This is a genomic window from Nesterenkonia sandarakina (assembly GCF_014138825.1).
Classification (GTDB): Bacteria; Actinomycetota; Actinomycetes; order Actinomycetales; family Micrococcaceae; genus Nesterenkonia; species Nesterenkonia sandarakina.
In genome coordinates, this window is record NZ_JACJIH010000001.1 from 627962 (window position 1) to 742602 (window position 114641).

The window sequence follows — 114641 nt, forward strand, 5'->3', positions numbered from 1 at the left end:
GGTGGAGCCGGTGATCAGCCCGCGCAGCCTGTGGGCCTGCTCCGCAGTGAGCCTTCCCTTGCTGGCCTGCTTCTCCAGCTGGGCTGCGATGTACCCCAGTCCTTTGTCCACCCGGGCCTGGTCGATGTCGGTGAGCACCACCGGGACCTTCAGGGCGGTGGCGAAGACCAGCGCCAGCTGGGAGGCCATCAGGCCGGCCCCGACCACGCCCACCTTGTTGATGCTGCGGGGGGCGACGTCGGGGACTCCGGCGGGCCGCTTGGCGCGCTTCTGCAACAGGTTCAAGAAGGCGTAGACGGTGTTGCGGAACTCCTCGGTGAGCATCAGATCGCCCAGCGCCTCGCACTCCGCCGCGCGGCTCTCCTCGCGCGTGCGCTCCGGGACCTGGCGGAAGAGGTCCAGGGCTCGTGCCGGAGCCGGGGCTGTGGGGCCCAGCTTCTTCGCCACGGTCCGCTCGGCGGCCTCGATGGCGCGGGACCAGGCGGCGGCGGAATCGTCGTGGTGACGGCGTTCGCTCAGCTGGCGCGCCGTGTCGGGGTCACCACTGATGATCTTCGCCGCGTAGGCCAGACTCTGGGCCTCGAAGTCTTCGGCCTCGAAGAGCGCATCGGCGATGCCCAGCGCGTGGACCTTCTCCCCGGTCAGGGTGCGGTTGTTGCTCAGCGCGTTCTCGAAGATGACCTCTGCGGCGGCCTCTGGTCCGATCAGGCGAGGGAGCCGGTAGACCCCGCCCCAGCCCGGGACCAGGCCCAGGAAGGCCTCGGGCAGTCCGATGCCCTTGGCGGCGGTGGAGACCGTGCGGTGCTGCGCCGCCAGCGCGATCTCGAGTCCGCCGCCGAGCGCGGTGCCGTTGATGAAGGCGAAGCTGGGCACGGGGAAGTCCTCCAGCAGTCGGTACGCGTGGTGGCCCAGGTCTGCCATCGCGGTGGAGTGCTCCCTGGAGTCCACCCGTTCCGCAGCACCCAGATCAGCCCCGGCGGCGAGCACACCGGGCTTGCCGATCACCGCGATGCCGGCGATCTCTGAGGAGCGGGCGCGCGGGAGCTGTTCGGCGAGGACCTCGCCGAACTGGATCAGGCTGCTGGGGCCCAGCGTGGAGGGCCGCTTGGGGTGGTCGTTGTCCAGCCGGATGAGCACCAGGGTGCCGGCCCCACCGGGCAGGTCGACGTCTTTGGCGCGAGAATGGGTGATCACCTCGTCGCTGAAGGCCGCGGCGAGGTCGGCGAAGCGGGAGAAGTCGAGGGCCTCGGCGGGGATCTGTGCTGCGTTCGTATCGGTCATGTGCTGCCTCCGTGGCGTGGAATCGGCGCGGAGCACCGCGCCTTCAGGATGAGTCTCAGCTCACATCCTACCCATGAGTAACCACGGAGGAAACCGGCGCGTCCGGTCTCAGAAGGACTCCAGCGGCTCCGGGTCCAGCAGGGCCACCGTGACGATGGCGGCGCACTTCTCAATCTGCCAGGGTCGGGCGCCGAGGTCCGCGAGCGCGGCGCTGACGCTCTCCAGGTCCAGGACCTCCGGCGGTGACCAGCAGAGCGCCTTGAGCACCGCCGGGGTCAGCAGCGTCTCGGGCATCAGCTCCAGCTCATCGGCGCGGTGGGTCAACCAGTCTCGGGCGGTGCGGTAGCGGCGGAACGCCAGCGGGTTGCGGTCCTTCCACGTGCGCGGTGGCGGCGGTACGGCCGAGCGCGGCTTGGCCTCTGGCATCTCGTTGTTCTTGGTCCCAGACTCGATCGCGCGCAGCCACTTCGGGGCCTCGCGCTTGGCGGCGCGACCGTAGAAGCCCTTGATCGAGAGCAGCTGGGGCACGGTGCGCGGGACGGCGTCCGCCGCGGCGACCAGCGCGGAATCCGGCAGGATGTGACCGGGGGAGACGTCCTTGGTCTCGGCCATGCTCTCCCGCGCGGCCCAGAGCTCACGCAGCACCGCGAGCTTGCGCGGAGACTTCAGCCGGTTGACACCGCTGGCCCGGCGCCAACGTTCGCTGCGCGGGACGGTGACCGGGCGGTGCGTGCGCAGATGCTCGAACTCCTGCTCGGCCCAGCTCAGCTTGTCCTGCTCGCGCAGAAGCTGGGTGAGGCTCTCGCGCAGCGGGATCAGCAGCTCCACGTCCAGGGCGGCATAGCGCAGCCAGTCCTGGGGCAGCGGGCGCCGGGACCAGTCAGCGGCCGAGTGTTCCTTGGCCAGGCGGACCCCCAGCAGGGACTCCACCACCGCGCCGAGGCTGACCCGGGGCAGTCCGCCCAGTCGGGCGGCGAGCTCGGTGTCGAAGAGGCTGTGCGGGTGCATCCCCAACTCGGCCAGGCAGGGCAGGTCCTGGGTGGCCGCGTGCAGGATCCACTCGACGCCGTCGAGGGCCTCCTGGACCGGGGCCAGGGTGGTGAAGGGTTCGGGGTCGATCAGCCAGAGACCGGAGCCCTCCCGTTTGAGCTGGACCAGGAACGCGCGCTGCCCGTAGCGGAAGCCGGAGGCGCGCTCGGCATCCACGGCCACCGGTCCGGTGCCGGCGGCCAGCGCCTCGGCGCAGCGCTGCAGGCCGCGCTCGGTGTCGATCACGAACGGAACCCCATCCTCGGGTTCGGTCAGCAGCGGCGGCGGTCCCTCCTCGGGGGAGTCCATCGGGGTCTCCGGCACTGCGTCAGTTCCTCCTGATATGTGGCAGGGCGATCACTCCATCGGGCAGCGGCGGCAGTCCTGCGAAGGAGCAGACCATATCGGCCCATGCCTGCAGGTGGGACCCGAAGCCGGTGCCGGTGGGACTCCACGAGGCGCGCAGCTCCACGTCGTTGCTGGGCAGTCGATTCTCCATGCTGCCGAAGCTCTCAGAGAGGATCCGGGTGGCCGTGCCGCCCGCATGACTGTACTCCACCCCGTGCTGGGCAAGGGAATCGCAGAGCCAGGTCCAGGCCACCGAGCCCAGCAGCGGGTCGTTGCCCATCTCGGCGTCGAGCTCGGCGCGGATATAGATCACCACCCGGAAGGTGCCGCCCCAGGCCTGCTGCCCGGCCGGGTCGTGGAGCAGGATGAAGCGCCCGGTGGCGAGCACCTCGGTGTCCTCCGGCGCCGGGCGCAGCCGGGTGACCGGGTGCGAGCCCAGGGTGACCTCCCCGTGGGCGTGCACCTCAGCGCGCAGCGCCACCGCGAAGGGCGCGAGCTTCGCCGGGGCCGGGACCTCCTGGACCAGCGCCTCGGGGCGCGGCGACGCCCGGCGCAGGCTGCTCAGTGCACGCCGGAACGCATCCGGGAGCCCCTCGATGCCGGTGGCACCGTGGGGCGGCTCGGACGCGCCGCGTCCTGCGCCCTGCTGGTCGGGTCCACCCAGGGGACCGAAAGCTGTCACGTGCCAAGATTAGGAACAACCCCCAGCTTGACGTGCTAGGCGCGCCGCGCGCACTCCAGCAGGGCGTGGATCTGGGTGTCGGAGGTGTCGAAGGAGCACATGATGCGCAGCACCGGGTTGCCGCTGGAGGCGGTGTCCCAGACGTGGATCAGGTAGCGCTCGCGCAGCGCCTGGGCGATTCTCGCCGGCACCTCGGGGAATGTGGCGTTGACCTCGGTGGGCCGGGACAGCGTGACCCCGGGGATCTCGGCGAGCAGGCGGCCCAGCTTCGCCGCCTGGGCGTTGGCGTGGCCGGCGTTTCGGCGCCACAGGTCGGTGCCGAAGAGCTGAAGCAGCTGAGCGGAGATGAACCGCTGCTTGCTCGCCAGCTGCATCGAGAACTTCTGGATGAACTCGGTGCCCGCCACCCGATCCGGATCGAGCACCACCACTGCCTCTGCCGCCATCGCCCCGTTCTTGGTGCCGCCGAGGCTGAGCACGTCCACGCCGACGGCGGACGTGATCTCACTCAGCGAGCACCCCAGGGCCGCGGCCGCGTTGGAGATCCGCGCACCGTCGAGGTGCACTCCGAGCCCGTGGGCATGGGCGAGATCGGCGACTGCAGCGATCTCCTCGGGCGTATAGACGGTGCCCAGCTCGGTGGACTGGGTGAGGGTCACCGCCAGCGGCTGGGCTGCGTGCACGAAGTCCAGCGCCTTGACCTCGGCCTGCACGTCAGCCGGGGTCAGCTTTCCATCCGTGGTGGGCCGGGGGAGCAGCTTCACGGTGCCCACCCGCTCCGGCGCGGCGCCCTCGTCGTTGTTAACATGGGCCTGGGCGGAGCAGATCGCGGCACCCCAGCGCGGGAGCAGAGCCTGCAGCGCCACCACATTGGCTCCGGTGCCGTTGAAGACCGGCAGGATCTCTGCCCGGTGCCCGAAGGTCTCTTTGATCACCTCACGCAGCTGCGCGGTGACCGGGTCCGCGCCGTAGGGCAGCGCCGCATCGGCATTGGCCCGACCCAGGGCGGTGAGGATCTCGGGGGAGACCCCAGCGACGTTGTCGGAGGCGAAGCAGGCATCGAGCACCGGATGCGTCGTGGTCAGGGTCACCGCTCAGCTCTCGGAGGCTTCGTGGAAGTCCATCGAGATGGAGTTGATGCAGTAGCGCTGGTCGGTGGGGGTGTCGAAGCCCTCGCCGGTGAAGAGGTGTCCCAGGTGGGAGTCGCAGGAGCCGCACCGCACCTCGGTGCGCTCCATGCCCATGGAGGTGTCGCGGAGGTAGCGGATGTTCGCATCCGCGGCGGGCTCGAAGAAGCTGGGCCAGCCGCAGCGCGAGTCGAACTTCTCCGTAGAGGCGAACAGGTGGGCGCCGCAGGCCCGGCAGGAGTAGGTCCCGGCGGCCTTGTTGTCCCAGTACTCGCCGGTATAGGCGCGTTCGGTACCGCCCTGCCGGAGCACCTGGTACTCCTGTGGGCTGAGCTTCTCGCGCCATGGGTCGGTGCCGGTTCCGGGGTTCTGGTGCTCACTCATGTCTCTATCTCATCACGTTCTGCGCGCCCGCGTAAGCTGTGCCCCATGACGTCCAGGTTCAAGCAGCCCGTCGCCGCCGCGGCGCGGGCAAACGCCCTTGTCCACCGCACTGCACGGGCCTTGAGGCCCCCGCGTGAATCCACGGCGCACACCCCTTGGATCCGGGCCACGAGCCTCGGCGTGGGAGCCGGCCTGGCCGCCGGGATGACCCTCGCCGCCGGAGCCTCCGGACTCGCCGGATACTTCGCGCGCGCCGTGGTCACCCCGGTGCGCGAGCGGGCCGAGGATCTCGAGATCCTCGCCGTCACCCGCGGACCGGAGGGGGATGAGGTGATCCTGCCGATCACCGCGGAGACCGTGGTGGACGGGACCTACGGCTTGTTCTTCCATGGCGGGCGCTCACTGGCCCGGATCGGGCCGATCACGGCGCTTGAGCCCAAGGGCGGGACCGTGACCCGTCCGGTGGAGAAGGTCTACGGCGGGGACCTGCGCACCGCGGTGCGCGGCTGGTGGACCTCGGTGGTCTACCTGAACCCCGCCGACGCCGGGTTCGCCAGCGAGGAGGTGGTGATCACGCTGCCCGGAGGGCCGTCACCGGCCTGGCACGTGGCCCCGCAGCCGATCCCCGCGGGACTGCCCGCAGACCACCAGGGTCCGCTCACCGGGCGCAACGTCTGGGTGATCGGTGTTCATGGGCGCGGCAGCAACCGCACCGAGGGGATCCGGGCGCTGGCCGCCACCTCGGCGCTGGGGGCTGAGACGCTGCTGATCTCCTACCGGAACGACGGCGAGGCCCCGGCCGCGGCAGATGGCCGCTACGGCCTGGGAGTCACCGAGTGGGAGGACGTGGAGGCCGCCATCGAGTTCGCGCTGGCCCGCGGGGCCGAAGACATCATCCTCTTCGGCTGGTCCATGGGAGGCGCGATCAGCCTGCAGACCGCCGACCGTTCCCGCTACGCGGAGTACATCCGCGCCCTGGTGCTCACCGGTCCGGTGATCGACTGGATGGATGTGCTCGCCCACCAGGCCAAGGCCAACCGGATCCCCGACGTCGTCGGTCGCCTGGGCCAGTGGTTCATCTCCAACCCGGGCGGACGCCGGGTGACCGGGCTTGCCGCTCCGGTGGACCTGCAGGCGATGAACTGGATCGACCGGGCGGACCAGCTGCGCGACCACGTGCTGATCATGCACAGCGTGGATGACAACATCGTGCCCTTCGGGCCCTCCCGGGACCTTGCCCGGAAGAACCCGAAGGTCACCTATGTCTCCTTCGCCCAGGCCCGGCACGTCAAGGAGTGGAACCACGATCCGCAGCGTTGGGACTCCACCGTGATCGACTGGGTGAGCGACCTGTTCAGCCGGCCTGCGCCGGGGCAGACTCGGCCTGGTGAGCCCGGATATTCCGTTTGATCCGACCCAGCATCGCCGTCATCCCGCGCAGCCGCAGCGGGGTGATCGCCTTGGACAGGCCCAGGCGCTCGGAGAGGTCCTCCGGGACGGCGAGGATCTCCTCGTAGCGCAGCCCGTTCAGACCCTCATGCAGGATCGCCGCGAAGCCTCGAGTGGTCGGCGCCTCCGGGGGAGCGGCGAAGAAGATCGCGGCGGTCCCGGCGGCGTCGTCGTACTCCAAGGTCAGGAAGAGCGGAGACTGACACTCCACCACCTCTTCCATCTGGTCATAGCTGTTGCGGTAGCGCTCGGGCAGCTCCGGCAGCTCGCGGGAGAACTCGAGCAGCAGCTCCAGCTTCTGCCGGTCCTCGAGCTCGGCGAACTCCTCGACCACCTCAGCCAGCTGCTCGGGCAGCACCCGGGCGCTGGAATCACCGGGCAGCGAGGCAGGCTGTGCCTCCTGGTCCTCGCTCATGCGCCGGGCACCTCGCCGGGCTGATCTCCGGTGGCGATGGGCAGCCGCACTGCGTTGCCCCACTCGGTCCAGGAGCCGTCGTAATTGCGCACGTTGCCGTAGCCCAGCAGGTGCTGCAGCACGAACCAGGTGTGCGAGGAGCGCTCACCGATCCGGCAGTAGGCGATGACCTCCTCGGCCTTGCCCAGGCCGGCCTGCTCGGTGTAGATCGCCTCCAGCTCGGCCCGGGAGCGGAAGGTCCCGTCCTCCTTCGCGGCCTTGGCCCACGGCACCGAGGCCGCGGAGGGGATGTGGCCCCCGCGCAGCGCGCCCTCCTGCTCGTAGCCCTCCATATGGGTGCGCTCCCCGGAGTACTCCATGGGGGAGCGGACATCGATCATCGGCTTGCCGAAGTGGGCGAGCACGTCTTCGCGGAAGGCGCGGAAGGTGGAGTCATCGCGCTGGGACGGCGCGGGGTAGCTCACCTGAGCCGGGGCGGTCACCTCGGTGACCAGCTCGCGCCCCTCGGCGGCCCACTTCTGCCGACCGCCGTCCATCAGGCGCAGATCTGCATGCCCGAAGAGGGTGAAGACCCACAGCGCGTAGGCGGCCCACCAGTTGGACTTGTCCCCGTAGAAGACAACGGTGGTGTCCGGGGTGATCCCCTTGGCGGCGGCGAAGGCCGCGAACTGCTCCGGGCCCAGGAAGTCCCGGGTCACCGGGTCGTTGAGGTCGGTGTGCCAGTCGATCTTCTGAGCTCCCGGGATGTGCCCGGTCTCGTAGAGCAGCACGTCCTCGTTGGATTCCAGCAGCACCACCGAGGGGTCCTCCTTGTGCTGGGCCACCCATTCGGTGGAGACCAGGGCGTCGGGGTGGGCGTACTGGGAGAAGTCTTTTTCTTCGGTCATGATGCACAGAACCTTCCGTCGTCACTGGGTCACCTTCCAGGATAGGGAATCAGCCGGTGAAACACGCAGTCGTAGGTAGAGTGGTCACATGCCGTCAAACGCCACTCCGCTGAGTCAGCGGACCCCCCAGCTGGGAGTCGGCCAGCTCCTGGAGGGCCTGAAGCCGTCCTTCCGCTTCGCCGAGGTCTCCTTCGACTCCTACATCCCGGACCCTGCGCACCCCTCCCAGGAGAAGGCGGTGACCGCGCTGCGCGAGTTCTCCGCCTCCGTGGGCGCCAGTCAGGGTGGCGGCGGCTTCTTCGGCAAGCTCTTCGGCCGTGGTCCGGCCCGCGCGCAGGCGCCTGCCGGGATCTACCTCGACGGCGGGTTCGGAGTGGGCAAGACCCACCTGCTGGCCTCGCTGTACCACTCGGTGGAAGGGCAGCGAGCGTTCGGCACGTTCGTGGAGTACACCAACCTGGTCGGCGCGCTGTCATTCCGCCGGACCGTGGACGTGCTCAGCGACTACTCCCTGGTCTGCATCGATGAGTTCGAGCTCGATGATCCCGGTGACACCGTGCTGATGTCTCGGCTGATGCGGGAACTGGCCGACGCCGGGGTCAAGCTTGCCGCGACCTCGAACACGCTGCCCGGGTCCCTGGGGGAGGGCCGCTTCGCCGCCGCGGACTTCCAGCGCGAGATCCAGGTGCTCTCGGATCAGTTCGCGGTGATCAAGGTCGACGGCGAGGACTACCGCCACCGCGGACTCCCGGAGGCCCCGGCGCCGCTGAGCTCAGCCGAGGTCGAAGGCTTCGCCGCCGAGAAGTACCCCGAGGCTCGCATCGCGGTGGACGACTTCGGCGCGCTCTGTGAGCACCTCAGCGGCGTGCACCCCAGCCGGTACCGACAGCTGGTGACCGACATGGACGTGCTGGTGCTCAAGGACGTGGAGACCATCGAGGGTCAGGCGCTGGCGCTGCGCTTCGTGGTGCTGGCTGACCGGCTCTACGATCAGGACATCAAAGTGGTGGCCTCCGGCAAGCCCTTCGATGAGCTGTTCACCGAAGAGATGATGACCGGTGGGTATATGAAGAAGTATCACCGCACGGTCTCCCGGCTCACCGCCCTGGCCCGCGCCGGGCAGATGGGGGAGACCGCGCTCTGAGTCGCAGCGCCAACACCAGCGCTTCCAGATCCGGCCGGGACGGTTAACAATGTGTTCATGCACACCTGATGAGCTGGCAGCAGCCGCATCTCGAGAAAGGCTGATCTGATGAGTGACCCGATCTTCCAGGTCGACGGCACCGCGCGCAAGAACCTCCGGGAGTTCATCGACGAGCTCCGCGAGGGTGGGTACACGGTGCTGGACGGGCACACCCCGGACCCGGATCTGATCGACCCGCAGGGCCGCGCGGTGGAGACCTGGCATGAGAACTATCCGTATGAGAACCGGCTCTCCCGCGACGTCTATGAGATCGAGAAGTACCACCTGCAGGTGGAGCTGCTGAAGTTCCAGTACTGGGCCGAGGACTATGGGCTCAAGCATGTGATCGTCTTCGAAGGCCGCGACGCCGCCGGCAAGGGCGGGACGATCAAACGCTTCACCGAGCACCTGAACCCGCGGACCGCACGCGTGGTCGCCCTGAACCGGCCATCGGACCGGGAGCTGGGCCAGTGGTACTTCCAGCGCTACGTGGACCACCTGCCCACCGCCGGGGAGATGGTCCTCTTCGACCGCTCCTGGTACAACCGTGCCGGAGTGGAGCGGGTGATGGGCTTCTCCTCGGAGCAGGAGTATGAGCTCTTCATGCGCCAGGCGCCGCAGTTCGAGCAGATGCTGGTCGACGCCGGCATCCATCTGACGAAGTTCTGGTTCTCGGTGACCCAGCAGGAGCAGCGCACCCGGTTCGCGATCCGGCAGATCGACCCGGTCCGGCAGTGGAAGCTCTCACCCATGGACCTGGAGTCCCTGGATCGCTGGGAGGCCTACACGGAGGCCAAGGAGGAGATGTTCCTGCGCACCGACACCGACCACGCTCCCTGGATGACGATCAAGTCCAATGACAAGAAGCGGGCCCGGTTGAACGCGATGAAGTGCTTCCTCGCCCAGTTCGAGTACGAGGGCAAGGACCATGAGGTCGTCGGCGGCCCCGACCCGCTGATCGTGCGCCGCGGCCGCGATGCGGTGGGTGACTGACGCCCATCCGCCGTGCCCGGTGTGGGCCTGGGTCGGCTGATCTGCTGAAGCGGTAGAGTTGCAGTGCTCGCCTCGGGGACACCGAGGTTCACGACGGCGGGATCCCATGTCAGACCTCCGGCGCGCCCGGGTGCATCGTGGACGGGGACCCGCATCGCTGCGGTCCGCGACCGATGCCCGTTCCGCACCGCGCCGTGAGGAACTCTGACTGACCTCGACGAAGGAGAATGCATGAGTGCCCATATCGGAGTGACCGGCCTGGCCGTCATGGGAGCCAATCTGGCTCGCAACCTGGCTCGCAACGGCTACACCGTCGCGCTGCACAACCGCTCGGTCGCCCGCACGGACGCCCTGCTGCAGGCCCACGGCGGAGACGGCGACTTCGTGCGCACCGAGACCCTCACCGAGCTCGTGGAGTCCCTGGAGCGCCCCCGCCGGGTGCTGATCATGGTCCAGGCCGGCGCCCCGGTGGACTCCGTGATCGCTGATCTGGTGCCCCTGCTCGATGACGGCGACATCATCATCGACGGCGGCAACTCCTTCTACGAAGAGACCCGCCGCCGCGAGGAGAGCCTGCGCGCGCAGAACCTGCACTTCGTCGGCGTCGGAGTCTCCGGCGGCGAAGAGGGCGCGCTGAACGGTCCCTCGATCATGCCCGGCGGCTCCAAGGAGTCCTACGACACCCTGGGCCCGATGCTGGAGAAGATCTCCGCGAAGTACAACGGCGAACCCTGCTGCGCCTGGATCGACACCGACGGCGCCGGGCACTACGTGAAGATGGTGCACAACGGCATCGAATACGCCGATATGCAGGTCATCGGTGAAGCCTTCGACCTGATGCGCTCCCTGGCCGGGATCGAGCCCCGCGAGCAGGCCGGCGTGTTCCGCGAGTGGAACACCACCGATCTGGCCTCCTACCTGATCGAGATCACCGCCGAGGTCCTGGAGCAGGAGGACGAGGTCACCGGTCGTCCCCTGGTGGACGTGGTCGTGGACTCCGCGGGTCAGAAGGGCACCGGCCGCTGGACCGCGATCTCCGGGCTGGAGGTGGGTTCCCCGGTCACCGCGATCGCAGAGTCCGTCTTTGCCCGCTCGATCTCCTCCCAGCGCGAGCTGCGCGCGGTCACCAACGCCACGTTCAGCGCCGGGATCGATGAGACGCTCTCGGCCACCGAGAAGTACGGCAGCGCTGAGGACCGGCAGGACTTCGTGGAGGATGTGCGCAAGGCGCTCTACGCCTCCAAGCTCGTCGCCTACGCCCAGGGCCTGGACATGCTGGTCGCCGCCGGCGAGGAGTTCGGCTGGGACCTGGACCTGAAGGCCATCGCCTCGCTCTGGCGCGCCGGCTGCATCATCCGCGCCGATCTGCTGGACACCATCATGAAGGCCTACGACGCGCCGAAGGACCAGCAGCCCAAGAACCTGCTGCTGGCCCCGGAGTTCAACGAGGCGATCAACGAATGCCTCCCCGCCTGGCGACGCGTGGTCGCCGCCGCGGCGACCTACGGCGTTCCCGCCCCGGTGTTCTCCTCCTCGCTGTCCTATTACGACAGCCTGCGCCGGGACCGGCTCCCGGCCGCGCTGACCCAGGGTCTGCGCGACTACTTCGGCGCTCACACCTATCAGCGCGTGGACAAGGAAGGCACCTTCCACACCCAGTGGTCCGGTGACCGCAGCGAGATCGATGCCTGATCCGCTGGGTCCGAGGACTGACTCCGCACACACGGAGCTGAACCGATGAGCACCAGGACGGCCGGTCTGCTCGCCTCGGTCGGCGCCACGATTCCCGTGGTGGCCGCCCCGATGGCCGGCGGACCGAGCCGTCCTGAGCTCGTTCTGGCCGCCGCTGCAACCGGAGGAGTGGGATTCCTCGCCGCGGGGTACAAGAGCCCCGAGGACCTCAGGGTCCAGATCCAGCAGGTGCAGCGCGCCACCCCACGTTTCGGGGTGAACCTCTTCGTGCCGAACCAGGTCCCGATTGAGCCTGCGGCGCTGGAGCGACACCGTGCCGCGGTCCAGCGGTGGCTGAGCGATCATGCCCGGGCCGGCGGAGACTGGACGGGCGAGGTGGAGCTGCCAGAGATCAACAGCCTCGCCGGAGTCATCAGAGCCACCGGAGCACCCGGAGCCCCCGCAGTCAACGGAGCCCCTGCAGTCATCGGAGCACCCGCTGAGGTCTGGGATGACTCCTGGGAGCAGAAGCTTCAGGTGCTGGAGGCTGATCCGGTGCCACTGATCAGCATGACCTTCGGCCTGCCCTCCGCGCGGGACCTCGCGCGGCTGCAGGCCACCGGGGCCAAGGTGCTGCAGACCGTGACCTGCGTCGCGGAGGCTGAGAGCGCGGCCCGAGCCGGGGTGGACGGGCTGATCGTGCAGTGCTCCTCCGCCGGGGGCCACTCCGGGACCTGGACGCCTCGGGATCCACCCGCGGAGGTGGGCCTGCTCGAACTGATTCACGCCATCTCGTCCCGCACCGAACTGCCGCTCTGGGCCGCCGGCGGGATCGCTGATGCCGCGAGAGTCAGTGCCGCCCTGCACGCCGGGGCGGAGGCTGCGGTGCTGGGCACCGCGCTGCTGCGCTGTCCTGAGAGCGGGACGCATCCGGCTCATCAGCAGGCTCTCGCTGATCCTCCGGGGGTGCCGGAGACGATCCTTACGACGGCGTTCTCAGGCCGTCCGGCGCGAGCGCTGCGCAACAGCTTCACCGACGCCCTGACCACTTCGGCGCCGTCGGGCTTTCCGGCCCTGCATCAGCTCAGTGCGGGACTGCGCCGAGCGGCGGGTGCCGCCGCAGACCCGCACGGGCTCAATCTCTGGGCCGGAACCGGTTTTGCCGCGGCGCGGCCGGACCCGGCCGGTGAGGTGATGCGCCGCCTGGCGGGCGACCACCGGGTCTAGCGCGCAGGGCCGCTGGCCAGCGAGCGGAACCGCTGCCGCCTACAGCCGCTATCCACGGCTGGCAGCCTCTAGATGAAGATGGCCGGGTCCAGTGCGTATTCTGCGGGGTCCACGTGGGGCTTCCGCTCGGCCACGCCGCGCTGTCGCGCCTTGGCCGGGACCCCGGTGAGGATGGAGTTCGGCGGGGAGGACTTCACCACCACGGCGTTGGCGCCCACGGCGGAACCGGCACCGATCTCCACGGGTCCGATGACCTTGGCCCCGGCACCGACGACCACGCCGTCGCGCAGGGTGGGGTGACGCTTGGTCTGTTCCAGGGAACGTCCACCGAGGGTGACTCCCTGGTAGAGCATGCAGTCGTCACCGATCTCGGCGGTCTCCCCGATGACCACACCCATGCCGTGGTCGATGAAGAAGCGCCGCCCGATCTGGGCACCAGGGTGGATCTCAATGCCGGTGAGACCGCGGGTCAGCTGGGAGAGCGCGCGCGCTGGGGTCTTCAGCGGGCGGCGCTGCCACATCTTATGGGCGACCCGGTAGGACCAGACCGCGTGCAGGCCGGAATAGACCAGCACCACCTCGGCGGTGCTGCGCGCGGCGGGGTCATGTTCGCGTGCGGCTTTGATGTCCTCACGCAGACGCTTCAGTGGGCCCAAGGTGGGTCAACCTCTTTCAAGGGTTCAAACAGCAGGGATCAAACAGCACGAGTTGAGCTGCACGGGTCGAACAGCAGGGATCTGGCGTCACGGGATTCATGGCCGAGTCCCCGCGGCGGGTGGCGATCAGCTCGCTCACCTGCCGCGGGGACTCATCCGTCTCAGCCGCGGATGTCTTCGTAGAGCAGCGTGGAGATGTAGCGCTCACCGAAGTCACAGGCGACGGTGACGATGAGCTTGTCCCGGTTCTCCTCCCGGGAGGCCAGTTCCAGCGCCGCCGCGACATTGGCGCCGGTGGAGATGCCCCCGAGGATGCCCTCGTGGGTGCCGAGGTCGCGGGCGCAGCTGACGGCCTTCTCGAGGTTGGCCTGGTAGACCTCGTCGTAGATCCCCTGGTCCAGGATGTCAGGGACGAAGTTGGGACCGATGCCCTGGATCTTATGCGGTCCGGCGGTGCCACCGGAGAGGATCGGGGAGTCCTCGGGCTCCACGGCCACCAGGTGGATACCGGGCTTGTACTCCTTAAGCCGGCGTCCGGCGCCGGTGATGGTGCCGCCGGTGCCGATGCCGGCGATGAAGACGTCGACTTCGCCGTCGGTGTCCCGCCAGATCTCCTCGCCGGTGGTGCGGTAGTGCACGGCCGGGTTGGCCTCGTTGGCGAACTGCCGGGCCCAGATGGAGTTCTCGGTCTCCTCCACGATGGACTTGGCCCGCTCCACCGCGCCGCGCATGCCTTCCGCGCCCGGGGTCAGCACGATCTCGGCGCCATAGGCGCGCAGCATCACCCGGCGTTCGGTGGACATGGTCTCGGGCATGGTGAGCACCACGCGGTAGCCGCGTGCCGCCCCGACCATGGCCAGGGCGATCCCGGTGTTGCCTGAGGTTCCTTCCACGATGGTGCCGCCGGGCTTGAGCATGCCCGAGTCTTCTGCGGCGTCGACGATGGCGGCGCCGATGCGGTCCTTGATGGAGCTGGCGGGGGAGTAGAACTCCAGCTTCATCGCGATGTTGCCCGGGAGGTCCGCGCCCAGGCGGTTCAGCCGCACCAGGGGGGTGTTGCCGACCGCCTGTGTGATGTTCTCAAGAATCTTCGCCATTAGTGGGTGGACCTTTCTTCCTCGGGTTTCAACCATGAAGCATAGTCTCTGCGGAGTTTTGCGACCTTGGGGTCGATGATGACTTGACAGTATCCGACATCGGGACGCTGGGCGTGGAAGTCCTGGTGGACCTCCTCGGCCTCGAAGACCCGGCCCAGTGGTTCCAGCGTGGTCACGATGGGACGGTCGAAGGAGGCCTGGGCGTGGGTGATCGCGGCGGAGAATTCCTCGCGCTGGGCCTGGTCGGTATAGAACATCGCCGAGCGGTACTGGGTGCCGACGTCGTAGCCCTGCCGGTTCAGCGAGGTCGGGTCGTGACTGGAGAAGAAGACCCTGTAGAGGACCTCGTCAGGGAGCACCTCAGGGTCGTAGCTGATCTCCACGGCCTCTGCGTGGCCGGTGCCGCCGGAGGCGACGGCCTCGTAGATGGCCGGTCCTGAGCCCCCGGTGTAGACGCTGCGCACATGGTGGACCCCGCGCAGCCGGCGCGCGAGGGAATCCAGGCACCAGAAGCAGCCGGCGGCGAGCACCACGGTCTTAGAAGAGTTGTCCATGGCCAGCACAACCGTCCGTGTCCCAGGCTCTATTCCTGAACCGGAACCTGTAGAAATGAGTCATGTCGCCCAGCCCCGCCCAGCATGCAGACGAGACCACCACCGAATCCCAGGTGCCGACCCTTCAAGAGGTGCTGGACACCGCGGAGGAGCTCTGGCCGCGGTCGCTGGCGGAGAACTGGGACGCGGTCGGTCTGGTGACCGGGCGGCGTGACGCGCTGGTGCGCAGGATCCAATTCGCGGTGGACCCGGTGCGCCCGGTCATCGAAGAGGCCGCCAGCTCCGGAACCGATCTGCTGATCACCCACCATCCGCTGCTGCTGCGCGGAGTCACCTCGGTGGAGGCCGGGCAGTTCAAGGGAGAGATGGTGCACCGGCTGATCGAATCCGGCTGCGCATTGCTGACGGCTCATACCAATGGGGACTCGGCGATCGGCGGGGTCAACGACGTCCTCGCCGGGGCGCTGGGGATTGAGGACACCATGCCGCTGGCGCCGGCTCAGGAAGGGCTCTCCACTGAGGGGCTTGGGCGCATCGGGACACTTCCCGAGCCGCTGACGCTGGGGGAGTTCGCCGCCCGGGTGTTCTCGGTCCTACCTTCCGTGGCCGGCGGGGTCCGCGTGGCCGGGGATCGCGACGGGCTTATCCAGCGTGTGGCGCTGTGCGGGGGTGCGGGGGACTCACTGCTGGGGACTGCGGCCGACGCCGGGGCCGATGTCTTCCTGACCGCAGATCTGCGGCACCACCCGGCGTCGGAGGCCAGAGAGGCCGCGGAGGAGGAGCGCCCCTATCTGATCGACGTCTCACACTTCGCCTCGGAGTGGCTGTGGCTGCCCACGGCGGCGCAGGCGCTGCACCAGGCGCTGACCGATCGCGGCTACGATGTGGAGGTTGCCGTGAGCGGCATCAACACCGACCCCTGGGACTTCGTGCTCACCCCGGGCCATTGAGCCGCCTGCGGGGCTGAGGCGACCCATATCTGAGACCTGTACTGACCTGAAGGTGCGTGAGCCATGACCACTCTGTTCGTCGAGGCCGACGGCGGAAGCCGCGGCAATCCTGGAATCGCTGGTTCCGGCGCCCTGGTCCGCAACGAGGCGGGGCAGATCCTCGCCACCAAGGCCACCCCGCTGGGGAAGGCGAGCAACAACGTCGCCGAATACACCGGGCTCATCGAAGGGCTGCGGCTGGCCCGCGATCTAGACTCCGAGGCCTTCGTCGAGGTCAAGCTGGACTCCAAGCTGGTGGTGGAGCAGATGAGCGGGCGCTGGAAGATCAAGCATGAGGACATGAAGCGCCTGGCCGCAGAGGCCTCCACCATCCTGCCCCCGACTCAGGTGCGCTACACCTGGATCCCGCGCAAGGACAACGGCGACGCCGATGCGCTCAGCAACGAGGCGATGGACGCCTCCGCCGCCGGGACCGAATGGGACCCGAGCCGCAGCCGGATCCGGCCTGTGGGCTGAGCGTCCCGCATCCGGTGCAGCTCAGTAGAGGTAGCCGGAATGCCTTTGATCAAGCCTCACGCACGACGGGGGTTTGGCCCCGGGCTAGGATCGATAATCGCTAGTCTGCCTGAGACAGAAACCCAGAAGAAAATTGTTTCGGGTGCTGGAACGATATGTGAAAGCTTGAACTGCCACATATGAGTGCGGCAAACCCAAGTCTCGGAGGCACAAAAGGGGAAGTGTCGTGTCACACCGGTGTGACCCGGCCGTGTAACACTTGTCCCTGCACTGTCGTCGACGGGTCGTGGCCTTTTCGGGACCGCCCTGCAGGAGAGTAATGACCATGGCTGGTTCCTCACCGTCCCGCAGCACTGCGGGGAAGACGTCGGCGTCGCGTCGGTCTCCCTGGCGTTGGTACTTGGACGTTCCGCTGATCTGGAAGCTCGCCGTCGCCTTAGTCGTCGGCGTCGTTGCCGGACTGGTGGTGGGTCCGCCGATCGCCGTTGTCCAGCCGCTGGGGGATATCTTCCTGCGCCTGCTGACCATGCTGGTGATGCCGCTGATCCTGCTGACCCTCATCGCTGGAGTAGCCTCTGTCTCTCCTAAAACGATGGGACGCATCGGCGGCAAGGCCTTCCTTTACTACATGGTGACCACTGCATTTGCCATGACGATCGGCATCGGTATCGCGTTGCTGTTGTCCCCTGGCGCAGGGTTGAGTTTGCCTGGGGACACCGAGGTGGATGAGCAGGCCGCCCCGCCGCTGGCCGAGGTATTCACCGGCATCGTCCCGGACAATATCTTCAGCGCCCTTGCCGGCGGCGAAGTGCTTTCGGTGATGTTCTTTGCCCTGGTGGCCGGTATCGCGCTGGCGTTCATGCAGGACAGCACCGACGACCATCTAGCCGGTCTGGGCATGCATCTGCGAAGGTTTGTCGACGGCGGCGTGGAACTGGTCTTCCTCATCATCCGTGGGGTGCTGCAGTACTCGCCGATCGGTGTGTTCGCGCTGATCGCCGTCGTGGTGGGAGAGACAGGGACCGAGGCGCTGTTGCCATTGGCCTCGCTGACCGGCGTGATCTATGGCGGAATCATCCTGCAGATCCTCGTCTACGCGCTGATCCTGCTGCTGTTTCGTGCACCCGTGCGGCGGTTCTTCCGTGAGGCCAAAGAGCCGATGCTCACCGGTTTCGTCACCCGGTCTTCCAGTGGCACCCTGCCGGTCACCATCCAGGCGGCCGAGCGACTCGGGGTGCGCAAGGGCGTCTACTCCTTCACTTTGCCGCTGGGCGCAACCATCAACATGGACGGCACCGCCATCTACGTGGGCGCGGCGACGGTGTTCATCGCCAATGTCACTGGCACGCAGCTGACCTTGACCCAGCTGGTCACAGTAGCCGCCGTTGGGGTGCTGGCCTCGATCGGGACCGCCGGGGTGCCGGGAGCCGGGCTGATCATGCTCACCATGGCCGTCACTGCTGCCGGGCTGCCGATGGCGCCGGTCGCGTTGGTGGCCGGCATTGACGCGATCCTGGACATGGCTCGCACCTTGTGCAACGTCACCGGGGACCTGACCGGCACCCGGATCATAGCCAAGACCGAACCTGGCATGCTGGTCGATCCAGACGCCCCACCGCGCGACGGAGAGCCCGAGTCCGACACAGGTGCGGATCCTCTCGGATCTGAGGAGGACACGGCCGCATCGGATCCCGACGCGCAGGCCGGAGAGGCACGCCGGAGCTCCGGAGGCTCGTCAGGCCTGTAGGGGAACAGGCGCGTCTTCGGGTGAAAGCTCAGGGGCTCGCTCTGCGGTCTGCATGTACACCGCCTAGGGCCTCACACTCGCCTGTCATCGGCTGCTCAACCGCTTCACGACAGGCGCCGGGGACGCCCGTAATCCACGCACTCGGCATCCGCAAGCCTCGGTCTGACACGCGGGTCCAGGTGTTCCATGAGGAACTGGGCTGCCTCACAGACCAGGACGACGACGGCGACCCACCCAGGAGGGGAAGGTCGCCGTCGTCGTCTTCAGGCCCAGACGCGTGCCGGTTCGGCGCTCAGCGAGCCGCCGCGGTGGCGCCGTTGTTCACAGAGGCGTCGCGCGGCTGCACCTTGGGGTACTTCACCGGGGCGCTGCCGGTCATGTGCTCCAGCACCCGGACCACCTGGGCGGAGTAGCCGAACTCGTTGTCGTACCAGACGTAGAGGATCGCCTGCTTGCCGTTGACGATGGTCGCCAGACCGTCCACGATCCCCGCCGCCCGGGTGCCCACGAAGTCGGTGGAGACCACCTCGGCGGAGTCGATGTAGTCCACCTGCTTGTGCAGCGGGCCCTCCAGGGATTCACGCCGCAGGAACCGGTTGAGCTCCTCCTTGGTGGTCTCCCGTTCCAGCTCCAGGTTCAGGATCGCCATCGAGACGTCCGGGGTCGGGACTCGAATGGCGTTGCCGGAGAGCTTCCCGGCCAGCTGAGGCAGCGCCTTGGCCACCGCCTTCGCTGCGCCGGTCTCGCTGATCACCATGTTCAGCGCCGCCGAGCGACCGCGCCGTTCACCGGGATGGAAGTTGTCGATCAGGTTCTGATCATTGGTGTAGGAGTGCACCGTCTCCACATGGCCGTGGTCGATCCCGTAGGCCTCGTCCATCAGCTTGGCCACCGGGGTGATCGCGTTGGTGGTGCACGACGCCGCGGAGATGATCGTGTCCTCCGAGCTGATCTGGTCCTGGTTGACCCCGAACACGATGTTCTTCAGGTCCCCCTTGCCCGGAGCGGTCAACAGCGCCCGGGAGACGCCCTTGGCCTGCAGGTGCTGGCTGAGTCCCGCCTCGTCGCGCCAGCGCCCGGTGTTATCCACCACTACGGCATTGCTGATCCCGTGGGCGGTGTAATCCACTGCGGCCGGATCCGAGGCGTATATGACCTTGATGAAGGTGCCGTTGGCGATGATCGCCTGATTCTCCTCATCCACCCGGATGGAGCCTTCGAAGGGTCCGTGGACCGAATCCCGGCGCAGCAGCGAGGCGCGCTTGGCGAGGTCGTCCTCAGCCCCCTGGCGCACCACGATCGCGCGCAGCCGCAGCCCGGAGGCCGAGGAGGCGTTGCCCACGATGATCCGGGCCAGCAGTCGACCGATCCGTCCGAAGCCGTAGAGCACCACGTCGCGCGGCTCGATCATGCCCTCGCCGCCGCGGCCGATCACCTCGGCGAGCTCCTCACGCAGGAAGGCGTCCATGTCCCCGGTGGCGGAGTAGGCGGAGTTCCGGTACCGGGAGTTCAGCCGGGCGACGTCGATGCTGGCGGCACCGAGATCAAGGGTGGTCAGTGCCTGCACCAGGGGCAGCGTCTGGGAGACCGGAAGCTCGGTCTCATCGACCTGGCGGGCGAAGCGGTGGGCCTTGAGGATCTCGATGGCGGACCGGTTAACCAGTCGGCGACCGTAGATCCCGGTGACCACATTGTTCTCTCGGTAGAGCTTGCCCAGCAGAGGGATCATGGCCTCAGCCTGGGACTCTCGGTCGATCCAGCTGCGCAGTTGTTCGTCTGCTTCAGTGGTCATTATTGGACGTGTCCTCACTCGTCTAGACGTCGTTGTCTACGTGGACCCATCGGGTGCTCGAATCACAAGCGAACACCGCGATGTGTCCGTAGGCGAGTCTAGCCGAACCGGGCTGGCTCGGCGCCGGAGGGCACGGGGAGGGAGCGGCTTTCAGATCGGCCCGGAGGGCACAGAGGAGTGGGTGGGGGACGGGTCGGTCGATAAGCCGGGTTCTGTCGGCCACGGTGATTGCTCACCGAGGCGGACCATCATCCATCTGGGCCTCGTGTTGCCACGGACCTCAAGCGGTCAACCCGGATGCTCAGGCGGGCAGCCCTCAAACACATCCTGTTCGACCTTGCACCGGATGGGGTTTGCCTAGCCGCCCCAGTCACCTGGGGCGCTGGTGGTCTCTTACACCGCCGTTTCACCCTTACCAGCGACGACGAGCGCCGCCGGCGGTCTGTTTTCTGTGGCACTGGCCTGCGGGTCACCCCGAGTGGGCGTTACCCACCATCCTGCCCTGCGGAGCCCGGACTTTCCTCGGCCCGAGGCAGTTATCCGCCGTCTCCGGTGGGCCTCAGTCTCGAGCCGCGATGGTCTGACCGACCCGTCCCGGCTCACCATGCTACGGGATCCAACCCCGGACTCCGTGCCCAGCGGCGCAACCCGGGCGATGATGCGCAGGAGCCCTTGCTAGCCTTGCCCGGTGCTGATCTTCCTGCCGCCCTCCGAGGGCAAGACGCCTCCGGCCGATCCCGGCGCCCCGCCGATGGACCTGGACCGCCTCACCCTGCCCGAGCTCGAGACCGCACGCCGCACCGTGATGGACGCGCTGATCCAGATCAGCGGCACGGAGCAGGCACGCGAGGTCCTCGGCGTGGGCGAGAAGGTGATGCCTCAGGTACGCGCCAATACCGAGCTTGCCCATGCTCCCGCGGCGCCGGCGCATGAGATCTACACCGGGGTGCTCTTCGAGGCGCTGGACCCCGCCTCGCTGACCGCCGAGCAGCTGGAGCGGGCCTCCCGGCAGGTGTTGATCTTCTCGGGACTGTTCGGGGTGACATCACTCACCGATGAGATCCCGGCCTACCGACTCTCCATGGGCGTGGCTCTGAGCGCACCCGGAACCGGTCAGGGACCCGGCGCCGCGCCGGCCCACCCCGCGCCTGGGCGGCTGGGCAGCTTCTGGAAGAGCGCCCTGCACCAGCCGCTGTCCGAGCTCATCGGGGATCAGCTGGTCGTGGACTGCCGTTCCAGCTCCTACGCCCAGGCGCACCGGCCTGCGCCGGAGCAGAGCCTGATGGTCAACGCCTTCACCGAGCGCGAGGGTCAGCGCAAGGTCATCACGCACTTCGCCAAACATGCCCGCGGCCTGCTCGCGGGGATGTTGCTGCGCGCCGAAGGAGCAGAGCCTGCGACCATCGACGACGTCGCCGAGATCGCCTCCCAGCGGTGGCGGGTGGAGCTGCGCCCCGCCACCGGGCGCTCCCCGCACCAGCTGGACCTGATCGACTGAGGACCAGCGGGCCGCGAGGCCCATTAGCAGATTCTCTGCCCCGCCGACTAGCCTGGGGACCATGGCAGAGTTTATTTACACGATGATCAGCGCCCGCAAGAAAGTGGGCGACAAGGTCATCCTCGATGACGTCACCATGTCCTTCTACCCCGGCGCCAAGATCGGCGTCGTCGGTCCCAATGGTGCCGGCAAGTCCACCATCCTCAAGATCATGGCCGGGCTCGATGAGCCCTCCAACGGCGAGGCACGTCTGTCCCCGGGGTACTCGGTGGGGATCCTGATGCAGGAGCCGGCGTTGAACGAGGACAAGTCCGTCCTGGGCAACGTCCAGGAGGGCGTCGGTGAGATCTACGGGAAGCTGCAGCGCTTCAACCAGATCTCCGAGGAGATGGCCAACCCGGACGCCGACTTCGACGCTCTGATGGCGGAGATGGGAACCCTGCAGGAGGCCATCGACGCCGCCAATGCCTGGGACCTGGACTCGCAGCTGGAGCAGGCCATGGATGCGCTGCGCTGCCCGCCTCCGGAGGCTGACGTCAGCGTGCTCTCCGGTGGTGAGCGCCGCCGCGTGGCGCTGTGCAAGCTGCTGCTCTCCAAGCCGGACCTGCTGCTGCTCGATGAGCCCACGAACCACCTCGACGCTGAGTCCGTGCTCTGGCTCGAGCAGCACCTTGCCGATTATGAGGGCGCCGTGCTCGCCGTGACGCACGATCGCTACTTCCTTGATCACGTCGCCCAGTGGATCTGTGAGGTCGACCGCGGTCGCCTCTACCCCTATGAGGGCAACTACTCCACCTATCTGGAGAAGAAGCAGGCTCGTCTGAAGGTCCAGGGCAAGAAGGACGTCAAGATGGCGAAGCGACTCTCCGAGGAGCTGGAGTGGGTGCGCTCCAACGCCAAGGGCCGCCAGACCAAGTCGAAGGCCCGTCTGAACCGCTACGAGGAGATGGCCGCCGAGGCCGAGCGCACCAAGAAGCTCGACATGGACGAGATCCAGATCCCGCCGGGTCCGCGCCTGGGCACCCAGGTGATCGAGGCCGAGAACCTGCAGAAGGGCTTCGACGACCGTCAGCTCATCGACGGGCTGTCCTTCTCGCTGCCGCGCAACGGCATTGTCGGAGTGATCGGCCCCAACGGCGTCGGCAAGTCCACGTTGTTCAAGACCATCGTGGGCATGGAAGAACTCGACGGCGGCAAGCTCGCCGTGGGCGACTCCGTGAAGCTCTCCTACGTCGATCAGTCCCGCGCCGGGATCGATCCCGATAAGAGCCTGTGGGAGGTCGTCTCCGACGGGTTGGACTTCATCCACGTCGGCGCTGTGGAGATGTCCTCGCGGGCCTATGTCTCGGCCTTCGGGTTCAAGGGACCGGACCAGCAGAAGAAGGCCGGCGTGCTCTCCGGCGGTGAGCGCAACCGGTTGAACCTCGCGCTGACGCTGAAGCAGGGCGGCAACCTGCTGCTCCTCGATGAGCCCACCAACGACCTCGACGTGGAGACCCTGGGCTCACTGGAGAACGCGCTGCTGGACTTCCCCGGCTGCGCCGTGGTCATCTCGCACGATCGCTGGTTCCTGGACCGCGTGGCCACCCACATCCTGGCCTGGGAGGGCACCGATGAGGACCCTGCCAACTGGTACTGGTTCGAGGGCAACTTCGAGTCCTACGAGCAGAACAAGGTGGAGCGCCTCGGTGACGACGCGGCCCGCCCGCACCGGGTGACCCACCGCAGGCTCACCCGCGACTGAGCGTCGCAAGGCTCAGTCACACTGACCGGCCCGCCTGCGGACACCACCTCGGTGTCCGCAGGCGGGCCGAGTCGTTCCCCCTCAGGGCGAGTCCCTGGGACACCGCGCAGCGGCTCAGAACGGGGCCTTCTGCGTCTCGCGCGCCTCCTCGGTGCTCGGGCTGTGGTCCGAGTCCTCCGAGTCGGAGGAACTCGCGGCTGTGCCCCAGACCGAGTCCGCGGCCGAGCTTGGGGACTCGCCCGATGACTCACCCGCGGTCTCCGCGTGTTCCCCGGTCCCGCCGCGGGAGCTGTCCTCCCCGGAGCTGGACCCGCCCAGTCGGGTGAAGGACCCCGAGCCGAAGGTCAGGTCATGGCCCACCGCCTCGGCGTCGATCTCCACCGAGGTCCCGCGCTGACCCTTCTCGTTCTCCCACTGCCGCACGCGCAGCCGACCCGTCACCAGCACCGGGTCTCCTTTGCTCAGGCTGCTCTTCACGTTCTGGGCCAGCTGCCGGAAGGCCGAGACCGTGTACCAGTTGGTCTCCCCGTTCACCCAGCGTTCGGTCTTGCGGTCATAGCGCCGGGGAGTGCACCCCAGGCGGAAGTTCGAGATCGGCAGTCCCTGGGGCGTGATGAAGTCGTCCACCTCGCCGCCGAGGAATCCACGCACCGTGATCGTCTCGCTCATTGTTCTGCTCCATCTCTGTCACGGCCGGTCATGGACGGCACGGCGTGCCCAGCCCCGCCGCGGGCCGTGGCAGTCGGTGACGGGGTCCGCTCAGTCTTCGCGCTGCCAACTCCCGGTCGCGGATGCGATGCGCGGGTGTGCACAGGCCGGGACCCGGTGGCGTGTCGCACCGATCTGGGGAAAAGCCCGCTGTCCTGAGCAGGTAGACTCTCTGCCTGGACCTGCTCAGGATGCTGAGACTCTGCGTGTCCACGCCTCGGTAGCTCAGGGGATAGAGCAGCGGCCTTCTAATCCGCCGGTCGGGGGTTCGAATCCCTCCCGGGGCACTTGTCCACATCGCATAGACTCCAGCTGGCCGCCGTCATGACGGCGGCCGCTGTGCTGTATCTGGTCCATTCCCTGCTGCGCTTCCGCAACTTCGAGGCCAAGGGCTATGACCTGGGCATCTTCGACCAGGCGGTCCGCCAGTACGCGTTGTTCAAGGCCCCGATCGTGCCGATCAAGGGTGAGGACTTCCACCTGCTGGGAGATCACTTCCACCCCATCATCGCCGCCTTCGCGCCGCTGTACTGGATCTGGGACGACCCCCGGGTGCTCAACATCGGCATGATCGCGCTGCTGGTCTCCACCGCCCTGCCGGTCTACCTGGTGGTGCGCCGGTGGTTCAGTCACCTGCCCGCGCTGCTCGCCGCCGTCGCCCTGCTGCTCTTCTGGCCCTTCCAGGCACTGGTGAACTGGGACTTCCATGAGATCGCCTTCGGCGTCCCGCTCATCGCGTGGGTGATCTGGGCCATCGAGCGCCAACGGATGTGGCTGGCGGTGGGTCTGGGTGCCGTGCTGCTGCTGGTGCGCGAGGACATGGGCGTGACGCTGATCGCGCTGGCCATGGTCTTGGCGTTCAAGCGCGCCTGGCTGCCCGCCCTCGTGACCGCCGCCCTGGGCGTCTTCGGCTACTGGTTTGCCGTGGAGCTGGTGATTCCGCACTTCTCCGCGGCCGGGGAGTTCGGCTACTGGGAGTTCACCGCTCTGGGCCCCAGCGCCGGCGCGGCGATCCTGTTCCTGCTGACCCAGCCCTGGAACGCCGTGGTGATCCTCTTCGATGACCCGGCCAAGGTGGGACTCTGGGCGCTGCACTTCCTGCCGCTGCTGCTGCTGCCCTTCGCCTCGCCCTATGTGATCCTCGGCGCACCGATTCTGCTCTCCCGGCTCTTCAACGACCGGGCCAACGTCTGGTCGGTGATCTACCAGTACGACGCGATCCTGGCGCCGATCTTCCTGCTCGCCGGGTTCGACGTCGCCCGCCGGATGATCGCACGGTGGCCACGGCTGCGTCCGCTGAGCGTGGGACTTCCCGCCACGGTCATCACGGTGGGCCTGGTGGGGACTCTCGCGTTCCCCGGCGTCTTCCCGCTGCAGCGCACCGTGACCGGAGACAACTGGACCATGGGGGAGCGGGCGCTGGCCCACCAACAGGTCACCGACGCGGTGCCCGATGGTGTCTGTGTCGAGGCCGCGGACACCGCAGTGCCACACCTGGTGGACCGCACCTCGGTGGGACTCAACGGAACCACCGATGAAGAGGCGCTGACCTGGATCATCATCGATGACACCGTGGAAGAGCTGGGCGGGTCGAACCCGTTGAGCCCAGAACAGGCCTTCGCCCGGGCTGAACGGCTGGGCTTCGAGCCGGTCATCGAGGACGCCCAGGGTCTCTGGCTGCTGCACCGAGACGCACCGGCGAGCAGCGGTGCGACGCAGGATTGTGCGGAATACCTGCGGCGATGACCGCGCTGTAGCATAAGGATCGAACCACCCACCCCTCAGCCGCGCCGCGATGTCGCGCGGCGTCATGGAGAGCCACATGTCCACCGAGTGCGTCCCTGCGGAGGTCTGCGGACCCGCGCAGACCGGCTTGGACCCGGCGCGCGTGGTCATGGTCAGTCTGCACACCTCCCCGCTCGCCCAGGCCGGGAACCGGGACGCCGGTGGGCTCAACGTCTACGTCAACGCGCTCAGCGCCGCGCTCGCCCAGGCAGGCCTCACGGTGGACATCGTCACCAGCGACGTCGATGCGGAGCATGCGGCGGACTCCGATGGCGTCACGGTGTTGGAGGACGGCCGGCGGGTGCACACCCTCGCCGTGGGAGAGCCGACGCGGACGCAGAAGGCGCTGTTATACGAGCAGGTCGACGCGCTGGCCACCCGTGCGGTGCGCAGCCTGCAGTCGGTGGACGGCAGCCAGGTCACCACGATCCATTCGCACTACTGGATCTCCGGACTCGCGGGGATCCAGCTGGCCCAGGCGCTCTCGGCCCCCCTGGTGCACACCATGCACACGATCGCCGCGGTGAAGCAGGAGCTCGACCCTGCGGCCCAGGAGAGCCCACGGCGCAGGCACGCCGAAGCCGAGATCGCGCGCGCGGCCGATCTGGTCACCGCGAACACCGAGCGCGAGGCCGCCGACCTGCAACGGATCTTCGGTCTGGAGGCGGACTCCATCGCCCTGGTGCGCCCCGGCGTCGACCTTGAGGTGTTCCGGCCTCCGGCGGGGATCGATCCCCGGTCCGGGCCGCTGCGTGAGCGTCCGCTGCGGCTGGCCTTCGCCGGCCGGCTCCAGCCGCATAAAGGTCCACAGGTCGCGGTGGAGGCCCTGGGGGAGCTGCGCAGAATGATGCCCGAGGTGCCGGTGCAGCTGATCGTGGCAGGAAGTCAGAGCGGCGAGGACGTGCTGGACCTGGCGGCCCTCGCGGCACAGGCCGGAGTCGCCGACGCCGTGCAGGCGATGGCCCCGCTGCCGCACCAGGAGCTCGCGGAGCTCTTCCGGAGCAGCGATGCGGTGCTGGTGCCCTCCTTCAGCGAGTCCTTCGGGCTGGTCGCCCTGGAAGCCATGGCCTGCGGCACCCCGGTGCTCGCCCACGACGTCGGCGGGCTCTCCGCGCTGATCACGCATCGCCGCAGCGGCCGCCTGATCCCCAGCCTGGACCCGAAGCTGTGGGCCGAGCAGATGCGCTGGCTGGTGCTGCACCGGCGCGCCTGGAGCCGCTACAGCACGACGGCGGCCACCCTCGCCGGCGCCTACTCCTGGCAGGCCACGGCGGCGGCCAGCCTGCAGGCGTACCGCAGCGTCAGCCTGCTCACCAGCCGCTGAGCGTCGGCTCAGGTCTCCAGGTAGCGCGAGGACCAGGTCTGCGCGTACTTCTTGTTGATCGCCCGGGTGGCCCGAGAGCTGTGCACCAGGGTCTGCTGCATCTTCTCCGAGAGCTTCGGTCGCAGACCTTCCGGCGGTCGCACCATGCCCTCCTGGGCGACTGAGGCGACCAGGGCACCATTGCGGCTGTAGATGGAACCCTGCGCCAGCCCCCGAGCGTTCTGTGCGCTGGGACTCTGCTGGACGTAGAGCAGCCACTCGTCGGCGCGGGCATCCCGATGCCACCACATGGCGTGGTCCAGGGAGGCAACCTTCATCTCCGGCTTGGCCCAATAGAGCCCGTGACGCCGCAGGATCGGTTCCAGCAGCGTGTAGTCGGAGGCGTAGAGGATCGCCGCCCGGTGGATGTTCGGGTCATCGGGCAGCGGAGCCTTGGTCTTGAGCCAGACCGCGCTGGTGGCGTGGGCATCCTGATCGGCCTCGAGATAGATCGGGCGGTCCACGTGACGGATGTCGAAGGGTCGTCCATGGGCCCATTCATGCACGATCGGATGCTTGACGTGGCCCACCAGCTCCTGCGGGGGTGCCAGATCCTCGGGGTCGGGGACACCCTGAGGCATCCGGCGCTGGTGGGAGACCCCGGAGGAGGGGCGCTGGAAGGACGCGATCATCGAGAGGATCGGGATCCCGTCCTGATAGGCCTGGCTGCGTCGCGCCGAGAAGGACCCGCCATCGCGCAGCCGCTCCACGGAGACCTGGATCGGCTTGTTCGCGTCGCCGGGGCGCAGGAAATATCCGTGCACGGAGTGGATCAGCCGGTCGGAGTCCACCGTGGACATCGCCGCAGTCGCCGCCTGGGCGAGGACCTGTCCGCCGAAGACCCGCCAATAGGCCTGTTTGAACACCGGTCCCAGGAAGTGATCCTCCGCGCCGCGGCCGGCGGCGGCTTCGGCATCCTCAGGGTCAAGGTGCTGCAGCTGCAGCATGTCCACGAGCTGCTGCACCGAGTCATCGGCGGCGGGCACCTCGTAACGGCGGTCAGGCATGCGACGTCCTTTCGGGCGCGGACAGGATCGGATTCCTCCACTCTATCGGCCCTCCGGCCGCCTGTCGGGGTGCCGGGTCAGATCACCACACCGCGCGCCGAGGCGTCATGAAGGATCGGGCTTCCCGGTGATCTCGGGCGTGTTGGTCTCGGGCGTGTTGGTCTCGGTGCTGCTGGTCTCGGTGCTGCTGGTCTCGGTGCTGCTGATCTCGGCCCTGAGCCAGGCACGGGCTGATTCCAGGAGATCCTCCACCGTGGAGTCATTGGCGAGCACGATGCCGTCTTCGTCCGGGTCGAGCGCTTCCAGCGTGCTCAGCTGGGACTCCAGGAGCGCCGGGGGCATGAAGTGTCCGCTGCGGTGGGCCAGTCGGGTGTTCAGCCGGGGGATCTCCACGTCGACGTGGAGGAAGACCACCCGCCCGCGGGCGCTGCGCAGCACATCGCGGTAGGTGCGGCGCAGTGCGGAGCAGGTGATCACACTGCCGGTCTCCGCCTGGGAGGACATCCAGTCGCGCAGGGCGTCGAGCCAGGGCCAGCGATCCTCATCTGTCAGCGGCGTCTGGGACGCCATCTTGGCGATGTTCTCGGGCGGATGGAACTCGTCTGCCTCGGCCATCGGCAGGTTCAGCTCGGCGGCCAGCGCCGCCGCCAGGGTGGACTTCCCGGAACCCGATACCCCCATGACCACGAGGTGACAGGGGAGAGCGTGTGCACTCCGGCTAGGCTGAGGTGGAGGGTTCGTCATCGAATTCTTTCCAGCTGGGGGATGGTTCCGGCGCTCCCTGTGACGGGGACCACGTCCCAACTAAGATAACACCTTTCCACCTGAAAGGTGTGATGTTTATGTCTGTGTGCACCAAGGAGGCTCTGTGGCGAACCCTTCCGTAGCCCGCGTGGGTCGGGACGCGATCTCGGAGACCCTCGGGCGCGAGATCGTGGACGGGGCGCACGTAGCCGGCGCTGTGTTCACCCTGGAGTCGCTGCAGCAGCGCTTCGGCGTCTCACGCACCGTGGCCCGGGACAGCGTCAAGGTGCTCGAGTCCCACGGCCTGCTCTACTCCAAGCGTCGCATCGGTCTGGTCGTGACTGCCGCCGAGCATTGGGACGTGATGTCGCCCGCGGTGATCAGCTGGCGGCTCGCCTCGGCCGCCGCGCGTGAGGCCTTCATCGAGCTCACCCAGCTGCGCATCGCCGTGGAGACCGAGGCGGCAGCCCTGGCCGCCACCGGACGCACCGAGGTCCAGGCCCACCAGATGCTGGATCTCGCGGCCACCATGCGGCGGCTGGGGGAGTCCGAGCGGCTCAGTGAGTTCATCCAGGCCGACATCGCCTTTCACCGGCTGATGCTTCGAGCCGGGGGCAATTCGATGTTTGCAGCACTGGCCGAGGTCGTCGCCGAGGTGCTCACCGGACGGACCAAGCATGGCCTGATGCCCACCCGTCCGATGCCCGAGGCGCTCGACGCCCATGACGGCGTCGCCCGAGCGATCGCGGACAAGGACCCGCGCGAGGCCCGGCGGTACATGGAGATCCTGGTCGATGAGGTGCGCTCCGCTCTGGAAGAATGAGCCCCATGACTGACTCGCTGCGATTCGCTGAAGCCGTTTCGCTCCAGGACCTCTCCACCTATATCAAGCGCGCCCGCCGCATCCAGGAGCAGGGGATCCGTCTGCAGGCCGTGGGCCAGGTGCTGGCCGCCTGGGTGCCGGTGATGACCCCGGGCTCTCTGCTGAGCCAGCTGCCCGCCGTGCTGGGGCTGCGCACCGTCGCCCTGGCCGAGGACTCCCGCGCCGATGTCACCGCAGAGCTCAGCTCGATCAGCGAACGGATCGCCCGGATGAACCCCGCCGAGACCGAGCTGGCGCTCCCGCCGAGCCGGCTCAGCGTGCCCTGGGCGGCGGTCACGCCGCCACGCGCGGGCTGGGACCCGCTGGGCAGCCTGCGCGATGACCACCTGCGCGCCCAGGCCCAGTCCGGGATCACCCAGATCACGCAGGCGGTTCCGACCACGGCGGGAGCCGCCGTCGTCGAGCAGGTCCGAGAACAGGTCTGGGGCGCAGACCTGCAGGTTGATGCCGATGCCGCCGCCGAGGCGCAGCCGCTGCAGGACGCCGCCATCCCGGCCGGCGCGGCCTTCGGCGCCCACGCCTTGAACTTCCTCGCCCCGGAGGGCGCGGGGGGAACCACCGCAGTGCATCGCCGCGGCCGCTGGATCCGGCTGAGCTCCCAGGGCGGCTACATCCTGTGCCGCAGCACCCGGGAGCCGGCCACGCTGTGAGCGAAGCGGCGCGCCGCAAGTCAGCGGTTGACGCAGGTCAGCGGTTGACCATCGAGTGCGCGGCGCGCTCCAGGTAGTCCCACAGGATCTGCTCGTGCAGCGGGGAGAGCTCGGCGGCGTCCACCCCGGCGCGCATGAACTCCAGCCACTTGTCCCGGGCCTGGGCATCCACCGCGAACGGCATGTGCCGCATCCGAAGCCGAGGATGCCCGCGCTGCTCCTGGTAGGTGCGCGGTCCGCCCCAGTACTGCTCCAGGAACATCAGCAGCCGCTCCTTCGCCGGCTGAAGGTCCGCCTCGGGATACATCGCCCGGAAGTCCTCATCCTCGGCGACATGGTCGTAGAAGACCTCGACGATCGTGGCGAAGGTCTTGCGTCCGCCGACGGCATCGTAGAAGCTCTGCTGCTCCGCGCCTGAGGGTCCCGGGTTGGGCTGCTCGGGGTTGGGCTGCTCCGGATTGGCCGGCTCAGAGGTGGTCTGTGCTGGAGTGGAAGGCGTCGCGGCCGCCTGGTCATTGGGCGGGCGGCCGGGAAGCCCGGAGACCTGGGAGGGAGGACGGCCCACCGGGCGCACGGTGGCGATCGGAGCTCCGAGTCGGTTCGAGAACTTCGGGAGCTCGCGGGCGGGCTGGGACTCTTCTGCAGACATGTTCCTCCTCTGGCGCGGTGCAGGGTGCAACGATACTCGCTCGCGCCGTGTTCCCCGCGAGCCCCCGGTCCGCCGGGCGGTCCGCGCCGGCACCCGCGGGCTCCCCGTAGGATTGTCCCCGGCACCCGGCCCGAAGCGTCCTCGCCCCCGAAAGGTCTGAGAAGAGATCATGGTAGACAGCATGGAAGTCCACATCGCCACCGATCACGCCGGAATGGAGCTCTCCGCTCACCTGGTGGAGCACCTGCGTGGTCTCGGCTACACGCTCATCGATCACGGGCCGCGCGAGTATGACGCCCTGGATGACTACCCGGCGTTCTGCATCCGCGCCGCTGAGGCCGTGGTGGCCGCTCGCAGCGCCGGGAAGAACGCGCTGGGCATCGTGCTGGGCGGTTCCGGCAACGGTGAGCAGATCGCGGCGAACAAGGTCACCGGCGTCCGGGCCGCACTGGCCTGGAACCACGACACCGCGGTGCTGGCGCGCGAGCACAACGACGCCAACGTGGTCGCCCTCGGTGGTCGCCAGCACAGCCTTCAGGAGGCCACCGGAATCGTGGAGGCCTTCCTCGGCGCGGACTTCAGCGGCGATGAGCGCCACGCGCGCCGGATCGGGAAGATCGGCCACTACGAACGCACCCGAGAGATCCTCGACTGATCCATGCCTGAAGGCCATACCCTCCACCGGCTCGCCGCGCAGATCAACACGGTCTTCGTGGGCCGCCCGTGGCGGGTCAGCTCCCCGCAGGGACGCTTCACCGCCGGCGCGCAGCGACTGGACGGGCAGACCCCGGAACATGCCGAGGCCTGGGGCAAGCACCTCTTCGTCCACCTCGGGCCGGAGATCTGGCAGGTCCATTTGGGGCTCTACGGCGCCTTCAGCTTCCGCGGGGACGCGGACTTCGCGGCGGAGACCACCATCGGAGCCCCACGCGCCGCGGCGGTGACCTTCGAGCCGCACTACGACGCCGAGGGCTGGCTCATCCCGGAACCGCCCCAGGGTGCGGTCCGAGCCAGGATCAGCGCCCGGCACGGCTGGGCGGACCTCCGGGGACCCGCCACCTGCGCGGTGCTTCAGCTCGCGGAGTATCAGAAGGTCATCGGCCGTCTGGGTCCGGACCCGCTGCGCCAGCCGCAGACCGACACGACCCCGCGCAAGGACTTCCTGCACAACCTCAGCCGGCGCAGGATCAGCATCGCCGCGGCCCTGATGGACCAGGCCGTGATCGCCGGCGTCGGCAACATCTACCGGGCGGAATCCCTGTTCCTGGAGCAGCTGGATCCGCACACGCCGAGCAACCAGCTGGACCCCGAGCGCGCCGCAGCCCTCTGGGACCGGCTCAGCGAGCAGCTGCGCGACGGCGTGGCCGAGGGTCGGATCCGCACCGTGCGCACCGGCGGCTCCCGTCGGCACTGGGTGTATAAGCACCAGGGGACCGGGTGTCCGCGCTGCGGGACCCTCATCGAGGCGGCGGAGCTGCAGGGCCGTCGGCTCTACTGGTGCCCGGGGTGTCAGCGGGACTGAGCCGGCACCGCAGGCTCCAGGCGCTTCGGCGGGATCAGTTCGGCCGGGGTTCCCGTAGAATCACCTGGGTCCGCAGAACATCCATGAGGAGTACATCCCAAGTGTCCGAAAACGCAGCATCGGAAGCCCCGTCCCAGCCCGCAGCACCGGCTGAATCCATCAGCATCACCCGCGACGGCGAGACGGCGAGCATCGAGCGCGGCACCACCGGCACCACGCTCTTCGCCGCGGAGAAGACCACGGTGGTCATGCGGGTCGACGGCGAGCTCTGGGACCTCTCCCGGGAGATCCCGGCCGGCGCCGTCGTCGAGGGGGTGGACATCTCCAGCCCGGACGGGCTCAACGTGCTGCGCCACTCCACCGCCCACGTCATGGCCCAGGCGGTCCAGCAGCTCTACCCCGAGGCCAAGCTCGGCATCGGCCCCTACATCACCGACGGGTTCTACTTCGACTTCGACGTCGCCGAGCCCTTCACGCCGGAAGATCTGAAGAAGATCGAGAAGGCCATGCAGAAGCTGATCAATCAGACCCAGCTCTTCGAGCGCGAGGTGGTCAGCGAAGACCAGGCCAAGGCCGCCATGGCCGAGGAGCCGTATAAGCTCGAGCTGCTCGGCGTCGCCAGCGACGGCAGCAGCGCAGGTGCCGCTGAGGCCGCCGAGGGCGCCAACATCGAGGTCGGCGGTGGAGAGATCACGATCTACCACAACGTGGATCGCCACGGGGAGCGGATCTGGTCCGACCTCTGCCGCGGACCGCACCTGCCCAACACCAAGCTGATCGCCAACGCCTACGCCGTGATGCGCTCCGCCGCGGCCTACTGGCGCGGCAAGGAGACCAACCCGCAGCTGCAGCGCCTCTACGGCACCGCCTGGCCGACCAAAGAGGACCTGAAGGCCTATAAGGAACGGCTCGCCGAGGCCGAGCGCCGCGACCACCGCCGGCTGGGCTCCGAGCTGGACCTCTTCAGCTTCCCCGACGAGCTCGGCTCCGGTCTGCCGCTGTTCCACCCCAAGGGCGGCATCATCAAGCGCGAGATGGAAGACTACGTCCGGACCCGGCACATCGAGGCCGGCTTCCAGTACGTGGGCACCCCGCACATCTCCAAGGACGGCCTGTTCCACACCTCGGGACACCTGCCCTACTACGCCGACACCATGTTCCCGCCGCTGCATGTGGATGAGGAGCGCGACGCCGAGGGCAACATCACCAAGCAGGGCCAGGACTACCGGCTCAAGGCGATGAACTGCCCGATGCACAACCTGATCTACCGCTCCCGCGGCCGCTCCTACCGCGAACTGCCGATGCGGCTCTTCGAGTTCGGCTCGGTCTACCGGTATGAGAAGTCCGGTGTGATCCACGGGCTGACCCGGGTGCGCGGCTTCGCCCAGGACGACTCGCACTCCTATGTCACCAAGGAACAGGCCCCCGACGAGGTCCGACACCTGCTGACCTTCGTGCTCTCGCTGCTGCGCGACTTCGGGCTCGATGACTTCTACCTCGAGCTCTCCACCCGGGACGAGGACTCCGAGAAGTTCATCGGCAGCCCCGAGCAGTGGGCCGAGGCCACCAAGGTGCTCGAAGACGTCGCCACCGAGACCGGTCTGGAGCTGGTCGCGGATCCCGGCGGTGCGGCCTACTACGGCCCGAAGATCTCCGTGCAGGCCCGCGACGCCATCGGCCGGACCTGGCAGATGTCCACGGTGCAGTATGACTTCAACCAGCCCGCGCGCTTCGGGCTGGAGTACCAGGCCGCCGACGGCACCCGGCAGGAGCCGGTGATGATCCACGCCGCGAAGTTCGGCTCCATCGAACGCTTCCTCGGCGTGCTCACCGAACACTACGCCGGGGCGTTCCCGGTGTGGCTCTCCCCGGTCCAGGTCCGCGCGATCCCAGTGGCGGAGCCGTTCAACGACTACCTCGCCGAGGTGGTCGCCAAGCTGCAGGCCGCCGGTGTGCGCGCGGAACTCGAAGACAGCAGCGACCGTTTCCCGAAGAAGATCCGTACGGCCTCGAAGGACAAGATTCCGTTCGTGCTGATCGCCGGGGGCGACGACGCCGACGCCGGAGCGGTCTCGTTCCGGTTCCGCGACGGCAGCCAGGACAACCAGGTGCCGGTGGACGAGGCCGTGGCCCGGATCCTGGCAGCGATCGAATCCAAGGAAGGCTGAACCGGCGTGGGGTCCGAAGAGGAGTTTGAACTGGCGGGCGTGCCGGATGCCTTCCAGCGCCTCTGGACCCCGCACCGCGCCGCCTATCAGAAGCGCGGCCAGGACCAGGTCAGCGGTTCCGGGGATTGTCCGTTCTGCCAGGGCCCGCTGCGCAGCGACGAGGAGTCGCTGATCGTGCACCGCGGCGAACGCTGCTTCGTGCTGCTGAACCTCTACCCCTACAACCCCGGTCATCTGATGGTCTGCCCCTACCGGCACGTCCCGGACCTCACCGACCTTGACGCCGAGGAGTCGGCGGAGTTCATCGCTTTGACCCAGCAGAGCATGCGCGTGCTCCGGGCGACGGCGAACCCGGGCGGATTCAACCTCGGGGTGAACCAGGGCAAGGTCGGCGGGGCGGGCATCGCGGCGCATCTGCACCAGCACGTGATCCCACGCTGGAACGGGGATACCAACTTCATGCCGATCATCGCGCAGACCAAGAACCTCTCGCAGACGCTGGGGGAGACCCGTGCTCTGGTGGCCGAGGGCTGGGAGGCGAACCGCTAGATGCTCAACCGCTACGCGCGCGCCTTCTTCGGCGGGCTCTTCACTCCCATCGCCAAAGCCCTGCTCGGGCTGGGCATGACCCCAAACATGGTGACCGTCATCGGCACCATCGGCGTCTGTCTGGGCGCCCTGGTGTTCTACCCCATGGGAGAGCTGTTCTGGGGCACGGTGTTCATCACCGTCTTCGTCTTCTCGGATCTGATCGACGGACTGATGGCACGGATCAGCGGACAGGGTTCGGTGCTGGGCGGCTTCCTGGACTCCTGTCTGGACCGGGTCCAGGACGGTGCCGTGTTCCTGGGTCTGATGATCTGGTTCTTCACCGGGGGAGACCACCTCTGGCTCGGCATCGCGTCCGCATTCTGCCTGCTGGCAGGCAGCCTGGTCTCCTATGTGCGGGCCAAGGCGGAGGCGCTGGGTTACACCGCCGACGTCGGGATCGCCGAACGCTCCGAGCGGATGGTGCTCACCCTGGTGTTCACCGGCTTCACCGGTCTGGGCCTGCACCCCTCGGTGCTGCTGATCGTGCTGGTCCTGCTCGGGATCGCGTCGGTGGTCACCATCGCCCAGCGCTTCCAGACCGTGATCCGCCAGACCGCCGCCGCGACCGACTGACCCGACGGCCGGCACTCCGCCCGCCCCAGCTCCGCCCGTCCCGCCACGTTCGTCGCATCCCTATGCGATGTCCCATCGCTATATCCGTCCAAACCCATGGGACGTGGCACAGAGGTGCGACAGATGGGTGAACAAGCCACAGTGGGGCGTGGGGACACCGGCGGATCGGCGTCGTTGGTAGCGTCAGGGTCATGAGCCACGCCCCGATGCGCACCGCCGGAGTTGATCTGGCCGCCGAGAGCAGGGGAACCGCCCTCGCGGTCATCGAATGGGCTGCCCGAGGAGCCTGCCTGGAGCAGCTGACTCTTGATGTCGATGACGCACAGATCACGCGCGCGGCGCCCGGTGTCGCGATGATCGGGATCGACTGCGCGTTGGGTTGGCCCGATGAGTTCGTCGGTTTCCTGGTGGAGCACGCCGACCTCCGGGGTGCGCACGTCCCGGACGGTGGCATGGCCTGGCGGCGAACGCTGGCGTACCGGGAGACCGACCGGCATGTGCGCGAGCAGACCGGTCGCTGGCCGCTGAGCGTCTCCACTGACCGGATCGGGCTGACCGCGATGCGCTGCGCAGGTCTCTTGGGGCGACTCGCCGCCGAGGGGCTCGTCGTCGACAGGTCCGGCCAGACCGGCGCCGTGGTGGAGGTGTACCCGGGTGCCACGCTGCGGCTGTGGGGCTGGGAGGTCCGCGGGTACCGCAGAGATCCGGAGGTGCGGCGCGGACTGGTCCAGCGGATGCAGCGCGAGGCGCCGTGGTTGGACCTCGGGAGGCATGTCGAGCTGATGGTGGACTCCACCGACTGCTTCGACGCCGTGGTGGCCGCCCTCGCGACACGGGCTGCCGCTCTGGGGAGGTATGACCCTCCGCCGGCAGACCATCAGGCGCGCGCAGGACGAGAAGGGTGGATCGTGCTGCCATCCTGTTCGCTCGCAGACCTTCGTCCCTGAACCTCGCGGCGCGGCTGCGTCGAGATCTGTCCGAGGGCGCTGTTGCAAGTGACCCCACGCCTGCGACAGGTACTACCTTTTCTTGCCAAAAGTACTACCTGTCTGCCACCATGTGACTGGAAACACACCCCAGTGACTCTGCGCGGTCGCGATGAAGCTTCGACGTTGACGCCATCGACCGCGCACTCCCACTCAGACTTTGCAACGGAGACACCCATGGAAGATTGGACTCAGACACTGGGCACAGGCCCCTTGTTGTCCATTGCTGTCGGCGCGATCGCGCTGATCCTGCTGCTCATCATTCGATTCAAGGTCCACGCGTTCATCACCTTGATCGTGGTCTCGACCCTCACCGCCGTCGTTGCGGGCGTTCCACTCTCGGTCCTCTCTGAAACCTTGACCGATGGGTTTGGAGCCACGCTCGCCAGTGTCGCGATCCTGGTGGCCCTCGGTGCCATGCTGGGACGCCTCGTGGAGCACTCGGGCGGTGCCAAGGCTCTCGCCGAGGCACTGATCTCCCGCTTCGGTGAACGCCGAGCTCCATTCGCCCTCGGCATCGCCTCGCTGATCCTCGGCTTCCCGATGTTCTTCGACGCCGGCCTGGTGATGATGCTCCCGATCGTCTTCGCCGTGGCACGGCGAGTCACCGGCAAGAGCGTCCTGCTCTTCGGTCTGCCCACGGCCGCCGCGTTCTCGGTCATGCATGTCTTCCTGCCGCCGCACCCGGGACCAGTGGCAGCCTCCGAACTCTACGAGGCCAACCTCGGCATCGTGCTCCTGGTCGGACTCATCATCGCCTACCCCCTCTGGTACGTCGCGGGTTACCTGTGGGGTCTCTTCGTCGGTAAGCGCCTGATGGTTCCGGTTCCCACGATCTTCGGTGAGATCGATGACGATCAGCCGACGAATCCTCCCCGAGTCAGCACCATCGTCTTCCTGCTGCTGCTGCCCATGACGCTGATCCTGTTCAACACCGGCCTCAACAGCCTGACCTCGGTGGGAGTCTTCGACGGCGAGAGCACCTGGGTGCAGGCGCTGTCCTTCCTCGGCACCACCATGATGGCGCTGTTGATCACCGTGATCGTCGCGACCATCGTGCTCGGATACCGCCGCGGGGAATCCGGCACTGCCTTGGAGAAGCTCCTGGACTCGGCCCTCGGCCCGGTCTGCTCGGTCATCCTGATCACCGGCGCCGGCGGAATGTTCGGCGGAGTGCTGCGCGCCTCAGGGATCGGCGATGCGCTGGCGGACTCGCTCAGTGACCTCGGACTGCCGGTGATCGCTGCCGCGTACCTCATCGCGGTCGCGATCCGCCTGGCTCAGGGTTCGGCGACGGTCGCGCTGGTCACCGCTGCAGGTCTGGCCGCCCCGGCTGTGCTCGCGGGAGACTTCAACTCGATCCAGGTCGCAGCCATCGTCCTGGCGACCGCCGCCGGCTCGGTGTTCGCCGGACATGTCAATGACTCAGGCTTCTGGCTCGTCGGCCGGCTCATGGGAATGGACGTGAAGGAGACGCTGAAGACCTGGACCGTGCAGCAGGCGCTGCAGTCCGTGCTCGGGTTCCTCCTGGTCGTCGTCGTCTACCTGGCCGCCTCGCTGCTCTGAAAGGAACCGCACCGTGACACACAGCAACACCGAGACCAGCGCACCGAATCTCTTCGACATCACTGGTCAGCATGCGCTGATCACCGGCTCCTCGCGGGGCCTGGGCCGGCAACTGGCTCTGGCCCTGGCCGGAGCTGGGGCTGAGGTCACCTTGCATGGTCGTGACACCGCCGCGCTTGAAGAAGCACGGCGCGAGGTCGAGGGCATCTCGGGTCGGCCCGTCCACAGCGTCACCTTCGACGTGACGGACGCCGATCAGGTCCGCAGCGAGTTGGACCGGCTGGTCGAAGAACGCGGGACCCCTGACATCCTGGTCAACAACGCGGGCCTCCAGCGCCGGGCCTCCTTCCAGCATTTCGAGACCCGGGACTGGGACGACGTCGTCGGCTCCAATCTCAGCAGCGTCTTCTACGTCTCTCGCGCGCTGGTCCCGAGCATGATCCAGCGCGGCTCCGGCAAGATCATCAACATCGGGTCGGTGCAGTCCATGCTGGCTCGCGAGACGATTGCGCCGTACTCCGCCACCAAGGGCGCTGTCGCTCAGCTGTCCAAGGGGATGGCCGCGGATCTGGCCCGGCATGGGATCCAGGTGAACACCATCTCCCCCGGGTACTTCGCCACCGACATGAATCGAGCCCTGGTGGCGGATGAAGATTTCAACCAGTGGGTCTGCAAGCGAACCCCAGCAGGACGCTGGGGCTCGCTCGACGAGCTCTCCGGTGCGCTGCTCTTCTTCAGCTCCGCGGCGTCCAGCTTCGTCTCCGGACAGAACCTGTTCGTCGACGGCGGCATGACCTCGGTGGTGTGACGCATGGCTACAGAGAACACCTCTACGGCAGCACCGCTGGAGACGAATCACGCGTTGGTGATCCATGGCGCGCAGAGCTGCCACTGGGAGCCAGTGCCCATGCCGGTCCCGGAAGAGCACCAGGTGCTGCTGCGGGTGGCCTACGTCGGGATCTGCGGCTCGGACCTGCACTATTACCGGGATGGCGCCAACGGCGACTTCCAGGTCCGTGAACCTCTGATCCCGGGCCATGAGCTCTCAGCAACGGTGGCTGAGGATCCAACAGGTGAGCTGCGTGCGGGGACTCCGGTGACCGTGCATCCAGCACGATGGGGCACGCCCCAGCCCGGCCTGGAGGACGCCCCGAACCTCTGGCCCGGCGGGTCCTACCTGGGCAGCGCGTCCACCTGGCCGCACACCCAGGGAGCCCTGGCTGAGTTCATCGTGGTCGATCGCACCATGCTGCGGGTTCTGCCGGAACAGCTGCCGATCCGTCGCGCGGTTCTCGCGGAACCACTCGCGGTCGCGCTCCACGCCGTTGAACAGGCCCGCTCGGTCGGTGCTCATCCGGAGACCGCACGGATTCTGGTCTCCGGGGTGGGCCCCATCGGCCTGCTGACCGTCGCGGCCCTGAAGGCTGCCGGAGCAGCCCATATCACCGCAACAGATGTGGTTCCCCAGGCTCTGGAACGCGCTGAGCGCCAGGGGGCCACCGTGTGCCTGGATGTGTCCAAGGAGAACGTCCCGGAGCGCTCCTATGACCTGGTCTTCGAGTGTTCGGGAGTGGATGCGGCCATCGCTTCGTCGACCTCGCGCGCTCTGCGGTCAGGCGGCGTCCACGTCCAGGTGGGGATGGTCTCGGCGACGTCGAGTCCGATCGGGCTCTCACGCGTGATCTCCGGGGAGATACGCATCGTCGGGGCCTTCCGATTCGTCCACGAGATCGACGACGCGATCAGGCTCCTCGAGTCGCACTCGGCGATCGAAGACGTCATCACCCATGAGCTGGACCCCAAGGATCCGGGCCCTCTGTTCGCCACCGCGGCGGATCCCAGACTCTCGGGGAAGGTCATCGTCGGGGTCACGGGCACGCCACGGCCCTGACAGGTGCGCCGAAGGGTGCCCAGTGGGGTGTGCTGAAGGCTGCACTCAAGGGTGGCCAGTGGGGGCACTGGCACCCCGAAGACGCAGCGGCGGCACGCCCGGGGAATCAGATTCCCCGGGCGTGCGGCTCATCCGTCCGTCCTAGAGTCCCAGCTGGCGCAGCAGGGCGCCCATGGCGGGGTCCCGGCCGAAGGTGATCCGGTAGGACTTCAGCGGATCTCGGGTGTTGCCGCGGGCCAGCAGCTCGCGGCGCACCTGGGACCCCGCGGCGACCAGCGCCTGCTCGCGCTCCTCGGCGCTGGGGCGTGCACCCAGCTGTTCGCGGTACCACTGTGAGGCGTCAGCGGCGAGCACCTGGGCCCACAGGTAGGAGTAGTAGCCGGCGGCGTAGCCGGATCCGGCGAAGATGTGCTTGAAGAATCCGGTTCCGTACCGCGGCGGCACCAGGGGATGATCCAGCCCCCAAGCAGCCAGCGCCTGGGCGGAGAACCCCTCGGGGTCCTGCGCCGCGGCCTCGGCCTCCTCCACTGAGAGCGTGTGCCAGGCCAGGTCCAGGACGACGGCGGCGATGTGCTCGAAGGTGCTGAATCCCTTCTCCAAGAGTTCCTCCGCCGGGGGCGTCTGTCCTGCCTCGGCCAGACCCCCGGTGAACAGCTCCTGGAAGATCTCATTGACCTGGGACGGGAACTCGACGTTGTCCCGCGGCACCGCGGTCCCGGAGAGCTCCTCGAACTCGGCCTCGGCGAGCAGACCATGCAGGGCATGACCAAATTCGTGGAAGAGCGTGCGCATCGCCGAGGGCGTCAGCGCAGCTTCTTCCCCAGGGGCCGGTGCGGTGATGTTCAGCGCGTTGATCACCACCGGAGAGGATCCGGTGAGGGTGGAGGCCACCGAGAAGGAGTTCATCCACGCCCCGCCGGACTTGCTCGGCCGGGCAAAGAGATCGAGCAGGAACAGTCCGACACCTGCACCGGGCCGCTGTTCGGCGGAGCGCTCGAAGACCTCGAAGCTGCGCGCCCCGGGAGCGAAGCCGGGCAGGTCCTGACGTTCCACCACGGTGATTCCGTAGAGCCGGGAGGCGGCCTCGAAGACGCGCCGCAGCGCCTCCTCCAGGGGCACGGACTGTCCCTGGGTCGCAGGGTCGTGCTGGTTCGAACGGGTCGAATCGGCGGCGGAACGCTGTTTCGCCACGGAAGCGATGCCGAAGCTGATGTCCCAGGGCTGAAGCGTGGCTGCGTCCTCGGACGGGGTCTCTTGAGCCGCGCCATCCAGCGCCGCGCCATCACGCCCCGCACCATCAGGCCCTGCGCCATCAACCACCCCGGCCTCATGCAGCGTCTGCAGCTCGGTGCCGAGCCGGGCCCGCGCGCCGTCGGCGATGGTGCGCAGCATCGCCTCGATGCTGGCTCGATCCTCCGCCGTGCGTGCTGGCAGCACGCTGTCCAGGTGATGCTCGAAACCCAGCATCTGAGCGCGGCGGGCCCGCAGCAGGGCGATCTGCGCGCCGATCTGGCTGGTGGTGCGACCCTGATCATCGGTGAGGGTGCCGCGCGCGGTCGAGGCCTCGTGCAGCCGACGCCGGGAGTCGCGAACGCTCATCCTCTCCAGAGGCGCCTGTTGCACGGGCAGGTTCAGCTGCAGCAGAGCTCCGCTGTCATGGCCTGCCTCCCGGGCGGCGGCCCTGGCGGAGGCCAGCTCCTGCTCGCTGAGTCCCGCGAGCTCCGAGTCTTCGGCGTAGTGCACGGCGTGTGCGGCAGCCTCCTGGCGCTGAAGCTGAGCGTAGGCAGTCTCCGCGGCGCTGAGCTCGAGGTTGATCTCTCGCAGCTGCGCCTGGGTGGCTTCCTCGAGTCCCGCCCCGGCCGCCCGGGACTGCTCCAGGGTCTTCGCCAGCATGCGCTGCTGTTCCGGGCTGGCGCGTGTCTCACCCTGCGCCAGCGCAGAGTCCAGAGCGGAGAGCCTGCGGTAGAGCCCCGGATGCAGCGTGAGCCAGTCCCGATGCCCGGCCAGCTGCTGGGCCAGCTCCTGCTGGACCTGCTGCCGCTCATCCGTGGCGTGGACTGAGAACATGCAGGAGAACGCCCGCTCGACCCGGGAGAGCAGCCGGCTGGAGAGTCCCAGCGGGTGCAGCACGGTGGCCACCGTGGCGGGGGAGTCATCCTCGGCGATCGCCGCGACCACCTCGCGCTGGGCGGCGATGCCGGCTTCGAGGGCGGGCAGCCAGTGCTCGTCCTGGATCAGGGAGAGATCGGTGAGCCCGTAGTCCAGGGTGCCCTCTTGAAGCAGCGGATTCCGCGTGGGCGGCGGGCCCGTCGTCGTGTTCTGCGCGGCTGAGCGTTGCTCGGTGTGCTCCATGAGACTCAACGTCCTCTCCGATAGGCTGGTGGCAAGACTATACGACGGTTGCTTGAGGCAACTGTTGACTGCCATCACCCTGACGTCATCCACGAGGAGAACCATGGCCGGCCATTCCAAATGGGCCAACACCAAGCACCGCAAGGCTGCTGTTGACGCCAAGCGTGCCAAGCTCAACGGGCGCTATATCAAGCAGATCGAGGTGGCGGCGCGCAACGGCGGCCCAGACCTCGCCGGCAACCCCGGTCTGGAGCTCGCCGTCTCCAAGGCGAAGAAGAACTCGGTCCCCAATGACAACATCGACCGCGCGATCAAGCGCGGCGCCGGCCTCTCCGGGGACAGCGTGGAGTACGAGGAGATCACCTACGAGGTGCGCGGCCCGCAGGGCTCGGCGCTGCTCGTGGAGTGCCTGACGGATAACCGCAATCGGGCGGCCTCAGAGGTGCGCATCGCGGTCACCCGCTCCGGCGGCACCGTTGCGGACCCCGGCTCGGTGGCGTACATGTTCCAGCGCAAGGCCGTGGTGCAGCTGCCCAAGGCTGAGCTGAGCGAGGACGACGTCCTGGCTGCGGTCCTGGAGGCCGGGGTCGAGGACGTCATCGAGCACGACTCCAGCTTCGAGGTGCGCGCCGAGCCGCAGGACCTGCACGCGGTGCTCAAGGGCCTCGAGGAGGCCGGGCTCAGCTGGGACAGCGATGAGGTCGAGTTCGTCTCCGACGTCACGGTGGACCTCGACGTGGACGCCGCCAAGAAGTTCTTCAAGCTCCACGACGCCCTGGAAGACCTCGACGACGTGCAGAACGTGCACACCAACGCCGATCTCAGTGCTGAGACGCTGGCGGCGCTCGAGGCCGAGGACTGAGGCAGGCCCGGCACCCATGGCGACGGCGTCCAGCCCCCACCCGGGCCGTGGCAGCAGCAGCCCGGCAGGATTCGTCTCCGGGACAGCAGGGACCTCGCGGACCGCGCAGCGGATCCTCGGGGTGGACCCCGGGCTGACCCGTTGCGGCTTCGCGGTGGTGGAGATGAACCTGAATCGCACCGGCGAGTCGCTGCATGTGGAGGTCACCGGCACCAAGGCCGCCCAGGATCTCGCGGAGCGGATCCTGGCGATCCAGCGCGCCGCCGAGGTGCTCCTGGATCGATTCGCCCCCGACGTCCTTGCCATCGAGCGAGTCTTCGCGCAGAACAACGCGCCCACCGTGGTGGCTACTGCGCAGGCCTCCGGGGTGATCATCGCGGCGGCTGCCGCCCGCGGCATCCCGGTGGCCTGGCACACCCCGTCCGAGGTCAAGGCCGCCGTGACCGATGACGGCAACGCCGATAAGCAGGCCGTGGCCCGGATGGTGCAGCGGATCCTGAAGCTTCCCGGTCTGCCCACCCCGGTGGATGCCACCGACGCCTACGCGGTGGCCATCTGCCACGGCTGGCGCTCCGGAATCGGCGCGCGGTTCAACATGTCCGGGTCCACACAGACCCACCAGGGCGCCATGACCGCGCTGCAGCGCGCCCAGCAGGCCGCCGGCTCCAAGCCAGTCGGCTCGACCTCGGCCAGCGCGTCGGCCAGCGCGAGGTCGGCGGGTTCGAACCAGGGCGGTTCGAAGCCGCGATCCCCTCGCGGGACCCCGTCTGGGGCCTCGCTGACCCCCGCCCAGCGCGCCTGGATGGAAGCGGCGAAGCGGGCACGCTAGAGTGTTCGAATACATGTTCTAATGGCACCGGGGTCACCCCTGGTCCGTGACCAGTCGCCTGCGGCGACGGTGAGGTGAGAAATGATCTCTTCCATCCGTGGCGACGTGCTCCATGTCGGCACCGATCACGCGGTGGTCGAGGTCTCCGGCTTCGGCCTGCACGTCTCCGCCACCCCGAAGACCCTGGGGGAGCTGCAGCGCGGGACCGAGACCCGGCTGCACACCAGCTTCGTCCCCCGTCAGGACGACGCGCCGCTGCTCTTCGGCTTCTCCGAGCTCTCCGAGCGGGTCATCTTCACCACCCTGGTCTCGATCTCCGGCATCGGCCCGCGGATGGCGCTGGCGGTATTGGCGGTGCACACCCCGCACGAGGTCCACCAGGCCATCGCTGAATCTGACACCGCGGCCTTCACCAAGGTCCCCGGCATCGGGAAGAAGACCGCCCAGCGGATCCTGCTCGAACTCGCCGGGAAACTTGTCATCGACCAGCCGGCCGCGCCCGCCGCCGTCGTCCCCACCGAACCGGAGGTGGCCGTGCAGGTGCGTGAGGCGCTGGTCTCCCTGGGCTGGATCGAGAAGGACGCCCGCCTCGCCGTGGACCGGCTGCTCAGCGCAGAACCCGATCTGGCCCAGGCCGACGTCTCCACCGTCCTGCGGCAGGCGCTGCGCAGCCTCGGGGGCGCCAGGTGAGCGCCGACGCCCCCCGGGAGCTCCTCGGCGCCTCCTCGATGACCGAGGAGCGTGCCATGGAGGCGGCGCTGCGCCCGAAGGCGCTGAGCGACTTCGTGGGACAGCAGACAGTGCGCCGCCAGCTCTCGCTGGTGCTCGAGTCCTCCAGGATCCGCGGCACCGCTTCGGACCACGTGCTGCTCTCCGGGCCTCCCGGGCTGGGCAAGACCACCCTGGCGATGATCATCGCCGCCGAGATGAACGCCCCGCTGCGGATCAGCTCCGGTCCCGCGATCCAGCACGCCGGGGACCTGGCCGCGATCCTGTCCTCGCTGACCGAGGGCGAGGTGCTCTTCGTCGATGAGATCCACCGGATGTCCCGGCCCGCGGAGGAGCTGCTCTACATGGCGATGGAGGATTTCCGGGTGGATGTGATCGTCGGCAAGGGCGCCGGCGCCACCTCGATCCCGCTGGAGCTGCCGCCCTTCACCCTGGTGGGAGCCACCACGCGGGCAGGCCTGCTGCCGGGGCCGCTGCGGGACCGGTTCGGCTTCACCGGTCAGCTCGAGTTCTACAGCACCGAGGAGCTCGAGCTGGTGCTGCGCCGTTCCTCGGCGATGTTGGAGATGAATGTCGCCTCGGAAGGATTTGCCGAGATCGCCGGGCGCTCCCGGGGCACTCCGCGGATCGCGAACCGACTGCTGCGCAGGGTGCGTGACTGGGCGCTGGTGCACCGCGTGGACCAGGTGGACCGGGCGACCGCGGCCGAAGCTCTGGAGATGTACGAGGTCGATGAGCGCGGCCTGGACCGTCTGGACCGGTCCGTGCTGGAGGCGCTGTGCCTGAGGTTCAAGGGCGGACCGGTGGGACTTTCCACCCTGGCCGTCCTGGTCGGAGAAGAGACCGAGACCGTGGAGACCGTGGCCGAGCCCTACCTGGTGCGGGAGGGGCTGCTGGCCAGGACACCGCGTGGGCGCGTCGCCACTGACCAGGCCTGGCGGCACCTCGGGCTGACCCCGCCGGACCGGCATCCTGATAGTCTGTCGGGTTGAATGCCCGGCCAGCTCTGGGTGAATTGAGCTCCACGCTGGCCGAGAACACCCCGCGACGAGAGATTGGCCCGATCTGTGAACGCTTCGCCCTATTACGCCCAGCTCCTTGCGACCGCAGGAGGGGGCGGACCCGCGCTGGATCCGTTCCTGCTGATCATGATCGCCATCCTGGTGATCTTCATGGTGCTCACCTTCCGCCGCGGAAAGAAGATGCGTGACGAGCAGACCAAGGCTCGCGGAGGCGCCGTGGTGGGTGCCCAGGTGGTCACCGCCGGCGGGATAGTCGGGACTGTGGTGACCCGTGACGAGGAGGCCCAGCGGGTGACTCTGGAGTTCAGCTCCGGGGACCGGGTGGACTTCCTCATCGGCGCCATCCAGCAGGTGGTCGAACCCGCCGCGACACCAGAGGACTGATCCGGCTCCTATGGCTCCACGCACCCCCGTCGCGAGTGCCCGCGGCGCCCTGATCGGTCTGCTCGTGCTGTTGCTCGGCATGGGCGGACTTCTTGCCTACGCGGTCCAGGACGGCCGTGCCCAGTGGGCGCCGCTGCTCGCCCTGGACCTCGAAGGCGGCACCCAGATGGTCCTCTCGCCCCAGGTGGAGGGCGGTGAAGAGATCGACTCCGAGCAGCTCGAACAGGCCGTGGAGATCATCCGGCAGCGCGTGGACGGCTCCGGCGTCACCGAATCCGAGATCGCCACCCAGGGTGCCGAGAACGTGGTCGTGGGCATGCCCGGCGTGCCCGACGAGGAGACCCGGGAGCTGATCCAGGCCTCCGCGAACATGGAGTTCCGGCCGGTGATCCAGGTCGATCAGGATCTGGACTTCCTGCAGCAGTCGCTGCTTGAGGATGAGGACCTCACCGAGGAGGAAGCCGAGGCGCTCGAAGAGGAGCTCTCGGCGGCCCAGGAGGAGGACGAGGAGCCCGCGGCGCAGCCGGAGGACTTCGAGGAGCCCACAGCGGAGCCGGAGAACGGCTCTGACCCGAACTGGATCACCCCAGAGGTCGCCGCCGAGTTCGCGAACTTCAGCTGCAGCACCGAGATCAGCCTCGAAGAGCGCGCCGCAGCGGCCGACGACGAGCCGCTGAGCGCATGTGATCCCACCACCGGCACGAAGTACCTGCTGGGACCGGTGGAGGTCCCCGGGACCAACATTGCCGATTCCAGCTTCGGCATGGAGCAGTCTCAGAGCGGACAGTCCACAGGACGCTGGGCGGTGACCATCAACTTCGACGCCGAGGGCACCGATTCCTTCCGCGACACCACCACCCGCCTGGTCAACCTGGAAGCTCCGCGGAACCAGTTCGCCATCATGCTCGACGGCCAGGTCATCTCGGCCCCGACCACCCAGGCGGCGATCGTCGACGGACGCCCGCAGATCACCGGTGACTTCACCGAGGACGAGGCGCGCGGGCTCTCTGAGCAGCTGCGCTACGGCTCGCTCCCGATCAGCTTCGAGATCGAGTCCGAACAGCAGATCTCCGCCACCCTCGGCGAGGAGCAGCTCCGGCTGGGTCTGCTCGCCGGCATCATCGGGCTGGTGCTGGTCGCGGGCTATGCATTGTTCCAATACCGGGCGCTGGGTCTGGTGACCATCGCCTCCCTGGTGGTTGCAGGCGTGATGACCTGGTGGGCGATCGCGCTGCTGGGCTGGAGCGACGGGTACAGGCTCTCGCTCGCCGGCATCGCAGGCCTGATCGTCTCGATCGGTCTGACCGCTGACTCCTTCATCGTGTACTTCGAGCGCGTCAAGGACGAGCTGCGCGAAGGCCGGTCGCTTCCCGGTGCAGTGGAAGCTGGCTGGGCCCGCGCCCGACGCACCATCCTCGCCTCGAAGGCCGTGAACATCATCGCCTCCGTGGTGCTCTACCTGGTCGCCGTGGGCAACGTGCGCGGCTTCGCGTTCACCCTGGGACTGACCGCGATCATCGACATCATCCTGGTCTTCCTCTTCACCCACCCGCTGATGCAGCTGATCGCCCGGAGGAAGTTCTTCGCCGCAGGCAAACCCTTCTCGGGGCTCTCCGAGAATGAGCTGGGCGTGGACGTGCTCTACCGCGGACGCGGACGCTTCGCGCGCAGCAGCGTGGTCGCGGCAGGTCCGATGACCCCCCGCGACTCCACCGCCGACCCCGGCGGGGAGGGGCCCCCGAGCAGTCCGCTGCCTCGCTCAGCCGGCACCCCCGATGACGCTCGGGAGGCCCGGGACGCCCGCGTCGAGGAACTTCCTGAGATCTCGGAGCTGGAATGGAGCCAGATGACCATCGCCGAACGACGCCGCGCCCGCGCCGCCGCCGCGCGGCAGCGAAGCGCCGAATCAACTGGTGACGGCTCAGCGGTCGACACCGAGGTATCGGATGAGCGCGTGACATCGCGAGAGACCGAGGAGGACCGCTGATGGCTGCAGGATTCGCCAAGACCGGCAACCAGCTCTACACCGGTGAACGGTCCTACCCGTTCATCCAGCGCTCGAACCTCTGGTTCCTGCTCGCCGGGATCCTGGTGCTCGCCTCCATCGCGGTGCCGTTCTTCCGGGGCGGTTTCAACCTGGGAATCGAGTTCACCGGCGGATCGGAGTTCACGGTCTCACAGACCCAGGACACCGACATCGCCATCGGTGAGGACGCCGTCTCCGAGGTCTCCGGCCAGGAGGCGATCGTCACCAACGTCGCGCCGAACACGGTGCGGGTGCAGACCGCTGAGCTCAGCGACACCGAGACCCTGGAGGTCGCCGACGCGCTGCAGCAGGGCTACGGGGTCTCCGCGGAGCAGGTCAGCTCCACCTTCATCGGCCCGGTCTGGGGCGAGCAGATCTCGCAGCAGATGACGCTGGGCCTGGTGATCTTCGTGGTGCTCGTGGCGCTGTACATGGCGTTCTACTTCCGCACCTGGACCATGTCGCTGGCGGCGATGCTGGGACTGGGGTTCGTGGTGATCACCACGGTGGGCATCTACGCGCTCACCGGATTCGAGGTCACCCCCAGCGCGATCATCGGCTTCCTGACGATCCTCTCCTACGCCCTCTACGACACCATGGTGGTCTTCGACAAGATCCGAGAGAACCTGGAGCCGCTGCACGCGCAGAAGGACCAGACGTTCACCGAACGGGTGAACCTGGCGGTGAACCAGACCTTGGTGCGTTCCCTAAACACCTCTGTGGTCGGCATCCTGCCGGTGGGATCGATCCTGTTCATCGGCTCGCTGCTGCTCGGCGCCGGGACCCTGCGTGACATCTCGCTCTCGCTCTTCGTGGGCATCATCGTGGGCACCCTCGCCACGATCTTCATCCAGGCTCCGCTCTACGCCCGGATGCGGCGCAACGACAAGGACATCAAGGCCCATACCGAAGAGGTGCTCAGGCTCCGCGAGACCCGAGGGGTATACGCGGTCACCTACTCCGGCACCGCGCTGGATGAGTCCGGGCGTCCCGTGGCGTTCCCGCCGCTTCCGGAGCCGGAGCCCGAGGAGGAGCCGGAGGACGAGGACGACTACCAGGTCATCATTCAGGCTCGGCACGAGCACTGAGTCTCAGCCGTCGCTGAATTGGGGCTACAATTGCCGACACGCCGTCTTCAGCATCCCGGCGCAGCCCTAGGGAAAGCAGGTCCGCACTGGTGAACGAGGAACGCCCGGCAGCAAAGGGCATCACGCAGCTCGCCGCAGCGAGTGCAGCCTCACCGCCCGTGGTCCGACGAGCTCGCGCCGTCGGCGTGGTCAGTGACGAGGCATCGTCTTCACCGCTGCTCGAGCCGCTGCTGCGCGCCATGCGGGCCAATGACTCCCAGCAGGACTTCCCCCTGGTCCAGCGCGCCTTCGAGGTCGCGAATCATCACCACCGGGACCAGAAGCGCAAGAGCGGTGACCCCTACATCACCCACCCGGTGGCCGTGGCCACCATCCTCGCCGAGCTCGGCCTCACCGGCTCCACGCTGGCCGCCGCGCTGCTGCATGACACCGTGGAGGACACCGCCTACTCCCTGGAGCAGCTGACCGAGGAGTTCGGCACCGAGATCGCGCTGCTCGTCGATGGCGTCACCAAGCTGGACAAGCTCAAGTTCGGCGATGCCGCTCAGGCCGAGACCGTGCGCAAGATGGTCCTGGCCATGGCCAAGGACATCCGCGTGCTGATGATCAAGCTCGCGGACCGGCTGCACAACGCGCGCACCTGGCGGTATGTGGCCGCAGAGTCCAGTGCCCGGAAGGCGAAGGAGACCCTGGAGATCTTCTCCCCGCTGGCCCACCGGCTCGGGATGAACACCATCAAATGGGAGCTCGAGGACCTCTCCTTCGCAGCCCTGTACCCCAAGGTCTATGAAGAGATCGTCCGGCTTGTGGGGGACCGCACGCCGCAGCGCGAGAAGTTCCTCGCCGAGGTGCGCGAGACCATCGCCGATGACCTCAACGACGCCGCCATCTCCGCCACCATCACGGGTCGCCCCAAGCACTACTACTCGATCTATCAGAAGATGATCGTGCGGGGCAAGGAATTCGACGACATCCACGACCTGATGGGCGTCCGGGTGCTCGTGGACACGATCCGGGACTGCTACGCGGTCCTCGGTGCGCTGCATGCCCGCTGGAACCCGCTGCCCGGGCGGTTCAAGGACTACATCGCGATGCCGAAGTACAACATGTACCAGTCGCTGCACACCACGGTGCTCGGCCCGGCCGGCAAGCCGGTGGAGATCCAGATCCGCACCCATGAGATGCATCGCCGCGCAGAGTACGGCGTCGCCGCGCACTGGAAGTACAAGCAGGACTTCTCGGCCACCGCCCCAGCCTCGGCGGTGGACCGGCCGACCGGCGGGTCTCTCGCGGGCACCGCGACCCAGCAGTCCCAGGCCACCGAGGACATCGGCTGGCTGCGGTCCCTGGTGGACTGGCAGTCCGAGACCAAGGACCCGGATGAGTTCCTGGACTCGCTGCGTTTCGAGATCAACGCCAAGGAAGTCTTCGTCTACACCCCCAAGGGTGAGGTCATGGCGCTTCCGGCCGGTTCCACCCCGGTGGACTTCGCCTACGCGATCCATACCGACGTCGGGCACAAGACCATCGGTGCCCGGGTCAACGGGAAACTGGTGCCGCTGAACTCCGAGCTGCAGCACGGGGACTGGGTGGAGATCTTCACCTCCAAGTCCGAGACCGCCGGTCCCAGCAACGACTGGCTGCAGTTCGTGAAGAGCCCGCGAGCCCGGAACAAGATCCGTCACTGGTTCTCCAAGGAGCGCCGTGAGGAGTCCATCGAGCGCGGCAAGGAGAGCCTGACCAAGGCGATCCGGAAGTCTCAGCTGCCGCTGCAGAAGGTGATGAACCCCGAGGTGCTGGACACCGTCGCCAAGCAGCTGCACTACACCGAGGTCGCCGGGCTCTACGCCGGGGTGGGGGAGGAGCATGTCTCCACCCAGAACGTCATCGAGCACCTCACCGCACTCTTCGAACCCGAGGAGGAAGAGTCTGAGGAGCACGACACCACTCCGATCACCTCTCCTGGGACTCCCGCGAACCAGTATTCCGACGCCGGTGTCATCGTCCGGGGTGCGGGCAACGTTCTGGTGAAGCTCGCCCGCTGCTGCACACCGGTGCCACCGGATGAGATCGAGGGATTCGTGACCCGCGGTCAGGGCGTCTCGGTGCACCGAGGGGACTGCCGCAATGTCCAGCAGCTGCGCGAGCAGCCCGGGCGCCTGGTCGAGGTCGAGTGGGCCCCGACGAAGTCCTCGGTGTTCCTGGTCGAGATCCAGGTCGAGGCCCTGGACAGGAAGTCACTGCTCTCCGACGTCACCCGGATCCTGGCAGAGTCCCAGGTCAACATCCTTTCTGCCAGTGTGCAGACGTCACGGGACAGGGTGGCGATCTCTCGCTTCTCCTTCGAGATGGGGGACCCGCGCTACCTGAACCACGTGCTGAACTCGGTGCGCCGGATCGACGGGGTCTACGACGTCTACCGCACGGTGGGCAAGCGCCGCGAACACTGAGCACCTCACCCGGAAGGGATGTGGCAGGCCAGCAGGGCTGCGATCCGCTCGATCCGTCCGTTCGGGGTGCGCCCATGCGGGGCGTGCTCGTTCGGGGCGCGCCCGCGGCTGGGATCGTCCGGGGTGCGCCCGAGACTGGGATCGTCTTGGTGTCCGGTGTCTGTGGTGCCGTGTCCCCGCTGGAGGACGCCGCGACCGCCGAGCTGTGACTGGATCTGTCGGAGCAGCGCCTGAGGGTGGATCGGTTCGGCCTCGCTGAGACAGAGCCGCCGGATCGCGCTCCAGCGCCGGGCCCGGTCATCGCCGGGCGCCGATCCAGCTTCCGGTGCTCTCCCGGGGCCCGGTCCTGATCTGGTGCCAGGCGCCGATCCGGCGTCGGTCGCTGTCCTGGTGTCAGGCTGCGCCGGCGGTGCATCGAGCGCGCGTCGGCTGCCCACTGTGCCCAGCCCCAGGAAGAGATCGGCCGCGGTGCGCAGTGGGGTGGTCACCGGAACGCCTTGGAGCTGGCGCTGCTCCTGCTCCGTCAGGGGCACCTGGTGGACCTGCCAGGGAACCGGTCCGGCAGTCCGACGTCGGTAGACCCCCGCCGTGATCACGGTGATCCGCGGCGGTGCGGCGGGCGTTCCGAGGTGGACCCACGCGGCAGACTCCCCGCAGAGCACCGCGTGCGCGCGCAGGCCTCCTGCGAGCAGGGTCCGGCAGGCCAGGGCTCGCAGCGCCGGGGCGTCCGGCAGCGAGCTGGCGGCGTAGAGGTCTCCCAGCAGCGGACGCAGGGCACCCTCATGGACCATGACCTGAAGTTCAGCGGCGGAGAAGTCGGCCCCGGGGCGGTAGACCCCCGGGGGCAGGCTCGGCGCGGTGTCGGTTCGCATGCATTGAGCCTCCCGGAACAGCTGTCGCGAGGCCAGCACTGCAACTGCGCTGTGGACGGGCTGCGCGCAGAGTCTGATGCGGCGCGGGCTGTGGAGAGCCCGGCCTGGGCGCTCAGCCGGCGGAGACCGCCGTCCCGGGTTCACGGCCCCAGGACTGGCGCATATCCAGGGCGTGGGTCAGGATCTCCACCGCGGCGGCCTGATCGATCCGGGACCGCTGGTCCTTCGAGGCCACCCCGGATGCGCGCATCTTGGAGGCGGCCGAGACCGTGGAGAGACGCTCATCGACCAGGTGGACTGAGGTCTCCAGCTGCGCGGTCGCGATCATCTCTGCCAGCGCAGCGGCGTAGTCACGTGCCTTCTGAGTGGAGGGGGTGTCATCGCCGGAGAGCGAGAGCGGCAGCCCGACGTAGACCGCCCGGGCACCCCGGTCCCGGATGATGGTGATCAGCATGCTCAGGTCCGAGGCCCGGTTGGGGTCTCGACGCAGCGTCATCACCGGAGTGGCGATCAGCGCGTCAGGGTCCGAGGCGGCCAGCCCGACCCGGGCGTCACCGACATCGATGCCCAGCCGCACCCCGGCGCGCACACTCGGGCCGGGGGCGGCGACATTCTGCGGCTGATCAGACACGCTGGCACACCGCGGCGGTGACTGCCTCCAGGGCCGGCAGGATCTGGGACGCGTCCTGACCGCCGCCCTGGGCGAGGTCGGCTTTGCCGCCGCCCCCGCCGCCGAGCACCGCGCAGGCCCGCTTGACCAGATCCCCAGCGGAGACTCCCTGGTCTCGAGCGGCCTCGGTGGTGGCCACCACGATGACCGGTCGGCCCTTGGACTCACCGGCCACCGCGACGGCGGCCGCGCGGGAGCCGAAGCGTCCGCGCAGGTCCAGCGCGAGGGCGCGCAGATCATCAGCCCCGGACACCGCCCCGGCGTTATGCGTCAGCACGTCGACCCCACCGGCATCCACGGCCTGGGAGAGCAGCTCTCCGGCCTTGGCGCGCAGCTGGGCGCTGCGCAGCTTCTCCAGTTCGCGCTCGACCTCCTTGAGCTTGGCCAGGGTCGAGGCGATCCGGTCAGGGACCTGGTCCGCGGGGACCTTGAGCATCTCAGTGAGCTGGTTGACCAGGGTGCGCTCGGCGGCGAAGTGGTGGAACGCGTCAAGCCCGACCAGTGCTTCGACACGGCGGTTCCCCGAGCCCACGGAGGCCTCCGACATCAGGGCCAGGGTGCCGATCTCGGCGGTGGCGTCCACATGGGTGCCGCCGCAGAGCTCGCGGGACCAGGCCCCGTTGATCTCGACCATCCGGACCTCGTTGCCGTACTTCTCACCGAAGAGCATCATCGCGCCCTGCGCCTGCGCCTCCTCCAGCGAGGTGACCCGGGTCTGGACTTCGTAGTTGTCCCGGATGGCGAGGTTGGCGGCGGCTTCGAGCTCCTGTCGAGCGGCGCTGCTCATGGCGGCCTCGGAGGTGAAGTCGAAACGCAGGTAACCCTCCTTGTTGAAGGAGCCAGCCTGCACTGCTTCCGGGCCCAGCACGTCATGCAGGGCGGCGTGGATGAGGTGGGTGCCGGTGTGCGCCTTCTCCGCATCCAGACGACGACGCACGTCGATGGCGCCCAGTGCTTCCGCGCCGACCGGCACCTCTCCGGAGAGGACCCGGGCGCGGTGCACCGAGAGGCCCTTGATCGGGGACTGCACGTCGAGGACCTCGAGCTCGAACCCGTCACCGGTGATCCGCCCGGTGTCCGGGGCCTGGCCACCGGCCTCGGCGTAGAAGGGGGTGGCGTCGAGGACCAGCTCGATGTCCTCCCCGGCCGAGGCGCTGGTGCGCATCTGCCCGTCCACGAGCACGCCGCGGATCCGCGACTCGGTGGTGTGTTCGGTGTAGCCGGTGAAGTGGGTCGGGGAGTCGGCGCGCAGCTCCTGGTAGAGCTGGGTGTCCGCGTGTCCGGACTTCTTGCCCTTGGCATCGGCTCGGGCGCGTTCGCGCTGCTCGGTCATCAGTTCACGGAACCGCTTCTCATCGACACCGACCCCGGCCTCGGCGGCCATCTCCAGGGTCAGGTCGATCGGGAAGCCGTAGGTGTCGTGCAGCGCGAACGCGTCGGCGCCGGTCACGGCGGCCCCGGCGGTCTGCGCCGTGTTCACAGCCGAGCGCAGCTTCGCGGTGCCCGCAGAGATGGTGCGCAGGAAGGCCTGCTCCTCCTTGACCGCGGTCTGGTGGATCTTCTCGAAGCCGGACTCGACCTCGGGGTAGGTGCCCTTCATCGCGTCCTTGGACACGCTGACCAGTTCGCCGAAGACCGGCTGTTCCACCCCCATCAGGCGCATCGCCAGGATCACCCGGCGGATCAGGCGGCGCAGCACGAAGCCGCCACCCTCGTTGGAGGGACGCACACCGTCGGAGATGAGCATCAGTGAGCTGCGTACATGGTCAGCGATCATGCGAAGCCGCACGTCATTGGCGTGGTGCGGGTCGGCGGGGTCTTCGGTGGAGGTGTACTCCAGGCCGGCCAGCTCGGCGGCCCGGTCGAGCACCGGACGGACCTGGTCGGTCTCGTACATGTTCTCCACGCCCTGCAGGACCATGGCGAGGCGTTCCAGGCCGAGGCCGGTGTCGATGCTCTTGTTCTGCAGCGGGCCGGCGACCTCGAACTCGGTCTTCGAGTGCACCGCGGAGAGCCGGTACTGCATGAACACCAGGTTCCAGATCTCCACGTATCGGGTCTCATCGGCGGCGGGGCCGCCCTCGATGCCGTAGGCGGGCCCGCGATCGTAGTAGATCTCGGAGCAGGGCCCGCCTGGGCCCGGCTGGCCGGTGTTCCAGTAGTTGTCCTCGGGGCCGAAACGCTGGATCCTGGCTTCAGGGACACCGACCTGGTCCCGCCAGATGGCGTAGGCCTCGTCGTCGTCCTGGTACACCGTGATCCAGAGCCGCTCCGGGTCCAGGCCGTAGCCGCGCAGCCCGGTCTCCGGGTCTGGTTCCCGGGAGTGGGTGAGCAGCTCCCAGGCCATCGGGATGGCCGTCTCCTTGAAGTAGTCGCCGAAGGAGAAGTTCCCGCACATCTGGAAGAAGGTGCCGTGGCGCGCGGTCTTGCCGACCTCTTCGATGTCGGCGGTGCGGATGCACTTCTGCACCGAGACGGCCCGCGAGTAGGGCGGCTTCTCGGTACCCATGAAGTAGGGGATGAAGGGCACCATCCCGGCGATGGTGAACAGCACCGAGGGATCCGGGGAGATCAGCGATGCTGAGGGGACGCGCTCATGCCCCTTGGCGGCGAAGTAGTCGTACCACGTCCGGGCGATGTCCTCGGTCTTCATGAGTTTCTCGGGTCCTTTTGCTGATGGTCGCTGCGAGTCGGCCACGGAAGTCTCATGTCTGTGACTTCTGTGGATCTGCGCCGGGACCAGCTTAGTGGAAACACAGAGCCCGCTGCGGCCTCCGGTGAGGGAGGGCAGCGGGCTCTGTGGGTCTCAGAACGAGGTTCTGAGTGATCCGAATCGGATCAGCGGGCGTAGAACTCGACCACGAGCTGCTCTTCGCAGGTGACCGGGACCTCTTCGCGCTTGGGCTTGCGGGACAGAGTCGCCTGGAGCTTCTCGATCTCCACGGTGAGGTAGCCCGGGACCGTGGGCAGCGCATCCTGGTGGGTGCCTGCGGCGGCCACCTGGAAGGGCTCGAAGACCTCGGAGCGCTCGTGCACGTGGATCATCTGGCCGGGCTTCACGCGGAAGGACGGGCGGTCCACGCGCTTGCCGTTGACCAGGATGTGACGGTGCACCACGAACTGGCGGGCCTGGGCGATGGTGCGGGCGAACCCGGCACGCAGCACCAGGGCATCAAGCCGGGACTCGAGCAGCTCGACCAGGTTCTCACCGGTCAGGCCCTCGTGCATCCGCTTGGCCTCTTCGTAGTAGCGCAGCATCTGGGCTTCCCGGATGCCGTACTGGGCGCGCAGGCGCTGCTTCTCCTTCAGACGCACCGCGTAGTCGGAATCGGTGCGACGCCGGGTGCGGCCGTGCTGGCCGGGACCGTAAGGGCGGCGGTCCAGGTACTTCTGGGCCTTGGGGGTCAGCGCGATGCCAAGGGCACGCGATGCCTTCACAGTACGACGACTGCGCAGAGGTGTTTTGGGCATATTCTGCCTTTCTGTCTTGTCGGCGAATGATGTTTATTCCTGATCGCGACAAACGATCAGGTACCTGGCCTCCGAGATCCGTAGTTCGGAGAGTGTGAGCCGCCGAAGACTCACTGCACTGCGACATCGCACCGGCACATGGACGCTCCATCAGAATTCTGGGGGAGTGACTGTGTACAGGGATCTCTTCAAAGGGCGCGAAGCCTGCCAGACAGCACAACAGCCTAGCACCGGGGACGAGAGAACCCCAATCATCAGCAGGATGATCGGGGTTCTCTCAGCAGAGTTCAGCGGAAGCGGATCTAGCCGCGCAGCGCCTTGCGGTCTGGGCGCGTGCGGTAGGGATCGACGCCCTTGGGGATCGGCGGACGGGAGATCGGCAGCGCCGTGAGACGACGGTCCACTGCGTTGACCTCATGTTTGGTGAGCTTCTTGTCCAGCTTCTTGATCGTCTTGACCAGCTTCTGCAGCGGAACCTGCTGATCGCCGCGACCTGACTGGATGACGTGGATCGGGACACCGGTGTCCCGAAGGATCGGGCTGAAGCGCTTGCGGGTCTTCTCCACCAGCTTGTTCACCCGACCGGCGGGGCCTTCGGTGATCAGCACCAGCCCCGGCTTGCCCACCACCCGGAAGATCGCGTCCTGGGTCTTGGGGTCCATCGCGACCGGCTCCTCGGTGACGACCCAACCGCGCTTGAGCGTGCTCAGCGCGGCGGCGGCAGCCCCCGGGCGGCCCTCGATCCGAGAGAAGGCGGCCTTCTCGGCGCGCCGGTTCATCACGATCATCGCCGCGAGCAGACCGAACGGAAGTCCGATCAGCAGACCGGTGACCCAGTTCAGCAGCAACGTGAAGAGCAGGAAGAAGACTCCGAAGGTGGCGAAGAAGGCCAGCGCCATCCACCATCCGATGTTCGGGTCATAGGAGCGGGTCATGGTGAAGACCTGCTTGATCCGCGCGAAGAAGCCCTCTTGTTTATTGGCCTTCTTGCGGGCCTTGCGGTCCCGCTGTTCAGCCTTCTGCTGGGCCTTGAGATTCTTGAGCGCGGCCTTTGCCTCTGCCTTGGAGGAAGCCTTGGAAGGAGTGGAGTCAGCTGGTGCCATAGTGATCTCAGTCTACCGCAGGCTCAGTAGCCCGCAGCGACCAGGGTGGAGGCCTCCTGCTTGGTCGCCCCGGAGGGCTCGATGTGGGCCAGCGCGGGGGGGATCTCCCAGCCCTTCTTCTGCATCGCCTTGGCCCAGAGTGACCCGGCCCGGTAGGAGGAGCGGACCAGGGGCCCCGACATCACACCGAGGAAGCCGATTTCCTCGGCCTCCTGGGAGATGTCGAGGAACTCCTGCGGCTTGACCCAGCGGTCCACCGGGAGGTGGCGCGGGGTGGGCCGCAGGTACTGCGTGATGGTCAGCAGGTCACACCCGGCGTCGTGAAGGTCGCGCAGCGCCTCGGAGACCTCCTCGCGGGTCTCTCCCATGCCCAGGATCAGGTTCGACTTGGTGATCATGCCGTGACCGCGACCCTGGGTCAGCACGTCCAGTGAGCGTTCATAGCGGAAGGCGGGACGGATCCGCCGGAAGATCCTCGGGACCGTCTCGACATTGTGCGCGAACACCTCGGGGGCGGCTTCGCAGATCCCGGCGATGTTCTCCTCACGTCCGGAGAAGTCCGGGATCAGGATCTCCACGCCGGTGCCCGGGTTCAGCTCGTGGATCTTGCGGATGGTCTCCGCGTAGAGCCACACCCCCTCATCGGGGAGGTCATCACGGGCGACCCCGGTCACGGTGGCGTAGCGCAGCTGCATCTCCTGCACCGACTGTGCGACCTGCAGCGGCTCGGACTCATCCACGGCGCCCGGGCGTCCGGTGTCGATCTCGCAGAAGTCACAGCGCCGGGTGCAGGCGGAGCCCCCGATCAGGAACGTGGCCTCGCGGTCTTCCCAGCATTCAAAGATGTTCGGACACCCGGCTTCCTCACAGACCGTGTGCAGGCCCTTCTCTCCGACGCGCTTCTTCATCTCGGTGAACTCGGTGCCGATCTTGACCTTGGTGCGCATCCACTCGGGCTTGCGCTCCACGGGGATCGAGGCATTGCGTGCTTCCACGCGCAGCATGCGACGGCCTTCTGGTGCCACAGTCACTGTGGTGCTCCTTCTGTAGTTCGGGACATCACACAGGTGTCCTGGTCTGCGCCGAAGCCGGGGGACCCGGTGGGGACGGGCGCGTCGTCGTCGTGGTGAAGCAGCCGCGGCAGGGCCCGGCTCAGTTCCTCGGTCACCCGGTCTGCCACGTCTTCTGGGGTGACCCGGCGGCCCAGCTCCGCGCTGATGCTGGTGGTCTTGGCGTCGTTGATGCCGCAGGCGATGATGTTCTCGAAGGGCGCGAGATCGTTGGAGCAGTTCAGCGCGAACCCGTGCATGGTGACCGCGTGATGCACACGCAGTCCGATGGCGGCGATCTTGCGGTCCGGCCCGTCCTCGGTGATCCAGACCCCTGAGCGACCCGGCACCTGGGTGCCCACGATGCCGAAGTCGTCCTCGAGGAGCCGGATCAGGGTCTTCTCCAGGACGCAGACGTAGTCCTTCACCAGCGAGCGATCACGCAGATGCAGGATCGGGTAGCCGACGAGCTGGCCACGGCCGTGCCAGGTGATCTTGCCGCCGCGATCCACCTCCACCACCGGGGTGCCGTCAACGGGCAGGTCCCCAGGCTCGGTGCGTCGCCCGGCGGTGTAGACGTCGGCATGCTCGAGCAGCAGCACCGTGGAGGGCGCCGTGCCGTCCTGCACTGCCGAGTGCAGCCGCCGCTGCTCGGCGAGGGCCTCGGAGTAGTCGAGAAGCTCAGGATCGAACCCGAGCCTCGTGAATGCGAGCTCCATGACACCAGCCTAGACCGATTACGGGCTGACGTGAGAACCGGCGTCGCAGATGACCTGTGGATAACTCAGCTGTGGGATCTGGCGCGGGGAGAATGGTGGTATGAACGCTGACCCCACCGGCGGTACCCTGTACCGGGCAGAACCGCTTGAGCGCGTGGCACGGACCTTCCAGGGTTGGGGGGACCGCGGCTGGGACCCTCCGCAGGCGCCTGGCATCACGGTGGAGCGGCTGCTGGGTGCTGAAGCCGACGCCTTGGTGTGGCTGGTCTGGTGGGATTCTCCTGCGGAGCCGGACTGGCAGCTGATCGACGGGTGTCCGCCGGCGGCCTTCGCCTTGAAGGTTCCCCGTGCGCCGGTCGCCGATCCGATCCCGCTGCGCAGCGCCATCGCTGAGCTCCAGGCGCTGGACATGCTGCGACATGAACACCTGGTCCGCGCCTACGGGGTGCTGGAGACCTCGCAGGGACTTGGACTCATGCTCGAGCCGTATAGCGCAGGTGCCCTGGGGGATCTTCTGCTCAGCGTCGGCACCCTGGACCTCGGGGAGGTCGTCACCGTGCTGACCCCGATCGCGACCGCTCTGGGAGCGCTGCACCGGGGCGGGGTCGCCCACGGGAAGCTCACCCCGGGGAACATCCTGCTCGCCGCGGACGGCAAGCCGGCGCTCGGAGATCTGGCGGACGCCGCGGTCCTGGGAACACCGCGAACCCTCGCCGCCCCTGCCGGGTTCACCGCTCCGGAACGGGACCTTGAAGCTCGGCTTCCCCCCGAGGCGGACGCTGCGGCACGCCGGGAGGCTCGGGCTGGCCTGGCTCCAGCAGCCGACGTGTACGCACTGGGCGCGGTGGCCTGGTTCGCCCTGACCCACTCGGTGCCCGCCGTGGGACGGCGGCGGGCGCCGCTGCGCAGTCTGCGACCAGAGCTTCCCGCCTCGATCTCCCGGCTGCTCGAGGCGGCTCTGGACACCGAGCCGGCGCGCCGGCCCAGTGCCGAGGACTTCGCGGTGGAGCTGTTCCGCTGCGCCGCCCCGACAGCGTTGGATCTCACCCCATACGTGCACGAGGAGGTCGTTCCCGAACTGCCCAGCAGGCCCGGCCCTGCGAAGCAGGGTCACCGCCGGGCGCCCCGGTTCGCCGCGCTCACCCTTGCGGGCCTGGGGTTCGCCGGACTCTGGGTGGCGGCAGGACCACCGGTCGCCACGCCGACGACGACGCTGGTTCCCGCCTCGCAGGAGGCTCGGCCCGAGGGACAGTCCCGTGAGACCTCCGGGGCCCCTGACACCGCCGATACCCCTGACACCCCTGGGCCGGCTGAAGCCGGTGCGAGACGGGCAGAGACCCCTGAGCACAGGTTCGGGACCGGCGACGGCGGCGGCTCAACGCCGCTGCAGCTGCTGCGAGATCCAGACCCGATGCGCGCCGTGGCAGGCATCGCGGTGCTGCGCACCCAGGCGCTGCGTGAGGTCTCCGAACGAGATGTCCGCCGCTACACCGTGCCCGATGCCCCAGCCCGGAATGCCGAGCTGGAGCTGATCCGGGGCTTCGCCCGAACTGGTGTCGGCTATCAGGGAGCGGCGTTGTCGATCCGGGTCAGTCGGGAGGATGCGAACAGCAGTTCAGGCTCGCAGCAGCCCGAATCCCAGCCGCCGGAATCTTCCGACCCCGACCTCGCGCCGGAACGTGTCACAGAACTTCCCGTCACCGTGACGGCCGGGGGAGGGTCCGCGGGTGCGGCCGAGTCTCAGAGGGTGCTGCTGGTGCTGCACCGAGTGCAGGACAGGTGGCTGCTGCACAGCGTCCTGGAGCTCCCCGCAAGCGTCGAGGACCCGCAGCTCCAGTAGGAGCAGCTCCAGAAGTGGCCGGGTGAAGGGGCTGCGCGAGGAGTGGCCGGGTGAGGAGTGGCCGGGTGAGGAGTGGCCGGGTGAGGAGTGGCCGGGTGAGGAGTGGCCGGGTGAGGAGTGGCCGGGTGAGGCATGAGAACTGAGTGAGGCATGAGAACTGAGTGAGGCATGAGAACTGAGTGAGGATTGAGAACCGGGCTCGGACGCAGAAGAGGGCCCGTCCCCTTCAGGACGGACCCTCTTCTGTGCCCACTGAGCACCTCGGTCAGGGAGCTGAGGTCCGGACTTCCCCGGGCGTTCGTTCCCCTGACCCTGCTCCTGGAGCGTTCTAGAGGCCCAGCTGAGCCTCGAAGTTGCCCTCTTCCAGGCGGGCCTTCAGCGTCTGCATGAAGCGTCCGGCGTCGGCGCCGTCGACCAGTCGGTGATCATAGGTCAGCGAGAGGTACATCATGTGCCGGATGCCGATGGACTCGTTGCCGTCTGCATCGGTGACCACCATCGGGCGCTTCACGATGGTCCCGGTGCCCAGGATCGCGACCTGCGGCTGGTTGATGATCGGGGTGTCGAAGAGCGCACCCACCGAACCGAAGTTCGTGATCGTGAACGTGCCTCCGGAGAGCTCACCCGGACCGATCTTGGACTGGCGGGTCCGCTCGGCCACGTCAGCGATCTTCTTGGCGAGTCCTGCGATGCTCAGATCGCCGGCGTCGTTGATCACCGGAACCAGCAGGCCCTTCTCGGTGTCCACGGCAAGCGCCAGGTGCTCGGCGTCGTGGTAGGTGATCTGCTGGTTGGCCTCGTCGTACTCCGCGTTGAGCTTGGGGTGCTGCTTGAGCGCCTCGGTCACGGCGGTGCCGATGAAGGGCAGGTAGGTGAGGTTCACACCGTTCTGCGACTTGAAGGAGGCCTTCGCCTTGGCGCGCAGGTTCACGATGCGGGTCATGTCGATCTCGTGCACCTGGGTGAGCTGTGCGGAGATGTCCAGGGACTCGTTCATCCGCTGCGCGATCACCTGGCGGATCCGCGGAGCCTTTTCGGAGGATCCGCGCTTGCTGGTGTCCACCTCGACCTTGGGAGCGGTCTTGGCAGGTGCTGCCGCCTCGGCCGGGGCCTCGGACTCGGTCTGGGACTTGGACGCCTCGGCGGCGTCGACCACGTCCTGCTTGCGGATGCGCCCGCCGACTCCGGTGCCCTTGACATCCGCCAGGTCCACGCCCTCGTTCTTGGCCAACCGGCGCACCAGCGGAGTGACGTAACCCTCCGCGGAGGAGTCCGAGGACTCGGACTTCGGCTCTGCCTTGGACTCGGACTTCTGCTCGGACTTCTGCTCGGACTTGGCCGGGGCCTCCTGCTGGGTCCGCTCCTCAGGGGCGGGCTCCTGCACCGGCTCGGACTTCTCCGGAGTGGACTCCTCGGTGGCCGGCTCGGCAGCTGCCGCCTCGGCCTCCTCGTCCTGCTCCTGTTCCGCATCTGCTGAGTCGGAACCGCCGGAGGAACCGGCGGAGGCCCCTGAACCGACCAGCGCGAGCACGGCGCCGACCTCGATGGTCTCGTCCTCAGAGACCTTGATCTCCTGGATGGTGCCAGCCACGGGGGAGGGGACCTCAGTGTCGACCTTGTCGGTGGAGACCTCCAGCAGCGGCTGATCGACCTCCACGGTGTCACCGACCTCCACCAGCCAGCGGGTCACGGTGCCCTCAGTGACCGATTCGCCCAGAGCCGGGAGCGTGATCTCCTGGGACTCTCCACCCTCGGAGGAGCCGGAGGAGGACTCGCCGGTCGACTCAGCGCCCTGGTCCTCGGAGGTGTTCTCTTCTGCGGCCTGTTCCGTGGCCTCAGGCTGGGCCGCCTCGGTGGCGGCATCCTCGGCCTCTTCGGCCTCGGAGCTGGACTCATCCTCGCCGGAGGTCTCCTCCTGGGCGTCCTCCTCTGCGGAGTCCTGCGAGGACCCGGAATCGTCCGAGCCCGCGCCGTCGCCGATCTTCACCAGGGGGGCGCCGACCTCGACGGTCTCGTCCTCCGCGACGAGCAGCTCCTCGATGGTGCCTGCGGCGGGGGAGGGGACCTCGGTGTCGACCTTGTCGGTGGAGACCTCCAGCAGCGGCTGATCGACTTCGACGGTGTCACCGACCTCCACGAGCCAGCGGGTCACGGTGCCTTCGGTGACTGATTCACCTAGGGCTGGAAGGTTCACGGTTTCAGACATGGTGTCCGACTCCTACTCTCAAAGTTCGACTCAGCCTCGCGGCTGGATTCTTGTCTCAACGGGCGGTTCTGGAAGGGGCCCCGGAGGTCCGGGAGGGGTCAGGGCTGGGTCAGCCGTGCAGCGGGTGGCCGAAGAGCGCCATCGCCGCTTCGCCCATTGCTTCGTTCTGCGTGGGGTGAGCGTGGAGCAGGGTCGCGACGTCCTCGGGGTAGGCCTCCCAGTTCACGATGAGCTGGGCCTCGCCCACCTGCTCGCCGATCCGGGTGCCGATCCCGTGCACTCCGACGATCGGGCCGCCCTTGACGCCGACCATCTTGATCAGACCGCCGGTGCCCAGGATGGAGGACTTGCCGTTGCCGGCGAGGTTGTACTCGGTGATCTCGATCTGGTCCTTGCCGTACTTCTCCTCGGCGGCGGGCTGGGTGTAGCCCACGGACATGATCTCCGGCTCGCAGTAGGTGACCTTGGGGATGTTGATGTCTTCGACGATCATCGGGTTGTTCCCGGCGATCTCCTCGGCGACGAAGATGCCCTGCTGGTAGCCGCGGTGGGCCAGCTGCAGTCCCGGGACGATGTCGCCGATCGCGTAGATGTTCCCGACCCCGGTGTGCAGCCGCTCGTCGGTGATGACGAAGCCGCGGTCCAGGGTGATGCCCTGATCCTCGAAGCCGAAGCCCTCGGTGACCGCGCCGCGACCGACGGCGACCAGGCAGATCTCCGCCTCGAAGGTCTTCCCGTCCTCCAGGGTGACCTTGACGCCGTCCTCGGTCTCCTTGACCTCGTTGAAGAAGGTCCCGGTGTTGAAGGTGATGCCGCGCTTCTTGAAGGTGCGCTCAAGCTGCTTCACGATCGAGGGATCCTCATTGGGCACCAGCGAGGGCAGGCCCTCGATGATGGTGACCTCGGTGCCGAAGGAGGTCCAGGCCGAGGCGAACTCGCAGCCGATGACTCCGCCGCCGAGCACGATGGCCGACTTCGGGGTGTAGTCGAGCTCCAGAGCCTCGGTGGAGGTGATGATCTTCTTGCTCAGCGGCAGACCGAAGGTCTTGGAGGTGGACCCGGTGGCCAGCACGATGTTCTTGCCGGTGTAGCGGGTGCCGTCCACCTCGATCTCGTTCTCCGAGACCAGCTTGCCCTCACCGGAGATCACGTTGACCTTGCGCATCTTCAGCAGCCCGCTCAGGCCCTTGTACTTCCCGGCGACGATGCCGTCCTTGTACTCGCGGACCTTGGCCATGTCCACGCCTTCGAAGTTCATCTTCACGCCGTACTTCTCCGAGTTGCGCGCCTCATCGGCGAGCTCCGCGGAGTGCAGGTATGCCTTGGTCGGGATGCAGCCCCAGTGCAGGCAGGTGCCGCCCAGCTTGTCCTTCTCGATGAGGCCCACGGTGAGTCCGTGCTGGACCGAGCGAAGCGCCGCGGCGTAGCCTGCGCTGCCCCCTCCGAGGACGAGTACGTCGAATTCCTGAGGCTGGTCGGCCACTGTCATTGCTCCCTTGCATCGAGTGAGACGTGAAGATCCTTGTTCGGTCTGGAAGGGCTCCTCGACGGACCGTGGGGCCTGCCGAGGCGCCCTTCCAGGTGTTCTCTGCGATCAGCCTATCGCTTGTGCGCAGGCATCAGCCACTGGGTCAGCGGCTCAGGCGTTCGAGGTAGCTGATCAGTGTGCGCACCATCACGCCGGTGCCCGATTTCGGGGTGTAGCCGTAGGCGCCCTTCTCGTTGAACGCCGGGCCCGCGATGTCCAGGTGGGCCCAGGGGATCCGGGTGCTCTCGGGATCCAGCGGCTCGGTGGTGGCGCCGGAGCGGTCTCCGACGAACTCGCGCAGGAAGGCCGCGGCGTTCATCATGCCGCCGAAGCGATCACCGAGGTTGGTGAGGTCAGCCACCTCGGAGTCGAACCCGGAGCGGGCCTCCTCGGGGATCGGCATCGGCCACAGGCTCTCGCCGGACTCCTGGGAGGCCATCATCAGGGCCTCGCGCAGGTCTTCGTTGCCCATCACACCGGTGGTGCGCACGCCCAGCGCGATCATCTGCGCGCCGGTGAGCGTGGCCACGTCGATGATCGCATCGGGCTGCTCGGCGGAGGCCGCGACGAGACCGTCGGCCAGGACCAGGCGACCCTCGGCGTCGGTGTTGAGCACCTCCACGGTCTTGCCGCCGTGGATGGTGATGACATCCTCGGGGCGCTGCGCGGTGTCGGAGGGCATGTTCTCGGCCAGGCACAGCCAGCCGGTGACCTTGACCGGCAGGTTCAGGTCTGCGGCCGCCCGGACGACGGCGGCCACCGTGGCGGCACCGCCCATGTCCAGCTTCATCGTGGTCATCGCTGCGGCAGGCTTCAGCGAGAGCCCGCCGGAGTCGAAGGTGATGCCCTTGCCGACCAGCGCGATGTGCGCCACCGGCTTGGCGGGGGAGTGCTCCATGCGGACCAGGCGGGGCTTGCGGGAGGAACCGCCGCCCACGCCGAGGATGCCGCCGAAGCCGTCGCGAGCCAGCTCCTTCTCGCCCCAGACCTTGATCTTCAGCTTGCCTGCCCGGGCGGTGCCGCCCTGCTGCGCCGGGGCCTTGGTCCGGTCTGCCAGTTCGGCAGCGATCTCGGCGAAGCTCTCCGGGTAGAGGTGGCTGGGGGGAGTGTTCACCAGATCCCGGGTGGCGCGGACCGCAGAGCCGACGACGGCGGCCCGGTCGATCACCGGACGCGTCTGCTTCTCCTTCAGCTCGGTGAGCACCAGGATGCTGCTGACCGGGGTGGCCGAGCGGGCCTCCTCGGAGCTGCGGAAGTGGTTGAACGAGTAGGCGCCGATCGCGGCACCCTCAGCGATGGCTCCGACCTGCTCCACGCTGGCCGAAGGCAGGGCCAGGGCGACGGAATCGATGCTGCCGAGCTGCCGGATCGCTGAACCGGCGGCGCGACGCAGCGCCTCCAGGGTGACCCCGCCGGTGGGCTCTCCGGTCAGCGGCCCCACGCCGATGAGCACCAGGGTCTCCGACTTGAACCCGTCGATGCCGGGCAGGCGCAGCAGCTGATCTGCGGCGCCGGTCGCGCCCAGTGCCTTCAGCGAGTCGGCCACGCCCTTGGCGGCGTCGTCGGCGAGCGGGTTGGGCAGCAGGATGGGACCCTGGGGTCCCTTGGCGACACCGAGCACCAGTGCGTCGGTGTCGGTCTTCTCGACAGAGGTGGAGACGGCGGTGAGGCTGGGCTGGAAATCGTGGATCACAGTGGTCCTGTCTGATTCCGCGGGTGGTGGAATCGGGGTATGTCGTCTTGGTTGTTCTTGATAATCGATCCTAACCACAATCCGCGTGGGAATGCCCGCAGGTGGCATCCTGTTGTATAGACGACTCGCCGAGCTGTCCGGGGCGCCCCAGAGCCTCGGGTGCAGTTCGGCTCCCCCATATCGGAAAGAGGACCCCTCAGGTGAAGGACCCCCTGGATCTGCTGCATGTCCACCCCGCAGCCGAGGGAGGCGAAGAGTCGGATGCTTCCCGCAACCTCGGTGCCCAGGACGGACATGAGTCCAGCGTGAGCGCCGAAGGCGGCGCCCTGGTGCTGCGCGGAGACCAGGCGCCCGCCGAGCAGCTGAGCCTGTTGGTCTCCTGGTCGGGGCACACCGATGCCGGCAGCCTCAGCGAGCAGCTCTCCGAGTCTCTGCTCGGGGCGCTGCCGCACCGCAGGCTCGCCAGCTTCGATGTGGATGAACTCTTCGACTACCGGTCTCGGCGTCCGCAGATCACGTTCACCGACAATCGGTTCAGCAACTTCGACGCGCCCTCCCTTGAGCTCTACGAGGTCCGGGACGCGCTGGGTCGGCCGTTCCTCCTCCTGACCGGGGACGAGCCCGACTACCAGTGGGATCGGGTCTCCTCGGCGGTGCTGCAGCTGGTGGATCGGCTCGACGTGAAGCTCGTGGTGCTGGTGGATGCCCTGGGGCTGCCGACCCCGCACACCCGCCCGATCGGCGTGACTGCCCACGGCAATCGAGAGGACCTGATCGAGGGCATCTCCACCTGGGGCCCCAGTGCCCAGATCGAGGCTGGACTGAGCCAGTTCCTGGAGCTGCGGATCACCGAGGCCGAGCGGGACGTGGTGGGCTACACCTTGCACGTCCCGCACTACCTTGCGGGCGGCCGCTTCCCGCATGTGGCGGTGGCCGCGCTGGAGTACGCCGGAGCGGCGCTGGAACTGATGCTGCCCACTGATGAGCTGCGCGAGGCCTCCCGTATGGTGGAGCAGGACATCTCCCGGCAGGTGGCGCAGAACACCGAGATCCAAGGCATGGTCGAGCGCCTGGAGCGCAACTTCGACGAGTACGCCACCCCGCAGCAGCGTTCGCTGCTGGTCAAGGACGACGACGCCGTCCCGGACGCCGAGGAGCTCGGTGCGGCCGTGGAGGCCTACCTGCGCCACCACGATCCCGCAGCCGACGCCGAGGCCGCGCGCGCCGGATCTGACTCCGAGGATCCCGGCACTGGAGATCCGGCGGCAGGCGCCGGGGGAGAGGCTCCCGAGATACCGGGCGAGCAGCCGGACCAGACCGAGGCCGAGGCCGGGGACACCGACCAGGCGCCGGCCGAGGACACCGACCGGCCTGAGTGAGCCAGCGGTGCTCCACCGGGGCGGGTCTTCCCCAGGGGGCAGCCTGAGAAGGGGCCCGGCGGAGCTTCTGCACAGTCGGAGCCCTTCAGATCCGCGGCACGGGTGATCCCCGGACCCTGGATGCATGGACGCACACACCGACTCCCCGCATCAGCGTGATCCCCTGCAGCAGAGCCGAGGCCGGCGCATCGAGTCGGCGCCTGGGAAACCAGCAACGACGGATCCGGTGCTTCTGGAACCAGCGATGCCCAGGCGCGGTCCGCTTGAGATCCAGGACCCCGGTGACTGCCTGGCGCTGCTCAGACATACCTTCTCCAGCCTGCCGCGTGAATCGCTGGTCGTCGTGGGGCTGCTCGACGGAGCCACGGGTGGACACATGCGCATCGACCTTGCGCCGGCCCTGCGGGAGCCGGTGAGCTCGGCCAGGCTGATCGCAGACTGTCTCGCCGGAGAGGGCTCGGCACCGGCGCCCGAGGCGGCCCTGGTGGTGCTGATCGGGGAGGACGATCCCTCCCCCGAGCAGGATCGCACCTGGCGGGCGTGCCTGGACGCACTCCGGCTGATGCTGGAATCCGAGTATTGCGTCCGAATCGTGCAGGTCTGGTTCCTCGCGGGCGGGCATATACGTGATCCACGCTGCCCCGATCCCCAGTGCTGCTCGCTGCCGGGCCGACGGGTCGCCGATCTCAGGATCCCACTGCTGGCCCCACCGGCCGATGCAGGATCCGGGCCCGAGGCATGGCCCCTGGAGAAGACAGCCCATAGATTCCTGGACGGTGCGCCCCGGGCAGATCCCGCGATGGTTGCGCTGCTGAAGGAGCTGCGCGCCGACCGGGAGGGGTCCAGCGGCTCCTTCAACGGTCGGCGGGTCCTGGAGAGCTGGGATCTGGCACTGCGATGCCAGCTCGCCGCCGCGCAGAACACCGGCCTGGGGGAGGCGCCCGGCGACCTCTCCGAGGTGCAGGGGCAGACGCAGGGCCCAGCCGCTGTAGTCTTCGCTGCACCCGGGGAGCCGCGAGCCCGGGCCGCGTGGTTCAACAGGCTGCTTGGGCAGCTGCGTACCTCGTTCGGTCGCGACCTCTTGATTCCGCTGGCCGCTCTGGGCTTGGAGCATGCGGTCCTGGGGCTGGAACAGGCCCAGTCTGACCCCGAGCGTGGTTCGGCCGAAGATCCGAGACTGCGCGACTACGCGGGATCATTTCTCGGCGAGACGTCCAGCCGCCCAGACTGGGACCGGGTGGACGCACTGGAGACGGTGCTCCGTGAGCTGGTCCCATATGCCCGGGAGGCGGAACGGGAGAACCTGCTTGCACTCATGGCCTGGGTGGAATGGGCCAGGGGTCGCGGGACGGCGTCGGGTTCATTCATCGACCGTTGTCTGGAGGAATTCCCGCACAACGAGTTCAGCCGACTCATCGAGGAACTGATGCGACTCAAGGGGGTGTGTCGCTGGGCACGGGTCAAGCAGCACAGCTGGTCCTGGGGTCGGGGAGGGAGGGGTTCGCGCCCGGAGCAGCGTCCGGAATAGCTGGTGGAAAAAACTCCCAGATTGGGAATGCGCGCGGAACACGCTATGTTGTCAAGTATTAAGACCCTGCAACCATCTGAGGGATCATGCCCGTTCGGGGAGCTTTTGACAGCTCCTCAGGCGAGTGCGATTTCCACAATGGCCTTGACAGGGTCATAGGTGTGTTGACCGGCAAGTTCATCGCATCTGCATCACATGTCTAAGTCGGAAGGTCACCGTGCCCACTACTGCGTCCAAGTCCACCGAAGAGAACGCGGCCGCTGCAGAGGCTGAGAAGAAGACGCCCGCCAAGAAGAGCACTGCAGCGCGCAGCACCGCCGCGAAGTCCACCGCCGCGAAGAAGAGCTCCACCTCCGCCAAGGCGCCTGCAAAGAAGGCTCCGGCTGCGAAGACCGCGGCGGCCAAGGCGGCTCCTGCGGCAGCCACCGCCAAGGCACCGGCGAAGAAGACCGGTGGCCGCAAGAAGGCCGCTGATCCCGTTGACGAGGTGCTCGCCGAGGTCGACGCCGAGGAGACCGCAGCACCCACCGCCGCCCTGGAGAAGGCCGTGGCGAAGGCCGTGGCCGACGGAGAAGACCCGGAGGCCATCACCGAGGAGTCGGTGAAGGCCAAGGACGGCGAAGAGGAAGAGTCCAAGGGCCGCGGCTTCGTGATCTCCAACGCCGATGAGGACGACGCCCCGGCGATCCAGGTGGTCTCGGCCGGTGCGACCGCCGACCCGGTGAAGGACTACCTGAAGCAGATCGGCAAGGTCGCGCTGCTCAACGCGGAGCAGGAGGTCGACCTCGCGCTGCGCATCGAGGCCGGACTCTTCGCCGAGCACAAGCTGGCCAAAGAGAAGATCACCGACCGGCGACTGCGCCGTGACCTCGAGCTCGTCGTCGCGGACGGCAAGCGCGCCAAGAACCACCTGCTTGAGGCCAACCTCCGTCTGGTCGTCTCCCTGGCCAAGCGGTACACCGGACGCGGCATGCTCTTCCTGGACCTGATCCAGGAGGGCAACCTCGGTCTGATCCGCGCCGTGGAGAAGTTCGACTACACCAAGGGCTTCAAGTTCTCCACCTACGCCACCTGGTGGATCCGTCAGGCGATCACCCGCGCCATGGCGGACCAGGCGCGCACCATCCGCATCCCGGTGCACATGGTGGAGGTCATCAACAAGCTTGCCCGCGTGCAGCGTCAGATGCTTCAGGACCTGGGCCGCGAGCCCACCCCGGAGGAGCTGGCGCAGGAACTGGACATGACCCCGGAGAAGGTCGTCGAGGTCCAGAAGTACGGCCGTGAACCGATCTCGCTGCACACCCCGCTGGGTGAAGACGGCGATTCTGAGTTCGGGGACCTCATCGAGGACTCCGAGGCCGTCGTGCCCTCGGATGCGGTGAGCTTCACGCTGCTTCAGGAACAGCTGCATTCGGTCCTGGACACCCTTGCCGAGCGCGAGGCCGGTGTGGTGGCTATGCGATTCGGTCTCACCGACGGTCAGCCCAAGACCCTCGACGAGATCGGGAAGGTCTATGGCGTCACGCGTGAGCGGATCCGCCAGATCGAGTCCAAGACCATGTCGAAGCTGCGCCACCCGAGTCGTTCCCAGGTGCTGCGCGACTACCTCGACTGAGCCTGCGATCGACCCACGCCCGGTGCCTCCATCCGTGAGACGGGGGCACCGGGCATAGCGAAAGGGTGCGGACCGGAGTCATCCGGTCCGCACCCTTTCTCTATGCGTTCAGCTGCTCTGTGTGCTCCGCCCTACTTGGCGGTCACGAGGCGATCTGACTCATCGATCCACTCGATGGTCTTCGGTCGCAGGGAGTCCTCGACCGCCCGAGCGTGATGATTGCAGAAGAGCAGAACGCCGGCGCCGGATGACAGCGCGGCCCGCACATAGGCCTGTGCTCCACAGCGGTCGCAACGGTCAAGGGCAGTCAGGGTAGTGGGCTGGTTGTCCAGGGTGCCAGTTGTGCCGGTCATGCTCTTCGCCTCCTCAAGGTCAATGCTCCAGAGCTCTTGAAGCCGGGTCGTCCCGACTCAGGATCTCTTGGTGTTCCATAGAACCATGAACCGAGCGGTTTCATTCGCAATCGCGGCACGAAACCGCTGTGCTTTCGCTGTGCGCGTACCGGCTTCGGCGCTTCTGCGGGGCTCCGGCGCCGCCCGACACTACGATGGCTGTGATCCCATCATCAGCACAGGAGGACACTGCGTGGCGAAACGCTCGGAGTACGACGCGAGGCATCTCTCGGTGCTCGAAGGTCTCGAAGCCGTCCGCAAGCGTCCCGGGATGTACATCGGCTCCACGGATTCGCGTGGGCTCATGCACTGTCTGTGGGAGATCATCGACAACTCGGTGGACGAGGCGCTGGCCGGCCACGCATCCACCATCAGCATCACCCTGCACCCGGATGACTCGGTCGAGGTCAGCGATGACGGCCGCGGGATCCCGGTGGACATCGAGCCTCGCACCGGCCTCTCCGGTCTGGAGGTGGTCTTCACCAAGCTCCACGCCGGCGGCAAGTTCGGAGGCGGCTCCTATAACGCCGTGGGCGGTCTCCACGGGGTGGGCGCCTCGGTGGTCAATGCGCTCTCGGCACGCCTGGACGCACAGGTGACCCGAGGCGGCAAGGTCCACCAGCTCTCCTTCCGACGCGGTGAGCCCGGCGTCTTCTCCGGATCCCGGCCAGACCCGGACGCAGAGTTCACCCCGGCCGTGGATGGTTCCCCGTTGGACGTGATCGCCAAGGCCAAGCGTGGTGTCACCGGCACGACGATCCGCTACTGGTCCGACCGGCAGATCTTCACCTCCGATGCGGTCTTCAACGATGTCGAGATCGCCAATCGGGCCCGGCAGACCGCTTTCCTGGTTCCGGGGCTGCGCATCACGGTGCGCGACGAGCGCGGTGCCGAGCCCCTGGAAGAGGTCTTCCAGTACGACGGCGGCATCAGCGAGTTCGCTGAACACCTCTCCGCGGACGCGTCCGTGACCGACATCTGGCGCATCCAGGGTCACGGGAAGTTCACCGAACGGATCCCCGTGCTCGCCGCCGACGGCCGCAGCCATATGGAGGACGTGGAGCGGGACTGTGAGGTGGACATCGCCCTGCGCTGGGGGATCGGCTACGAGACCACTGTGCGCAGCTTCGTCAACATCATCGCCACGCCCAAGGGCGGGACCCACCTGACCGGTTTCGAGCAGGCATTGCTCAAATCGCTGCGCAAGACGGTGGAGTCCAACGCCCGCAAGCTCAAGGCCGGCAGCGACAAGCTTGAGAAGGATGATGTGCTGGCCGGACTCACCGCGGTGGTCACAGTGCGCATCGCCGAACCCCAGTTCGAGGGGCAGACCAAAGAGATCCTCGGCACCCCGGCAGCACGGCAGATCGTCTCCAAGGTGGTCAGCAAGGAGCTCGAGACCCGACTGGGATCCACCAAGCGCGGAGACAAGCAGCAGGCCACCGCGGTCCTGGAGAAGGTCGTCGCCGAGATGAAGTCCCGCATCTCGGCGCGGATGCACAAAGAGACCCAGCGCCGGAAGAACGCCCTGGAGACCTCCTCGATGCCCGCCAAACTGGTGGAGTGCCGATCCAAGGGCGTGGCAGAGACCGAGCTGTTCATCGTGGAGGGGGACTCGGCGCTGGGCACCGCGAAGCTCGCCCGCTCCTCCGACTTCCAAGCGCTGCTGCCCATCCGCGGCAAGATCCTCAACGTCCAGAAGGCCTCGGTGGCGGACATGCTCTCGAACACCGAGTGCGCCGCGCTGCTCCAGGTGATCGGGGCCGGTTCGGGGCGATCCTTCGATCTGGAGGCCGCCCGCTACGGCAAGGTGGTGCTGATGACCGACGCCGACGTCGACGGCGCCCATATCCGGACCCTGCTGCTGACGCTGTTCTTCCGCTACATGCGCCCCATGATCGAGGCTGGTCGTGTCTTCGCCGCTGTGCCGCCGCTGCACCGGGTCGAGGTGATCCACCCGGGCCGGAAGGCCAACGAGGTCAAGTACACCTACTCGGAGGCCGAGCTGAATCAGCTGCTGGCCCGCCTCGAGCAGGACGGGTTGAACTATAAAGAGCCGATCCAGCGCTATAAGGGCCTCGGTGAGATGGACGCAGACCAGCTCTCGGAGACCACTATGGACCCGCAGCACCGCGCGCTGCGCCGGATCCGGGTGCAGGACGCGGAGGCCGCTGAACGCGTGTTCGACCTGCTGATGGGGTCCGTGGTCGCCCCGCGCAAGGACTTCATCATCGAAGGCTCGCAGGCGCTGGATCGCGACCGCATCGACGCCTGAGTGCAGGTGAGCCCCGCCAGGGCTGAGCGGCCCGGCGCGCTGCGAGAGCTGCGCTCGCCCGTTCAGACACCGCAGTGATTTCTACCTGGTGTAGAAATAAATCGTCGAAGAGGCCGGTTCACCCTCATGTGCCCTGGTCCGACCGGTACACTAGACGACGATGACGAGTGCACCTCGACCCCATGTGAGCTGAGACGTGACCCAACAGACTTCTGTCGCCCGAACCGGCGATTCCGCAGCCCGAGCAGCCTCTGCTGCCCAAGGCGCGGCGGACGAGCAGCCACAGTGGCGGCGCAAGGTGGCGGCCTACTGGTCGCTGACCAAACCGCGCGTCATCGAGCTGCTGCTGGTCACCACCCTGCCCACGATGTTCTTCGCGCAGCAGGGAGTGCCGGACTTCTGGCTGGCCCTGGCCACGCTGGTCGGCGGTGCCATGGCGGCTGGTTCCGCCGGTGCGTTCAACTGCTATATCGATCGCGATATGGACAAGCTGATGAACCGGACCAAGAAGCGGCCGTTGGTGACCGGAGAGCTCAGTCCGCGGGAGGCGCTGATCTTCGCCTCCGTCCTGGGCGCCGCCGCGATCGCGGTCCTCTGGTTCGGGACCAATCCGCTGGCGGCCGGTCTCGGGGCTGCCGCCATCTTCTTCTACGTCGTGGTCTACACGATGATTCTGAAGCGACGGACCGAGCAGAACATTATCTGGGGCGGTATCGCCGGATGCTTCCCGGTGGTCATCGCCTGGGCTGCAGTTCGCGAGACCCTCGAGTGGCCCGCTGTGGTGCTGTTCGTGATCATCTTCCTGTGGACCCCGCCGCACTACTGGCCGCTGTCGATGAAGTACCGGACGGACTACCAGACCGCGGATGTCCCGATGCTGGGCGCCGTGGCCACCGCGCAAACGGTCTCGGTTCAGGTGGTGCTCTACGCCTGGGCGACCGTGATGTGCTCGCTGCTGCTGATCCCGCTGGGCTGGGCCGGGATCACCTACACCGCGTTCGCGCTGGTCTCAGGAGCATGGTTCATCTATGAGGCTCATGTGCTGCATCGGCAGGCCGAGAACGGCACACTCACGGACAAGAAGGCCATGAAGGTCTTCCACCTCTCGATCCTCTACCTCACCCTGCTCTTCATCGGGCTCTGGGTGGACCCCTTCATCGGGTCCCCCCTGATGGGCTGATCCTCGCTGCGTGGATCATCTGGTGCTCTCGACGCCAGGCGCTGACGCTCTCGGGAAGCAAGATGCCCGCTGGCTCATCCCCATCCATCACCAGCTGCGGCCGGGTGAGGTCCACGACCGAGCTGACCAGCAGCTCCCGGATCGGGGTGCTGCGTTGCAGCAGGTGATCGGTGGTCCGCACCAGACCCGCGCAGCGTCTCCTCGACCAGCCCTGCGGATTCCGACGCTGGGACTCGATGAGATCCGCGTACGTGATGAGCCCGATCGCCCGGTAGGACAGGTTCAAGACCACCGCCGGGTCGGACTCATCGAGGACCTGCGCAGCGTCGGCCAGCGACCGGGTGCCCAGGATGGTGGCACCGATGGGTGCCATGATGTCTCCGATCTCGGTCATGGCCACACTCCTCTCGGGGCAGTGGCGAACCGTCTGTGACCCCGAGGCGACCGGTGCGTAGACTCTCGATATGGAAGCCGAAGGGCTGTGCGGGGCGCCGAGCGGTGGGCGGACCATGTGCTCTCCCGCGGTTCAGGAGGGGAGCCCACCGCTGAACTCGTTCCTCAGTGTAGCCACTGAGCTCTCTGCCGGGAACCCGTCAGGCATCCCTCTGACCAGACCGAATGCCGTCAAGTTTTCAAGTAAACTGGGCGGGCCGTCGCGGCGCCACCCACGTTCGGAGCGGAGGTCACCATGAGTACAGAGTCCAAGCTTGGCGAGCAGTTCCTGGACACCCGCAATGTCGACGACGCCGTTCTCGACGCCATCGACATCAAGGCCCCGGACCGGGACGTCCCCGCGGATCTGCAGGTGCTGCTGCAGCAGGACACCGACCTCTCCGGCTTCCTGCATGGGCTGGCGCAGGTCTCCGCCGAACGGTTCAGCGGCACCCAGCCGGTGCTGTGCAGCATCATCCTGGACCGGGCGAAGCGCAATGTCGTGGTCGCCGCCAGCAGCCCGGAGGCCGCCCGCCTGGACGAGGTGCAGGCCGGTTTCGACGAAGGACCGTGCCTGGAGGCTCAGCGGACCAATACGGTGATCAGTGTGGCGGACGTGCGCACGGAGCGCCGCTGGCCCGGTTATATGGCCGCTGTCCGCGAATTCGGGATGCGCAGCGTATTAGCTGTCCCGCTGACCCTGCAGTCTGGGGCCGCGGCGGCGATGAACCTCTACACCAGCACGCCGGAGGCTTTCGGGCCCGCGGAGATCGAGGCCGCGCAACGCTACGCCGAGCTCGCGTCCAAGGTCGGCGTGATCGCGCTGCGGCTGGCGGCCTATTCGGAGAACGCGGCCCACCTGAAGGCCGCCATGGAATCCCGTACCGCGATCGACATCGCCATCGGAGTGGTGATGGCGCAGAACCGCTGCAGCCAGCAGGCGGCCTTCGACATCCTGCGACAGGCCTCGAGTCACCGCAACGTGAAGCTTCGGGTGCTCGCCGAGGAGCTGGTGGCCTCGGTGGGGCGCGGGTCTGCGTCCACCGTCTTCGACACCTGAACCGCCCGGCCAGGGCTGCGGGGGAGAGCCGGCGCCTGACTCACCAGCCGCTGCCGTGTCACCGAGGACGGTCCACCCAATGCTGAGTGCTCGGCTCCGGAGCCACCGCTCCGGCGCTGAGTGCCGCGATCCTGCGGTGCAGGTCAGCGACCTGGGTCTGTGCATCTGGGACCGAGAGCCGGATATGGGCGTGAGCGCCGTCGTCGGTGTAGTCGGTCGCGGTGACCAGCACGCCTGCGGCGCGCAGCTCGTGCTCCCAGCGTCCCGCCTCGGAGATCGGCGCCGAGACCTCGAAGCCTCGCATCGGAGCCCTGACCCGCAGCTGCCCCTGCTCCTGGGCGCCTCGCAGCGCGCCGGTCACCGCATCAGAGTAGGCGCTGACCAGTCCACCGGGCCCGAGCAGGGTTCCGCCGAACCAACGCAGCACCACGGCGGTCACATCGCTGAGATCCGCAGCGCCGCCGGGCATCTCTGACTTCATCAGGGCCGCCAGGATGGGCGCCCCGGCCGTGCCCGAGGGCTCGCCGTCGTCATGGGCGCGCTGGATCCTGCGTTCCGGGCCCAGCACCCAGGCGCTGCAATGGTGTCGCGCGTCTGGGTATGCCCTTCGCAGCTCCTCGACCCACGCCTGCGCGGCTGCCTCGCTCTCGGAGCGGATCAGATGGGCGCGGAACCTGGAGCGTCGGCGCTCCACCTCGTGGGTGATCTCAGCGGTCGGGCTCAGCACACTGTAGGGACGAGCATGCTCCGAGCCTGACGACCCAGCATCGGGGCCAGGAGTGAATGTGGACATGTCCCAGCAGTCTACGACCCTGGTGGCTGGGCACAGGGCACAGGGTTCTAGGGGCAGGGCTCTGGGCAGTGGGGCATGGCTCAGGGCACGGGACTATGGGTGCAGTGTCCTGGGTGCAGTGCGCGGGCGCATTGCCCTGGGTGCAGGGCGCGCGGTCCTAGCTCTCGGTCCTGGCCACCAGCACAGCACGGTGCGGGGAGTCCGGCGGCATGGTGCGCAGCGCGGTGCGGATCGCAGCCTGGTCGGTGAGCGCCTCGGGCAGCTGGAGGTACCGCCACAGGTCGTCGGTGGAGCCGTCGGCGAGCACCGCCTCGCGCAGCAGCGCAGAGAGTTCCCGGCGGATCTGGAGCACTCCCGGAGCTTCGCTGCCGGGCAGCAGCTCGCCCTGATAGAGATCCAGAGCAGCACGGCGATCACCGGAGAAGAGCGCAGCATGGGCCTGCGCGGCGTCCAGCAGCACCGGTGCGCTGAGTCGGTAGGGACGGGAGAGCAGGTCGATGCCCGGGGCGTGGTGCTTGGTGAGCAGGCGTCGCAGCCGGACCAGCTCCGCCCGGACCGCCACTTCATGACCGGACTCGCCGTAGAGCAGGTGTGAGAGCTCCTCGGCGCCCAGCCCGCGCTGCGAACCACGGGCAGCCTGCCAGCCCAGCAGCAGCAGGATCTCAGCATGCCGCAGACCCAGTGGCTGCCGGGTGTCAGAGCTGACCAGCTCGGCCGGGCTCGCCCCCAGTGTGGAGACGGTGATCTGCTCGATGCTGGCTGGGCGAAGCTTCAGCTCGGCCTCCGCGGCAGACACGGCCGCCAGCAGCAGCGGCAGCGAATGCACCGCGACGGCCTGCGCATCCCCGGTCAGGTCCACCACACCGAGCAGCCGCCCGGTGCCGGGATCGCGGACCGGCACCGCAGAGCAGGAGAACCGATGCGCGGTGTAGGAGAAGTGCTGCTCCCGGTGCACCTGCGCACCGCGGCCGGTGGCCAGCGCGAGACCCGGGGCGGAGGTCCCGATCGCAGACTCTGACCAGTTCGCGCCTGGCTGGAAGGCGGAGCGCTCGGCCTGGCGCAGGGTCTCTCGTGCCCCCTCGACCCAGAGCAGTCGGCCTGCAGCATCGCCGATCGCCACGATCAGCCCCGCCTCGGCTGCGGGTTCGATCAGGAGTCGACGCAGCACCGGAAGCACCAGCCGCAGCGGGTGGTGCTTCCGGTACTCGCGCAGCGCGGCGTCGTCGAGATCAATGGGTGGCAGCGCGCTGATCGGATCACGCACACCCCCGGCGGAACGCAGCCAGGAATCGCGCAATGCTTGGGGCAGCGCGTTCCAGGTCTTCGGCTCGGTGGGCAGGGCCTCCATGGCACTCCTTCGACGCTCCCAGCCACGCGTGGACGCGGCCGGGCAGTTCGGCGCAGCACAGATCACTGTGTGCTGCCTCACAGTCTAACCATGCAACGGTGCTGCAACCTCGATGGTCCTACGCTGGTGCTATGTGAGGCACATCACAGCGTCGGCGGTGAACCTTCAACACCCGGAGCGGATCGCCCGGCGCAGCGACATGGGAAGGAACCCGACATGACCATCTATGCACAGCCCGGAACCGACGGCGCACTGATGAGCTACAAGTCCCGCTACGAGAACTACATCGGCGGAGAGTGGGTCGCACCGGTGGATGGGGAGTATTTCGACAACCCCTCACCGGTCACCGGAAAGACCTTCACCGAGATTCCCCGCTCCAAGGCTGCGGACATCGAGCTCGCCCTCGACGCCGCCCACCGGGCCGCGCCCGCCTGGGGCAAGACCTCCGTGGCCGAGCGGGCCGTGGTGCTGAACAAGATCGCGGATCGGATCGAGGAGAACCTCGAGATGCTCGCGGTCGCCGAGACCTGGGAGAACGGCAAGCCGGTGCGCGAGACCCTTGCGGCTGACCTGCCGCTCGCGGTGGACCACTTCCGCTACTTCGCCGGCGCCATCCGCGCCCAGGAGGGCGGTATCAGCGAGATCGACGGCGACACGGTGGCCTACCACTTCAACGAGCCGCTGGGCGTGGTGGGACAGATCATTCCCTGGAACTTCCCGATTCTGATGGCGGTGTGGAAGCTGGCGCCCGCGCTCTCGGCCGGCAACGCCGTGGTGCTCAAGCCCGCGGAACAGACCCCGGCCTCGATCCTGGTGCTGATGGAGGTCATCGGAGACCTGCTTCCGGCCGGAGTGCTCAACGTGGTCAACGGCTTCGGTGCCGAGGCCGGCGCTCCGCTGGCCTCCAGCCCCCGGATCCGCAAGATCGCCTTCACCGGGGAGACCACCACCGGCCGGCTGATCATGCAGTACGCCTCGCAGAACCTGATCCCGATGACCCTGGAGCTCGGAGGCAAGAGTCCGAACCTCTTCTTCGAGGATGTGGCCCAGAAGGATGACGCCTTCTACGACAAGGCACTCGAGGGTTTCACGATGTTCGCGCTGAACCAGGGTGAGGTCTGCACCTGCCCCTCACGGGCGCTGATCCAGTCCAGCATCTACGAGGAGTTCCTCGAGAAGGCCGTGGCGCGGACCAAGCTGGTCAAGCAGGGCAACCCGCTGGACACCGACACCCAGGTCGGCGCACAGGCCAGCAACGATCAGCTGGAGAAGATCCTCAGCTACATCGACATCGGTCAGCAGGAGGGCGCCGAGGTGCTCACCGGCGGAAACCGGGCGGACCTCGGGGGAGACCTCGCTGAGGGCTACTACGTGGAGCCGACCATCTTCAAGGGGCAGAACTCGATGCGGATCTTCCAGGAGGAGATCTTCGGCCCGGTGGTCTCGGTCACCGAGTTCAAGGATTACGAGGAGGGCATCGCGATCGCCAACGACACCCTCTACGGGCTCGGCGCCGGAGTCTGGTCCCGTGAGGCGAACATCGCCTACCGGGCCGGTCGGGACATCCAAGCCGGACGCGTCTGGACCAACTGTTACCACCAGTACCCGGCGCACGCCGCCTTCGGAGGCTATAAGAACTCCGGGATCGGCCGCGAGAACCACCTGATGATGCTCTCGCACTACCAGCAGACCAAGAATATGCTGGTGAGCTACAGCGAGGACAAGCTCGGTTTCTTCTAGGCAGAGGTGCAGGGAGAGGAGCATGATGGAGTCATGAGTACCTCACGGATCGACGTCACCGACGCGGCCGCTGCGCTGCTGATCCAGCTGCGGGAGAGTCACGGGAAACCGCTGATGTTCCATCAGTCGGGAGGCTGCTGCGACGGTTCAGCTCCGATGTGCTTCACCCAGGGGACCTTCCTGACTGGCCCGGCAGATGTGCTGCTGGGCCAGCTGGAGCCCGGAACCCCGGAGCCGGTGCCGGTATGGATCTCGCAGGCACAGTTCCAGTACTGGTCCCATACACACATCACCATCGACGTGGCGCCCGGCCGAGGAGCGGGGTTCAGCATCGAAGGGCCCACAGGGCTGAGGTTCATCATCCGCTCCCGGCTCTTCACCGACGCGGAGTCCCAGGCCCTGGAACCGGTGACCACCGGCTGACCGGGCTGCACGCCTTGGCTCAGAGCGCCTCGGGCTCAGTCGGAGATCACCGGCTGAGCCCGAGGCTGTGAGCAGCCCAAGAGGCCCTGGGACCACGAAGCCCTGAGACCACGAAGCCCGGAGGGCCTCAGATCACCCCCTGGGCGATCATCGCATCGGCCACCTGGGTGAACCCGGCGATGTTGGCACCCGCGACGTAGTCTCTGGGAACCCCGTAGTCCTCGGCCGTACCCGCGCAGCGGGCGTGGATGTTCTCCATGATCTCCACAAGCCGGGCCTCGGTGTACTCGAAGCTCCAGGAGTCGCGGATCGAGTTCTGCTGCATCTCCAGGGCCGAGGTCGCCACGCCGCCGGCGTTGGCTGCCTTGCCGGGGCCGAACAGGGTGCCCGCGTCGCGGAGTCGATCGATCGCCGCAGGCGTGGTGGGCATGTTCGCGCCTTCGACCACCGCCGAGACCCCTGCCTTGAGCAGGAGCTTCGCGTCGTCGTCGTCGAGCTCGTTCTGCGTGGCGCAGGGCATGGCGACGTCGACCTGGTGCTTCTCGGCGACGCTCCAGACCGACCTGCCCTCGATGAACTCTGCGGAGTCGCGCTGCTGGGCGTACTTGCTGATCCTGGCGCGCTGGACCTGCTTGACCTCCCGCATCAGATCCAGATCGATGCCCTGGGAATCATGCACGGCACCGGAGGAGTCTGAGGCGCCGATGACCAGCCCGCCCAGGGCGTGGATCTTCTCTATGGCGTAGAAGGCGACATTCCCGGAGCCCGAGACCAGGACTCGCGCGCCGTCCAGTCCTCGGCCGTTCGCCTTCAGCATGTGCTCGGTGAAGAACACCGCCCCGTAGCCGGTGGCCTCGGTGCGCACCAGGGATCCGCCCCAGCTGGTTCCCTTTCCCGTGATGACCCCGGCCTCGTAGCGGTTCGCGATCCGCTTGTACTGACCGAAGAGGTAGCCGATCTCGCGGGCCCCCACGCCGATGTCCCCGGCCGGGACGTCCACGGAGGAGCCGATATGCCGGTAGGCCTCGGTCATGAAGGACTGGCAGAAGCGCATGATCTCACCGTCGCTGCGGCCCTTGGGGTCGAAGTCACTGCCGCCTTTGCCGCCGCCGATCGGCAGCCCGGTGAGCGCGTTCTTGAAGATCTGTTCGAAGCCGAGGAACTTCACTGTGCCCAGCATCACCGAGGGGTCAAAGCGCAGTCCACCCTTATACGGACCCAGTGCGGAGTTGAACTGGACTCGGAAGCCGCGGTTGATGCGCACCCGGCCGTGGTCGTCGGTCCACGGGACGCGGAAGATGATCTGGCGCTCCGGTTCGCAGATCCGTTCCAGGATGGATTCCTCGGCGTATTCCGGGAACTTGGTGAGCACCCGGTCCAGCGAGTCAAAGACCTCCTTCACCGCCTGGTGGAACTCCGCCTCCCCTGGGTTGCGGGCGAGGACCTGGTCATAGACGGCGGCGATGCGCTTGCTGCTGGGGCTCATGGTGGACTCCTGGACGGCGGCACGCCCGGTCAGGGCGGCGGATTCCACCCTAGTAGACCGCCGCGCAGCGTCCTGACCGGCCCGGCGGCGTCCTGACCGGGAACAGAGCACTCTGACCGCGGCAGGTCAGCTCCGTCACCGGGCTGGGGCGAGGCTCACTTCACGCTGCCGGCGACCAGCCCCGAGACGATGTAGCGCTGCAGAGCCAGGAACAGGGCCACCGGAATGATCGCGGCGAGCACCGCGCCAGCGGCGAAGATGGACCAGTTCTGCGAGGTCTCCTGGGAGATGAACTGGTAGAGGCCCACCGCCAGGGTCTGCTTCTCCGGATCCCGCAGCAGCACCGAGGCGATGACGAACTCGCTCAGCGTGGCCACCAGGGACAACAGCGCCACCACAGCCAGGATCGGGGAGACCAGCGGGAGGATGATCGTAAAGAAGATCCTCGCATGACCAGCACCGTCGATGCGGGCAGCCTCGTCGATGGAGGTAGGGATGGTGTTGAAGAAGCCGTACATCAGATAGGTGTTCACCCCCAGCGCGCCCCCGAGGTAGACCATGATCAGACCGATCTGGCTGTTGAGTCCGATGGCGGGGAAGATCTCGCCGATCGAGAGCATCAGCAGGAAGATGGCCACCATGGCCAGCAGCTGCGGAAACATCTGCACCAGCAGGATCGTGATCAGGCCGAAGCGGCGTCCGGTGAAGCGCATCCGGGAGAACGCATAGGCGGCCAGGGCCCCGAGCATCACGCTGCCTGCAGAGGCGCTGAACCCGATGAAGAGCGTGTTGACGTACCAGGCCGCGAAGGGCTGCTGCGGTCGGTTGAACAGGTCCACATAGCTGCTCAGGCTCAGATTCCCGAACAAGGTGTTCGCCGTGATCAGCGTCCCACCGGGGTTCAGCGAGGCAGAGAAGACATAGACCAGCGGGAAGGCCGCGAAGATCACGACGGCGACGCCGACCAGGTGCCGCCAGCCGGTCTGGGAGAACCAGCGTCGGAACGGGCGGCGGGCAGTGGAGCTCTTGGCTGCTCTGGGGGTGCTGGGTGCCCGGTTCGGGCGGCGGGTCTGGGGTTCCAAGGCGACGGCCATCTCAGTTCAGCTCCTCGAGAGCGCGGGTGCGCCGGAAGGCGATCACGGAGATCGTTCCGACGATGAAGAAGATCAAGATGGAAAAGGCGCTGGCCAGCCCGTAGTCACTCTGTGAGCCCACGAACGCGACCTTATAGACCATGGAGATCAAGATGTCTGTGGACCCCACGTTGATGCCAGCCTCGATGTCTCGGGGACCGCCACCGGTGAGCATGTACACCAGGTTGAAGTTGTTGAAGTTGAAGGCGAAGGAGGAGATCAGCAGCGGCGCGATGGAGACCAGCAGCAGCGGGAACTTGATCTGCCGGAAGGCCTGGAAGGGGCGGGCCCCATCCATCTGGGCGGCTTCGGTGAGCTCCTCGGGTATCGACTGCAGCGCACCGGTGCAGACCAGGAACATATACGGGAAGCCCAGCCACAGGTTCACGATCAGGATGCTCAGCTTGGCAAGCCAGGGGTCGGAGAGCCAGGGGATCGCGGCGCCGCCGAAGAGCACGTTATTGATGAATCCGAACTCCTGGTTCATCATCCCGGCCCAGACCAGCGCCGAGAGGAAGCCCGGGAATGCGTAGGGCAGGATCATCACCAGCCGGTAATACTTCCGGGACTTCATCCGAGGATCGTTGAACACGATCGCCAGGAACAGTCCCAGGATGAAGGTGCTGGCCACCGAGAGGAACGCGAAGGCGAAGGTCCAGGTCGTGACGTAGAGCAGCGGGCCCCGGATGGACTCCTCGGTGATCGCTCGCACGAAGTTCTCCAGCCCCACATTGACCCGCCACCCGGGCATGAGCTCCTCGCCGGCCTCGGTGACGAAGGCGCCTTCTCCGCCGTCGGTGTAGGTTTGCCCGGTCTGCGTGTTGGTCATGGTGTCCGAGGACTCGTCGTAGACGAACCGCGAGGTGTAGACATAGGCGCGCTGCCCGTCCTGGGTGCGCAGCGCCCCGGCATTGGGGTCATCCGAGAGCGGGACGGCCAGGGTGGTCAGCTCCTGCTGACGTTCCACCAGGTCCGCGAAGCTGAGCACCTGGTGATCTGGGACCTGCACCACTCGACCGTCCTCGACCACGGCGCCCTCCACGGCCTCCAGGGGCGCCTCGGCGGAGCCGAACAGGATCTCGCCGTCCTCGGTGGTCACCGCGAATCCGAGCTCACCGGAGCTTTCGACCACGGTGAGCGGGTAGGTCGGTGAATCGGGCACGCGGTCCTGGGTCTGGAGCATGATGGCGTGGATCGCGTGATCCTTGGTGCTGTTGTGGCCGGTCCCATAGTTGGTGAACGCCACGTAGCCGGAGTAGAGGATGACGAAGACCTGGAAGATCAGCAGGAAGACCACGCCCGGAGCGAGGTACTTCGCCGGCAGGGCGCCGCGCTGGAGATAGATCCAGGTGAGTATGGCGCCACTGACCACCACCAGGGTGCCGATGATCCACCGCTCGTTGAAGAAGAGCACCATCGCGGCGTAGACGGAGACGGCGTTGAGCAGCCCCAGCACGGTGATCTTCAGCAGCAGCAGCTTCCATCCGATGCTCGCGCTCTCGGCCGTGCGGCGGGCACGACGCCCATGCACGGTGCGCTCATCGGGCCTGGTGGTGGTCGGTGCGCTCATCGGTCAGTCGATCGCGGAGGAGATGTCTTCGGACATCTTCTGCCAGAGTTCCACCGGGTCGCCGTCGCCCTTGATGATTGCGGCCTGGCTGGAGCCCCAGTCGTCCCAGACCGCCCCCATCTCCGGGATGGCGGGCATCGGCACGGCCTCAGCGCCGACTTCGCCGAAGCCGGCGACGATCTCGTCCTCGCTCAGCGCCTGCTCGAACGACTCGGTCAGGGCGGGGGCCCGTCCGCCGGTCTCATACAGCGCCGTCTGGACCTCGGCGGTGCCGACGTAGTTGATCAGGAAGTTGCTGGCGGCCACGACGTTCTCACTCTGTGCCGAGAGGAAGAACCCCTGGACACCGGCGAATGGCTGCGCATCCTGGTCACCGGCGGCCGGAATCGGGTCCACGGCGACGTCGATGCCCGCCTCGCGCGCGCCGTCCACGTTCCAGGGACCGGTCAGGAAGAACGGCGAGTTTCCGTCGTTGAAGCTCTCCTGGGCCAGGTCCCCGTCGATGTTCAGGTTCAGCACCCCGGCCTCGCCCTGTTCTGCGAGCCAGCCGGCGAACTCCTCCCCGCCGGCGTCGGCCATGGCCAGCTGCGAGGAGTCATAGCTGCCGTCCTCCGCGGTGCCGAAGACCGGAGCTCCGAAGGAGGTCTGGAACGGGTAGAGGTGATACGGGTCGCTCTCGTTGGGGTCCAGGCCGACCAGGAACGGGTACTCGGTGCCGGCCTCTTCACCCATCTGGATCATCTCGTCGAAGTCGGCAGGGGCCTCGGGGGCGAGTTCGGTGTTGCGCAGCAGCGCGATGTTCTCGATGGAGTACGGCAGGCCGTAGGTCTGACCCTCATAGGTCCAGGCGTCCACGGCGATCTCTTCGAAGTCCCCGGCGGCGTCGCCGAGCTCCACGGGCGCCACGACACCGTTGTTCACCAGGACACCGAGCCAGTCGTGGGCGCCGACGGCGATGTCCGGGCCCTCTCCGGTGGGCACCTGGGAGACGAACTGGTCCCGGATCTCCTCGAAGTCCTGCTGCACGATCTCCACGGCGATGCCGGTGTCGGACTCGAAGTCCGAGGCCACCTCGTTGAGCACCTCGGCGCGGTTGGCGTCGGCCCAGATGGTCAGACTGCCGGAGGCGGCCGCATCACCGGACTCAGACTGCGAGGATTCCTCCTCGGTGGTTTCGGCGGCTTCGGTCTCGGCAGATTCGCCTGAACCCTGCTCGGCGGAGTCGCCTCCGGAGCCGCAGGCGGTCAGCGCAAATGCTCCCAGCCCCAGAAGCGCGGTCAGCCTTGTGATTCCTCTGGTGTTCACCGTCATCGGTGTCCCTCTCTGTGAAGAAGCGGAGTGGATCACTCCGCCATCCTGAGTGCAAGCGCTTCCAGTATGCGAGGGGAATGTGATCTGCGCAACTCCATGGCGTGGCGTGTCGTGATCCCTGACGCGACGGCGATGACCAGCATTTGTGCCTCATGATGAGGCTATTTTCTGCCCTTTCGGGATGCCGTCCAGGACTGCAAACGGTTGTCTCAGGTCGCTGGTGACATGGAAGCGCTTGCATATATGCTGGAGACATGACTGTTGACCAGGACCTGCGTCGCCCCGACGCCTCCACCGACGCCGTGCCAGATTCAGACGAGACGACCCGGAGGCCGGGGACGACGGCCGAATGGTGGCGCAGCGCAGTGATCTACCAGATCTACCCGCGCTCCTTCAGCGACTCCTCGGGGGACGGGATCGGAGACCTGCCGGGGATCACCGCCCGACTTGGGGCTCTGGACGCCCTCGGGGTGGACGCGATCTGGCTCAGTCCCTTCATGACCTCTCCGCAGAAGGACGCCGGCTACGACGTCACCGACTATTGCGACGTCGACCCGATCTTCGGCACTCTGAGCGACTTCGACGCGCTGCTGGCACGGGCGCACAGCCTCGGAATCCGGGTCATCGTCGATCTGGTCCCGAACCACTCCTCGGATCAGCATGAGTGGTTCCAGCAGGCGCTCACGGCGGCACCGGGCAGTCCGGAGCGGGCACGCTACATCTTCCGTGAAGGCAAGGGCCCCGAGGGTCAGGAGCCGCCGAATAATTGGCAGTCCATCTTCGGAGGCCCGGCGTGGACGCGGATCACGGAGGCCGACGGCACCCCGGGCCAGTGGTACCTGCACCTCTTCGACTCCAGTCAGCCGGACTTCGACTGGTCCCAGGAGGAGGTCAAGCAGGAGTTCCGTCGGATTCTGCGTTTCTGGCTGGATCGTGGGGTCGACGGCTTCCGCGTCGATGTGGCCCACGGGCTGGTCAAGGACCAGGACTTCCCGGACTACACCCCGGATGCTGACGCGGCCTCGATGGGAGGGGAGTCGACCCCGGCGCCGTACTTCGAGCAGTCAGCGGTCCACGAGGTGTACCGGGACTGGCGTCTGGTGTTGGAGGAGTATGCCGGAGACCGGGCGCTCTGTGGCGAGGCCTGGGTCTCCTCCGTGGAGAAGGCGGCACTCTGGGTGCGCCCCGATGAGATGCACCAGACGTTCAACTTCCAGTACCTCGAGGCCTCCTGGGATGCGCAGCAGCTGCGTGGAGTCATCAACGATTCACTGCGTGCCTTCAACGCCGTCGGGGCACCGAGCACCTGGGTGCTCTCGAACCATGACGTGGTGCGCCACGCCACCCGGCTCGCGCTGACCGGAGAGAACCCGCAGGGCACCGGGATCGGGCCGGACTATCCGGGCCTGCCGGACCGAGAGACCGGACTGGCGCGTGCCCGCGCCGCGACCGCCCTGATGCTGGCCCTCCCAGGCTCCGCCTATATCTACCAGGGGGAGGAGCTCGGTCTGGACGAGGTCCACGACCTCCCCGATGAGGCACGCCAGGACCCGACCTGGTTCCGCACGGCGGGAGAGCGCTATGGCCGCGACGGCTGCCGGGTCCCGCTGCCCTGGGCCGCCGACGCCGACGACTTCGGCTTCACCGCCGGCGGCACGCCCTGGCTCCCGCAGCCCGAGCGCTGGAGGGGCCTCGCCCGAGACGTCCAGCAGGCCGACCCAGACTCCACGCTGAGCCTCTACCGCAGGATGCTCAGCCTGCGGAGCGAACATGACCTGGGCCTCGGTGAGCTGAACTGGCTCGGTGGTCGCTCAGAGCAGGTGCTGATGTTCAGCAACCAGGATGTGGTGGTGCTGGCGAACACCGGAACCTCCTCGGTCCCGCTGCCCACCGGCCACGAGGTCCTGCTGGCAAGCTCGGCGCTGGAGGGCGACGAGGTGCCCGGGGACTGCACCGTGTGGCTGCGTCGGCACGCCGGCTGATGACCAGCCTGGATGACGTCGCTCAGGCAGCGGGGGTGTCCGCGGCGACGGTGTCCCGCGCCCTCAGCGGCCGGGGCAACGTCTCCGCGAGCACGCGCGCGAAGATCCAGAAGGTCGCCGCCGACCTCGACTACGTCGCCTCCTCCGCGGCCTCCAGCCTGGCCTCGGGGCGGATGCGCAACCTGGGCGTGATCATGCCCGAGCTGCACCGCTGGTTCTTCAACACCGTGCTCACCGGGATCTCGGATGAGGCGACCCGGGCGGGGTATGACGTGACGCTCTACAACGTGACCGGGGACGCAGAGGTGCGCCGAGAGATCTTCAGCGCCTTCCTGCGTCGGCGCCGAGTGGACGCCGTCGTCGTGGTGGCGCTGGAGCTCAGCGAATGGGAGGAACTGGAGCTGCAGCGGTTGGAGATTCCGGTGGTGATCATCGGGGGCACCTCCGGGATGCTTCCCGGGGTCGCGATCGATGACCTGGCGATCACCGAACTCGCCACGGCGCATCTGCTCGAGCTGGGCCATCAGGTGCTCGGCTTCATCGGCGGCGCTGAGGGTTTCGACGCCGATTACAAGGTCCCGAGTCAGCGTCGGGAGGGCTTCGATCGGGCGCTGCGACGCCGCGGACTGCCGACCCACCCCGAGCTCATCGCCGAGGCAGACTTCACGATCCCTGGGGGCTTCCATGCTGCCCGGCAGCTGCTGGGCCAGCCAGGAACCGGGATGACAGCGCTGGTGGCAGCCTCCGACGAGATGGCCATCGGCGCGGTCCTGGCCGCGCGGGAGCTGGGCATCGCGGTCCCCGAGGAGCTCTCCGTGGTGGGCATCGACGGGCACGAACTCGGCGCGCTCTTCGAGCTGACCACGGTGGATCAGCACGCGCAGCACCAGGGGGAGACGGCGGCGAAGCTGATTCTCGCCGCCGTGGAATCCGGAGCCGAACGGCCGGAGATGCTGGACCTCCCGTTCGACCTTCTGGTGCGCCGCAGCACCGCTCGAGCGGCCGCGACCCCGCACCGCTGACGGGTCAGCAGTCCAGACCGCCTGCCAGACCGCCTACTGGACTGCTGGCCCGCTCGCCGACCAGAACGCTGACCAATCCGCCTGACCGGCTGCGGACCCGTTCGGGGCGTGAGCCTGCCTGGGCACAATCACCGCCGCAAGGTCCGGGGGTGTCTTAGTCGATGCCGGCGGCTCGGCGGGTGCGCCGACTGGCGTGGACCGAGTACCGCGGCAGCCAGCGCAGCAGACCGGCGCTGGCCAGCGGTCCCATGGCCGCCGCCACCCAGACCCCGGCGGCCAAGGATCCCAGGGCAGCCCCGGCGGCGAGGGTCAGCGGACCGGCGGCGATCCCGAGGTCCTGCATCAGCCTCCAGGCACCGAGGAACTGCGGACGCGCATCCGCCGGGGCGATGTCCGAGGCGATGGTCATCATCACCCCGGAGCCGAGTCCGTTGCTGACACCGAGCAGCACCGCGACAGCGGCCAGCACCGGGACCGAATGAGCCAGCGGCACCAGGGCCATCGCCACTCCGAGGCAGGTCATCGAGGGCACTCCGATCCAGAGTCGCCCGAACCGGTCCATGATCTTCCCCGCCGGATAGAACAGCAGCATGTCGATGCCCCCGGCCAGGCCGAAGAGCAGCGAGATCGTCGTGGGGTCCAGGCCGATGTGCTCGCCCCAGAGCGGAAGCACCTGCTGGCGGGCCCCGCGAATCGCTCCCACCAGCATGGAGGCCACCCCCAGGGTGAGCAGCAGCTCCCGGTGCCTGGCGATCACCTGGGTGAACCCGGCGCGGGAGGCGCCCGGGGCCCTGGCAGGCCGGGTGTCGATCTCCGGGGCCAGCAGCACGGTGACACCGGCGGCGACGGCGGTCAGCAGCGCCAGCAGGAACACCGCACGCAGATCGCCCAGCAGCAGCACCCCCGCACCGAGGAATGGCCCGAGGAACTGCCCGATCCGATGCACCCCGCCAAGGGTGGAGAGCACCCGGGCGCGCTGGTGCACCGGGGTGACCTCGGTCAGGTAGGAATGCCGCGCCAGGTGGAAGACCGCGTTCGCAGCCCCTACCAGGCCGACGGCGGCGCCCAGGGTGAGCAGCGAAGGTGCCAGTCCCGCGGCGAGGAACCCGATCGCCGCGGCGCCGGCCGCCAGCAGCATCGCCCGACGGTCCCCGACCCGGGCGGCCAGTGCGCCCGCGGGCAGATCCGCGAGGATCTGACCCACCGGAAGCATCGCGGCGATGATCCCCGCCACGGCGAGGCTCGCTCCGCGCTCCACGGCGAAGGGAGCCAGCACCGGGATCATGGCACCGGCTCCGAGGCTGAAGATGAACGCCGGCAGCAGCGCCCCCAGCAGGATCTCTCGCCGGGGGGAGTGCGCCGTGGTCATCGCAGCAGTCTAGCGAGCCGACACCCTCGCCCAGCTCGCACACCCCGGCCCGGCTGTCGCATCCTTTTGCCACATCCCCTGGCTTTGGACAGATATAGCGAGGGGACATGGCATAGCGATGCGACGGATCACGGGACAAGGCCCTGGCAGGCGCATGCGCCAGGTGAGAACCAGCAGGCGGGGATGTCATAGGCTGGCACCATGAGTTCACCGGCCGAGCGCTACGCAGAGTCACGTCGACGAGCAGCAGAGGCCAAGAGTCACCTCGGGGCCTTCCGCCGGGCCCAGGCCTTCGACCTCGACGATTTCCAGGTCCAGGCCTGTCAGCACCTGGAGGCCGGGCGCGCTGTGCTGGTCGCGGCACCCACCGGGGCAGGCAAGACGATCGTCGGCGAGTTCGCCGTGCACCTGGGACTCGCCCAGGGCACCAAGACGTTCTACACCACCCCGATCAAGGCGCTCTCGAACCAGAAGTATCAGGAGCTGGTGGAGGACCACGGGACCGAGAAGGTGGGGCTGCTCACCGGTGACACCTCGATCAACTCCGAGGCGCAGATCGTGGTGATGACCACCGAGGTGCTGCGCAACATGCTCTACCAGGACTCCGCGACGCTGCGTGATCTCGGCTACGTGGTCATGGACGAGGTCCACTACCTGGCCGACAGGTTCCGGGGCGCGGTCTGGGAAGAGGTCATCATCCACCTCCCGGAGCACGTACAGGTCGTCGCGCTCTCGGCCACGGTCTCCAACGCCGAAGAGTTCGGCGCCTGGCTGGACACCGTGCGCGGGGAGACCTCCGTGGTGGTCTCCGAACACCGTCCGGTGCCGCTGTGGCAGCACATGTTCGTCGAGAACCAGCTGCATGATCTGTTCATCTATGAAGAGGACGACGACGCGCCCACGCTGGTCAATCCTGAGCTGCAGCGCCTGGCCCATCAGAGCCAGGGGCCCAGCTCCCGGCGCAGCGGCGGCCACCGCTCACGCGGCCGAGGCAGAGGTCCCGGTGCGGGTCCTGCACGCGGCGCAGGACGCGGCCGCTCAGGCGCCGGAGTGCGGCATGAGCTCAGCAGCAGCGCCTCCTCCAGCCGGGGCGGCTCCTCGAGTCGGAGTCGAGCCGGTTCCTCTGACGTCTCCGGGGTCTCGGGCTCCTCCGCAGGGCGCCCGCGGCTGAACCGTCCCAAGATGATCCGGGCCCTGGACCGTGACGGTCTGCTTCCCTGCATCGGCTTCATCTTCTCCCGGGTGGGCTGTGAAGCGGCCGTGGAGCAGTGCCTCAATGCCGGCATCGTGCTGACCACCCGTGAAGAGGCCGCCGAGATCACCTCCCGGGTCGAGCAGATGGGCTGGGACCTCCCGGCCGAGGATCTCTCCATCCTGGGATTCGAGAGCTTCCGTGAAGCGTTGATCAACGGGGTCGCCGCGCACCACGCGGGGATGCTTCCCCCGTTCAAGGAGCTCGTGGAACAGCTCTACGCGGAGGGCCTGCTCAAGGTGGTCTTCGCCACCGAGACCCTTGCGCTGGGGATCAACATGCCGGCCCGCACCGTGGTGCTGGAGAAGCTGGACAAGTTCAACGGCGAATCCCACGTCGACGTCACCCCGGGGGAGTACACCCAGCTCACCGGTCGCGCTGGCCGGCGCGGAATCGACGTGGAGGGCCACGCCGTCGTCGTCTGGCAGCCCGGCATGGATCCGCGTCAGGTGGCGGGGCTGGCGTCGAAGCGGACCTACCCGCTGAATTCCAGCTTCAAGCCTTCCTACAACATGGCGGTGAACCTCACGGCGCAGTTCGGTCGGCGCCGGGCGCGCACCATCCTGGAATCCTCCTTCGCGCAGTTCCAGGCTGACCGTTCGGTGGTCGGGGTCGCCCGGGACGTGGCGAAGCGTGAGTCCTCCATGGCTGGATACGAGGAGGCGATGGCGTGTCACCTCGGAGACTTCCGGGAGTACGCCGCGCTGCGTCGGCGTCTGAACGAGGCGGAGAAGGACCAGGCCAAGGCGCGGCACCGGCAGCGACGCCGCGAGATCATCCGGGTCCTGGCCGCGCTGCAGCCTGGTGACGTCGTCGAAGTCGGCGGCATGCGCGGCTTCGGGGACTCTCTGGTGGTGCACAGCGCCCCTGAGCACGATCCTCGCCCCGGGGTGATCACCGCCGACGGCAAGTTCCGCAACATCACCGCCGAGGACTTCGCCCAGCCCCCGGAGGTGATCGCCAGCATCCGACTCCCGCGCAAGCCGCAGGTGAAGGTGCCCAAGGTCCGCAGGGACCTGGCCTCCTCGATGCGGGCCGCCCTGCACGAGCGGGTGCCGCCGCGACCGAACGCGCCCGCCCCGGGATTCGGGTTCCGCGCAGAGGACTCCGAATCCGAGTCGCTGGAACAGCTGCAGAACGCCTTGCAGCGCCACCCCTGTCACGGCTGCAGCGAACGTGAGGACCACGCCCGCTGGGCCGAGCGGGCCTGGAAGCTGCAGCGCGAGATCGATCAGCTGAAGCTGAAGATCGACCGCCGCACCGGCTCCATCGCGAAGACCTTCGACCGGGTCTGCGGGGTCCTGCACGAGCTCGGCCATATGGAGGCCGTGGACCCGGAACTGATGCCCCACGTCCCGCCGGAGGACTCCGCCGCGGTGACCGCTCCGGACCCCGCGCTGCAACGCCCTGGATTCACCGCCGAGCAGTGGTTCGCCACCGAGTTCGCCGTGACGGACCGCGGGCAGCAGCTGCGCCGGATCTACGGGGAGCGAGACTTGTTCACCGGTCTGTTGATGGAACGCGGGGTGCTCTCCGGGCTCACCGCGCAGGAGCTGGCAGCGTTCGTCACCGTGCTGGTCTATCAGGCCAAACGTGAGGACGAAGGCGCCATGCCGGTGATGCCGACCAAGCGTCTGGGCCAGGCCGCGCAGACCGGGATTGAGGTTCATGCTGAACTTGAAGCCCTGGAGAAGCGGCATCACCTGGAGCCCACGGCTGCTCCGGAGATGGGTCTGGTGCTGCCCATGTATGCCTGGGCCGGAGGCAAGAGCCTGCGCAGCTCCTTGGACGACTCACCCCTGGCGGCAGGTGACTTCGTGCGCTGGACCAAACAGTGCATCGACACCTTGGACCAGATGAGCAAGATTCCACACACCCCGGCGAAGCTCTCGGCGCGCTGTGCCGAGGCCGTGCAGCTGATCGGCAGGGGAGTGGTGGCATACTCCTCGGTGGCCTATCAGAACCTGGAGGAACCAACTGATGACTAGCACCAGTGCCGCCCACCCGCCGCGGCTGCTGACCAACGGCACGATCCATTCCCCCTCCGAGCCCTACGCAGACGCGATGCTGGTCGAGGACGGGCTGATCGCCTGGGTAGGTTCCGATGAGACCGCCGCAGAGCGCAGGGACCCCGACCTGGTCATCCACGATCTGGACCGCGCCCTGGTCACCCCGGCCTTCGTCGGCTGGGTCGAGCTCACAGCTCCTGAAGCCGCGGATCCCGCTGCACCTGGTTCCGCCGAACACACGCCCTGGTCGGAGCGGATCACCGCCGCCCTCGACGAGGCGGCAGCGCAGGGCTGCGGCGCCGTCCGGCTCAGCGTCGAGTTCTCCAGCTCTGCGCTGAGCGACGCCGAAGCGGCCCAGGAATCGCTGAACGCCGCTTTCCGCGCAGCCGCCGAGCATGGGGTGCGCGCCTACCCGGTGCTCGCGCTGACCGGCCTGGATGAGCTGAGCGTGGCAGACCGGCTCGATGCAGTGCGGGCCTCGAGCGAGCTGCTGCGGACCGTGGACGCGATCCTCGACCGCCCAGCTGCGCTGGAGCTGCCCGCCGGGGAGATCCTGGAGCAGCTGCTGGGCATCCGGCTCGCGGCCGCTCAGGCCCAGCGTCAGCTGATTCTGCGGGTGGATCAGGACACCACCGCCTCCACCGTGGTGACCGCGCTGGTGGACACCACCGCCGAGATGCGCTCCAAGCGACAGAGTCCGCCAGGGGGGCTGCCCACCGTGCTGCATGGCTTTGACTCGGCGTCGCGGGAGGACTGGGAGTCGCTGCTGAACACCGGAGCTCAGGTGGTGCTGCGCGGAGCAGGACACCTGGCTACGGCGCTGAGCGTCGGTGTGCCGGTCAGCGCCGTCGCCGAGGCCGGGCAGAGCCCCTGGTCCACCGTCAGCGCCCACGTCCACCACCCCAGCGATCCGGTCTCGGTGCGGGCAGGCTTCAACGCGCAGACGCGCGGGGCGTACCGGTCTCTGCCCGAGTCCAGCGGCACCCCTGTGACCTCCGCGCAGCTGGATCCAGGCGCACGGGCAAGCTATGCGATCTGGGAGGTGGACTCACTGGCGGTGCAGACCCCAGACTCGCGCACCGCGGCGTGGAGCACCGACGTCCGGGCGCGCACCCCGCTGCTGCCCTACCTCGACGGGCAGACCCTGCCACGGCTGATCTCCACTGTGATCGACGGGGTCGAGGTCGCCCCTTCTGACCCCCGCGCCGAGCCTGCCTCCCAGAGATGAGCTCCAGCGCGTGACCGTAGACTGTGCCCGACCCACTGCCACCATCTCCACAACCCCCAGAAGGACGCGAAGCAACTCGTGAAGATCCTGACGATCATCCCCACCTATGACGAGATCGATGCCCTTCCCGGCACCGTCTCGCGTCTGCGAGCGGCAGTGCCGGACTCAGACGTGCTCATCGTCGATGACAACAGTCCCGACGGCACCGGTGAGTTCGCCGATGAGCTCAGCGCTGAGGATCCACAGATCAATGTGCTGCACCGCACCGCCAAGAACGGGCTCGGCGGTGCCTATATCGCGGGGTTCGGCTGGGGACTCGAGCGCGGCTACGACGTGTTGGTCGAACTCGACGCCGATGGGTCGCATCAGCCCGAACAGCTGCCGAAGCTGCTTGCAAAGGTCGACGAGGCGGACCTGGTCATCGGCTCACGCTGGGTGCCCGGCGGATCGGTGGTGAACTGGCCGCTGCACCGGATCGCGATCTCGCGGGCCGGAAGCCTCTACTCCCGGACCATGCTGGGACTCAATGTCCGTGACATCACCGCCGGGTTCCGGGCCTTCCGCCGCTCGGTGCTCGAAGAGATCGACCTGAGCAGCATCGAATCAGTGGGCTACGGCTTCCAGGTGGACATGACATTCCGGGTGGCCGGGATGGGCAAGACCATCGCAGAGGTGCCGATCACCTTCGTGGAGCGCACCCAGGGGGTCTCCAAGATGAGCTCGAACATCGTGGTCGAGGCCATGGTCAACGTCACCCGCTGGGGACTGAGTGCACGAGCCCGCACCTTGGCCCAGAAGCTGCGCCAGCGCTGAGCCTGCGCACGGCCCATCCGAGCACGGGGATGAGCCTAGCCCGCGCGTGCCCACCGAGAATACGAGAACGGCGTCCCTCCCACGTTGGGGAGAGACGCCGTCCTTCTGTGGTCAGCAGGATCTGCTGCTGAACCGGCTGGTTCGCTGAGTCGAGTCAGGCGGCTTCGCCGCGACGCTCCTTGAGCAGCTTGAGCCGATCCTGCAGGATCACTTCGAGATCCTCCGTGGAACGACGCTCCAGCAGCATGTCCCAGTGCGTCCTGACCGGCTTCTCCGGCTCCGCCTCGGGCCGGTCGACGTCGACGCGCAGACCTTCCTTGCCGGTGGGGGAGACCCAGGTGGCGGGGACGTCGGCCTCGGCGGAGAACATCACCCGCATCCGCTCGCCGTCCTCAGTGAGGTACTCGATCTCCTGACGGGGCGCAGGCTCAACGCCCTGTTCCGTTTCCATGGACTGCGCACCAAGGCGCATTCCGCGCAGACTGCGATCGCTCATCGATTATCCTCCAGTGTGATGGGCAGAGTCATTCTCGATGTACAACTCTAAAGCACCGCCGAGATATTCCCACCTTGCTCAGCGCTGCGGATCCTCCATCGGCTCCGGCTGCTGTTGGAAGACCGGCTGCTCGGTGAGCTCGGCCTCCTGCGTGGGAGCAACTGCAGCGTCCTGCGCGGGAGCGTCGGTGCGTGACTCGGCGACCTGTGCATTACCGACCCGCGCCTTGCGGGCCTCCTGCTCGATCTCCTGGCGACTGGTGTAGTGCGGGTTCTCGTCGGTCACCGAGGTGCTGCGCGCAGACTCGGCCATATCCGCGATGGCAGAGGAGATGGACGGCTTGCCCTGATTCTGCTCGGACTCCTGGGCCTTCTCCAGTCGACGCTGCTTCAGCCGCTCCGATCGGGCTGCCCGTTCGGACTCGCGATCTTCCAGGCTGATTCCGGATGCGGCAGCGGACTCCGGCCCTCCGAAGGCCCCTGCGAGGTTCTTCAGCGCATCGCCGAACTCGCCCGGGATCATCCACATGGTGTTGGACTCGGACTTCGCGATCTCGGGAAGGATCTGCAGGTACTGGTAAGAGAGCAGCTCCGGGCCGGGCTCGGAGTCGTGGACCGCGTTGAACACGGTCTCGATGGCCTGTGCCTCGGCGTTGGCGCCCAGGATCCTGGCCTGCGCATCACCCTCGGCGGCGAGGATGGAGGCCTGACGCTCACCTTCGGCGGTGAGGATCGCGGCCTGCTTGGTGCCCTCGGCGGTGAGGATCGCGGCGCGACGCTCCCGCTCGGCGCGCATCTGCTTCTCCATGGAGTCCTGGATGGAGTGCGGCGGCTCGATGGCCTTGAGCTCGACTCGGGCGACCCGGATGCCCCAGCGCCCTGTGACCTTGTCCAGCTCCCCGCGGAGCTGTCCGTTGATCCGATCACGCGAGGTCAGAGCCTCTTCCAGGTTCAGCCCGCCGACCACGTTACGCAGCGTCGTGGTGGTCAGCTGCTCCACCGCGATGATGTAGTTCTGGATCTCGTAGGTGGCGGCCTTGGGATCGGTGATCTGGAAGTAGACCACGGTGTCGATGGAGACCACCAGGTTGTCCTCGGTGATCACCGGCTGGGGCGGGAAGGAGACGACCTGTTCGCGCATGTCCAGCATCGGCAGCAGCCGGTCGATGAAGGGGACCAACAGCGTGAGTCCCGGGCCCTGGGTGCGCTGGTACTTGCCCAGGCGCTCGATCAGTCCGGCGCGGGCCTGCGGCACGATCCGTACGCTGCGCGCGATGATGATCACCACCAGGGCTACCAGGACCAGGAGGACTACAAGTGCAGTGACTTCCATGACGTTCCGTTCTCTATCAGTGGCGCGCCTGAAGGTCTCTCAGGCGCCTTCCGGTCGGGGAGTGTTGGGCCCAAAGGTGTCGGGTCCCGGCTCATCCCAGTTGATCTCGCGGCTGGGCCGCAGGTAGACGATGGCGCCTTCCACAGACTCGACGACGGCGTCCATTCCGGGCTCGATCCGCAGGCCTCCGGTGGTGCGCGCGGTCCAGGTGTCGCCGTCGACCTCGGCCAGGCCGGCGTCGCCGGTGATGGCCTCCAGGGCATGGGCTTCCATGCCGGTCATCCGGTCGATGTTGGTGAGCTGGTTCGCCGGGCCCTTCTTCAGGTGCTTGAGTGCGATCGGCCTGACGGCACCGAGCATCAGCAGCGCCGTGGCGCAGCCCACGAGCACCTGCAGCCAGGGCTCGCCACCGGCGAGGGCCACGGTGGTGGCTGCTCCGGCGCCGACGGCGAGCATCAGGAAGAGCAGATCGAGGGTGATGGCTTCGAGGACCAGCAGTCCCAGCGCCAGCGCCAGCCAGGGCGCCCAGAGGTTATCGCCGAACCATTCGATCATCTCAGCTCCTCGTCAGCCCATACACGCGTGACTTCAGACTATCTGCGCCACAGGCTCACGTCGAGGTCGATGGTGACATGTGACACGCCAGCATCGGCAAGCTCCTTGCGCAGGGCACCGAGGTCGAGATGATGCCCGGCGGGTCCCATGAAGACCAGATCGGCAGCGAGACCGGCATCCACCGGGACTGTGGCCTTGACCTGGGCGTTCAGTTTCGCGGCGCCGAAGGCCGGAGCCATCTGCTCGGCGAGCTGGCGCAGCTTCTCGCCCTGGACCTTGAGCATGCCCGCCGAGCGGAGCTGCCCGAGGTGCGTGTCACCGGGGGTCACAACCACTGCCAGTCCACCAGGGCGGAGAACTCTGGCGTACTCGGCCACATTGCGCGGGGCAAAGACGTCCAGGAGCAGGTCCACGGCATTCGAGGCCAGGGGGAGCGGCTGCCAGAGATCCCAGGCCAGCGCGAGCGTTCGCCGGTGGCGGGCCGCCCGCTTGAGTCCCGCCACAGAGAGGTCCAGCGCGATGCCTCGGGATGCGGGGGAGGAATCGAGCAGCTGGTGCAGATAGTGTCCGGTGCCGGCGCCGCAGTCCAGAAAGATCGCTGGACCAGAGGTGTCCGTGGTCCCAGCCGGGACGGCGGCATCAGTGCGGCTCCGCGCCGCGGTGTGCTGGTCCAGGATCTGGGCCAGCTCCGTGCTCAGTGCGTCGAAGACTCCGGCGTTCTGGACCCGTTCCCGGGCCATGATCATCTGCGCGGAGTCGGGCGTGAAGCGTGTCCCGCGCCCGGAGAGCAAGTTGACATAACCCTGACGTGCCGCATCGAAGCGGTGACCAGCGGGGCAGCTGAGGGCCTGTAGGGCGCGGGGTGAGGCTTCCTGCGGCTGCGGATCAGTCCGGGGTGGGTGTCCCAGGGCTTCAGATGCCCGCACCAGGTCCATCGGCGCGGCACAGGAGGGACAGATCAAGGGCCAGGGTGAGGTCACAGGTTCCAGGCTATCGCTCCGACTCGGTCGGCTCAGTGCCGTCCGGCCATTCCTGAACATCCGGCGTTCGTGTGCCACCTTCAGCATTGACCTGAGTGCCCGGATGGAGCTGCCGGCTATCAGGCGCCGCAAGAACTCGCGGCCCCCTCGGTAATGCGCCGATAATCTACATTATGTCAGGTTGCTCTTCTGGGCCTTGGTTCCCCGCTCGGACTGGCACCGGACCCGTCGCCGGTGAACGATGGCCGCTAAGGGCAGCGCTGCCAGCGAAATCAGCACCGGCCAGACTGGCCAGACTGCTTGGCCCGAGCCCGCGCGAAACACTCCAGCGATGCCCAGACTGAGCGCCACCAGCGGCAGGACAACGCCGATGATGATGATTGATCTCGTGGACATCGCCGGGACCTCAGCCCGGCCCGGCGAGAACTGGGGCGCGAGGGACGTCATGCTCCGCCGCCTCGGGCCTCGAGTCGGCAGGCGCAATCTCCACGGTTTACTCCCTGTTTGCGGAAACTATATCTATTTCACTGTTGCAGTTTAATGACTCCGCGTAAAGCCGCCTATCCCCTCCGATGTGACGGATTTCAGCCGCCGCGTCGTCCGGGGCGTTTGGTTCCTCGGATTTCTAGGACACACTGGGCCCATGTCTGAGACTGAAGAGATCACCACCCATCGTTCCACGGTCGCCAAGTGGACCCACGGGTTGTCCCAGGCCACCGGCTCCCCCGGCGGCGGGGCCGGAGCCGGGGTGATGCTGGCCATCGCCGCGTCGCTGACCTCCATGGTGGCCGGATACACCGAGCCCGATGCGCAGCGCGCGGACAGGCTCAGCGCCATCCTCGCGCAGGCGAAGGACCGTCGGGAGACCGCGCTCCAGCTGGCCGACGACGACGCGACCGCCTCCCAGGCCTTCGGTGCGGCCTTCAAGGTGGATCCGGGACCAGAGCGCGAGGAGGCGATCCGGGAGGCGGCCATCGGCGCTGCGCAGTCCTCGGCGGAGCTCGGTGACCACGCGGTATCTGCCATCGAGGATCTTGCCTGGCTGGCAGAGCACGGCAAGCGGGCGCTGATCGCCGACGTCGTCGTCGCCTTCGGTGCGCTGCGTGCCGCCGTCGCCGGTGCTCGGACCAATGCCAGCTTCGACCTGGCCACCCTGAAGTCCTCCGGCTCCACGCTGGAGCAGATCCAGGCCTCACACCCCAGGCTCTGGGCCAGCGTGCAGACCCTGACGGCCGCGATCGAGCGCATCGACGCCTGCACCGCCTCGATCGATGACCGCGCTGCCCCGACAGATCCCGCAGGCACGTCCTAGACCAGATCCCCCAGGCGCGACCTAGACTCGGCACATGCGCTCGCCCTCTCAGCAGATGACACCCCCGCATCGGGGTCAGCTCGCACTCCCCTGGCTGCTGCTGGCCCTGGACGGGCTCCTGGTGGTGGGCTTCGCGGCGCTGGGCAATCGGTCCCACGAGACCGGGATTGGGCTGGGCGATGTGCTGGGGACCGCCGCACCGTTTCTTCTGGGACTGCTGATCAGCTCGCTCGCCGTGCGGTTCTGGAGAGCACCTTCCAGGCTCTGGCCGGACGCCGTCGTGGTGATCCTGGGCACCGTGGTCCTGGGCATGGCAGGCCGGGTCCTGACCGGCGGCGGAGGCGCCGAATGCTCCTTCGTCCTTGTCGCGCTGGGCGTGCTCGGCGCGCTGCTCACCGGCCGGCGTGTGCTCACCAGGCTGATCGGCCGCCTCGGCACCGGGCGCTGAGGTCAACATTCGGCTGGTGTTCAGCTCACTCTCAGCTGCGAGCCGATAGCGTAGAGCCTGTAAGGGTGATGACGGAATTGATGCATGACATCTCTTTCGAGTACGCCTCGCAGCCGAACTTCTGAGGAGACGCGACGTGAAAGCAGTGACATGGCAGGGCCACCACAAGGTAAGTGTCGAGACGGTGCCGGATCCGACGATTCAGCAGGCCAATGACGCGATCATCGAAGTCACCTCCACCGCCATCTGCGGCTCCGACTTGCACCTCTACGAGGTGCTCGGACCGTTCATGACTCCCGGCGACATCCTGGGTCACGAGCCGATGGGACGGGTGGTCGAGGCGGGCCCCGACTCCAACCTGACCGCCGGTGACCGGGTGGTCATCCCGTTCCAGATCTCCTGCGGCAGCTGCTACATGTGCCAGCGTGGACTGCAGACCCAGTGCGAGGTCACGCAGGTTCGCGAACAGGGCATGGGAGCCGCGCTCTACGGCTTCTCCGCGATGTACGGGGCGGTTCCCGGGGGCCAGGCCGAGTACCTGCGGGTCCCCCACGCCGACTACAGCCCGATCAAGGTGGGCAATGAGCTTCCCGACCATCGCTACCTCTTCCTCTCCGATGTCATCCCCACCGCCTGGCAGGGTGTGGCCTACACCGGGCTGCAGCGCGGAGACAGCATCGCGATCATCGGGCTCGGCCCGATCGGCCAGTTCGCCGCACGCATCGCCAAGCATCAGGGCATGAAGGTCTACGCGATCGATCCTGTGGCCGAGCGCCGCGAGATGGCAGCCCGCCATGGCGTGATGGTCTTCGACACCGGCGAGGAGTCGATCAGCCAGATCCGCGAAGCCACCGGCGGGCGAGGCCCCGACGGGGTGGTGGACGCGGTAGGCATGGAGGCCCACGGCTCCCCCATCGCCAAGGCGGCTCAGATCTCGGCCCAGTTCCTGCCCGACGCCGCAGGCAAGGCCATGATGCAGACCGTCGGGGTGGACCGCCTGGCAGCCCTGTACTCCGCGATCGAACTGGTGCGCCGCGGCGGCACCATCTCACTGAGCGGTGTCTACGGCGGTGCCGCCAGCCCGCTGCCACTGATCACCATGTTCGACAAGCAGATCACGGTGAAGATGGGCCAGGCCAATGTGAAGAACTGGGTGGATCAGATCCTGCCGCTGGTCGAGGATCCCGCCGATCCCTTGGGTGTGGACGACTTCATCACGCACACCGTGGCGCTCGGCGAGGCTCCCGGTGCCTACGAGATGTTCCAGAAGAAGGAGGACGGCTGCATCAAGGTCGTCCTGGATCCCACGAAGTCAGCAGTCTGAACGACATCAGCAGGCCCGCCGACCCTGGGTCGGACCGATCACTCGAAGGGATGAAGGCATGACGACGAACCCCTACACCCAGCAGGACCCGCGCACGAAGTACCGGCACAGCGACCTCCCCGAGCAGGAACAGTCCGATCAGCCAGGACTGACCGGGGCGACCGGCCCGGATCCCGACCACGGAGAATCCAGCTGGGTCGGTCACGGCCGGCTCACTGGCCGCAGGACCCTGATCACCGACGGTGATTCCGGCATCGGCCGCGCCGTCGCCATCGCGTTCGCCCGGGAGGGCTCGGACATCGCCATCGCATACCTTCCGGACGAGGAGGAGGATGCCCAGACCACCGCTCAGCACGTGCGCGAGGCTGGACGAATCTGTGCGACCTACCCGGTGGACATCACGGAGGAGGACAGCGCCGTGGGCATCGTGCGCAGAGCCGTGGAGGACCTCGGCGGGATCGATGTGCTGATCCTCAACGCTGCCTACCAGCGGGCCCGCGACGGCATCGACGTGACGCCCACAGCAGAGGTGCGCAAGGTCTTCGAGACCAACCTGATCGCCCACATCGTGGTGACCCGGGAGACGGTGCCGCACCTGTCGCCAGGGGCCTCGATCATCGTGACCACCTCCATCCAGGCCGTGGAGCCCAAGGCCCCGCTCTTCGACTACGCGATGTCCAAGGCCGCTCAGGTGGCCTTCATCGAGTCGATGGCCGCAGAGCTCGCGGAGAAGGGGATCCGCGTCAACGGTGTGGCACCGGGACCGATCTGGACTCCCCTGATCCCGGCCACCGGATTCGACGGCGTCGCGAAGTTCGGGCAGGACACTCCCCTGGGCCGACCAGGGCAGCCGGCGGAACTCGCCGGGGCCTACGTCTACCTCGCCAGCGAAGAGGCCTCCTACGTCTCGGGCTCTGTGATCCCGGTGACCGGCGGCAAGGGCTTCTGAGCTGGACTGACGTCCCCCGACCACACCGAGGAAGGAACCACCGCCATGGCACGCTCCAGCGTGAAGGATGAAGAGCTCTACGAACGCCTCCGCGAGGAGGGCAGCTCCAAGGAGAAGTCCGCTCGGATCGCCAACGCCGCTGCCAGAGAAGGTCGCAGCAGCGAGGGCGAGAAGGGCGGGGAGGCGTCGAACTACGAGGACCGGACGGTCGCGCAGCTGCAGGAGCGCGCCAAGGAGCTCGGTCTCACCGGCTACTCCGAGATGAACAAGGATCAGCTGATCGACGCGCTGCGCAACCACTGAGGCGGCAGCTGCCGAAGAGCACTGAGACAGTGATGGCCAGGACCCCCGCGGGGGTCCCGGCCATCACTGGTTCAACCAGGGTTCAGCGGCGCTGAGGAATCAGCTGCTGTAGCTCGGGCTTCCCAGCTTGCCGGCCAGCACGTCTTCCCCGGAGGCCTGGCGGTTCTCCACGGAAGCCGTCCAGGTGCCCCACGCCTCGGGATCAATGGTGTCCCCGTTGTTGCCGAGGTTGGCCAGGCGCTGCTGCTCCTCCTCGGTGAGGTTCTGCACGGCCAGTGGCTTCAGATGCTTGACATCTTCCACGGTGAGGCCGATGTTCTTCGCGATCCGCTGACCGTAGTCGTCGTGGATCATGAAGAAGTGCCACACGATGCGCTCCTGCACGTCGCGCTCGGACTGCTCCAACATCCCGGTGAGCACGTTGATCAGCTCATCGCGTTCCCAGTCCATCATGGTGTTGTAGCGGCCACGAGCCTGCAGATAATCGTTGCGGCGATCCAGGTTCTCCCGGACCACCTTCCCGCCGACGGCGGGCGCGTTCTGCGGCTGGTGCTCAGGTGACTCGTGCAGCCCGTTGTGGATGGACGGCTCGTAGTTGACGTGCGGGTTCTGCTCGGGGTGCACATCGTTGCCGAAGGACATCAGCCCGCCGCGCTGGTGGGTGTAGACCCGGCCATCGCGACCCTTGGGCTGGTTGACCGGCAGCTGCAGGTAGTTCGGGCCCACCCGGTAGCGCTGGGCGTCCGAGTAGGAGAACGTGCGTCCCACCAGCATCTTGTCGTCGGAGAAGTCCAGGCCGTCGACGAGCACACCGGTGCCCATCGCGATCTGCTCGTTCTCGTTGTGGTGATCCCCCACGTTGCGGTTCAGCGTCATGACGCCGATCTTGCGCAGCGGGAACTGATCCTCGGGCCAGATCTTGGTGTCATCCAGCGGGTCCCAGCCGAGCTCGGGGTGGTCATGGTCTTCCATGATCTGCACGTGGACATCCCACTGCGGGAAGTCACCGCGCTCGATGGCCTCGAAGAGGTCCTTCGAGGCATGCCCGAGGTCCTGTCCCTGGACCTTGGCGGACTCTGCCTCGGTCATGGAGGCGACGCCGGCGCGGGGGTGGAAGTGGTACTTCACCAGGACGGTCTCGCCCTCGGCGTTGACCATCTTGTAGGTGTTCACACCGAAGCCCTCCATGTGGCGGTACGTCGCCGGGATGCCTCGGGGGCTGAAGAGGTGGGTGAGCATGTGCATGGACTCAGGAGTCTGACCCATGAAGTCCAGGATCCGGTTGGGCTCCTGGCGGAAGGTGATCGGATCCGGCTTCAGCGAGTGGATCACGTCGGGGAACTTGATCGCATCGCGGATGAAGAACACCGGCAGGTTGTTGCCCACGAGGTCCCAGTTGCCATCCTCGGTGTAGAACTTCACGGCGAAGCCGCGAGGGTCACGGGCCGACTCAGAGGAGTCCCGGCCGCCGATGACGGTGGAGAAGCGGATGGCGAGGTCGGTCTTCTTGCCAGCCTCCTGGAAGAGCTTGGCGCGGGTGTACTTCGACGCCGGCTCGTCGCCGATCATGCCGGTGGCCTCGAACTCGCCGTAGGCGACGAAGCCACGGGCATGGACCACGCGCTCCGGGATGCGCTCCCGGTCGAAGTGGCTGATCTTCTCGAGGAACTGGTAGTTCTCCAGCGTGGCAGGTCCGCGGTTTCCCACGGTGCGCTGGTTCTGGTTATTGGTGACAGGGTGGCCCTGTCGAGTGGTCAGGATCGGATCGGTCTGTGCCAATTCGGTCTCCTCTTCGCTGCAGCCAGGACCCGCACGTCGGATGGACGCAGGAGTGCTCTGACGTGCCCGGCTCGTGCTGAGCGGGCTTGTGGGGTGGACTCTCCGAGCTTAGCAAGATCGAGAAGTTATTACGAGTAGTTCATAACTAGGCGTTCAGCGTGTCTTCTCGAAGGTGCTGCGGTCCTTTCGGAAGGCCCGGCGGCGCGCATAGGCGTGGACGCTCTGGAGCTGTTCACGCTGGCGCTCGGCGTCCTCGATGAGATCCTGAAACACCTGCGCGTGGACTCCGAGTGCTTCGGCGTGGTCCTTCATGACCTTCCAGCCGTGGAGCTTGCCGGTCACTCCGGTGATCATCATCTCAGCCTCGACCACGAGCGTGGAGGGAGAGCGTCCGCCGGGCAGCCGGCCATTGGGCTTGAGTCGCCCGACCCGCTCCCCCAGCCAGGCAATGGTGGTGGAGCCCGGTGGCGTGGCAAAGCCCTGCCGCCGGATCAGCTCGATGAGGAACCCGCGTTCCCGCCGGACCGCTTCCGCCACCTCCGAGATCTCAGGGAAGACCGGTGTGTCCACGTAGTCCCCAGCCATGCGTCCGATTCGGTTCGTCCCGGCAGTGGCCCCGGCGAGATGGTCGGCGAGGTATTGGCGCAGCAGCAGCGCATCGACCTCGCCTCCCAGGGTGTGATCGGCCGCAGGCAGCTCCGGCCGGCCCGAGGCGTCGAGGTCCCGGGGTCGCAGCGGCACAGAGGCGGTCCCCACGCCGGACGCCATGCCCTCGAGGAGTTCCTCCAGCGCCTGCGCTCCGGAATACCGGGGCGTCCACTGCAACTCGTTCCTGGCGCGCGAGCTGTCCATCACCGGGACGTGCAGACCCATGTCCAACCAGCCTTCATCCGTGGGAAGGATCCGGGCACGGTGCGCGGCCTTGATCAGCGGACGCAGCGCCGCCCCAGGCAGGGGAAGCTTCACTCCTGGACTCGTCCCGCCGGAGACGATCTTGGCGATGGCGTCACCGTCGAGCAGATCCTCGGCACAGATGTTGAAAGCCCCCTGAGCTCCGAGGATCGCTGCCTGTGCATAGGCGGCGGCGAGGTCGTCTGCGTGCACCGCCTGGACCCGAATCCCGGCAGGCACCGGCACCACCGGGGGCCGGATGAGGTTGAGCAGCTGCACCGGTGCCAGCTCACCGGCGAAGTAGCGCTGGATCTCTGACCCCGCCTCGCGCTGAAAGACCAGCCCGGGGCGCAGCCGGGCGAGCGAGAAGCCCGGATGCTCGCGCAGGAACTCGTCCATGACCTGCTCCTGCGCCACCTTGTCTTCGCTGTAGTGGGACCCAGGAATCCCGTGGGTGGGCCACTGCTCATCGTGGGGGGTGTCGTCTCCGGCCGGAGAATAGACCCCGACCGAGGAGGCGACGACGGCTTGGCGGACACCCGCCCGGGCAGCCGCCTGAAGCACGTGCCGGGTTCCATCGACGTTGACTCGACGCAGCAGGCTGCGCTGCGTGTTCGGTTGGATCAGCCAGGCCAGGTGGATCACCGCATCCACGCCGGAGAGCGCGCGGGCAAGATCCGGGATGACTTCGCTGTACTGGATGTCGGCGCGGTGCCACCGGGTCTGTGCGTAGGGGGCTGTGTCGGTGTCCGGCAGCCGCCGCGCGATCCCCAGCACGCTGTCCACCTCGGGCCGATCGTTGAGGTGCCGCAGCACCGCTGTTCCAACATTCCCCGTGGCTCCGATGACGGCGATGCGCATGAATCCTCCTGCTCGGTGGCGCCTGGTTGGGGGTCTCAGTGCCGGGCGTGTTCCTTGATATTCACCAGCGGTCGTGGACCGAGGGCGCGATCTCATCGGCGTAGAGCTTCCGCACGGCGGATCGGAAGTCGTCTGAGAGCTGGGGAGCTCCCCCGGCCTCAGCATTGCCTCGTGCCTGGTCGGCATTCCGGGCGCCGGGGATGACCGTGCTCACGCCCGCGGACTGGATGACCCAGGCCAGCGCCGCCGTCGTCGGCTTCAGGCCCTCCTGCTCGGCCAGCTCGGAGAACTGCGCCGCCCCCTCGACGCCGGTGGCAAAGTCGACGCCGGAGAAGGTCTCTCCCACGTCGAAGGCCTCACCGGCGCGGTTGTAGCTGCGATGATCGGTGGCTTCGAAAGTGGTGTCCTTGGTGTAGCGACCGCTGAGCAGTCCGCTCGCCAGCGGCACGCGAGCGATGATGCCCACCCCGGCTTCCTGGGCCGCTGGCAGCACCTTCTCCAGCGGCTTCTGCCGGAATGCGTTGAGGATGATCTGCACCGTGGCCACATTCGGCCGGGCGATGGCGCTCAGCGCCTGCTCCACGGTCTCCACGCTGACGCCATAGTGCGCGATGGCGCCTGATTCCACCAATGCGTCCAGGCGGTCGAAAACCGCGTCTGAGGCGTAGACGTCGTCGTCGGGACAGTGCAGCTGCACCAGGTCCAGGGTGTCGACTCCGAGGTTCTTCCGGGAGCGGTCGATCCAGGCCTGGAAGTTCTCGGCGGTGGCGTGCGCCAGGCTGGGCTCCTCGGCGCGGCGGATCATCTTGGTGGCGACCAGACCCTGCCACTCCGGGTTCTTCGCAAGCCATCTCCCGATGAGCTGCTCGCTGAGGCCGTCGCCGTAGACGTCTGCGGTGTCGAAGACGGTGACGCCGTGTTCGGCGGCAGCGTCCATGACCGCGAAGGCGTCGGATTCCTCGACCCGGCCGAAGTCGCCGCCGAACTGCCAGGTGCCGAGGCCGACGGTGGACACTTCGCGGCCGGTGCGGCCGAGGACACGATGCTGCATGGGAGAACCTCCGAGGTCAGATGTGACGGTCGACTCAAGCCTAACCCTGACCACCAGGTGTGCCGGCGGAAGACGCACCTGACTTCCCCGGCGTCCACGAAGCTCACGTGGAAACACCCCGGATACAAAGAAGGCCCGGAGTCCTGGTGGACTCCGGGCCATCTGATCTGTGGAGGTAAGGGGACTCGAACCCCTGACCTTCCGCATGCCATGCGGACGCGCTACCAGCTGCGCCATACCCCCAGATCATCACCCCGACTCAGCATCTGCGCCGCGGCAACTCCCCTACTCTACTGTGAATCCGAATCGCTGTGCAAATCGAGATCCCAGTGCCGTGGAGTCACCGCGACAACTCGCTGACTTGGGGCGATGCGAGTTGCTCTACTGCTCAGCGGGCAGCTGCAGATCGACCTTGGCCACGTCGGCGTAGAGCCTGTCGAGGCCATAGACGGCGCGCTCCTCCTCGTGCTGGACGTGGACGACCATGTGACCGTAGTCCAGCAGCACCCAGGTGCCGCTGCCTCGGCCCTCACGACGCAGCGGTGAGGAGTCGTGCTGCTCTTTGAGCTGGCGCTCCACCTCATCGACGATGGCGCCGATCTGCCGTTCGGAGGGCGCCGAGCAGACCAGGAAGGCATCGGTGATGCCGAGTCGCTCTCCCACATCCAACCCGACGATGTTCGTCGCGAGTTTGTCCGCGGCAGCGGAGGCCGCGGTGCGGAGTTCAGAGAGCACAAGTTCGGTGATAGCCATGACGTCCAAGCTTAGAGGATGAATGAGAGTACGACACCGAGTGCGATGACCAGCAGCACGGCGAGAATGATCACGAGCCAGCCCATCATGGACTGACGCGCTCCCTGGCGGGTGCTGTGCTCGACCATGGCGTCGATCTCGAGGCCATGGGCGCCCCGCGCCTGGATCGGTTCGATGGAGCCGGTCGCGTAGTCACTGGGCTCCGCGGTCTCGTCGGACTCCATATGTGCCCGGAGCGCCTTGCGAGTGATCACCTCGGACTCCGGGCGCAGACGACGACGGCGCTCCTTGGCGTCGCGATCTGCTGCGACCTGTTCCTTCCGCAGCCGCTCCTGATTGGCCTGCATGGCTCTGGCCGCCAGCGCCTGCTGCTTCTTCAGCAGCTCGGGGTCCACCCGGTGCGGATCATCCGCGGCGGCGACGGCCTCGTTGATCTCCTGCAGTTCCGCAAGCTTGTCCGCGGAGAGCTCCGCGATGTTCTCGGTGACCTGCAGACCGCGGCGGGACTTCCGGGAGGCGGGGACCGGTGCCTCGTCCTGATCATCGAGATCGGTCCCAGGGAGGTCCTGGGGCCGGGGATGCGCGGGCTGCGATGCAGGGGATCCAGTCTCGACCGTGGCGGCAGCGTCGACCTCGGCGCCTTCTGCGGGACCCTCGGTGGCTTCTGCGGGGTCTTCGTCCTCGGTGGGTTCTGCCGAGAGTTCATCCTCGGCGGGGTCGGTCTCCGCACGGTCCTCCGGACCCTCGATCTCTTCGCTGCCGAAGAATTCTGCGGGCTCCGCCTGCCCATCCTCGAGGACCTCCTCTGAGGTGCCGCCCGGCCCAGACCCGGTGGCGGGCTCGGTTGCTGCGTCCTCGGACCCCTGCTCAGAGGTCTCGGCGAGCAATGCGGAGCCCGCGGGCAGGGCCGGCTTGGTGGGCACGGCAGGCTCGGAGGCGGGGGGCGAGGGAAGGCTGAAGCCCCAGGGGGCTGGTGCGCCGGGGGCGGGGCCGAAGGTGGATTCCGAGCCGGTGGTGAAGGTGGGGACCGAGCCGGACTCGGCATCGGTCTGCGCCTCGGCGTCAGCGTCAGTTTCTGAGTCGGCCTCTGAGTCTGCCTCGCCCCCGCCGTCGGCCGCAGAGTCAGGCTCGCCCTCGGGGTCAGCCACCACTTCGGAGTCAGCCTCAGTCCCCGACCCCTCCGCCGTCCCGGACTCCTCCGGCGCCGACGTCGTCGCAGAGTCCTCCGCAGCCGGGGACTCCTCGGCCGTCAGGGAATCCACCGGAGCATCGGTCTGCGCATCGGCCTGGGCGTCGGACGGCGCTTCCTGAGCCTGCGTGGGGCGCGGCTCATCGGCAATCCCGGCCTCGCGACGGCGGCGCAGCTCCTTGCGTGAGACCGGAAGATAGCGGGCGCGCAGATCTGCACCACCTGGCGCGTCGTTCGGCTCGGTGTTCTCTGCGGTCATCGTGCAGCCTCCTGAAGTCCCTGGTCAGACAGTTGCGTCTGAGGCGGAACATTGCCCTTGATCAAATTGGTCTCGACTCTGGAGCACCGGAGTCCATCGTATGCCGAGGCGTGAGCGCGCGAAGCACTCAACGCGCGGGCTCAGCTGAATCTGCCTGGTACAGCCGGTGCTTGGCGATGTACTGCACCACGCCGTCGGGCACCAGGTACCAGACCGGCTTCTCGGCCCGGACTCGTTCCCGGCAGTCGGTGGAGGAGATGGCCATCGCCGGGATCTCCATGAGTGAGATCTCATTGGTGCGCCCGAAGTCTTCGGAGATATAGCCCGGACGGGTCACCGAGACGAAGTGCGCCAGCTCCCAGAGCTCATCGACGTTCTTCCAGGACATGATCTGCGCCATGGCGTCGGCGCCGGTGATGAAGAACAGCTCCGCATCCGGATACATCCTGCGGAAGTCCCGCAGCGTGTCGATGGTGTAGGTCGCTCCCCCGCGATCGATGTCTACCCGGGAGACGGTGAAGCGGGGGTTCGCCGCGGTGGCGACCACGGTGAGCAAATAGCGGTGCTCGGCGGGTGCGACTTCGCGTCCCGCCTTCTGCCACGGCTGACCGGTGGGCACGAAGATGACCTCGTCGAGCGCAAACTCAGTGGCGACCTCGCTGGCCGCGACCAGGTGTCCGTGGTGGATCGGGTCGAAGGTGCCACCCATGATGCCCAGTCGCAGCCGACCGGATCGGCGCTCTGAGGTTGCCGCGACCTGCGGGTGACGTTGCTCCAAGAGGGTCAGTGATCGCTGTGCGGCTCGGCGGGCAGCTGGCGGCCCTTGCCGGCGAAGCTCAGGGTGATCAGCAGCAGGAACATCAGCAGTGCGAACATGATCAGCCCGAACCAGATCGCGTCGATGGGCAGTGGGCTGGCTTCATGGGCCTCAGCCCCCAGGACCGTGGCGATGACGTGCAGGTTGAGCATGCTTCTCCCTCATCTGGGACGAACGTGAATTGATCGGTCAACAGTCTACGCCGAATCAGGCGCGGACCTGGCCCTCGCCGCGCACGACCCACTTGGTGGTGGTCAGCTCGGCCATGCCCATGGGACCGCGGGCATGCATCTTCTGCGTGGAGATCCCGACCTCGGCGCCGAGACCGAACTGCCCACCGTCGGTGAAGCGGGTGGAGGCGTTGACGATCACCGCTGCGGCATCGATCTCCGCGACGAACCGGTCGGCGTTGGAGACCGAGTCGGTGACGATCGCCTCGGTGTGTCCGGTGGAGAAGCGGGTGATGTGCTCGATGGCCTCGTCGAGGGAGTCCACCACTGCCACCGCGATCTCCAGATCGTGATATTCGGTGGCGAAATCCTCCTCGGTGACCTCGGTGACCGTGCCGAACTTCACCGGATCCTCGGTGAGGCTCTCGGGCTGAGTCGCTGGCAGCCAGTCCCGCGCCCTGGCGTCCAGATGCAGGTTCACGCCGCTTCGCAGCAGTCCGCGCAGCACCTCCTGGCCGGCGTCGGCGGCCTGGGCATGGAGCAGCAGGGTCTCGGCCGCGTTGCACACGCTGGGCCGGGAGGTCTTCGCGTTGACCACGATGTTGCGCGCGGTCTCGGCGTCGGCGTCGGCATCGATGTAGATGTGCACATTGCCCTCGCCGGTCTCGATCACCGGGACTCGGGAGTTCTGCACCACATGCTGGATCAGCTCGTGGCCGCCGCGCGGGATCAGCACATCCACCGAGCCACGCTGGGTCATCAGCGCGGTCGCGCCCTCTCGTCCGAAGCCGTCGATCGACTGGACCGCGTCCACCGGCACCGCAGTGGTGCGCAGCGCGTCGCGGATGATCGCCAGCAGCATCTCGTTGGTCCTCTGCGCAGCCGAACCACCGCGCAGGATGACGGCGTTGCCGGACTTCAGTCCCAGCGCGGCGATGTCCACGGTCACGTTGGGACGGGCCTCGTAGATCACACCCATGACCCCCAGAGGAACGCTGACCTGGGTCAGGCGCAGCCCGTTGGGCAGCGTGCGACCCTGGAGCACTCGTCCCACGGGGTCATCGAGGCCGATAATCTCCTCCACGGAGGCGGCGAGGGCCTCGATGCGATCCTGGCTCAGCGCCAGTCGATCCAGCAGGGAACGGCTGAGTCCGGCTTCACGGCCCCGATCCAGGTCCTCCTGGTTCGCCTCGGTCAGCGACGCGATGGACTCGCGCAGGCCCGAGGCCACCGCGGCCAAGGTCCGGTCCTTGTGCTCTCGGTCCAGTCCACGCAGGCCCCGGGATGCGTCCCGGGCGCGCGCGGCGACCTCCCGGATGCCGGCCGCGGTCTCCGCGGAAGAATCCGCAGTGGGGTCCGGCTGGCTCTGCTCGGCGGACGCTTCGGTGGCGGTGCTTTCGGTCTGCTGATCTTCTGCCATGTTCACAGCCTAGTCTCGATGCGGACGATGTCATCTGCGTGGATCACTGCACGTTCATATTCCGGCCCCAGCTCAGTGCCCAGCTCGGCGGTGGAACGCCCGAGCATCTGCGGCAGCTCGGTGGACGAGTAGCCGACCAGTCCCCGGGCCCGCACGGCGCCGCGGCGGTCGGTGATCTCCACCGGGTCGGAGGCCTCGAAGTCACCGCTGAGCGAGAGGATCCCGGCCGGCAGGAGCGAGCGGCGGCCCTCGACGACGGCGGCCACCGCCCCGTCGTCGATGCTCAGCCGGCCCTTGGGGTGGGCGAGGTGAGCGATCCAGGCGGACCGGGCGCCGCGGCGTCGTCCTCTGGCTTCGAAGAAGGTGCCCACCTGCTCTCCGTGGAAGAGTCTGCGGGCGTTCGGGGCCGAGGTCAGCAGGGCCGGGATGCCGCTGGAGGCGACGATCTGGGCGGCTTCCACCTTGGTGACCATGCCTCCGGTGCCGACCCCGGCCTTCCCGCGGCGACCCAGGGTCACCCCGGTGAGGTCCTCCGGGCCGGAGACGTGCGCCACCGGTGCACCGCCTTGATCCGGGGGACCATCGTAGAGCGCGTCCACATCGGAGAGCAGGATCAAGGCGTCCGCGCGCAGCAGGTTCGCGGTCAGCGCGGCGAGCCTGTCATTGTCGCCGAACCGGATCTCATGGGTGGCCACCGCGTCGTTCTCGTTGACCACCGGCACGGCGCCGAGGCTGAGCAGCTTCTCCAGGGTGCGCAGCGCGTTGGTGTACTGGGTGCGCCGCATCAGGTCCTCCACGGTCAGCAGCACCTGGGAGACGGTGGTCTGGTACTGCGCGAAGGCACGGGTGTAGTGCGCCAGCAGCAGTCCCTGCCCGACGGCGGCCGCCGCCTGCTGGGTGGCAAGGTCGGCAGGCCTGGTGCCCAGCCCCAGCGGGGCCAGTCCCGCGGCGATCGCACCGGAGGAGACCAGGACCACCTCGGTGCCGCGTCCGCGCAGCACCTGGAGATCGGCGACCAGCCCGTTCAGCGCGTCCACCGAGATTCCCCCGTCAAGGGTGGTCAGCGAGGAGGACCCGATCTTCACGACCACACGGCGGGCGTCGACCAGGTCGCCCCGGGAGGCGACCATCGATTCGGTCAGCCGGGGCGTGCTCATCGCCTCTCGGCCTCCTCCTGGTCAGCGCCGAAGCCCTCGTCCTGGA

General features: G+C 67.6%; 100 protein-coding genes, 2 tRNA genes, 1 other RNA gene and 1 pseudogene (2 of these 104 running past the window's edge). 51 read left to right on the forward strand and 53 right to left on the reverse strand.

Going from position 1 to position 114641, the window contains the following annotated elements; genetic code table 11:
* The 5 genes from HNR24_RS02840 to msrB form a co-directional block, all read right to left on the reverse strand.
* Nucleotides 1–1281 carry the 5' portion of a 3-hydroxyacyl-CoA dehydrogenase NAD-binding domain-containing protein gene (locus HNR24_RS02840; protein WP_058889131.1) on the reverse strand. It extends 879 nt beyond the left edge of the window, so only the first 1281 of its 2160 coding nucleotides appear in the window; its start codon is at nucleotides 1279–1281; its stop codon lies beyond the left edge, outside the window.
* 108 nt (nucleotides 1282–1389) lie between these two features.
* On the reverse strand, nucleotides 1390–2634 hold the full coding sequence (locus tag HNR24_RS02845) for a ribonuclease D (protein ID WP_375139259.1): 1245 nt from the start codon (nucleotides 2632–2634) through the stop codon (nucleotides 1390–1392).
* 4 nt (nucleotides 2635–2638) lie between these two features.
* Complete coding sequence (locus HNR24_RS02850; protein WP_182496065.1) at nucleotides 2639–3256, reverse strand: DUF3000 domain-containing protein; 618 nt, start codon at nucleotides 3254–3256, stop codon at nucleotides 2639–2641.
* 119 nt (nucleotides 3257–3375) lie between these two features.
* The gene (locus HNR24_RS02855; RefSeq protein ID WP_310735370.1) at nucleotides 3376–4431 is read right to left on the reverse strand and encodes a threonine aldolase family protein; all 1056 of its coding nucleotides are present in this window, start codon (nucleotides 4429–4431) and stop codon (nucleotides 3376–3378) included.
* 3 nt (nucleotides 4432–4434) lie between these two features.
* Complete coding sequence (gene msrB, locus HNR24_RS02860) at nucleotides 4435–4851, reverse strand: peptide-methionine (R)-S-oxide reductase MsrB (protein ID WP_058889133.1); 417 nt, start codon at nucleotides 4849–4851, stop codon at nucleotides 4435–4437.
* A 45-nt stretch (nucleotides 4852–4896) separates the two neighbouring features.
* Between msrB and HNR24_RS02865 the strand changes: the two genes are divergently transcribed.
* Nucleotides 4897–6261 (forward strand): alpha/beta hydrolase family protein, encoded by a 1365-nt coding sequence (locus HNR24_RS02865; protein WP_182494961.1) that lies wholly within the window; start codon nucleotides 4897–4899, stop codon nucleotides 6259–6261.
* Here the strand turns inward: HNR24_RS02865 and HNR24_RS02870 are convergent.
* On the reverse strand, nucleotides 6206–6715 hold the full coding sequence (locus tag HNR24_RS02870; protein ID WP_182494962.1) for a SufE family protein: 510 nt from the start codon (nucleotides 6713–6715) through the stop codon (nucleotides 6206–6208). The two genes, HNR24_RS02865 and HNR24_RS02870, sit on opposite strands and share 56 nt — an antisense overlap.
* Nucleotides 6712–7602 (reverse strand): sulfurtransferase, encoded by an 891-nt coding sequence (locus tag HNR24_RS02875; protein WP_182494963.1) that lies wholly within the window; start codon nucleotides 7600–7602, stop codon nucleotides 6712–6714. Before HNR24_RS02875 ends, HNR24_RS02870 begins: the two co-directional genes overlap by 4 nt.
* A gap of 88 nt (nucleotides 7603–7690) precedes the next feature.
* On the opposite strand from HNR24_RS02875, the gene zapE reads away from it, so the two are divergent.
* The 4 genes from zapE (at nucleotide 7691) to HNR24_RS02895 (ending at nucleotide 12676) form a co-directional block, all read left to right on the forward strand.
* Nucleotides 7691–8746, forward strand: coding sequence for a cell division protein ZapE (gene zapE / locus HNR24_RS02880; RefSeq protein ID WP_058889137.1), 1056 nt, complete (start codon nucleotides 7691–7693; stop codon nucleotides 8744–8746).
* 108 nt (nucleotides 8747–8854) lie between these two features.
* Nucleotides 8855–9778 carry a polyphosphate kinase 2 gene (ppk2, locus tag HNR24_RS02885; RefSeq protein WP_058889138.1) on the forward strand — a complete coding sequence of 308 codons (924 nt, stop codon included), beginning with the start codon at nucleotides 8855–8857 and terminating at the stop codon, nucleotides 9776–9778.
* 231 nt (nucleotides 9779–10009) lie between these two features.
* Nucleotides 10010–11470, forward strand: coding sequence for an NADP-dependent phosphogluconate dehydrogenase (gene gnd / locus HNR24_RS02890; protein ID WP_182494964.1), 1461 nt, complete (start codon nucleotides 10010–10012; stop codon nucleotides 11468–11470).
* 45 nt (nucleotides 11471–11515) lie between these two features.
* Nucleotides 11516–12676: an NAD(P)H-dependent flavin oxidoreductase gene (locus HNR24_RS02895; protein WP_058889140.1), complete on the forward strand. Its 1161-nt coding sequence runs from the start codon at nucleotides 11516–11518 to the stop codon at nucleotides 12674–12676.
* Nucleotides 12677–12744: 68 nt separating this feature from the next.
* On the opposite strand, the gene epsC is transcribed toward HNR24_RS02895, so the two are convergent.
* The 3 genes from epsC to msrA all read right to left on the reverse strand — a co-directional run bounded on the left by epsC (nucleotide 12745) and on the right by msrA (nucleotide 14983).
* Nucleotides 12745–13332, reverse strand: coding sequence for a serine O-acetyltransferase EpsC (gene epsC, locus HNR24_RS02900; protein WP_058889141.1), 588 nt, complete (start codon nucleotides 13330–13332; stop codon nucleotides 12745–12747).
* 161 nt (nucleotides 13333–13493) lie between these two features.
* On the reverse strand, nucleotides 13494–14429 hold the full coding sequence (cysK, locus tag HNR24_RS02905; RefSeq protein ID WP_058889142.1) for a cysteine synthase A: 936 nt from the start codon (nucleotides 14427–14429) through the stop codon (nucleotides 13494–13496).
* A complete protein-coding gene (gene msrA, locus HNR24_RS02910; RefSeq protein WP_058889467.1) occupies nucleotides 14429–14983 on the reverse strand; it encodes a peptide-methionine (S)-S-oxide reductase MsrA in 555 nt (184 codons plus the stop codon). Before msrA ends, cysK begins: the two co-directional genes overlap by 1 nt.
* A gap of 62 nt (nucleotides 14984–15045) precedes the next feature.
* Here msrA and HNR24_RS02915 point away from each other — a divergent pair, with 62 nt between their 5' ends.
* From HNR24_RS02915 to HNR24_RS02925, 3 genes are all read left to right on the forward strand, one after another.
* Nucleotides 15046–15933: a Nif3-like dinuclear metal center hexameric protein gene (locus tag HNR24_RS02915; RefSeq protein WP_182494965.1), complete on the forward strand. Its 888-nt coding sequence runs from the start codon at nucleotides 15046–15048 to the stop codon at nucleotides 15931–15933.
* Between the two features lie 63 nt (nucleotides 15934–15996).
* Nucleotides 15997–16449, forward strand: a complete 453-nt coding sequence (locus tag HNR24_RS02920) for a reverse transcriptase-like protein (protein WP_182494966.1) — start codon at nucleotides 15997–15999, stop codon at nucleotides 16447–16449.
* Between the two features lie 400 nt (nucleotides 16450–16849).
* Nucleotides 16850–18196 carry a dicarboxylate/amino acid:cation symporter gene (locus tag HNR24_RS02925; protein ID WP_259392390.1) on the forward strand — a complete coding sequence of 449 codons (1347 nt, stop codon included), beginning with the start codon at nucleotides 16850–16852 and terminating at the stop codon, nucleotides 18194–18196.
* A gap of 292 nt (nucleotides 18197–18488) precedes the next feature.
* Here the strand turns inward: HNR24_RS02925 and HNR24_RS02930 are convergent, their stop codons facing one another.
* A complete protein-coding gene (locus HNR24_RS02930) occupies nucleotides 18489–19988 on the reverse strand; it encodes a glyceraldehyde-3-phosphate dehydrogenase (protein ID WP_058889145.1) in 1500 nt (499 codons plus the stop codon).
* Between the two features lie 185 nt (nucleotides 19989–20173).
* An RNA gene (rnpB, locus tag HNR24_RS02935) (RNase P RNA component class A) lies at nucleotides 20174–20580 on the reverse strand.
* 96 nt (nucleotides 20581–20676) lie between these two features.
* On the opposite strand from rnpB, the gene HNR24_RS02940 reads away from it, so the two are divergent.
* Both HNR24_RS02940 and ettA read left to right on the forward strand, forming a co-directional pair.
* Nucleotides 20677–21486: a YaaA family protein gene (locus HNR24_RS02940; RefSeq protein WP_058889146.1), complete on the forward strand. Its 810-nt coding sequence runs from the start codon at nucleotides 20677–20679 to the stop codon at nucleotides 21484–21486.
* A gap of 61 nt (nucleotides 21487–21547) precedes the next feature.
* On the forward strand, nucleotides 21548–23230 hold the full coding sequence (gene ettA, locus HNR24_RS02945) for an energy-dependent translational throttle protein EttA (protein WP_058889147.1): 1683 nt from the start codon (nucleotides 21548–21550) through the stop codon (nucleotides 23228–23230).
* A gap of 114 nt (nucleotides 23231–23344) precedes the next feature.
* On the opposite strand, the gene ssb is transcribed toward ettA, so the two are convergent.
* Nucleotides 23345–23899: a single-stranded DNA-binding protein gene (gene ssb, locus HNR24_RS02950; protein ID WP_182494968.1), complete on the reverse strand. Its 555-nt coding sequence runs from the start codon at nucleotides 23897–23899 to the stop codon at nucleotides 23345–23347.
* A 253-nt stretch (nucleotides 23900–24152) separates the two neighbouring features.
* On the opposite strand from ssb, the gene HNR24_RS02955 reads away from it, so the two are divergent.
* From HNR24_RS02955 to HNR24_RS02965, 3 genes are all read left to right on the forward strand, one after another.
* Nucleotides 24153–24225 (forward strand) — tRNA-Arg (locus HNR24_RS02955).
* A gap of 1 nt (nucleotide 24226) precedes the next feature.
* Nucleotides 24227–25684: a DUF2079 domain-containing protein gene (locus tag HNR24_RS02960; protein ID WP_259392391.1), complete on the forward strand. Its 1458-nt coding sequence runs from the start codon at nucleotides 24227–24229 to the stop codon at nucleotides 25682–25684.
* A gap of 76 nt (nucleotides 25685–25760) precedes the next feature.
* Nucleotides 25761–27047, forward strand: a complete 1287-nt coding sequence (locus HNR24_RS02965) for a glycosyltransferase (protein WP_182494969.1) — start codon at nucleotides 25761–25763, stop codon at nucleotides 27045–27047.
* Between the two features lie 8 nt (nucleotides 27048–27055).
* Here the strand turns inward: HNR24_RS02965 and HNR24_RS02970 are convergent, their stop codons facing one another.
* Together HNR24_RS02970 and HNR24_RS02975 are read right to left on the reverse strand one after the other, a co-directional pair.
* Complete coding sequence (locus tag HNR24_RS02970) at nucleotides 27056–28093, reverse strand: acyl-CoA thioesterase (protein WP_058889150.1); 1038 nt, start codon at nucleotides 28091–28093, stop codon at nucleotides 27056–27058.
* A gap of 105 nt (nucleotides 28094–28198) precedes the next feature.
* Nucleotides 28199–28774 (reverse strand): gluconokinase, encoded by a 576-nt coding sequence (locus HNR24_RS02975; protein ID WP_310735371.1) that lies wholly within the window; start codon nucleotides 28772–28774, stop codon nucleotides 28199–28201.
* Nucleotides 28775–28961: 187 nt separating this feature from the next.
* Here HNR24_RS02975 and HNR24_RS02980 point away from each other — a divergent pair, with 187 nt between their 5' ends.
* Together HNR24_RS02980 and HNR24_RS02985 are read left to right on the forward strand one after the other, a co-directional pair.
* Nucleotides 28962–29660, forward strand: a complete 699-nt coding sequence (locus tag HNR24_RS02980) for a FadR/GntR family transcriptional regulator (protein ID WP_182494970.1) — start codon at nucleotides 28962–28964, stop codon at nucleotides 29658–29660.
* A gap of 5 nt (nucleotides 29661–29665) precedes the next feature.
* The gene (locus tag HNR24_RS02985) at nucleotides 29666–30370 is read left to right on the forward strand and encodes a DUF8185 domain-containing protein (RefSeq protein ID WP_182494971.1); all 705 of its coding nucleotides are present in this window, start codon (nucleotides 29666–29668) and stop codon (nucleotides 30368–30370) included.
* Nucleotides 30371–30407: 37 nt separating this feature from the next.
* Here HNR24_RS02985 and HNR24_RS13925 read toward each other — a convergent pair whose 3' ends face one another.
* Complete coding sequence (locus HNR24_RS13925; protein WP_310735453.1) at nucleotides 30408–30935, reverse strand: globin; 528 nt, start codon at nucleotides 30933–30935, stop codon at nucleotides 30408–30410.
* Between the two features lie 265 nt (nucleotides 30936–31200).
* On the opposite strand from HNR24_RS13925, the gene HNR24_RS02995 reads away from it, so the two are divergent.
* From HNR24_RS02995 to HNR24_RS03035, 9 genes are all read left to right on the forward strand, one after another.
* Nucleotides 31201–31674 (forward strand): ribose-5-phosphate isomerase, encoded by a 474-nt coding sequence (locus tag HNR24_RS02995; protein WP_182496068.1) that lies wholly within the window; start codon nucleotides 31201–31203, stop codon nucleotides 31672–31674.
* A 3-nt stretch (nucleotides 31675–31677) separates the two neighbouring features.
* A complete protein-coding gene (locus tag HNR24_RS03000; protein WP_182494973.1) occupies nucleotides 31678–32541 on the forward strand; it encodes an Fpg/Nei family DNA glycosylase in 864 nt (287 codons plus the stop codon).
* Between the two features lie 83 nt (nucleotides 32542–32624).
* Nucleotides 32625–34709 (forward strand): threonine--tRNA ligase, encoded by a 2085-nt coding sequence (gene thrS / locus HNR24_RS03005; RefSeq protein WP_182494974.1) that lies wholly within the window; start codon nucleotides 32625–32627, stop codon nucleotides 34707–34709.
* Between the two features lie 6 nt (nucleotides 34710–34715).
* Nucleotides 34716–35258, forward strand: coding sequence for an HIT family protein (locus tag HNR24_RS03010; RefSeq protein ID WP_182494975.1), 543 nt, complete (start codon nucleotides 34716–34718; stop codon nucleotides 35256–35258).
* Nucleotides 35259–35873, forward strand: coding sequence for a phosphatidylinositol phosphate synthase (gene pgsA, locus HNR24_RS03015; RefSeq protein WP_058889156.1), 615 nt, complete (start codon nucleotides 35259–35261; stop codon nucleotides 35871–35873).
* A 191-nt stretch (nucleotides 35874–36064) separates the two neighbouring features.
* Nucleotides 36065–36820 (forward strand): DUF429 domain-containing protein, encoded by a 756-nt coding sequence (locus tag HNR24_RS03020; protein ID WP_232301794.1) that lies wholly within the window; start codon nucleotides 36065–36067, stop codon nucleotides 36818–36820.
* A 216-nt stretch (nucleotides 36821–37036) separates the two neighbouring features.
* A complete protein-coding gene (locus HNR24_RS03025; RefSeq protein ID WP_179442457.1) occupies nucleotides 37037–38425 on the forward strand; it encodes a GntP family permease in 1389 nt (462 codons plus the stop codon).
* A 13-nt stretch (nucleotides 38426–38438) separates the two neighbouring features.
* Nucleotides 38439–39233, forward strand: coding sequence for an SDR family oxidoreductase (locus HNR24_RS03030; protein ID WP_182494976.1), 795 nt, complete (start codon nucleotides 38439–38441; stop codon nucleotides 39231–39233).
* A 3-nt stretch (nucleotides 39234–39236) separates the two neighbouring features.
* Nucleotides 39237–40316 carry a zinc-binding dehydrogenase gene (locus HNR24_RS03035; RefSeq protein WP_182494977.1) on the forward strand — a complete coding sequence of 360 codons (1080 nt, stop codon included), beginning with the start codon at nucleotides 39237–39239 and terminating at the stop codon, nucleotides 40314–40316.
* Between the two features lie 141 nt (nucleotides 40317–40457).
* Here HNR24_RS03035 and HNR24_RS03040 read toward each other — a convergent pair whose 3' ends face one another.
* The gene (locus HNR24_RS03040; protein WP_182494978.1) at nucleotides 40458–42668 is read right to left on the reverse strand and encodes a M3 family metallopeptidase; all 2211 of its coding nucleotides are present in this window, start codon (nucleotides 42666–42668) and stop codon (nucleotides 40458–40460) included.
* Between the two features lie 103 nt (nucleotides 42669–42771).
* On the opposite strand from HNR24_RS03040, the gene HNR24_RS03045 reads away from it, so the two are divergent.
* From HNR24_RS03045 to HNR24_RS03080, 8 genes are all read left to right on the forward strand, one after another.
* The gene (locus HNR24_RS03045; RefSeq protein ID WP_058889161.1) at nucleotides 42772–43530 is read left to right on the forward strand and encodes a YebC/PmpR family DNA-binding transcriptional regulator; all 759 of its coding nucleotides are present in this window, start codon (nucleotides 42772–42774) and stop codon (nucleotides 43528–43530) included.
* Nucleotides 43531–43546: 16 nt separating this feature from the next.
* Entirely contained in the window at nucleotides 43547–44359 is an 813-nt protein-coding gene (gene ruvC, locus HNR24_RS03050) for a crossover junction endodeoxyribonuclease RuvC (protein ID WP_182494979.1), read from the forward strand.
* Between the two features lie 81 nt (nucleotides 44360–44440).
* Entirely contained in the window at nucleotides 44441–45049 is a 609-nt protein-coding gene (ruvA, locus tag HNR24_RS03055) for a Holliday junction branch migration protein RuvA (RefSeq protein WP_182494980.1), read from the forward strand.
* A gap of 38 nt (nucleotides 45050–45087) precedes the next feature.
* Nucleotides 45088–46080 (forward strand): Holliday junction branch migration DNA helicase RuvB, encoded by a 993-nt coding sequence (gene ruvB / locus HNR24_RS03060; RefSeq protein ID WP_179442993.1) that lies wholly within the window; start codon nucleotides 45088–45090, stop codon nucleotides 46078–46080.
* Nucleotides 46081–46155: 75 nt separating this feature from the next.
* On the forward strand, nucleotides 46156–46494 hold the full coding sequence (locus HNR24_RS03065; RefSeq protein WP_058889163.1) for a preprotein translocase subunit YajC: 339 nt from the start codon (nucleotides 46156–46158) through the stop codon (nucleotides 46492–46494).
* 10 nt (nucleotides 46495–46504) lie between these two features.
* A complete protein-coding gene (gene secD / locus HNR24_RS03070; protein ID WP_182494981.1) occupies nucleotides 46505–48481 on the forward strand; it encodes a protein translocase subunit SecD in 1977 nt (658 codons plus the stop codon).
* A complete protein-coding gene (gene secF, locus HNR24_RS03075; protein ID WP_058889164.1) occupies nucleotides 48481–49608 on the forward strand; it encodes a protein translocase subunit SecF in 1128 nt (375 codons plus the stop codon). Before secD ends, secF begins: the two co-directional genes overlap by 1 nt.
* A gap of 158 nt (nucleotides 49609–49766) precedes the next feature.
* On the forward strand, nucleotides 49767–52058 hold the full coding sequence (locus HNR24_RS03080) for a RelA/SpoT family protein (RefSeq protein ID WP_232301820.1): 2292 nt from the start codon (nucleotides 49767–49769) through the stop codon (nucleotides 52056–52058).
* 5 nt (nucleotides 52059–52063) lie between these two features.
* On the opposite strand, the gene HNR24_RS03085 is transcribed toward HNR24_RS03080, so the two are convergent.
* The 7 genes from HNR24_RS03085 to lipB form a co-directional block, all read right to left on the reverse strand.
* Nucleotides 52064–52930 (reverse strand): hypothetical protein, encoded by an 867-nt coding sequence (locus HNR24_RS03085; RefSeq protein WP_058889166.1) that lies wholly within the window; start codon nucleotides 52928–52930, stop codon nucleotides 52064–52066.
* Between the two features lie 112 nt (nucleotides 52931–53042).
* A complete protein-coding gene (gene ruvX, locus HNR24_RS03090; RefSeq protein ID WP_310735373.1) occupies nucleotides 53043–53561 on the reverse strand; it encodes a Holliday junction resolvase RuvX in 519 nt (172 codons plus the stop codon).
* The gene (alaS, locus tag HNR24_RS03095; RefSeq protein WP_182494982.1) at nucleotides 53554–56253 is read right to left on the reverse strand and encodes an alanine--tRNA ligase; all 2700 of its coding nucleotides are present in this window, start codon (nucleotides 56251–56253) and stop codon (nucleotides 53554–53556) included. The genes ruvX and alaS overlap by 8 nt, the downstream gene beginning before the upstream one ends.
* A 185-nt stretch (nucleotides 56254–56438) precedes the next feature.
* Complete coding sequence (gene rpsD / locus HNR24_RS03100; RefSeq protein WP_058889168.1) at nucleotides 56439–57071, reverse strand: 30S ribosomal protein S4; 633 nt, start codon at nucleotides 57069–57071, stop codon at nucleotides 56439–56441.
* Between the two features lie 302 nt (nucleotides 57072–57373).
* Complete coding sequence (locus HNR24_RS03105; protein WP_058889169.1) at nucleotides 57374–58174, reverse strand: DUF4191 domain-containing protein; 801 nt, start codon at nucleotides 58172–58174, stop codon at nucleotides 57374–57376.
* A gap of 23 nt (nucleotides 58175–58197) precedes the next feature.
* Nucleotides 58198–59205, reverse strand: a complete 1008-nt coding sequence (gene lipA / locus HNR24_RS03110; RefSeq protein ID WP_182494983.1) for a lipoyl synthase — start codon at nucleotides 59203–59205, stop codon at nucleotides 58198–58200.
* On the reverse strand, nucleotides 59202–59942 hold the full coding sequence (gene lipB, locus HNR24_RS03115; RefSeq protein ID WP_083504934.1) for a lipoyl(octanoyl) transferase LipB: 741 nt from the start codon (nucleotides 59940–59942) through the stop codon (nucleotides 59202–59204). Before lipB ends, lipA begins: the two co-directional genes overlap by 4 nt.
* Before the next feature lie 100 nt (nucleotides 59943–60042).
* Between lipB and HNR24_RS03120 the strand changes: the two genes are divergently transcribed.
* A complete protein-coding gene (locus tag HNR24_RS03120; protein ID WP_182494984.1) occupies nucleotides 60043–61782 on the forward strand; it encodes a serine/threonine protein kinase in 1740 nt (579 codons plus the stop codon).
* Nucleotides 61783–62110: 328 nt separating this feature from the next.
* On the opposite strand, the gene sucB is transcribed toward HNR24_RS03120, so the two are convergent.
* The 3 genes from sucB to HNR24_RS03135 all read right to left on the reverse strand — a co-directional run bounded on the left by sucB (nucleotide 62111) and on the right by HNR24_RS03135 (nucleotide 67209).
* Nucleotides 62111–63988 (reverse strand): 2-oxoglutarate dehydrogenase, E2 component, dihydrolipoamide succinyltransferase, encoded by a 1878-nt coding sequence (gene sucB / locus HNR24_RS03125; protein ID WP_182494985.1) that lies wholly within the window; start codon nucleotides 63986–63988, stop codon nucleotides 62111–62113.
* A gap of 109 nt (nucleotides 63989–64097) precedes the next feature.
* Nucleotides 64098–65471, reverse strand: a complete 1374-nt coding sequence (gene lpdA, locus HNR24_RS03130) for a dihydrolipoyl dehydrogenase (protein ID WP_058889475.1) — start codon at nucleotides 65469–65471, stop codon at nucleotides 64098–64100.
* Nucleotides 65472–65619: 148 nt separating this feature from the next.
* Nucleotides 65620–67209: a leucyl aminopeptidase gene (locus tag HNR24_RS03135; RefSeq protein ID WP_310735374.1), complete on the reverse strand. Its 1590-nt coding sequence runs from the start codon at nucleotides 67207–67209 to the stop codon at nucleotides 65620–65622.
* Between the two features lie 200 nt (nucleotides 67210–67409).
* Here HNR24_RS03135 and HNR24_RS03140 point away from each other — a divergent pair, with 200 nt between their 5' ends.
* From HNR24_RS03140 to HNR24_RS13775, 3 genes are all read left to right on the forward strand, one after another.
* Complete coding sequence (locus tag HNR24_RS03140; protein WP_182494987.1) at nucleotides 67410–68588, forward strand: PAC2 family protein; 1179 nt, start codon at nucleotides 67410–67412, stop codon at nucleotides 68586–68588.
* Between the two features lie 124 nt (nucleotides 68589–68712).
* Nucleotides 68713–70116, forward strand: coding sequence for a DUF4192 family protein (locus HNR24_RS03145; protein ID WP_182494988.1), 1404 nt, complete (start codon nucleotides 68713–68715; stop codon nucleotides 70114–70116).
* 184 nt (nucleotides 70117–70300) lie between these two features.
* Nucleotides 70301–71731 carry an RNA polymerase sigma factor gene (locus HNR24_RS13775; RefSeq protein ID WP_375139289.1) on the forward strand — a complete coding sequence of 477 codons (1431 nt, stop codon included), beginning with the start codon at nucleotides 70301–70303 and terminating at the stop codon, nucleotides 71729–71731.
* 131 nt (nucleotides 71732–71862) lie between these two features.
* Here the strand turns inward: HNR24_RS13775 and HNR24_RS03155 are convergent, their stop codons facing one another.
* Complete coding sequence (locus HNR24_RS03155) at nucleotides 71863–72084, reverse strand: DUF7455 domain-containing protein (RefSeq protein ID WP_058889176.1); 222 nt, start codon at nucleotides 72082–72084, stop codon at nucleotides 71863–71865.
* Nucleotides 72085–72316: 232 nt separating this feature from the next.
* On the opposite strand from HNR24_RS03155, the gene HNR24_RS03160 reads away from it, so the two are divergent.
* Both HNR24_RS03160 and HNR24_RS03165 read left to right on the forward strand, forming a co-directional pair.
* Nucleotides 72317–74398, forward strand: coding sequence for a DNA gyrase/topoisomerase IV subunit B (locus tag HNR24_RS03160; protein WP_182494989.1), 2082 nt, complete (start codon nucleotides 72317–72319; stop codon nucleotides 74396–74398).
* 196 nt (nucleotides 74399–74594) lie between these two features.
* On the forward strand, nucleotides 74595–75578 hold the full coding sequence (locus HNR24_RS03165) for a heme o synthase (protein ID WP_058889178.1): 984 nt from the start codon (nucleotides 74595–74597) through the stop codon (nucleotides 75576–75578).
* Here the strand turns inward: HNR24_RS03165 and HNR24_RS03170 are convergent.
* Nucleotides 75553–75972 (reverse strand): hypothetical protein, encoded by a 420-nt coding sequence (locus HNR24_RS03170; RefSeq protein WP_182494990.1) that lies wholly within the window; start codon nucleotides 75970–75972, stop codon nucleotides 75553–75555. The genes HNR24_RS03165 and HNR24_RS03170 overlap by 26 nt on opposite strands.
* Nucleotides 75973–76266: 294 nt before the next feature.
* Here HNR24_RS03170 and HNR24_RS03175 point away from each other — a divergent pair, with 294 nt between their 5' ends.
* Complete coding sequence (locus tag HNR24_RS03175; RefSeq protein ID WP_058889180.1) at nucleotides 76267–77070, forward strand: GAF and ANTAR domain-containing protein; 804 nt, start codon at nucleotides 76267–76269, stop codon at nucleotides 77068–77070.
* 58 nt (nucleotides 77071–77128) lie between these two features.
* Here the strand turns inward: HNR24_RS03175 and HNR24_RS03180 are convergent, their stop codons facing one another.
* Nucleotides 77129–77863 (reverse strand): IMPACT family protein, encoded by a 735-nt coding sequence (locus tag HNR24_RS03180; RefSeq protein WP_058889181.1) that lies wholly within the window; start codon nucleotides 77861–77863, stop codon nucleotides 77129–77131.
* A gap of 157 nt (nucleotides 77864–78020) precedes the next feature.
* The gene (locus HNR24_RS03185) at nucleotides 78021–79211 is read right to left on the reverse strand and encodes a sigma-54-dependent transcriptional regulator family protein (protein WP_058889182.1); all 1191 of its coding nucleotides are present in this window, start codon (nucleotides 79209–79211) and stop codon (nucleotides 78021–78023) included.
* 216 nt (nucleotides 79212–79427) lie between these two features.
* On the opposite strand from HNR24_RS03185, the gene adh reads away from it, so the two are divergent.
* Complete coding sequence (adh, locus tag HNR24_RS03190; protein ID WP_058889183.1) at nucleotides 79428–80951, forward strand: aldehyde dehydrogenase; 1524 nt, start codon at nucleotides 79428–79430, stop codon at nucleotides 80949–80951.
* A gap of 33 nt (nucleotides 80952–80984) precedes the next feature.
* The gene (locus tag HNR24_RS03195; protein WP_182494991.1) at nucleotides 80985–81374 is read left to right on the forward strand and encodes a DUF779 domain-containing protein; all 390 of its coding nucleotides are present in this window, start codon (nucleotides 80985–80987) and stop codon (nucleotides 81372–81374) included.
* 127 nt (nucleotides 81375–81501) lie between these two features.
* On the opposite strand, the gene gdhA is transcribed toward HNR24_RS03195, so the two are convergent.
* From gdhA to HNR24_RS03215, 4 genes are all read right to left on the reverse strand, one after another.
* Entirely contained in the window at nucleotides 81502–82860 is a 1359-nt protein-coding gene (gene gdhA, locus HNR24_RS03200) for an NADP-specific glutamate dehydrogenase (protein ID WP_182494992.1), read from the reverse strand.
* A 155-nt stretch (nucleotides 82861–83015) separates the two neighbouring features.
* Nucleotides 83016–83954 carry a sugar ABC transporter permease gene (locus tag HNR24_RS03205; protein ID WP_182494993.1) on the reverse strand — a complete coding sequence of 313 codons (939 nt, stop codon included), beginning with the start codon at nucleotides 83952–83954 and terminating at the stop codon, nucleotides 83016–83018.
* Nucleotide 83955: 1 nt separating this feature from the next.
* Complete coding sequence (locus tag HNR24_RS03210) at nucleotides 83956–85563, reverse strand: ABC transporter permease subunit (RefSeq protein WP_182494994.1); 1608 nt, start codon at nucleotides 85561–85563, stop codon at nucleotides 83956–83958.
* A gap of 3 nt (nucleotides 85564–85566) precedes the next feature.
* Complete coding sequence (locus HNR24_RS03215; RefSeq protein ID WP_179442396.1) at nucleotides 85567–86874, reverse strand: sugar ABC transporter substrate-binding protein; 1308 nt, start codon at nucleotides 86872–86874, stop codon at nucleotides 85567–85569.
* 254 nt (nucleotides 86875–87128) lie between these two features.
* On the opposite strand from HNR24_RS03215, the gene HNR24_RS03220 reads away from it, so the two are divergent.
* Together HNR24_RS03220 and HNR24_RS03225 are read left to right on the forward strand one after the other, a co-directional pair.
* A complete protein-coding gene (locus HNR24_RS03220) occupies nucleotides 87129–88856 on the forward strand; it encodes a glycoside hydrolase family 13 protein (RefSeq protein ID WP_182494995.1) in 1728 nt (575 codons plus the stop codon).
* Nucleotides 88832–89878, forward strand: coding sequence for a LacI family DNA-binding transcriptional regulator (locus tag HNR24_RS03225; protein WP_310735375.1), 1047 nt, complete (start codon nucleotides 88832–88834; stop codon nucleotides 89876–89878). Before HNR24_RS03220 ends, HNR24_RS03225 begins: the two co-directional genes overlap by 25 nt.
* A gap of 154 nt (nucleotides 89879–90032) precedes the next feature.
* Here HNR24_RS03225 and HNR24_RS03230 read toward each other — a convergent pair whose 3' ends face one another.
* Nucleotides 90033–91247: an MFS transporter gene (locus tag HNR24_RS03230; protein ID WP_058889188.1), complete on the reverse strand. Its 1215-nt coding sequence runs from the start codon at nucleotides 91245–91247 to the stop codon at nucleotides 90033–90035.
* A 201-nt stretch (nucleotides 91248–91448) separates the two neighbouring features.
* Between HNR24_RS03230 and HNR24_RS03235 the strand changes: the two genes are divergently transcribed.
* From HNR24_RS03235 to HNR24_RS03245, 3 genes are all read left to right on the forward strand, one after another.
* A complete protein-coding gene (locus HNR24_RS03235) occupies nucleotides 91449–94487 on the forward strand; it encodes a DEAD/DEAH box helicase (RefSeq protein WP_182494996.1) in 3039 nt (1012 codons plus the stop codon).
* The gene (locus HNR24_RS03240; RefSeq protein ID WP_182494997.1) at nucleotides 94480–95736 is read left to right on the forward strand and encodes an amidohydrolase family protein; all 1257 of its coding nucleotides are present in this window, start codon (nucleotides 94480–94482) and stop codon (nucleotides 95734–95736) included. Before HNR24_RS03235 ends, HNR24_RS03240 begins: the two co-directional genes overlap by 8 nt.
* A gap of 78 nt (nucleotides 95737–95814) precedes the next feature.
* A complete protein-coding gene (locus tag HNR24_RS03245; RefSeq protein WP_182494998.1) occupies nucleotides 95815–96549 on the forward strand; it encodes a polyprenol monophosphomannose synthase in 735 nt (244 codons plus the stop codon).
* 154 nt (nucleotides 96550–96703) lie between these two features.
* Here the strand turns inward: HNR24_RS03245 and HNR24_RS03250 are convergent, their stop codons facing one another.
* From HNR24_RS03250 to HNR24_RS03270, 6 genes and pseudogenes are all read right to left on the reverse strand, one after another.
* A complete protein-coding gene (locus HNR24_RS03250) occupies nucleotides 96704–97045 on the reverse strand; it encodes an RNA polymerase-binding protein RbpA (protein WP_058889192.1) in 342 nt (113 codons plus the stop codon).
* Nucleotides 97046–97123: 78 nt separating this feature from the next.
* Complete coding sequence (locus HNR24_RS03255) at nucleotides 97124–98377, reverse strand: SPFH domain-containing protein (protein WP_182494999.1); 1254 nt, start codon at nucleotides 98375–98377, stop codon at nucleotides 97124–97126.
* A gap of 39 nt (nucleotides 98378–98416) precedes the next feature.
* On the reverse strand, nucleotides 98417–98932 hold the full coding sequence (locus tag HNR24_RS03260; protein WP_182495000.1) for an NfeD family protein: 516 nt from the start codon (nucleotides 98930–98932) through the stop codon (nucleotides 98417–98419).
* Between the two features lie 38 nt (nucleotides 98933–98970).
* The gene (locus HNR24_RS03265) at nucleotides 98971–99723 is read right to left on the reverse strand and encodes a methyltransferase domain-containing protein (protein WP_182495001.1); all 753 of its coding nucleotides are present in this window, start codon (nucleotides 99721–99723) and stop codon (nucleotides 98971–98973) included.
* Nucleotides 99724–99999 (reverse strand): annotated as a pseudogene (locus HNR24_RS14345) (putative RNA methyltransferase); the annotation flags it as partial.
* A gap of 84 nt (nucleotides 100000–100083) precedes the next feature.
* A complete protein-coding gene (locus HNR24_RS03270; protein ID WP_182495002.1) occupies nucleotides 100084–100359 on the reverse strand; it encodes a hypothetical protein in 276 nt (91 codons plus the stop codon).
* A gap of 196 nt (nucleotides 100360–100555) precedes the next feature.
* Between HNR24_RS03270 and HNR24_RS03275 the strand changes: the two genes are divergently transcribed.
* From HNR24_RS03275 to HNR24_RS03295, 5 genes are all read left to right on the forward strand, one after another.
* Nucleotides 100556–101224 carry a cyclodeaminase/cyclohydrolase family protein gene (locus HNR24_RS03275; protein ID WP_058889196.1) on the forward strand — a complete coding sequence of 223 codons (669 nt, stop codon included), beginning with the start codon at nucleotides 100556–100558 and terminating at the stop codon, nucleotides 101222–101224.
* Between the two features lie 34 nt (nucleotides 101225–101258).
* Entirely contained in the window at nucleotides 101259–101672 is a 414-nt protein-coding gene (locus HNR24_RS03280; protein ID WP_058889197.1) for a DUF3054 domain-containing protein, read from the forward strand.
* Nucleotides 101673–101808: 136 nt separating this feature from the next.
* Nucleotides 101809–102996, forward strand: coding sequence for an alcohol dehydrogenase catalytic domain-containing protein (locus HNR24_RS03285; protein WP_058889198.1), 1188 nt, complete (start codon nucleotides 101809–101811; stop codon nucleotides 102994–102996).
* A gap of 58 nt (nucleotides 102997–103054) precedes the next feature.
* Nucleotides 103055–103945 (forward strand): SDR family oxidoreductase, encoded by an 891-nt coding sequence (locus HNR24_RS03290; protein ID WP_182495003.1) that lies wholly within the window; start codon nucleotides 103055–103057, stop codon nucleotides 103943–103945.
* Between the two features lie 45 nt (nucleotides 103946–103990).
* Nucleotides 103991–104248, forward strand: a complete 258-nt coding sequence (locus HNR24_RS03295; protein ID WP_058889200.1) for a DUF7218 family protein — start codon at nucleotides 103991–103993, stop codon at nucleotides 104246–104248.
* Nucleotides 104249–104347: 99 nt separating this feature from the next.
* Here HNR24_RS03295 and HNR24_RS03300 read toward each other — a convergent pair whose 3' ends face one another.
* From HNR24_RS03300 to obgE, 11 genes are all read right to left on the reverse strand, one after another.
* Nucleotides 104348–106027 (reverse strand): catalase, encoded by a 1680-nt coding sequence (locus tag HNR24_RS03300; RefSeq protein WP_058889201.1) that lies wholly within the window; start codon nucleotides 106025–106027, stop codon nucleotides 104348–104350.
* A 153-nt stretch (nucleotides 106028–106180) separates the two neighbouring features.
* A complete protein-coding gene (locus tag HNR24_RS03305) occupies nucleotides 106181–107779 on the reverse strand; it encodes an NAD-dependent epimerase/dehydratase family protein (RefSeq protein ID WP_058889202.1) in 1599 nt (532 codons plus the stop codon).
* Between the two features lie 61 nt (nucleotides 107780–107840).
* Nucleotides 107841–108830 carry an aldo/keto reductase gene (locus HNR24_RS03310; protein ID WP_058889203.1) on the reverse strand — a complete coding sequence of 330 codons (990 nt, stop codon included), beginning with the start codon at nucleotides 108828–108830 and terminating at the stop codon, nucleotides 107841–107843.
* Nucleotides 108831–109000: 170 nt separating this feature from the next.
* Nucleotides 109001–109073, reverse strand: a tRNA-Ala gene (locus HNR24_RS03315).
* A 138-nt stretch (nucleotides 109074–109211) separates the two neighbouring features.
* On the reverse strand, nucleotides 109212–109583 hold the full coding sequence (gene rsfS, locus HNR24_RS03320) for a ribosome silencing factor (protein WP_058889204.1): 372 nt from the start codon (nucleotides 109581–109583) through the stop codon (nucleotides 109212–109214).
* A gap of 11 nt (nucleotides 109584–109594) precedes the next feature.
* Nucleotides 109595–111031 (reverse strand): hypothetical protein, encoded by a 1437-nt coding sequence (locus HNR24_RS03325; RefSeq protein ID WP_182495004.1) that lies wholly within the window; start codon nucleotides 111029–111031, stop codon nucleotides 109595–109597.
* 127 nt (nucleotides 111032–111158) lie between these two features.
* Nucleotides 111159–111740 (reverse strand): nicotinate-nucleotide adenylyltransferase, encoded by a 582-nt coding sequence (nadD, locus tag HNR24_RS03330; protein WP_058889206.1) that lies wholly within the window; start codon nucleotides 111738–111740, stop codon nucleotides 111159–111161.
* 74 nt (nucleotides 111741–111814) lie between these two features.
* Nucleotides 111815–112000 (reverse strand): hypothetical protein, encoded by a 186-nt coding sequence (locus tag HNR24_RS03335; RefSeq protein ID WP_058889207.1) that lies wholly within the window; start codon nucleotides 111998–112000, stop codon nucleotides 111815–111817.
* A gap of 55 nt (nucleotides 112001–112055) precedes the next feature.
* Complete coding sequence (locus HNR24_RS03340; RefSeq protein ID WP_182495005.1) at nucleotides 112056–113438, reverse strand: glutamate-5-semialdehyde dehydrogenase; 1383 nt, start codon at nucleotides 113436–113438, stop codon at nucleotides 112056–112058.
* A 2-nt stretch (nucleotides 113439–113440) separates the two neighbouring features.
* A complete protein-coding gene (proB, locus tag HNR24_RS03345; protein ID WP_182495006.1) occupies nucleotides 113441–114595 on the reverse strand; it encodes a glutamate 5-kinase in 1155 nt (384 codons plus the stop codon).
* A protein-coding gene (gene obgE / locus HNR24_RS03350; protein WP_083504942.1) for a GTPase ObgE crosses the window boundary here: on the reverse strand, nucleotides 114592–114641 show its 3' portion. It continues 1621 nt past the right edge of the window; only the last 50 of its 1671 coding nucleotides appear in the window; its start codon lies off the right edge, out of view; its stop codon occupies nucleotides 114592–114594. The genes proB and obgE overlap by 4 nt, the downstream gene beginning before the upstream one ends.

What these genes read in the sequence shown, in the direction of transcription:
- HNR24_RS03175 (WP_058889180.1), top strand. Translation starts at nt 76,267, where the DNA reads ATGAGTACAGAGTCCAAGCTTGGCGAGCAGTTCCTGGACACCCGCAAT.
- adh (WP_058889183.1), top strand. Translation starts at nt 79,428, where the DNA reads ATGACCATCTATGCACAGCCCGGAACCGACGGCGCACTGATGAGCTAC.
- msrA (WP_058889467.1), bottom strand. Translation starts at nt 14,983, where the DNA reads ATGGACAACTCTTCTAAGACCGTGGTGCTCGCCGCCGGCTGCTTCTGG.
- HNR24_RS03280 (WP_058889197.1), top strand. Translation starts at nt 101,259, where the DNA reads ATGCGCTCGCCCTCTCAGCAGATGACACCCCCGCATCGGGGTCAGCTC.
- HNR24_RS03000 (WP_182494973.1), top strand. Translation starts at nt 31,678, where the DNA reads ATGCCTGAAGGCCATACCCTCCACCGGCTCGCCGCGCAGATCAACACG.
- HNR24_RS03235 (WP_182494996.1), top strand. Translation starts at nt 91,449, where the DNA reads ATGAGTTCACCGGCCGAGCGCTACGCAGAGTCACGTCGACGAGCAGCA.
- HNR24_RS03215 (WP_179442396.1), bottom strand. Translation starts at nt 86,874, where the DNA reads ATGACGGTGAACACCAGAGGAATCACAAGGCTGACCGCGCTTCTGGGG.
- HNR24_RS03255 (WP_182494999.1), bottom strand. Translation starts at nt 98,377, where the DNA reads ATGGAAGTCACTGCACTTGTAGTCCTCCTGGTCCTGGTAGCCCTGGTG.
- HNR24_RS03025 (WP_179442457.1), top strand. Translation starts at nt 37,037, where the DNA reads ATGGAAGATTGGACTCAGACACTGGGCACAGGCCCCTTGTTGTCCATT.
- gdhA (WP_182494992.1), bottom strand. Translation starts at nt 82,860, where the DNA reads ATGAGCCCCAGCAGCAAGCGCATCGCCGCCGTCTATGACCAGGTCCTC.
- HNR24_RS03305 (WP_058889202.1), bottom strand. Translation starts at nt 107,779, where the DNA reads ATGCGCATCGCCGTCATCGGAGCCACGGGGAATGTTGGAACAGCGGTG.
- HNR24_RS03035 (WP_182494977.1), top strand. Translation starts at nt 39,237, where the DNA reads ATGGCTACAGAGAACACCTCTACGGCAGCACCGCTGGAGACGAATCAC.
- HNR24_RS02875 (WP_182494963.1), bottom strand. Translation starts at nt 7,602, where the DNA reads ATGACCGAAGAAAAAGACTTCTCCCAGTACGCCCACCCCGACGCCCTG.
- HNR24_RS03270 (WP_182495002.1), bottom strand. Translation starts at nt 100,359, where the DNA reads ATGACGTCCCTCGCGCCCCAGTTCTCGCCGGGCCGGGCTGAGGTCCCG.
- zapE (WP_058889137.1), top strand. Translation starts at nt 7,691, where the DNA reads ATGCCGTCAAACGCCACTCCGCTGAGTCAGCGGACCCCCCAGCTGGGA.
- thrS (WP_182494974.1), top strand. Translation starts at nt 32,625, where the DNA reads ATGAGGAGTACATCCCAAGTGTCCGAAAACGCAGCATCGGAAGCCCCG.
- HNR24_RS03180 (WP_058889181.1), bottom strand. Translation starts at nt 77,863, where the DNA reads ATGTCCACATTCACTCCTGGCCCCGATGCTGGGTCGTCAGGCTCGGAG.
- HNR24_RS02975 (WP_310735371.1), bottom strand. Translation starts at nt 28,774, where the DNA reads ATGGGGGTATCGGGTTCCGGGAAGTCCACCCTGGCGGCGGCGCTGGCC.
- HNR24_RS03210 (WP_182494994.1), bottom strand. Translation starts at nt 85,563, where the DNA reads ATGAGCGCACCGACCACCACCAGGCCCGATGAGCGCACCGTGCATGGG.
- secF (WP_058889164.1), top strand. Translation starts at nt 48,481, where the DNA reads ATGGCTGCAGGATTCGCCAAGACCGGCAACCAGCTCTACACCGGTGAA.
- HNR24_RS03275 (WP_058889196.1), top strand. Translation starts at nt 100,556, where the DNA reads ATGTCTGAGACTGAAGAGATCACCACCCATCGTTCCACGGTCGCCAAG.
- HNR24_RS02920 (WP_182494966.1), top strand. Translation starts at nt 15,997, where the DNA reads ATGACCACTCTGTTCGTCGAGGCCGACGGCGGAAGCCGCGGCAATCCT.
- HNR24_RS02995 (WP_182496068.1), top strand. Translation starts at nt 31,201, where the DNA reads ATGGAAGTCCACATCGCCACCGATCACGCCGGAATGGAGCTCTCCGCT.
- HNR24_RS03155 (WP_058889176.1), bottom strand. Translation starts at nt 72,084, where the DNA reads ATGACCGGCACAACTGGCACCCTGGACAACCAGCCCACTACCCTGACT.
- HNR24_RS02870 (WP_182494962.1), bottom strand. Translation starts at nt 6,715, where the DNA reads ATGAGCGAGGACCAGGAGGCACAGCCTGCCTCGCTGCCCGGTGATTCC.
- ruvB (WP_179442993.1), top strand. Translation starts at nt 45,088, where the DNA reads ATGACCGAGGAGCGTGCCATGGAGGCGGCGCTGCGCCCGAAGGCGCTG.
- HNR24_RS03205 (WP_182494993.1), bottom strand. Translation starts at nt 83,954, where the DNA reads ATGGCCGTCGCCTTGGAACCCCAGACCCGCCGCCCGAACCGGGCACCC.
- HNR24_RS02895 (WP_058889140.1), top strand. Translation starts at nt 11,516, where the DNA reads ATGAGCACCAGGACGGCCGGTCTGCTCGCCTCGGTCGGCGCCACGATT.
- HNR24_RS03230 (WP_058889188.1), bottom strand. Translation starts at nt 91,247, where the DNA reads ATGACCACGGCGCACTCCCCCCGGCGAGAGATCCTGCTGGGGGCGCTG.
- HNR24_RS03240 (WP_182494997.1), top strand. Translation starts at nt 94,480, where the DNA reads ATGACTAGCACCAGTGCCGCCCACCCGCCGCGGCTGCTGACCAACGGC.
- HNR24_RS03310 (WP_058889203.1), bottom strand. Translation starts at nt 108,830, where the DNA reads ATGCAGCATCGTGTCCTCGGCCGCACCGGCCGCGAAGTGTCCACCGTC.
- sucB (WP_182494985.1), bottom strand. Translation starts at nt 63,988, where the DNA reads ATGTCTGAAACCGTGAACCTTCCAGCCCTAGGTGAATCAGTCACCGAA.
- HNR24_RS02915 (WP_182494965.1), top strand. Translation starts at nt 15,046, where the DNA reads ATGTCGCCCAGCCCCGCCCAGCATGCAGACGAGACCACCACCGAATCC.
- msrB (WP_058889133.1), bottom strand. Translation starts at nt 4,851, where the DNA reads ATGAGTGAGCACCAGAACCCCGGAACCGGCACCGACCCATGGCGCGAG.
- nadD (WP_058889206.1), bottom strand. Translation starts at nt 111,740, where the DNA reads ATGGGTGGCACCTTCGACCCGATCCACCACGGACACCTGGTCGCGGCC.
- HNR24_RS03170 (WP_182494990.1), bottom strand. Translation starts at nt 75,972, where the DNA reads ATGACCGAGATCGGAGACATCATGGCACCCATCGGTGCCACCATCCTG.
- HNR24_RS03260 (WP_182495000.1), bottom strand. Translation starts at nt 98,932, where the DNA reads ATGATCGAATGGTTCGGCGATAACCTCTGGGCGCCCTGGCTGGCGCTG.
- ppk2 (WP_058889138.1), top strand. Translation starts at nt 8,855, where the DNA reads ATGAGTGACCCGATCTTCCAGGTCGACGGCACCGCGCGCAAGAACCTC.
- HNR24_RS03250 (WP_058889192.1), bottom strand. Translation starts at nt 97,045, where the DNA reads ATGAGCGATCGCAGTCTGCGCGGAATGCGCCTTGGTGCGCAGTCCATG.
- HNR24_RS03325 (WP_182495004.1), bottom strand. Translation starts at nt 111,031, where the DNA reads ATGACCGCAGAGAACACCGAGCCGAACGACGCGCCAGGTGGTGCAGAT.
- lipB (WP_083504934.1), bottom strand. Translation starts at nt 59,942, where the DNA reads ATGGAGCTCGCATTCACGAGGCTCGGGTTCGATCCTGAGCTTCTCGAC.
- ruvC (WP_182494979.1), top strand. Translation starts at nt 43,547, where the DNA reads ATGGCGACGGCGTCCAGCCCCCACCCGGGCCGTGGCAGCAGCAGCCCG.
- proB (WP_182495006.1), bottom strand. Translation starts at nt 114,595, where the DNA reads ATGAGCACGCCCCGGCTGACCGAATCGATGGTCGCCTCCCGGGGCGAC.
- alaS (WP_182494982.1), bottom strand. Translation starts at nt 56,253, where the DNA reads ATGAAGACCGAGGACATCGCCCGGACGTGGTACGACTACTTCGCCGCC.
- HNR24_RS03040 (WP_182494978.1), bottom strand. Translation starts at nt 42,668, where the DNA reads ATGGAGCACACCGAGCAACGCTCAGCCGCGCAGAACACGACGACGGGC.
- cysK (WP_058889142.1), bottom strand. Translation starts at nt 14,429, where the DNA reads ATGGCGAAGATTCTTGAGAACATCACACAGGCGGTCGGCAACACCCCC.
- secD (WP_182494981.1), top strand. Translation starts at nt 46,505, where the DNA reads ATGGCTCCACGCACCCCCGTCGCGAGTGCCCGCGGCGCCCTGATCGGT.
- pgsA (WP_058889156.1), top strand. Translation starts at nt 35,259, where the DNA reads ATGCTCAACCGCTACGCGCGCGCCTTCTTCGGCGGGCTCTTCACTCCC.
- HNR24_RS03105 (WP_058889169.1), bottom strand. Translation starts at nt 58,174, where the DNA reads ATGGCACCAGCTGACTCCACTCCTTCCAAGGCTTCCTCCAAGGCAGAG.
- rpsD (WP_058889168.1), bottom strand. Translation starts at nt 57,071, where the DNA reads ATGCCCAAAACACCTCTGCGCAGTCGTCGTACTGTGAAGGCATCGCGT.
- HNR24_RS03020 (WP_232301794.1), top strand. Translation starts at nt 36,065, where the DNA reads ATGAGCCACGCCCCGATGCGCACCGCCGGAGTTGATCTGGCCGCCGAG.
- ettA (WP_058889147.1), top strand. Translation starts at nt 21,548, where the DNA reads ATGGCAGAGTTTATTTACACGATGATCAGCGCCCGCAAGAAAGTGGGC.
- HNR24_RS03045 (WP_058889161.1), top strand. Translation starts at nt 42,772, where the DNA reads ATGGCCGGCCATTCCAAATGGGCCAACACCAAGCACCGCAAGGCTGCT.
- HNR24_RS03340 (WP_182495005.1), bottom strand. Translation starts at nt 113,438, where the DNA reads ATGGCAGAAGATCAGCAGACCGAAAGCACCGCCACCGAAGCGTCCGCC.
- HNR24_RS03185 (WP_058889182.1), bottom strand. Translation starts at nt 79,211, where the DNA reads ATGGAGGCCCTGCCCACCGAGCCGAAGACCTGGAACGCGCTGCCCCAA.
- HNR24_RS03220 (WP_182494995.1), top strand. Translation starts at nt 87,129, where the DNA reads ATGACTGTTGACCAGGACCTGCGTCGCCCCGACGCCTCCACCGACGCC.
- HNR24_RS03085 (WP_058889166.1), bottom strand. Translation starts at nt 52,930, where the DNA reads ATGCGAACCGACACCGCGCCGAGCCTGCCCCCGGGGGTCTACCGCCCC.
- HNR24_RS03145 (WP_182494988.1), top strand. Translation starts at nt 68,713, where the DNA reads ATGGACGCACACACCGACTCCCCGCATCAGCGTGATCCCCTGCAGCAG.
- gnd (WP_182494964.1), top strand. Translation starts at nt 10,010, where the DNA reads ATGAGTGCCCATATCGGAGTGACCGGCCTGGCCGTCATGGGAGCCAAT.
- HNR24_RS03295 (WP_058889200.1), top strand. Translation starts at nt 103,991, where the DNA reads ATGGCACGCTCCAGCGTGAAGGATGAAGAGCTCTACGAACGCCTCCGC.
- HNR24_RS03335 (WP_058889207.1), bottom strand. Translation starts at nt 112,000, where the DNA reads ATGCTCAACCTGCACGTCATCGCCACGGTCCTGGGGGCTGAGGCCCAT.
- ruvA (WP_182494980.1), top strand. Translation starts at nt 44,441, where the DNA reads ATGATCTCTTCCATCCGTGGCGACGTGCTCCATGTCGGCACCGATCAC.
- HNR24_RS02985 (WP_182494971.1), top strand. Translation starts at nt 29,666, where the DNA reads ATGACTGACTCGCTGCGATTCGCTGAAGCCGTTTCGCTCCAGGACCTC.
- HNR24_RS02965 (WP_182494969.1), top strand. Translation starts at nt 25,761, where the DNA reads ATGTCCACCGAGTGCGTCCCTGCGGAGGTCTGCGGACCCGCGCAGACC.
- HNR24_RS03290 (WP_182495003.1), top strand. Translation starts at nt 103,055, where the DNA reads ATGACGACGAACCCCTACACCCAGCAGGACCCGCGCACGAAGTACCGG.
- HNR24_RS02865 (WP_182494961.1), top strand. Translation starts at nt 4,897, where the DNA reads ATGACGTCCAGGTTCAAGCAGCCCGTCGCCGCCGCGGCGCGGGCAAAC.
- rsfS (WP_058889204.1), bottom strand. Translation starts at nt 109,583, where the DNA reads ATGGCTATCACCGAACTTGTGCTCTCTGAACTCCGCACCGCGGCCTCC.
- ssb (WP_182494968.1), bottom strand. Translation starts at nt 23,899, where the DNA reads ATGAGCGAGACGATCACGGTGCGTGGATTCCTCGGCGGCGAGGTGGAC.
- HNR24_RS03195 (WP_182494991.1), top strand. Translation starts at nt 80,985, where the DNA reads ATGAGTACCTCACGGATCGACGTCACCGACGCGGCCGCTGCGCTGCTG.
- HNR24_RS03120 (WP_182494984.1), top strand. Translation starts at nt 60,043, where the DNA reads ATGAACGCTGACCCCACCGGCGGTACCCTGTACCGGGCAGAACCGCTT.
- HNR24_RS02970 (WP_058889150.1), bottom strand. Translation starts at nt 28,093, where the DNA reads ATGCCTGACCGCCGTTACGAGGTGCCCGCCGCCGATGACTCGGTGCAG.
- HNR24_RS02930 (WP_058889145.1), bottom strand. Translation starts at nt 19,988, where the DNA reads ATGACCACTGAAGCAGACGAACAACTGCGCAGCTGGATCGACCGAGAG.